Consider the following 113,844-nt stretch of genomic DNA (forward strand, 5'->3'; position numbering starts at 1 on the left):
TCATCGACGCTGCCGCTGCCCGCGAAGCCGCGCGCCGCGCTCGCGAACTGACCCGCCGCAAGGGCGCGATGGACATTGCCAGCCTGCCGGGCAAGCTGGCCGATTGCCAGGAGCGCGATCCCAGCAAGTGCGAACTGTTCCTGGTCGAGGGCGATTCCGCAGGCGGCTCGGCCAAGCAGGGCCGCGATCGCACCACCCAGGCGATCCTGCCCCTGCGCGGCAAGATCCTGAACGTGGAACGCGCCCGGTTTGACCGGATCATCTCGTCCAAGGAAGTCGGCACGCTGATCCAGGCAATGGGCACCGGCCTGCGCGACGAGTTCAACCTGGACAAGCTGCGCTATCACAAGATCGTGATCATGACCGACGCCGACGTCGACGGCGCGCATATCCGCACCCTGCTGCTCACCTTCTTCCACCGCCAGATGCCGGAAATCGTCAAGGCCGGGCACCTCTTCATTGCCCAGCCGCCGCTTTACAAGGTGAGCAAGGGCCGCAGCGAAGTCTACCTCAAGGACAATGCCGCGCTGGACCGTTACCTGGTCGAAGCCGGTCTGGCGGGCCGCGTGCTGGAAACCGCCAGCGGCGCGCGCAGCGGGCAGGATCTCGAAGCACTGGTCGAACACGCGATGCGGATGCGCTCGCTGATGGGCTTCGTTCCCCGCCGCTATGACCCCGCCGTGGTCGAGGCGATGGCCCTGGCCGGGGCGCTGGAAAGCGGGCTCAGCCACGACGATCTTCTCGCCGCACTGCAAGTTGCCGCCCAGCGCTTGGGTCTGAGCGATCCCGAAGCACGCTGGAGCGTGATGATCGAGGAAGACGCCACGATCCGGTTTGACCGCGTGTGGCGCGGCGTGACCGACGTGCGCCGGATCGAAGCCGGGTTCCTGACCAGCGCCGAAGCGCGCAAGTTGGCCCGCCTCGCCGCTGAACAGGCCGATGCCTATGCCGGCAGCGCGCGCCTGGTCCGCGCCTCCGCCGCCGTCGAAGAGCCGGTGGAAACCGAAGGTTCTGCAGACGATGCAGAGGTCGAAGCCGCGCCCGTCCGCCTTTCCGCCGACGGTGCGATTGGCGGCCCGACCGCGCTGCTTGAGGCCGTTCTGGCCGCAGGCCGCAAGGGCCTGTCGATCCAGCGCTACAAGGGACTGGGCGAAATGAACGCGGAGCAGCTGTGGGAAACCACGCTGGACCCGGAAGTCCGCTCGCTGCTTCAGGTCAAGGTGGAAGACGCCGACGTGACGGACGAAATCTTCACCCGCCTGATGGGCGACGTGGTCGAACCGCGCCGCGACTTCATCCAGGAAAATGCGCTGAACGTGGCTAACCTGGACGTTTGATCCCGATTGGCAGAAGTGGAGTGCCCCTCAGGCCGTTCGTGGTGAGGAGGGCCTGAGATCGCAGATCGAAGGCCCGTCTCGAACCACTGCATTTGCATGCTCTCCTTCGAGACAGCCCCTCAGCTTGCAGCTTCGGCGCTTCCTCAGGACGAACGGGGGAGTGGAGCGGTTAGGCCTGAACCGTTTCCGGAAAGAATCGGGCCACCACCTCGCGCGCCAGTCGTGCGGGGCGCAGGGTTTCGGCGTCGATGCAGCACCAGCTGGACTTGACCTCGGCCAGGACTTCCTCGCCGCGCAGGATCACCGTTTCATAAAAGGCCCGCGCGCCCTGGACCTTTTCCAGCAGGACCTTGGCAATCACCTCGTCGCCCAGGAAGGTCGGGCGGCGATAGGTAATCTCGTGCTTCAGGGCGACCCACAGGTGCGCGGCGACGGCTTCCGCCGGAGCCAGGCTGCGCCAATGGTCGATCACCGCTTCCTGCACCCATTTCAGGTACGAGGCGTTGTTGACGTGGCCCATGAAATCAATGTCGGCAGGATCGACAGGAATCGGGAAGTGGTGCGGGACAGGCTTGTTCACACTTGTGTTAGTAATGATTCGCAGTCACTTACGCCAGTGCCGCGAGCCAGTCCGCCTTATTTCTAAGCTGCTCTGAGGCCGCTGACCGCCTTGGCGCCCCGGTCTGTCGCGGAAAGTCCATCGAACACGGCATCGATGATGCGCGCCAGCTTGTCCGTGGTGAGGCGGTGCATGACCTGTTCCATCGCGCTGATGTTCGCATAGACGCTGACCATCTGGTTGATCAGGCTGAGCGCTTCGTCGACCGACAGGCCTGCGAAATATCCATCTGCCATGGCCTCGCCAATGATCTCGGCCAGGTAATGATCGCCCAGGTCCACGTAGGACCGGATCAGATCGAAATTCTCACGCCCGATCTCGATATAGGTAGAGAAGGCAACCGGATCGGCCTCCCACTCGGCCTTCATCAGGGCGAAGCGGCGGGCGAAGAATTCGAACATCTTGCGGCGTGGCGGCAAGTCGCTGCTTACCACCTCTTCCATGATGTCCACCTTGGGCTGGAACCAGCGCTCCGCCACGGCCTCGATCAAGGCCTCCTTGCTGTCGAAATAGCGATAGAGACTGGCCGGAGACATGTTCGCGCGGGCAGCGATTTCGGCAATGGTCATGGCGCTGCTGCCACGCTCTTCGATCAGGGCAATCGCCAGGTCCACCAGACGCTCGCGTCCAGCATCGAGATCGGTCTGCGGCCGGGCCATATGACACTCCCAATCGTTATTGCCGCCCATATAAATGCAATGCCGATTTTTTCAAGAAACCGTATTGTCATAATAATACGCCCCACTTGCAGCGCCCTGCCCATCGGCTAGGTGTCGGCCATGATTCACGAGCCGCTTCGCCCTGCACGATTCGCCCGACTTGCCACTCTCGCGCTGCTGCCGCTGCTCGCCGCCTGTGCACAGACGGGCGGGGTCCAGTCTGCTGCCCATGCGGAAGGGCTGGTGACGGTCGGCATTCTGGCAATCAATGACTTCCACGGCGCGCTGGAACCGCCGCGCCTTTCGCTGACGGTGGCGGACGGAAAGGGCGGCACGGTACAGGTTCCGGCTGGCGGCGGCGCCTTCCTCGCCTCTGCAATCGACGCCACCCGCGCCCGATATGCCCACAGCCTGACCGTATCGGCGGGCGACCTGATCAGTGCCTCGCAGCTCGCCTCGTCGATCTATCTCGACGAGCCGGCGATTGGCGTGGCGAACCGGATAGGGCTGGATTTCAACGCGGTCGGCAATCACGAATTCGATCGCGGCCGGGAAGAGCTGCTGCGGATGCAGAATGGCGGCTGCGCCCAGCATACGCCGCGCCAGCCCTGCGCAGTTGAGCCGTTCAAGGGCGCGCAGTTCCGCTTCCTTTCGGCCAGCACGGTCACCGAAAGCGGCAAGACCCTGTTCCCCCCCTACATGATCCGCACCTTTGGATCGGGCGCGCGCAAGGTGGAAGTCGGTGTAATCGGCCTGACACTGAAGGAGACCCCCAGCCTCGTCTCGCCCGGCGGGATCAAGGGCCTGCGCTTTGAGGACGAAGCGGACTCGATCAACGCGCTGGTGTCGGAACTGAAACGGGAAGGCGTCGATGCCATCGTCGTCCTGATCCACCAGGGCGGACAGCAGGGCGAGGGCGGCCTGCCGGACACTTGCGCCGGCTTTACCGGAGAGATCCGCCCGATCCTGGACCGGCTCGACCCGTTGGTCGACGTGGTCGTTTCAGGCCACACCCATCGCTCTTACATTTGCGAATACGGCCAGCTCAATCCGGGCAAGCCGTTCCTGCTGACCAGCGCGGAAAAGAGCGGGATGATGTTGACCGACATCACGTTGGAAATCGATCCCAAGGCAGGCCGCGTCGTCGCCAAGCGCGCGCGCCAGGTTGCGGTGCAGTCACTGCCCTATACCGGCGGGCGCGGCGCGGTGAGCAATTCGGCCGTGATCCCGGTCTTTGCCCCGCGCGCCGATGTTGCCGCCTATGTGAAGACCTATACCGATGCGGCCAAGGCGTTCTCTTCGCGCAGCGCTGGCCTGCTGGCCGCACCGGCTTCGGCCCGCAACTTGGCCATGCTGATTGCCGATGCGCAATTGGCAGCGACCCGCAGCGCCGGGGCGCAGATCGCCTTCATGAACCCGTTCGGCGTGCGTGCGCCGCTAACGCCGGGTACAGGCGGGGCGCTGACCTTTGGCGACATCTATGCCGTCCAGCCGTTCAACAACACGCTGGTCACGCAGAGCATGACGGGCGCGGAACTGAAGGCCGTGCTGGAGCAGGGCTTTGACGCGAACGGTCCGGAACAGGCGCTGATCCCCTCGGCTGGGTTCAGCTATGTGGTCGACAAGTCGCGGCCCGTGGGGCAGCGGATCGTGTCGATGATGCTGAACGGCCAGCCGGTCGATCCGAACGGCATGGTCCGCGTCACGACCAATTCGTTCCTCGCCCAAGGCGGCGATGCCTTCACAATCTTTACCGCGCAGCGTACCGCGCAGATCGGGGTAAGCGACCTTGAAGCGCTGGAGGCCTGGCTGAAAGGCACCACGCCGCGCGCCGTACCAAGCGAGGAACGGGTCCGAGAAGCGCCCTAGGCGGCGCGCTTGGGCGGCCAGGGAATGAAGGGGGAGGTGCGCGCGATATAGTCGGCGTACTTGTCTCCGCGCTTCTTCTTCATCCCTGCTTCCAGCAGCGCCGCGCCCGACCACTTGGTCAGGGTAAAGGTCAGGAACAGCGGCCCCGGCAGGGTATAGAGCGCATAGTTCCAGCCGACCCCCGCACAGCACAGCCAGATGCCCCACCAGGCGGCGCAATCGCCGAAGTAGTTGGGATGGCGGGTATAGCGCCAGAGGCCGGTATCAAGGATCTTGCCCTCATTCGCCGGATCGGCCTTAAACCGGGCAAGCTGCCAGTCCCCCGTCCATTCAAAAAACACGCCCAGCAGGTAAAGGGCCAGTCCGGCCAGAGCCACAGGCGGTAGCGGACCCGATCCCGCGTTGCTGGCGAGGATGCCCACTTGCGCCGGGCTGGAAACCAGGAACAGCAGGACCGCCTGGCCCAGCCAGATCTTGGTCAGCGCGGCAAAGGCAAAGCGCCCTGCCTCCCGGTCCTTTTTGAGGATGCGGGCATAGCGCTGGTCCTCGCCCTCGCGCCGCCAGCGCCGCAGCAGATAGATGCCCAGGCGAAAGCCCAAGGCGGCGGTCATCGCCATGATCAGCGTCGTCAGCGGTCCCGCGCCCGGCCCCAGCTGAAGCCAGCTGACCACGGCGAGCATCGCCATGCCCGCGCCCCAGAAGGAATCGATGAACGACACGTCGTTGATCCGTACCGAAATGGCCCACAGCGCCAGGACGGCGGCAAGCAGGATGGCGGCATTCAGCAGCAAGGCATCAAGCAGCATGTTTACGGTCCTTCAGCAATGCGGCGGCCTGGGCCTCCAGCGCCTTGAAGCGGCTCTCGTCCGGCAGGACCGAGCGCAAGTAGGCCGCGATCTTGGCCAGGTCGGCGGCGTAGTCCCCACTGGGCCACAGCGCCGGGCCAAAGCCCAGCCGCATGGTCGCGTTGCACACCCAGGTCGGGACAATCGGCACGCCCGCCGCCTGGGCAATGTGGTAGAAGCCGGACTTCCAGGTTCCATCCGTGGTGCGCGAACCTTCGGCGGCGACAACCAGGGCCAGTTCGTCGCGCCGCGCGAATTCGGCGGCGACCTGCTCGACATAGTTGGCACGGCTGCGCCGGTCGACCGGGATGCCCCCCATGTCTTCCATGAAGCGCTTCATCGGCCAGCGGAACAGCGTGTGCTTGCCCATGAAGCTGGGCTTGATCCCCATTTCATGGGTCGCGCCGGTAAAGAACACGAAGTCCCAGTTGGACGTGTGCGGCGCGCCAGCGATCACGAACTTGCGCGCATCGGGCAAAGCACCTTCCAGCTTCCAGCCCTTGGCCCGGTAAATCAGCAGGATGATCCAGCGCACCAGACGCGACATCAGGGAAGGCGACCGACCTGTTCCCAGCATTCCCCGTTCTCCCCTTGTCGGCGTGCCTTTTGGCATCAGCCGAACCCCTTCATAGCCTGAATTTTCAATAGCTGAAAAGCTGGCCAATCGGGAATGGGCGCCGGGACTTGTTCAGGGCGCGCGTTTGCGGATCAGGTAGCGATAGACGCCGAGCAGATTGATCCCGAGCATGATGACGTTCTGCACGCCGATCCCTTCGGCATCGCGCTGGCCAAATCCCCAGAGGATCAAGGCGATGGAGGCCGTGACGAACAGGACGAAGGCCCATCCGGTCACGCGTCGGCCCAGATCAAGCGCGACCAGCGCCGCCGCGATCACGCTGGCTGCTGCGCCGTACCATTGCAGGATCTGGAGTAGCGTGTCGCTCACTGTCGGAGGGTGACCGATCGCGCCGGGCGGTGCAACCGGCGAAAGGCTCAACCCGTCGCGCCTAGAAACCAACCCCGCGCGGCCAGCCGGGCGCGGCCAGACCCATCACCTTGAACAGGCTGCCCATCTCGTCCTCGGCAACCAGTCGATTCCGGGCACTTTCGATGGCCTCGGCCTGGTCAGGCGCAGCCTCGGCCAGGGCCCTGGCGCGGGCATCTATGCCCAGCGCCTGCAACCACGCGCCCTGTTCAACGGTCCCCAGCCAGCGGCAGCCCCGCGATTCGGCGACGGGCGCGAGGGTGGCGAAATCGACCAGGGCGGTCAGGTCCGCCTCGCCGGGGTTGATGAAGGGATCGACCTTCTGGTGAGCGCGAACCGCCTGCAAGGTGGACCCGTTCTGCACGCTGTCGTGGCCGTAATCGATGAACAGCGCCGCGCCGCCCTGCTGGACCAGTCGGCCCGCCACTTCATAGACCACAGCCGCCGCGCCGGGGCAGGTTTCGATGATCGTGCCGGGTTCAGCGGCGCGCCGCGCCTCGGGCACGGCGGCATCCATCGGCTGGCTGCCGGCGATGCAGATGAACCGCTCCCCTTCGGGTACGACCATGCGTTCGCGCCAGCCCTCTGCCGTCTTGACCAATTGCCGCACCGGCAGCGCATCAAGGAATTCGTTGGCGACCAGCAGGATCGGGCAGCGACCGGGCACGGTGGACAGGTCATGGTGCCAGCGCGCCTGCGGCAGGTTGGCCAGTTGCAGATGCTTCAGTTCGGGCGAAGTTTCGACCAGGTGGACTTCCGGCTCCAGCCCAAAGCGTTTTGCCACGCGCAGCGCGTCACTGGCCAGCGTGCCGCGACCGGGGCCGAGTTCGACATAGTGAACCGGCTGCGGCCGCCCCGCGTTGATCCACATATCGGCCAGCCACAGGCCGATCAGTTCGCCGAACATCTGGCTGATTTCCGGCGCGGTGATGAAGTCGCCCCCGCTGCCCAGGGGATCGCGCGAGGCGTAGTAGCGCGCGTTCGCCTCGCCCATGTAGTGCATCAGGCTGATTGGCCCCGTATTGGCAATCAGCCGCCGGAATACCGCCGCCAGGGATTCCGGCGCTGTCTGGTCGCTCATTGCGGAGCGCGGGCCGTGCTGTTCAGTTCAGGGCGGATCAGGGCGCGGACCACGAAGAACAGGCCGATCACGATCAGCGGAATGGTCAGCCACTGGCCCATCGACAGCCCGGTCTGGCGCGCGAACTCCTGAAGCTGCTCGTCCGGCTCGCGGAAGAATTCGACCACGAAGCGGCCCAGGCCGATCCCCATGGTGAACAGGCCCGCCAGCAGGCCGGGACGCCACCGGGCCCGGGTTTTCCAGAACAGCGGGATCAGGATGATCGCCAGCAGTAACCCTTCCAGCAGCGCTTCGTAAAGCTGGCTGGGGTGGCGCGGCAGTTCGCCCGCGCCGGGGAAGATGATGGCCCAGGGCACGTCCGGCCCGGCCACGCGGCCCCACAGCTCGCCATTCACGAAATTGGCCATGCGGCCGAACAGCATCCCGAAGGGCACGGCCACGGCGATGTAATCGGTCACTCGCAGGAACGACAGTTTGTTCCGCCAGCATACCCACGCAATGGCTATCGTCACGCCGATCAGGCCGCCATGGAAGCTCATCCCGCCGTTCCACAGCTTGATCAGCTCTCCGGGATGCGCCCACAGGCTTGGAATGCCGGTGTCTCCGCCGGTGTAGAACGTGGCATAGCCCAGACGTCCGCCCAGGATCACGCCCAGGGTGCAGTAGAAGAACAGGTCATCGACATGGCGCTGCGCCAGCGGCGCGCCGGGTGCCTTCACCGCCTTGGACGTGTGCCAATAGGCCAGCAGGATCCCGGCCAGATAGGCCAGGCTGTACCAGCGCAGGGCAAAGCTGCCGATGGTGAAGAGATTGGGGCTAAGTCCCAGATCGTTGAAGTGGATCGGCGCGTTTCCTGCGGCTGCGGCCAGCGTTGCAAGCGATAGTGACAGCAAGTGCTCAACCCCTTAGACATTCTCTGGCCCGGCGGGCGCTTCGGCGCTGCTTGTGGCACAGAGCCAGCCGGGAAACAAACCCCGGCAGACCCATGGAGAGTTTTCGGGACAGGCGCGAGAAGGGGCGCGGCTGTCCTGGGGCATAAAGACAAGAAGGATGCCGCATGCGCACCGAACTCGACAATGCGCTTGATGATGTTGTTGCCCGCCTGACCGCCCCCGGCGCCATGCTGGAGACGGTTCCCTTCGAACGCTATGGCCGCCAGTTGCCGATGCTGAAGAACGCGCCGTCCAGCCTGCCGGTGCTGTTCGAAATGTTCTGCGCCCAGCACGGCGACAAGGAATTTCTGGTCGACGGCGAAATCCGCATGACCTTTGCCCAGACCTATGCCGCGGCGCGCGCCGTGGCGGGCGCGCTGGTCGCCGGACATGGCGTGCAAAAGGGCGACCGGATCGGGATTGCCGCGCGCAATTCGACCAACTGGATCGTCGCCTACATGGCAACCTTGATGGCGGGCGGCTGCGTCTGCCTGCTCAACGGCTGGTGGAGCGGCGAGGAAATGGCCGCCGGGATCGAACTGACCGGCTGCACCATTGTCCTGGCGGACCAGCAGCGTGCCGACCGGATTGCCCAGCTTGACGTCGATACGAAGGTGATCCTGTTCCAGCATGACTGCGCCTGGGAACAGGGCCTGGCTAATGTCCTGGGCAATGGCGGCGGAGCGGGCACGCCGCTGCCCGCGCTGACTGGCGACGACCTGGCGACGATCCTTTACACTTCCGGCTCGACCGGCCTGTCCAAGGGGGCCTGGTCCGATCATCGCGCGGTGACCCAGGCGGTGTTCTCCTATGTCGCGCAGACGCTGACGATCCTGACCATGCTGACCGAAAAGGGTGAGGCGCCCTCGATCCAGCCCTGCACCCTGGTCAACGTGCCGCTGTTCCACGTGACCGGCGAAGTGCCAGTGTTCCTGCAATCCTTCGTCATCGGGCGGAAGCTGGTGCTGATGCCGCGCTGGGACGCGGAAGAGGCGATGCGGCTGATCGAGCGGGAGAAGGTGACCTATTTCGTCGGCGTTCCGCTGATGAGCTTTGAAATCGCCACGCATCCGAACCGCGACAAGTACGACCTGTCCAGCTGCACCTCGTTCGCGGCGGGCGGTGCGCCGCGCCCGGTGGACCATGTCCGCCGGATCAAGGATGCCCTGCCCCACGCCTTCCCGCTGCTCGGCTATGGCCTGACCGAAACCAACGGCGCGGGCTGCGGCAACCTGAACGAGAACTACCTCAACAAGCCCGGCTCCACCGGTACGGCGACCAAGCCGCTGATCGAGATCGGCATCCTGGATGACGCCGGAAAAGTCCTGCCCGCCAACACGACCGGCGAAGTGGCCTTCCGCTCCATCGTCAATTTCGGCGGCTATTGGGAAAACCCCGAAGCGACCGCTGCGGCCATCACGGCCGACGGCTGGTTCCGCACCGGCGACCTCGGCTATCTGGACGAGGACCAGTACCTGTTTATCGTTGACCGCAAGAAAGAGATCATCATTCGCGGCGGCGAGAACATTGCCTGCATCGAAGTGGAAGAGGCGATCTATGCCCATCCCGACGTGGCCGAAGCCAGCGTGTTCGGCCTGCCGGATGAGCGCTTTGGCGAGCAGCCCGCAGCGGTCTTCGTGGTCAAGGAAGGCCGCAGCCTGAGCGAGGAACAGCTCAAGGAATTCCTGCTTCAGCACATCGCCCCGTTCAAGGTGCCGGTGCGGCTGTGGCAGGAAACGGAAAACCTGCCGCGCCTGGGCACTGAAAAGGTTGACAAGCGGACCCTGAAAGCCCGTTACCTACCAGTGTGGGAAGCAGAGCAGAAACTGGCCGGGTAACCGGTTCGCGCATCGTCCATCAGCGCGCGGTGATCGATCGCCGCGCGCTGGCTGGCGCCATCACCGAACTGGTCGAAGCCGAAGGGGCGGCCAAGGCGCGGCCCAAGGTGGTCGAGCTGCTGCGCGGCGCTCTTGCCGCAGGCCGCGCCGAGATTGCGCGGCGCCTGGCCGAAAAGCCCTCTGCCGGACATATGAGCGCGGAGGCCCAGGCCTTCCTGGTCGACCAGCTGGTGCGGCTTATCCACGACCATGTCGTGGGCGATGTCTATCCGGCAGCCAACCGCTCGTCCGGCGAGCGGCTGACGATCATGGCAGTGGGCGGCTATGGCCGGGGCGAAATGGCGCCCCATTCCGACGTCGACATCGCCTTCGTCACTCCGATCAAGCAGACGCCGTGGTGCGAGCAGGTGATCGAGGCGATGCTTTATTTCCTCTGGGACCTGGGGCTGAAAGTCGGCCACTCCAGCCGCTCGCTCGATGAAACCGTGCGCATGGCCAAGGGCGACCTGACGATCCGCACCGCCATGCTGGAAGGGCGCTATGTCTGGGGCGACCAGGCCCTGTTCGATGAGGCCCAGCGCCGGTTCTGGGCCGAAGTGGTGGCCGGGACGGAGCGGCAGTACGTCACCGAAAAGCTGGCAGAACGGAACGAGCGGCACAAGCGGCTGGGCGACAGCCGCTATGTCGTTGAGCCCAATGTGAAGGAGGGCAAGGGCGGGCTGCGCGACCTGCACACGCTCTACTGGATCGGCAAGTATATCCACCACGTTCGCGATGCGTCGGAACTGGTCGGCGTCGGCCTGCTCAGCCCGGCGGAATACCGCGCGTTCCGCAAGGCCGAGGATTTCTTCTGGGCCGTGCGGTGCCATCTCCACACGATCACCCGCCGCGCCGAGGACCGCCTGACCTTTGACTTGCAGCGCGAAGTCGCGGCGCGGATGCAGTTCGCCGACCGCCCGGGCAAGAGCGCGGTCGAGCGGTTCATGCAGTACTTCTTCCTCCAGGCGAAACGCGTGGGCCACTTGACCGGCCTGTTCCTGGCCCAGCTGGACGATCAGTTCGCCAAGAAGCAGCCCAAGGGCCTGCTCGCCGGGTTCCGGGCGCGGCGGCGTATGGTCAAAGGCTATCCGGTCTTCGGCGGGCGGATCAACGTGCCGAGCGAAACCTGGTTTGCCGAAGACCCCGCGCGCCTGATCGAGATTTTCGTGCTGGCCGATGCCCATGGGCTGGAGCTGCACCCCGATGCCATGCGCCTCGCGGTCCAGGATGCGCGGCTGGTCGATAGCGTACGCACCGATCCGCGCGCCAATGCCCTGTTCCTGGAACTGCTCACCAGCCGCAACGATCCCGAAAACGCGCTGCGCTGGTTCAACGAAGCGGGCGTGTTCGGCCGCTTCATTCCCGACTTTGGCCGGGTCAATGCGCAGATGCAGTTCGACATGTACCACCACTACACGGTGGACGAGCACACCATTCGCGCGATCGGCCTGATGGCCCGGATCGAAAAGGGCGAGATGAAGGCGGACCATCCGCTGGCGACAACGATCGTCCACAAGGTGGTCAACCGCCGCGCGCTCTATGTCTCGGTCCTGCTGCACGACATTGCCAAGGGGCGGCGCGGCGACCATTCGGTGCTGGGAGCCGAAGTGGCGCAAAAGCTGTGTCCGCGTCTGGGCATGAGCGCGGAGGAAACGCGGCTGACGGCATGGCTGGTTCGCGCCCACCTGCTGATGAGCGCGGTCGCGTTCAAGCGCGACCTTTCCGACTGGAAGACGATTACCGACTTTGTGACGCAGGTTCAGTCGGTCGAGCGGCTGCGGTTGCTGACCATGCTGACCATCGTCGATATCCGCGCGGTCGGTCCCGGCGTGTGGAACGGCTGGAAGCGCCAGCTGATCCACGAACTCTACGAAGCCGCTGAAGAGCGCCTTCGGCTGGGCCACGTCCAGCGCGGGCGCAGCGAGCGCATCGCCGCCAAGCAGAAGGCCGTGGCCGAACGCCTGGGCAACCAGGCGGGCCTGGTCGAAACCTATGCCAAGCAGTTCAACGATGCCTACTGGATTGCCGAGCCGGACGATGTGATCGCCAGCAACCTCAGCCAGCTGGACGCGGCGCAGGGCAAGGCGCTGGACGTGCGGACCGAATATTACGCGGCGCGCGGGGCGACCCTCGTCACCGTCATCGCTGCCGACCATCCAGGCCTGTTCTACCGCATCGCCGGGGGCATCCACCTGGCGGGCGGGAACATCATCGACGCGCGCATCCATACGGCGCGCAACGGCATGGCGGTCGACAATTTCCTCGTCCAGGACCCGCTGGGTCGTCCCTTCTCCGAAGAAGACCAGCTTGCCCGAATCGAAACGATGATCGGGGACGCCCTTGGCGGACGTATCAAGCTGGTGCCGCAGCTCGCCGCGCGGCCCCTCGCCCGGCCGCGCGCCGATGCCTTCGAAGTGCGTCCGCAGGTCGAATTCGACAATGCCGCGTCAAACCGCTTCACCGTGGTCGAAGTCAACGCGCGGGACCGTCCGGCCCTGCTCAACCGCCTCGCCCGCGCCCTGTTCGAAGCCAAGCTGATGGTCCATTCCGCCCACATCGCCACCTATGGCGAGCGCGCGGTCGATACCTTCTACGTCACGGACGTGCTGGGCGAAAAGGTGGAGTCCGGTTCGCGGCTCAAGGGCGTCGAGAAGAAACTGCTCGAAGCGGCAGAGGATCAGACGGTGGACGTGGCGGCGGCCTGATCAGGCTTTGGCCTGTCCGGCAAACTGGTCATAGGCTTCGACCGCCTGGGCCGCGTACATCAGGCTGGGCCCGGCGCCCATGTAGATGGCGAGGCCCATCGTCTCCATGATTTCCTCGCGCGTGGCGCCGTGTTGCATGGCGGCCTTGGCATGAAAGGCAATGCACCCGTCGCAGCGGATCGCAACGGCGATGCCGATTGCCAGCAGTTCCTTGGTCTTGGTGTCCAGCGCGCCGCCTGCCGTGGCCGCAGTGGCCATGGCGGAAAAGTGCTTCATCACCTCCGGGCTGCCCAGGCGGACTTCCTTGATCGCGGAAGAAAGTTCCGCCGCCATGGCTGGCCAATCCTTGTGCATGGTTTCGCGCTCCTTACCGCGTTGCCGCTTCGATCTTGTTTGCAATGATCCAGGTGACCGGGATCGAAACGATGAAGCCGCAGACAGCGGCAAGGGCCAAGGGCTTCCAGCCTGGCAGGCCCATGGTTAGAACAGCCGTAACGGCCATGCCCATCAGGGTGGTCATCACGACGGCGTGAATGATGAAGAACAGTTTGGACACAGGAACCCCCTGACAGTCAAATATCAGGATGGACTAATGTAGCTGTGTCCGGTGTCCTTGATTCCCATCAAAAGCAGAGGCGCTTGCGGGCTTCAAATGTTCATCTGATCCGGCGGTTCGCGCAGGCGCTGCTTGCGCAAGTGGCGGTGCCAGCCGTGGGCCAGGCCGATCAGCGCAACCAGCGCGGTCAGCATCAGGACCACGCCGGTCGCCAGATATGCGGCCATGACCCGCCAGGCGAAGACCCCCAGGAAGAGGACTCCGACCGCCGAGGCCAGATAGACGGGGCCGCTGACTGCTGTTTTCCTGATCACGTCCGGAAAACAGGCGGCCCCGCGATCTGTTCCGCGACCGGGCTTAGCTGATCAACGCTTCGGCGATCTGCACTGCGTTGAGCGCCGCGCCCTTGCGCAGATTGTCCCCCACCACGAACAGAGCCAAGCCATGGGCCACGGTGGGATCGTTGCGGACGCGGCCGACGAAGACCGGGTCCTGGCCCGTCGCGTCGAGCGGATTGGGAACTTCGGTGACGACCACGCCAGGCGCGGAGCCGAGCAGTTCCAGCGCACGCTCCACGCTGATCGGGCGTTCGAACTCGGCATTGATCGACAGGGCATGGCCGGTGAAGACTGGTACGCGCACGCAGGTGCCGGACACGGGCAGGCCGGGGATTTCCAGGATCTTGCGGCTTTCGTCGCGCAGCTTGATCTCTTCCTCGGTATAGCCGTCCTCGGCATAGACATAGTTCAGCGGCACCACGTTGTGCGCCATCGGCACGGCCCACTTTTCAGCCTGGGGCAGCAGGTCCTGATGGCCGCCGGTTGCCAGTTCACGCGCCTTGTCGCCAACATGAGCGATCTGGCGCGCCAGCACGTCGATCCCTTCCAGGCCGCCGCCGGACACGGCCTGATAAGTCGATACGACCAGCCGCTTCAGTCCGGCTTCGTCATGAAGCGGGCGCAGGACCGGCATGGCGGCCATGGTGGTGCAGTTGGGATTGGCAACGATGCCCTTGGGCAAATTGGCCAGTGCGTGCGGGTTCACTTCCGAAACGACCAGCGGCACGTCCGGGTCCGAGCGCCAGGCCGACGAATTGTCGATCACCACGGCTCCGGCTGCCGCCGCCTTCGGGGCAATCGCCTTGGAGGTCGATCCGCCTGCCGAGAACAGCACGATGTCCAGACCGGAATAGTCGGCAGTCGCCGCGTCTTCGACGGTTACGCCGTCCACCACCTTGCCGGCAGAGCGGGCGGAAGCGAACAGGCGCAGGTTGCCGACCGGGAAATTGCGCTCGGCCAGGATCTCGCGGATCATGGAGCCAACCAGGCCGGTGGCGCCGACGATGCCGACGTTGAGTTGCTGTCCGGGGGCGAAACGATGAACCATGATGATGCTACTCCTTCAAATTGGGAGAGCAGCGGGGTTCAGTTGTTCCTGTAAAGGGTGCCCCGCCTGCTCGTGCGGGGCGGGTTGTCCGGGTGCCTTAACCGCGCACCGCCACAACCGTTCCCGCCGAGGCGGTCGGTTTGGTGGTAATGGTAATGGTCGTCAGGCTGGACATGGTCCGCGCCCCTAGCGGCGGCTGCGCGCAATGGCAATGCTTTTCTTGCTGCGCCTGCGAAAGATTACTGCGCGGCGTCCTTCAGGCGGGCAACAGCGACACACCATTTCGGAGGGCGGCATGCCGCGCAGCAACGAAACTGGCTCCCGGCGTCGCGCAAGCAAGAAAGGCCACGATCAGCGAATCGAGCAGCAAGACCGGCCAGTCGAGCCAAGTCGGGGTCAATCCAATGGCCAGATACCCTAGCGCATAGTGCATGGCCATCAAGGGCAGCACGCAAACGAGAAGATAGGCGACCGTTCGCCAGAACGAACCGGACATGAGCTTGATCGAGTGCAGCGGACCGATTTCACGATTACCGAGAGGCCAGGCAACGGCCCAGGCGATTAAGTACAGTCCGAAAATCGACCAGACGCTGTTCAGCGCCGGGCCGATGATCGCAGCAAACTTGCCATTCAAACCAAGCAGCGTGCCAAGCGGCGGCCCGAACATGGCGAGTGCCGTTTGCAGGGCCATGAGAGCCATGAGGACCAGCCACAGACCAAACGCGGGGGCCTCTATGCGTGCGGCCTTTGCCCGGTCCTGAAAGGCCATAAGACGAACGAACCAATAGGTCGGAAGGGAAAGCGACAGAACCTTGGCAAAGCCGAAGATCATCCGCATCGGATCGTCCGCCGCCGCCTTTGCCGCTGCGCGGCTTTCATACATGCCCGCATTCATCTCAACGATGTGTTGAGCAAATTCGACAAACGCCGGGATCACAAACAACAGCGGCAGCAGGAAAAATGCTTTCCAGGCGTTAGCGTATACTTCCTTGATATCCTGCCACATGGCTCGATCCGACATTATTCCTTGATATTAAAAGGAATAATACCGAATTGAATAACTTCAACCAGTGATTGTGATTGCTTGAAATTATCCTGCGGCAGCAGCAAGTCGCGCCTTGGCTGCGTCCTTGCCAATCAACCGCAGCAGCGCGGACATGTCCGGGCCGTGGTCGCGGCCGGTCAGGGCCTGGCGCAGGGGGAGGAACAGCGCCTTGCCCTTGCGTCCGGTGGATTCCTTCAAGGCGGCGGTCAGGGCGGCCCAGTCCGCGCCTGTGGTTTCCAGCGCGGCGGCGGCCTCTGCCAGGAACTCCCGTTCGGCCTGTTCCTGCGGCGGGGCGGTGATCGGTCCGGTGACGACCTGCCACCAGTCCGCCGCTTCGCCGATGTGTTCCAGGTTCGGGCGGATCGCTTCCCAGGCCTGCTCGCCCATGCCCTGCGGCAGGAGGTGTGCGACGCGGGCGTAAGGTAGGCGGTGGACGATCGCGGCGTTGACGCGGTGCAGCTCCGCCTCGTCAAACCGGGCCGGAGCGCGGCCAAAGCGGGAGAGGTCAAAGGTGGCGGCGATCTGGTCCACGTCCAGTGCGGGATCGACCGGATCGGAGGTGCCAAGGCGCGCCAGCAGGGTGATCAGCGCTTCGGGCTCAATCCCCTCATCCCGCAGCGTCGATAGGCCAAGCGAACCAAGCCGCTTGGACAGCTTGCCCTCGGTCCCGACCAGCAGCGCCTCGTGCGCGAAGCGCGGCGGCTGGGCGCCCAGCGCGGTGAACATCTGGATCTGCGTTGCCGTATTGGAAACGTGGTCCTCGCCGCGCAGCACGTCGGTCACGCCCATGTCGATGTCGTCGATCACGCTGGGCAGCATGTAGAGCCAGGAGCCATCGGCGCGGCGGATCACCGGGTCGGACATCTGTGCCGGATCGAAGTGCTGGGCCCCGCGAATGCCGTCGTGCCAGTCGATGGCTTCATCGCGGTTCAGCAGAAAGCGCCAGTGCGGCTTTTCGCCGGATTCGGCCTTGGCCGCATGGTCCGCCTCGGTCAGGTTCAGGGCGGCGCGGTCATAGATCGGCGGCAGGCCGCGTCCCAGCAGCACCTTGCGCTTCAGGTCCAGTTCCTGCGCGGTTTCATAGCAGCGATAGACCCGGCCCGCTGCGACCAGCCGCTGGAATTCGCGCTCATAGAGGTCAAAACGCAGCGACTGGCGCTCCTCGCCATCCGGCACGATGCCCAGCCAGGCCAGGTCCGCGCGAATCGCCTCGACATAGTCCTCGCGGCTGCGTTCAGCGTCGGTATCGTCGATCCGCAGCATGAAGCGGCCCCCCGCATGGCGGGCCAGCAGCCAATTGTGCAGGGCGGTGCGGACATTGCCGACATGAAGCTGCCCGGTCGGGCTGGGTGCAAAGCGCGTGATAACCGTCATGCCCGGCCCCTTAGCACCGCAAGCGGCTTCGCACAGCCGCTTAAGCGCTGCGGAACGCGTTGGTGATCGGATAGCGGCGGTCGCGCCCGAAATTGCGCGTGCCCAGCTTGACTCCCGGAGGAGCCTGGCGGCGCTTGTATTCGGAGAGGTAGAGCAGGCGCTCGATCCGGATCACGGTGTCCCGCTCAAACCCTTCGCTGACCAGTTGGTCGACGCTTTTTTCGTGTTCGACCAGGCCGTGAAGGATGCCGTCCAGCACCGGGTAGGGCGGCAGCGAATCCTCGTCCTTCTGGTCCGGGCGCAGTTCGGCGGAGGGCGGGCGGGTGATGATCCCTTCGGGCATGACCGGCCCGTCCGGGCCCAGGCCGATGCGCGGCTTGAGCCGGTTGCGCCATTCGCTGATCGCAAAGACGGTCATCTTGTAGGCGTCCTTCAGCGGGTTGTAGCCGCCCGCCATGTCGCCATAGATCGTCGCATAGCCGACGCTCATTTCGCTCTTGTTGCCGGTGGTCAGCAGCATCGGGCCAAACTTGTTGGACAGGGCCATCAAGGTCACGCCGCGAATGCGCGACTGGATGTTCTCCTCGGTCAGGTCGACCGCGCGGCCCGCGAAGCTGCCGGCCAGCATGGTGTCGAACGCCTCGACCGCCGGAGAGATCGGGATCGTGTCATAGCGACAGCCGATCATCTGCGCGCATTCGGTGGCCAGATCCAGGCTGAGCTGGCTGGTATAGCGGCTGGGCAGCATCACGCACCACACCCGGTCCGGGCCCAGGGCATCGGCGGCAATCGCGGCGCAGATCGCGCTATCGATCCCGCCCGACAGGCCCAGGACCACACCCGGAAAGCGGTTGCGGTCCACATAGTCGCGCAGGGCCAGGACCATCGCGCAGTAAATGTCTTCCGGATGGTCGGCCAGCGGCGCAATCTCGCCCGCGTCGCAGCGCCAGCCGGTGGCGGTGCGGGTCCAGCGGGTGGTCACTTCCTGCTCTTCCCAGTCCTTCATCTGGACTGCCAGGGTGCCGTCGCCATTGATCACGAAGCTGGCCCCGTCGAACACCAGTTCGTCCTGCCCGCCGACGCGGTTGACATAGGCCAGCGGCAGATTGTTATCGACTGCGCGGCGCTTGGCCACGCCGTCGATCCGCAAGGTATCCTTGTCGATCTCGTACGGGCTGCCATTGACGCAGAGCAGCAGTTCGGCGCCGAATTCGGCCAGATGACGGCACACGTCCGGGTGCCAGATATCCTCGCAGATCGGCAAGCCGATCATCACCCCGCGAAACACCACGGGTTCCGGAAGCGGGCCCGACTGGAACAGCCGCATCTCATCGAAGGTGCCATAGTTCGGCAATTCGTGCTTGAGCCGGATCGCCGCGATCTTGCCCTGGTCCAGCAGGGCGACGCCGTTGTGCAGGTTGCCATCAACGACGAAGACCGAGCCGACCAGCATGGCCGGACCGCCGTCGGCCGTGGCCTGGGCCAGCGTTTCAAGCTGTCCCGCCGCTCGCTCGATCAACGCCGGTTTCAGCACCAGGTCTTCGGGCGGATAGCCGATCAGCTGCATTTCCGGGAAAACGATCAGGTCCGCGCCGGCGGCCCGCGACCGTTCGCGCGCCGCCAGCATGGCGGCGGCATTGCCAGCAATATCGCCGACGGACTGGTTCAGCTGGGCAAGCGTGATGGATAGCGTATCGACCATTTGTCTTTCCTAAGCGCTGCAGCCGCGTTAGCCAATGCGCAACAGGAGAGGAAAAATGTTCGAACAGGCTTTTGCAAATGCCAATCTGCCCGGCGTCGTCGGGATGATCGTGGATCGCGACGGAGTGCGTTTTTCCAGCGCGCTGGGCGTGACCGATACCGAAAGCAACCGCCCGGTTGCGGAAGACACCCCGTTCCAGATCGCTTCGATGACCAAGGCGCTCGCTACTCTTGCCGCGATGCAGCTGGTAGAGGCGGGACGGCTGGACCTGGATGCACCGATTGGCGATCTGGTGCCGGACCTGGCCAATGCCCAGGTGCTGACCGGGTTTGACGCGGACGGAAAGCCGCAGCTGCGCCCCGCCGCGCGGCCGGTGACCCTGCGGCACCTGCTGACTCACACGGCAGGCCTGGGCTATTTCTTCATCCACCCCGAAGTGCTGCAATATTTTTCCGCCGTAGGAATGCCCGCGCCCGGTTCGCTCGATTCGATCCGGATGCCGCTGATGTTCGATCCCGGCGAGCGCTGGGAATATTCAGTCGGGATCGACTGGGCCGGCTTGGCGGTTGAGGCGGCGACCGGCGAAAAGCTGGGCGATTACATGGCCGAGCATGTCTTTGCCCCCCTGGGGATGACCGGCACCGGATTTTACGATGCCCTGCCGGAAGGCGCAGCGCAGGTTCACGTGCGGGATGAAAGCGGCGCTCTGAAGGTGCAGCCGATGTTCCTGGGCGGCGGCGAGTATCACAACGCCGGGGGCGGCCTGATCGGCACGGCACCGGACTATGCCCGCTTCGTCCGCGCCATGCTGCGCGGCGGCGAGCTGGATGGCAAGCGCGTGCTGCGCGAGGAGACCGTGGCCGAAATGGCGCGCAACCAGATCGGACCGCTGCGCGCCGGCGCCATGGGCACCTCGATGCCGCACCTCGCCCAGCCCTATGACACCTTCCCCGATCAGCACACCGGCTGGGGCCTGGGCTTCCTGATCAATCCGGAGCAAGGGCCGCATGGGCGCGCACCGGGGAGCCTGGCCTGGGCGGGGATTTTCAATTCCTATTACTGGATCGATCCGCAAAGCGGTGTGGGCGGCGTCATGATGAGCCAGCTTTCCCCGTTTGGCGATCCGGGCGCCTTGGCGACCTTCGGCGCGCTGGAACAAATGGCCTACGCCGCGCGTTGAACCATTTGCTGGGGAGATTTGCACGCCTTGTCGCGCAGCCGGTTGGCTTGCGCGCAAGGTCGGCATATCCTCCGAACCCAAGATGACCCGACTGAAACGCGACGACCCCGCGACTCTGAACAGCAGCCTTGCCCCGCGCCGCTCGCCTCTGCTCCGGCGGCTGGGAATGATCGTGGCCGGCACCGCCGCCCTTGCCGGGATGGGCATGGCCTATGGCAAATTGTCAGGGACGTCCGCCGCGCTCAGCGATGCAGCGATAAAGCCGGCCCAGGCCAGGACGCCGCGCAAGGCAGCCAATTGCGCCCCCCGACCGGAAGCCCTGCAACAGGAAATAAACCGCATTGCCGCCTCGTTCCAGGGCAAGGTCGGCATCGGCGTCACCCAGGCCGGGTGCGACTGGGTGGTCGGCGCGCGGCAGGACGAATTTTTCCCGCAGCAGAGCGTATCCAAGCTGTGGGTCGCGCTGAGCGTGATGGACGCGGTCGATCAGGGCAAGGTCCGGCTGGACCAGCCGCTGACCCTGCGCCCGGAGGACCTGGTGGTTTTCAACCAGCCGATGCGCTGGCGCTTGCTGGAAGAAGGTTCGCTGACCCTGCCGGTCCAGACCCTGCTCCAGAATTCGCTCTCGCTGTCGGACAACCTGGCCAATGACAAGCTGCTGTGGACCGTGGGCGGACCCGATCATGTGCGGGGCCTGCTCAAGGAGCGCGGGCTTGAGGGCATCCGCTTTGGCCCCGGCGAACGCCTGTTGCAAAGCGCGATTGCCGGACTGCAATGGACTCCGGAGCTGGCCCAGGCCCGCAATTTTGACGACGCGCGCGAACGCTTGCCGCTGGAGCATCGCCAGGAACTGCTCGCCCGCTATGTCGCCGATCCGATGGACGGTGCGACCCCGGCCGGGATTTCCAAGGCGCTGGGCCAGCTGGCCATGGGCGATCTGCTCTCCCCCTCGGCGACGCAGGTCATGCTGGACATCATGGCCCATTCGCGCAGCGGCCCGCGGCGCCTCAAGGGCGGCGTACCGGCGGGCTGGAAGGTCTATCACAAGACCGGCACCGGACAGGAACTGCGCGGCCTGGCCACGGGCTATAACGACGTGGCGGTGTTCGTTGCGCCGGACGGAACCTCTTACGGCGTGGCGGTGATGATCGGCGAAACCCGCCAGCCGATTCCGGTGCGGATGGAAATGATGCAGGCCGTATCGCGTGCTGTTGCGGCGGCGCATGATTCCGCGCGGTCCAGTTAGAAAAGCCCCAGCCCGTTTCGCAGCAGTGCTTCGAGACAGGGCCTCAATCTGCGATTTCGGCCCTTCCTCAGCACGAACGGTGTGGGGGAGGAGCTTGCCCCGCAGCGCTATCACCTCCTTGCCGTTCGCCCTGAGGAGCCTTGAAGCCGCAGGCTGAAAGGCGTCTCGAAGGGTTGGTGCAGTGCCCAATGAAAAAGCCCCGCCGGATCGCTCCGGCGGGGCCTTTCGCTTGCCCGGGTGGGGCGAAGAGGTTTACTCTTCGCCTTCCGCCGCTTCGGGGTTCAGGTATTCGCCCGCATCGGCGTCGGTGCCGTGGGTTTCACCTTCGACCACGGCCAGCGGATCATCACCGATGGCTGCTTCCGGTCCCTGGGCCAGTTCGGCGGCATGTTCTTCTGCCGCGCTGTCGGGAGCGATCAGGCTCTCCTGCAACTTGCGGTACGAAGCGCGCAGAGCGGCGTCGCGGCTGCTTGCGGCAACGCGCAGGCGGTTCATGCCGGCACCGGTGCCCGCCGGGATCAGGCGGCCAACGATGACGTTTTCCTTCAGGCCGATCAGGCTGTCGCGCTTTCCTTCGACCGCCGCCTGCGTCAGCACGCGGGTGGTTTCCTGGAACGATGCGGCAGAGATGAACGAGCGGGTCTGGAGCGAGGCCTTGGTGATGCCCAGCAGCACCGGCTTGCCTTCCGCGGGCTTCTGCCCCGGGGCCAGCTTGCTGTTGTACTCGTCCATTTCCTCACGGTCGACCTGTTCGCCGGCCAGGAGCACGGTGTCGCCACCGTCGGTGATTTCAACCTTCTGCAGCATCTGGCGAACGATCACCTCGATGTGCTTGTCGTTGATCTTCACGCCCTGCAAGCGGTAGACTTCCTGGATTTCGGCGACGAGGTATTCGGCCAGAGCCTCAACCCCCAGCACTTCCAGGATGTCGTGCGGATCGGGCGAACCGCTGATCAGGTTGTCACCCTTCTTGACCCAGTCGCCTTCCTGAACGTCGATCACGCGGCTCTTCGGGATCAGGTACTCGATCGGCTCACCCTCTTCCGGGATGATCGCGATCTTGCGCTTGGCCTTGTAGTCGCGAACGAATTCGATCCGGCCCGAAACCTTGGCGATGATCGAATTGTCCTTCGGCTTGCGGGCTTCGAACAGTTCGGCAACGCGCGGCAGACCGCCGGTGATGTCGCGGGTCTTGGCGGCTTCGCGGCTGGCACGGGCAAGGATGTCGCCAGCTTCGACCGCCTGGCCGTCTTCGACCGACAGGGTGGTGCCCGGCGCCATCATGTAGCGCGCGGCTTCGCCCGAGGCGTCATCCAGCAGGGTCAGGCGAGGACGCAGGTCCTCCTTCTTCGAACGGCTGGCAGAGCGGTTCTCGGTCACCACGCGGCTGGACATGCCCGTCGCGTCGTCGGTGACTTCGGTCAGCGTCTTGCCGTCGATCAGGTCCTGGTACTTCACGATACCCGGCTTTTCGGTGATCACCGGCAGAGTGAAGGGGTCCCACTCGGCCAGGCGGTCGCCTTCGTTGATGATCGCGCCATCTTCGTGCAGCAGGTGGGTACCATAGGGCACGCGGTGAATGGCGCGCTCGCGCCCTTCGCCGTCGACCACCACGATTTCGCCGTTGCGAGCAAGGCTGAGGCGGCGACCACGCTTGTCCGTGATGGTCGGGATGTCGCGATAGACCACGGTGCCGTCGCAGATCGCTTCGAGGTGCGACTGTTCGTTGACCTGCGCAGCGCCACCGATGTGGAACGTACGCATGGTCAGCTGAGTGCCCGGTTCACCGATCGACTGAGCGGCGATGACGCCGACAGCTTCACCGATGTTGACCGGCGTACCACGTGCCAGATCGCGGCCATAGCAGGTCGCGCAGACGCCCTGTTCGGCCTCGCAGATCAGCGGCGAGCGGATGCGCGCGGCCTGAACGCCGGTCGCTTCGATCGCAGCCACGGCGGCTTCGTCGAGCAGTGCGCCCTTGGCCGCAACGACATTGCCGTCCTTGTCGACGATGTCCTCGGCCAGGGTGCGGCCCAGGATGCGTTCGGCGAGGCTGGCGATGGTGGAACCGCCCTGCACGATCGAGCGCATTTCCAGCGCGCGTTCGGTGCCGCAATCCTCGACCACCACAACGCAGTCCTGCGACACGTCGACCAGACGGCGGGTCAGGTAACCCGAGTTCGCCGTCTTGAGCGCGGTGTCGGCCAGACCCTTGCGGGCGCCGTGGGTGGAGTTGAAGTATTCAAGAACGGTCAGACCTTCCTTGAAGTTCGAGATGATCGGCGTTTCGATGATTTCGCCCGAAGGCTTGGCCATCAGGCCGCGCATCCCGGCCAGCTGCTTCATCTGGGTTGGCGAACCACGCGCACCCGAGTGGCTCATCATGTAGATCGAGTTGATCGGCTTCTGACGGCCCGTTTCGGGGTCGACCGGGCTGGCCTTGATCTCGTCCATCATGGCGTTCGCGACCTGGTCGCCGCAACGGCTCCAGGCGTCGATCACCTTGTTGTACTTTTCCTGCTGGGTGATCAGGCCGTCCTGGTACTGCTGTTCGTAGTCAGCAACCAGGGCCTTGGTTTCCTCGACCAGCGCTTCCTTGCTGTCCGGAATGATCATGTCGTCCTTGCCGAACGAGATGCCGGCCTTGAACGCGTGACGGAAGCCCAGGGCCATGATCGCGTCGGCGAACAGGACCGTGTCCTTCTGGCCGGTGTGACGATAGACCTGGTCGATAACGTCACCGATTTCCTTCTTGGTCAGGACCTTGTTGACCACGTCGAAGGGAACGGTGTGCGACTTGGGCAGGCATTCGCCGATCAGCATGCGGCCCGGCGTGGTTTCGAACCGCTTCAGGTACTGCTGACCGTTTTCGTCGGTCTGCGGCACGCGTGCGATGATCTTGGAGTGGAGCGTGACCGCACCCACTTCCAGTGCCTGGTGCACTTCGGCCATGTCGGCGAACATCATGCCCTGGCCCGGCTCGTTCTCACGGTCGATCGACAGGTAGTACAGGCCCAGGACCATGTCCTGCGACGGCACGATGATCGGCTTGCCATTGGCAGGGCTGAGGATGTTGTTGGTCGACATCATCAGCACGCGGGCTTCCAGCTGGGCTTCCAGCGAAAGCGGCACGTGAACGGCCATCTGGTCACCGTCGAAGTCGGCGTTGAAGGCCGAGCAGACCAGCGGGTGCAGCTGGATCGCCTTGCCTTCGATCAGGACCGGTTCGAACGCCTGGATGCCCAGACGGTGCAGCGTCGGCGCGCGGTTCAGCAGAACCGGGTGTTCGCGGATCACTTCGTCCAGGATGTCCCAGACTTCCTTGCGTTCCTTTTCGACCCACTTCTTCGCCTGCTTCAGGGTCATCGACAGACCCTTGGCGTCAAGCCGCGCGTAGATGAACGGCTTGAACAGTTCGAGCGCCATCTTCTTGGGCAGGCCGCACTGGTGCAGCTTCAGTTCCGGACCGGTCACGATGACCGAACGGCCCGAATAGTCGACGCGCTTGCCGAGCAGGTTCTGGCGGAAGCGGCCCTGCTTGCCCTTCAGCATGTCGGACAGCGACTTCAGCGGGCGCTTGTTGGCGCCGGTGATGACGCGCCCGCGGCGGCCGTTGTCGAACAGGGCGTCGACGGCTTCCTGCAACATGCGCTTTTCGTTGCGGACGATGATGTCCGGCGCGCGCAGTTCGATCAGGCGCTTCAGGCGGTTGTTGCGGTTGATGACGCGGCGGTAGAGGTCGTTGAGGTCCGAGGTCGCAAAGCGGCCACCGTCCAGCGGCACCAGCGGGCGCAGTTCTGGCGGAATGACCGGCACGACGTCGAGGATCATCCATTCCGGGCGGTTGCCGGATTCGATGAACGATTCGACCACCTTCAGGCGCTTGATGATCTTCTTGGGCTTGAGCTCGCTCTTGGTCGTGGCGAGTTCTTCCAGCAGGTCGACCTTTTCCTGTTCCAGGTCGAGGCTCATCAGCATGTGCTTGACGGCTTCGGCCCCAATGCCGGCGGAGAAGGCGTCTTCGCCGTATTCGTCCTGGTATTCGTACAGTTCGTCTTCGGTCAGCAGCTGGTACTTTTCAAGCGGGGTCAGGCCCGGCTCGATCACCACGTAGCTTTCGAAGTAGAGAATGCGCTCAAGCTGCTTGAGCTGCATGTCGAGCAGCAGGCCGATGCGGCTCGGCAGCGACTTCAGGAACCAGATATGCGCAACCGGCGCGGCCAGTTCGATGTGGCCCATACGCTCGCGGCGGACCTTGGTCACGGTCACTTCGACGCCGCACTTTTCGCAGACGACGCCCTTGTACTTCATGCGCTTGTACTTGCCGCATAGGCATTCGTAGTCCTTCACGGGACCGAAGATGCGGGCGCAGAACAGGCCGTCGCGTTCCGGCTTGAAGGTGCGGTAATTGATCGTTTCCGGCTTCTTGATTTCGCCGAAGGACCACGAACGGATGCGTTCGGGCGAGGCGAGGCCGATCTGGATCTGGTCGAAGGTTTCGGGCTTCGCCATCTGGTTGGTGAACTTGGTCAGGTCGTTCATTTCTTCACTCCAGTTCCCCTCCCGCCTGCGGGAGGGGTTAGGGGAGGGCATGTTCAGTCTGGGGAGGTGCTTGCCCTAACAGGCCCTCCCCCGGCCCCTCCCGCAAGCGGGAGGGGGGAGTACGGTCGCCCCCTGTGGGGGGGCGGGATGCCTATTCGGCAGCCTCCGCGAAGTCGCCGTCGTCCTCGTCGGTCAGGCTGGACAGCTCGACGTTGAGGCCGAGGCTGCGCATTTCCTTCACGAGCACGTTGAAGCTTTCCGGAATGCCGGCTTCGAAGGTGTCGTCGCCCTTGACGATCGCTTCGTAGACCTTGGTGCGGCCGACCACGTCGTCCGACTTCACCGTCAGCATTTCCTGCAGCGTATAGGCGGCGCCATAGGCCTGGAGCGCCCAGACCTCCATTTCCCCGAAGCGCTGGCCACCGAACTGCGCCTTGCCGCCCAGCGGCTGCTGGGTAACGAGCGAGTAGGGGCCGATCGAGCGGGCGTGGATCTTGTCGTCGACAAGGTGGTGCAGCTTGAGCACGTACTTGTAACCGACAGTCACCTTGCGGTCGAAGGCTTCGCCGGTACGGCCGTCGAACAGGGTGACCTGCCCGCTTTCGTCCAGCCCGGCCTTGCGCAGCATGGCGGAAACGTCTGCCTCGACCGCGCCGTCGAACACCGGCGAACCCATCGGCACGCCTGCGCGGACGTTCTGGGCCAGTTCGATGATCTGGTCGTTGCTGCGCGCCTCGATCTCTGCGGCGTAGTTTTCGCCGTAGATGTCGAGCAGCACTTCCTTGACCGCCGACGGAGCCTCGACCGCGGTCGGGTTCGGATTGGCTTCGCGCCAGGCATCCAGCGCGTCGCCGATCTTCTTGCCCAGGCCGCGCGCGGCCCAGCCCAGGTGGGTTTCGAAGATCTGGCCGACGTTCATGCGGCTCGGCACGCCCAGCGGGTTGAGCACGAAGTCAACCGGAGTACCGTCTTCCAGGAAGGGCATGTCTTCAGACGGCAGGATGCGGCTGATGATACCCTTGTTGCCGTGACGGCCGGCCATCTTGTCGCCCGGCTGCAGCTTGCGCTTCACCGCGACGAAAACCTTGACCATCTTGAGCACGCCCGGGGCGAGTTCGTCGCCGCGTTCCAGCTTTTCCTTGCGGTCCTCGAACTTCTCCTGGATCGCCTTGACGGTCGCGTCGTACTGGACCTTGACCGCTTCGAGCTGAGCCTGGACCTTGTCGTCGGCCACGGCGAACTTCCACCATTCGTGGCGTTCGACTTCGGACAGGTTCTCTTCCGAGATCGTGTCGCCCTTCTTGAAGCCCTTCGGTGCGGCTGCGGCCACCTGGCCGATCAGCATGTCGCGCAGACGGTTGTAGGTGGCGCGATTCAGAATGCCACGCTCGTCCTCACGGTCCTTGGCGAGGCGTTCGATTTCCTCGTTCTGGATCGCGCGGGTACGGTCGTCGATCTCGATCCCGTGACGGTTGAAGACGCGAACGTCGACAATCGTACCGGCAACGCCCGGGGGCAGACGGAGCGAGGTGTCGCGCACGTCGCTGGCCTTTTCGCCGAAGATCGCGCGCAGCAGCTTTTCTTCCGGGGTCATCGGCGATTCACCCTTCGGGGTGATCTTGCCGACCAGGATGTCGCCCGGATGCACTTCGGCGCCGATGTAGACGATGCCCGCTTCGTCGAGGTTGCGCAGGGCTTCCTCGCCGACGTTCGGGATGTCGCGGGTGATGTCTTCCGGCCCAAGCTTGGTGTCGCGGGCCATGACTTCGAATTCCTCGATGTGGATCGAGGTGAACACGTCGTCCTTGACGATGCGTTCGCTGATCAGGATCGAGTCTTCGTAGTTGTAGCCGTTCCAGGGCATGAACGCGACGAGCACGTTGCGGCCCAGGGCCAGTTCGCCCAGCTCGGTCGAGGGACCGTCAGCCAGGATGTCGCCAGCCTGGACCACGTCGCCCACCTTCACCAGCGGGCGCTGGTTGATGCAGGTCGACTGGTTGGAGCGTTCGAACTTCTGCAGGCGGTAGATGTCGACGCCCGACTGGCCGGGTTCGATATCGCCGCTGGCGCGGATCACGATACGGGTCGCGTCGACCTGGTCGACGATACCGCCGCGCAGGGCGGCAATCGCCGCGCCGGAATCGCGCGCCACGGTTTCTTCCATGCCGGTGCCGACGAACGGCGCTTCGGCGCGGACCAGCGGCACCGCCTGGCGCTGCATGTTCGATCCCATCAGCGCGCGGTTGGCGTCGTCGTTTTCCAGGAACGGAATGAGCGAGGCGGCAACCGAAACCAGCTGCTTGGGCGAAACGTCCATCAGCGTCACGTGATCGCGCGGAGCCATCACGAATTCGCCGCTTTCACGGGCCGAGACCAGTTCTTCGACGAACGAACCGTCAGCGTTCAGCTCGGCCGATGCCTGGGCAACGGTGTGCTTCTGCTCTTCCATGGCCGACAGGTACACGACTTCGCCGGTCACCTTGCCGTCCACGACCTTGCGGTACGGGGTTTCGATGAAGCCGTACTTGTTGACGCGGGCGAAGGTCGACAGCGAGTTGATCAGACCGATGTTCGGGCCTTCCGGCGTTTCGATCGGGCAGATGCGGCCATAGTGGGTCGGGTGAACGTCGCGGACTTCGAAGCCGGCGCGTTCGCGGGTCAGACCGCCCGGCCCAAGGGCCGAAACGCGGCGCTTGTGGGTCACTTCCGACAGCGGGTTGGTCTGGTCCATGAACTGCGACAGCTGCGACGAGCCGAAAAATTCACGCACCGCAGCCACGGCCGGCTTGGCGTTGATCAGGTCGTTCGGCATGACGGTTGACACGTCGACGCTGCTCATGCGCTCCTTGACCGCGCGTTCCATGCGCAGCAGGCCGACGCGGTACTGGTTTTCCAGCAGTTCGCCAACCGAACGGACACGACGGTTGCCGAGGTTGTCGATGTCGTCGACTTCGCCCTTGCCGTCCTTCAGGTTCACCAGTTCCTTGACCACGGCGAGGATGTCCTCGGTGCGCAGAGTGGTGATGGTGTCTTCGGCGTCCAGGCCCAGGCGCATGTTCAGCTTGACGCGGCCCACGGCCGACAGGTCATAGCGGTCCGCATCGAAGAACAGGCCTTCGAACAGGGCTTCGGCGGTTTCGCGCGTCGGCGGTTCGCCGGGGCGCATGACGCGGTAGATATCGGCCAGGGCGTGGTCGCGGTCCGGGGCCTTGTCAGCCTTCAGGGTGTTGCGGATCCACGGACCGGTCGAAATGTGGTCGATGTCCAGCAGTTCCAGCTGGTCGATCCCGGCCTTGTCCAGCGCGTCCAGGTTTTCCGGGCTGACTTCGTCGCCCGCTTCGATCCAGATGCGGCCGGTGCTTTCGTCGATCAGGTCGCGTGCGGAATAGCGGCCGAAGATTTCCTCGGTCGGGATCAGCAGTTCGCTCAGGCCGTCCTTTTCCGCCTTGTTGGCGGCGCGCGGGCTGATCTTGGTGCCGGCGGCAAAGATCACTTCGCCGCTCTTGGCGTCGACCATGTCGAACGCCGGCTTCTGGCCGCGCCACTGTTCAGCGACGTAGGGCAGGCGCCAGCCGCCTTCGCCGCGCTTCCAGGTCACGGTCTGGTAGAAGTGGTTGAGGATGCCTTCGTCATCCAGGCCCAGAGCGTGGAGCAGGGCCGTGACCGGCAGCTTGCGCTTGCGGTCGATACGGACGTTGACGATGTCCTTGGCGTCGAATTCAAAGTCCAGCCACGAACCGCGGTAGGGGATCACGCGGGCGGCGAAGAGGTACTTGCCCGAAGAGTGGGTCTTGCCGCGGTCATGGTCGAACAGCACGCCCGGCGAACGGTGCATCTGCGATACGATCACGCGCTCGGTGCCGTTGACGATGAAGGTGCCGTTCTCGGTCATGAGCGGCATGTCGCCCATGTAGACGTCCTGCTCCTTGATATCGAGGACCGACCGGGTTTCGGTTTCGGCGTCGACTTCAAAGACGATCAGGCGCAGCGTGACCTTCATCGGCGCGGCATAGGTGATCCCGCGCTGGCGGCACTCGGTGGTGTCGTACTTCGGGTCTTCCAGTTCGTAGTGAACGAAGTCCAGCTCGCTGGTACCGGCAAAGTCGCGGATCGGGAAAACCGACCGCAGCGTCTTTTCCAGGCCCGAGACGTAACCGACCGAAGGATCGGAACGCAGGAACTGTTCATACGATTCGCGCTGAACCTCGATCAGGTTCGGCATCTTCACCACTTCGTGGATGTCGCCGAAGATCTTGCGGATGCGCTTCTTGGCAGTCGAGCGCAAAGCTGCGGCTGCGGGGGTGGAAGCCGTCTTGGCCATGGGAGGGTCTTGCCTCTTCGCTAAAGTGCCGGAAATCCGGCGATGAATCTTGCCACGCGCGGCGTGTGGCGATCCACCGGACGACAAAAAGGCCGCATGGCAATCGCCCCCGATTCGGGAAGCGGCCCGCAGCCTGTCGCGTCAGATGGAAAGTCCGCCGCTTCCTTCCTGGCCCGGCCCCCGCGCATGGGCCGTGCTTGCTCGAAGCTTCGGTCTTGGGAGGGGCTATAGGCGCAGGGGGTGCTTGAGTCAAACCCGGTTGGGGTGTCGGATCGGCGAATAGCCGGGCTGTCCAGTCAATCCGGCATGAATTCCGGCGCCCCGCCACGACCCTTCAGAAAACGCCCGGAATCATCCGCCAGCGGGTATTCTTCGAGAATTCCTGATAGGCCGGGTCCAGGCCCAGCAGCCGCTCTTCCGCCAGGAGGCGCAGGGTCTGGCTCCACCAGGAAACGACATAGATCGCCAGGTTCAGCAGCGACGGCATCAGCAGGAAGATGCCGATATGGGTGACCAGGTAGCCCGCGTACATCGGGTGCCGGACAAAGCGATAGGGGCCGCTGATCTTGATCCCGCGGTTCGCCGGGGCAATGCCGAAGCTGCGGCGCAGCGACAGCTTCGCCCAGACCTGGAACAGGTTCCCGAACAGGACCAGCGCGATGCCAAGCGGAGCCAGCGCTGGCCAGGGATTGGGGCCGGGCATGATCAGCAGCGGTCCGGCCGTTGCGGTGATGGCCAGCATCCAGTCGCCCGGGCGCACCGAAATCGCAGTGGTCGGACGCCGGATCAGTACGAAAAGCATCACCGAGGTTTCGGCAATCAACAGCAGCGGGGCGAGCGGGTTGGCAGAAGTCCAGACGCGTTCCACAAGAAACACCCAGAGGACGACGATGGCCACCTGCTCGATCCGGTCGAGACGGGCGGGAGTGAGCCAGCGGGTTTGCGCGGGTGCAGCTTGTTTGGTCATGTGACAGGCAATGGCAGGCCATGGTTAAGATCGGGTTGCGGCAAGCGCGTATATCGAATGACGGTCCATCAAATCTTGACTCTCGCGCCGATACCGCTAATGGCGCGGCCCTGACCGGGCGTTCGCGTCCGTTCATCCGTCCGAGACAGCTGCCGGGGGCTTCCCCCTTAATTTGCAGCCTAGACGGGGACAGAGAAATTCCGGCCCGCGCTTTTGCCTCCGTGCATTTGCCAGGGTTTGGCCTGGCGTTTCACGCGCCCTCCTTCCCCATCGCACGGACTCGCCCATGGTGCATCAGCATCATGGACAAACGTAGCCGGCCGCGAAGGGAGCCTCTCCCCAGCGGTCATTTGTGAAGGAGTAAGGCATGGATCGTTCGCAGAAAGCCGAATCGGTCGCATCGCTGAACGAAGTCTTCAGCCAGGCCGGCGTGGTGGTTGTCACCCGCAACCTGGGGCTCACCGTGGCTCAGTCCACCGAGCTGCGCACGAAGATTCGTGAAGCAGGCGCGACTTTCAAGGTTGCGAAGAACCGTCTTGCCAAGCTTGCCATCCAGGACACGGACTACGTCGGCATCGGTGATTTCCTCACCGGACCGACCGCACTGGCTTCTTCGGAAGATCCGGTCGCAGCGGCCAAGGCCGTTGTCGAGTTCGCCAAGGCCAACGACAAGATCGAAATCGTTGGCGGTTCGATGGGTACGCAGGTTCTGACCCCCGAAGGTGTCAAGGCGCTCGCCTCGATGCCGTCGCTGGATCAGCTGCGTTCCACCCTCATCGGGCTGGTCCAGGCTCCGGCCACGAAGATCGCCCAGCTGTCGACCGCTCCGGCGGCCAAGCTGGCCCGCGTCTTCGGCGCCTACGCCAAGGAAGCTGCATAAGACGTTTCGTACGATTTACCGGAGTCAGGGGTTTCCCGCTCCGGCCACCAATTAGGAGTGAAACATCATGGCTGATATCGCCAAGCTCGTTGAAGAACTTTCGAAGCTGACCGTTCTGGAAGCTGCTGACCTCGCCAAGGCTCTGGAAGAAGCCTGGGGCGTTTCGGCTGCTGCCGCTGTTGCCGTTGCTGCCCCCGCTGCTGGCGGCGGTGAAGCTGCTGCTGCAGAAGAAAAGACCGAATTCGACGTCATCCTGGCCTCGGACGGCGGCAACAAGATCGCCGTCATCAAGGAAGTCCGCGCGATCACCAACCTGGGCCTGACCGAAGCCAAGGCGCTGGTCGAAGCGGCTCCGAAGGCGATCAAGGAAGGCGTTTCGAAGGCCGAAGCCGAAGACATCAAGACCAAGATCGAAGCCGCTGGCGGCAAGGTCGAAGTCAAGTAAGCTTCGCTTCGCATTTCGCGAAACAAGGAAAGGGCGGTCCTGCGGGGCCGCCCTTTTCGTTTGTGGCTTTAACGCTGCCCTCGTCATCCCGGCGCATGCTGTCTCGTCACCCCGGCGAAGGCCGGGGCCCAGCACTTGAGCAGAACGCCGTCGCAAGGCGACGACGTTTTTGCAGGACTGGGTCCCGGCCTACGCCGGGATGACGACGGTGCGGCTGACGAGATAGTGCGCTCTGGACCCCGGCCTGTGCCGGGGTGACGGACAGGGACGTTAAACTTACTTCAGCGTCTTGAGATATTCGATGATCGCCTTGCGCTGGGCTGGATCGGACAGGCCGGCGTAGGTCATCTTCGTGCCCGGAACGACCTTCATCGGGTTGGTCAGATAGGTGTCCAGCGTGGCATCGTCCCAGGTCAGGCCTGCCTGCTTCATCGCATCGGAGAAGGCATAGCCCGGAATTTCGCCCGACTTGGTGCCATATACCCCTGCCAGGCTGGGGCCGATGCCGTGCTTGCCCGGTTCGACCGCGTGGCAGGCGGCGCATTGGGCGAAAGCGGCAGGCTGGCTACCGGCATCGGCAACCGTGGCAGCCGGGCTGGCTTCGGCCGTGGTCGAAGGGGCCGATCCTTCTGCCGCCTTGTCCTCGGGCGGGGAGCCGCAGGCGGACAGCGCGAGGGCTAGGGCAGTGGCTGCGGCAACAGGAATAAGGCGCATCGGGTGGGTTCCTTCCGAACGTGAAACTTGCCGCAATCTTGCCTCCAACCGCGCCCGACGGGAAGAGCAATTGTCGCAAGGGGCGTTGCCTTTGTCGCAGGAGCCGTTGCACGCGGCGCAAGGCGCTCTGCAAATCTCCGTAGCTGTGCAATTCCGCTTGGAGCGCGGGCCGCCTCCGCCTATCCCGGCGCGCTTATGGCTACTGCCTTGAACCAGGACCTGCGCCGCACCGAAATGCGCGAAACGCTGCTGCTCGCCGCGCCGCTGGCGGCTGCCAATCTGCTGCAGATGCTGATCTATGCGATCGACGTGATCTTCGTGGCGCGGTTGGGCGAGACCGCACTGGCGGCAGCCTCGCTTGCGACCACCCTGTTCGGCCTGATGATGTGGTGCTTTTCCGGTCTGACCGGGGCCTGCGCGCCGTTGATTGCCGCAGAGCTGGGCCGCCGCGCCCACGCCGTGCGGGAAGTGCGCCGCACCCTGCGCATGGCGCTGTGGCTAGCGGTCTGTTGCGGCGTGGTCGGCATGATCGTGGCCAGCCAGGGCGAGGCGATCCTGCGGCTGACCGGGCAGGACGCGGAGGTATCGCGCCAGGCGGGCCGGTTCCTCGATATCCTGCTCTGGGCCATGATCCCCAATGTCATGGCCAGCGTGCTGCGCAATTTCGTCTCGACCCTGGGCCGTCCGATCTTTGCCACGGCCATCACCGTGCTGGCCATCGTGGTCAATGGTGTGGGCAATTACGCCTTCGTCTTCGGCAACCTGGGAGCGCCCGCGCTGGGCCTGGATGGCTCGGCGATTTCCAGCGTGATTACCTCGCTGGCGATGCTCGCCGCCTATGCGCTGGTGATCGTAAGCGACAAGCGGATGCGGCGCTACCGCGTGTTCGGGCGGTGGTGGCGGCCCGAATGGGCGCGCTTTGCCGATGTGGTGCGGATCGGCCTGCCGATTGCCCTGATCATCCTGGCCGAGGGCGGGCTGTTCTCCAGCGCGGCCTTCCTGATGGGCTTGATCGGCAAGGCGGAACTGGCCGGACATACGGTCGCGCTGCAAGTGGCCGCGCTCGCCTTCCAGATCCCCTTCGGCATCGGGCAGGCCGCGACGATCCGGGTCGGCTATTTCTATGGCGCGGGCGATCGCGAGGCGATTGGCCGGGCGGGGCGCGCCGCGCTGATCCTCGCGCTCAGCTATATGGCGCTGCCCGCCGCGCTGATGATCCTGGCCCCGCTGTTCGTGCTGCAACTCTACGTCGATCCCGCCGCGCCACAGAATGCCGCGATGGTCGGCCATGCGGTGCAGTTCCTGATGGTCGCTGCCGCCTTCCAGCTGTTCGACGGAGTCCAGGCGGTCCTCGCCGGAGCCCTGCGCGGACTTCAGGATACGCGCGTGCCGATGATCTTCGCGCTGACCGGATACTGGCTGTTCGGCTTTGCCACTTCGGTCGTGCTGGGCTTCTTCACGCCGCTGAAGGGTCTGGGCGTGTGGTTCGGCCTGGCCGTGGGGCTGGTGGTGGTTGCCGCGCTGCTCTATCACCGCTGGCAGCGCCGGGAATCGCTGGGTTTGCTACCGGCTGCAACCTTCTGAAATTTTTCCTGCCGGACTCGCCTTGACGGGGGATGAACGCGCACCCATATGCGCCGCGCTGGCACTCTCAGGCAGAGAGTGCCAAGAGCTTTCAACTGTCATGTAGAGAGGACATCCACATGAGCTTCCGTCCGTTGCACGATCGCGTGCTTGTTCGCCGTGTCGAAGCCGAGGAAAAGACCGCAGGCGGCATCATCATCCCCGATAGCGCCAAGGAAAAGCCCGCCGAAGGCGAAGTCGTCGCCGTGGGCGCCGGCAACAAGGCCGAAGACGGCAAGGTGACCCCGCTGGACGTCAAGGCCGGTGACAAGGTCCTGTTCGGCAAGTGGTCGGGCACCGAAGTGAAGATCAACGGTGAAGACCTGCTGATCATGAAGGAATCGGACATCCTCGGCATCATCGGCTGAGCGACATCCTCCTCCCTTTCAATCTGAATACTGAAGGAACTGAACAATGGCTGCCAAGGACGTGAAATTCGGCCGCGACGCGCGTGAACGCATTCTCGCTGGCGTCGACATCCTCGCCAACGCTGTAAAGGTTACCCTGGGCCCCAAGGGCCGCAACGTGGTGATCGACAAGAGCTTCGGCGCTCCGCGCATCACCAAGGACGGCGTTTCGGTCGCCAAGGAAATCGAACTGAAGGACAAGTTCGAGAACATGGGCGCCCAGATGCTGCGCGAAGTCGCCAGCAAGGCCAACGACGCTGCCGGTGACGGCACCACCACTGCCACGGTTCTGGCCCAGGCCATCGTGCGCGAAGGCATGACCTCGGTCGCGGCCGGCATGAACCCGATGGACCTGAAGCGCGGCATCGACGTGGCCGTTGCCAAGGTCGTCGAAGACCTCAAGGCCCGTTCGACCCCGGTTGCCGGTTCGTCGGAAATCGCCCAGGTCGGCATCATCTCGGCCAATGGCGACCGTGAAGTCGGCGAAAAGATCGCCGAAGCCATGGAAAAGGTCGGCAAGGAAGGCGTGATCACCGTGGAAGAGGCCAAGGGCCTCGAATTCGAACTCGATGTCGTCGAAGGCATGCAGTTCGATCGCGGCTACCTGTCGCCCTACTTCATCACCAACCCGGAAAAGATGACGGTCGAACTCGACAACCCGTACATCCTGATCCACGAAAAGAAGCTGTCGAACCTGCAGTCGATGCTGCCGGTGCTCGAAGCCGTGGTCCAGTCGGGCCGTCCGCTGCTGATCATCGCGGAAGACATCGAAGGCGAAGCCCTGGCCACCCTGGTGGTCAACAAGCTGCGCGGCGGCCTGAAGGTTGCTGCGGTCAAGGCTCCGGGCTTCGGCGATCGCCGCAAGGCCATGCTGCAGGACATCGCGATCCTGACCAAGGGCGAAATGATCAGCGAAGACCTGGGCATCAAGCTTGAATCGGTCACGCTGGGCATGCTCGGCCAGGCCAAGAAGGTCTCGATCGACAAGGACAACACCACCATCGTCGATGGCGCCGGCGGTGCGGACGACATCAAGGCCCGGGTCGAGCAGATCCGCGCCCAGATCGAAACCACCACCAGCGACTATGACCGCGAAAAGCTGCAGGAACGCCTGGCCAAGCTGGCTGGCGGCGTTGCCGTGATCAAGGTTGGCGGTGCGACCGAAGTCGAAGTGAAGGAGCGCAAGGACCGCGTTGACGACGCGCTGCACGCCACCCGCGCTGCGGTGGAAGAAGGCATCGTCCCCGGCGGCGGTACGGCTCTGCTCTACGCCACCAAGGCTCTGGAAGGGCTGAAGGGCGCGAACGACGACCAGACCAAGGGCATCGACATCGTGCGCCGCGCGATCATGGCTCCGGTCCGTCAGATCGCCGAAAACGCCGGCCATGACGGTGCGGTCGTTTCGGGCAACCTGCTGCGCGAAGGTGACGAGAACCAGGGCTTCAACGCTGCGACCGACACCTACGAAAACCTCAAGGCCGCTGGCGTGATCGACCCGACCAAGGTCGTCCGTACCGCCCTGCAGGACGCTGCCTCGGTTGCTGGTCTGCTGATCACCACCGAAGCTGCCATCAGCGAAAAGCCCGACGACAAGCCGGCCATGCCGGCCATGCCGGGCGGCGGCATGGGCGGGATGGACTTCTAAGTCCCGCACGCTGTCTGCGAAACGAAACGGGCCGGGGGAGAAATCCTCCGGCCTTTTTCCATGTAAGCAATTAATGCTAGTTTTCCGCCATTCCTGAGAGGAAATAGGCAGCTTCTCGCGCGCAGAGTGCAGTTCGTCGCGCAATGCTTTGAAGGTGGGAACCCGTTAGCCAAACAGAAAGCATGTCTGGCCTATCGAGCAACACGTGAAGACGGGATTCATCTCGAAGCTGGGTTCGCTGGTTCTGGCCAGCGCACTTTTGGCACCGCTGGGAACGGCCCAGGCCAACACCACGCTGGAGTCGGAATTCGACCGCGCGTTCGTCTCGCCCAGTTCGGTCAAGAAGGCCCTGCCCAAGGTTTCGGTCAAGCCGCTGGCCAAGCCGGTTGCGGCAGCGGATTCCAAGGCCAAGGCCCTGGTCCAGACGACCAAGAAGCTGGACGTCCGCCCCAATCAGCCCACTGTCCGCCGCTTTGTTCCCTATGGCCAGCCGCGTTCCTTCGCCTCTGACTTCGAAGCCCGCCTGTACAATGCGGCTGATGGGTCGAATGGCCGGATCGGCGTTGCCGTGATCGACCTGGGCACCGGACGCACCGTTTCGGTTCTGGGCGACACGCCGTTCCCGATGGCTTCCACCAGCAAGATCGCCGTTGCCTCCACTTTCCTGGACGGGGTGGACAAGGGCAAGTGGACCCTGGACGACAAGTTCCCGCTGATGATCCCGGTCGGTTCCGCACGCTTCTCGGGCAGCAAGGCTCCGGTCCGTCCCGGCGAAATGCTGACCGCGCGCCGCCTGATCGAACTGGCGCTGATCAATTCCAGCAACCCGGCCACCGATGCCCTGCTGGCCGCGGTGGGCGGTCCGGCAGCGGTCAATCGCTGGATCAAGACCACCGGTGTCGAAGGCATGCGGATCGACCGCGACATTGCCACCCTGGTGCGCGACGATGGCGAGTTTGATCCGGCCCGCACCGTTGACCTGCGCGACAGCGCGACCCCGGTCGCCATGGCGCAGCTGCTTTCGGGCCTGTTCCAAGGCCAGTGGCTTTCGCAGCGCAGCCGCGCTTTCCTGCTCGGCACGATGGAGCGCTGCGTGACTGGCAAGCGCCGGATGCGCGCCCTGCTGCCTAGCGACGCGCGCATTGCCCACAAGACCGGCACGCTTAACAATACGGCCAGCGACGTCGGCATCATCCAGGCTCCCGATGGCCATGCCTATGCCGTGGCGATCTATGTGACGGGGCAGGGCGGCAAGCCCAACCGCGACGCCCGCATCGCCTCGATCGCGCGAACGATCTACCAGGCGAACGAAAGTCACCAGGGCGGCAGCGCCCAGCTTAGCGCCAGCCGCTAATCCGCCCGCATCCCGCGCGGCTTGACCGCAGTGGCCGGATTGCCGCGATAGACCGTATCGGCCTGTGCATTTTCAAACAGCGCGCCCCGCGCCGCCAGGACCGCGCGTTCGTGCATGGTCACGCCGGGTCCGACGAAAGCTTCGGCGGCGATCCAGCATCCCGCCGCGATCCGCACCGGGCGCAGCACCAGCTGGAAATGCGGATCGCGCAGATCGTGCGAACTGGCGCAGATGTGCGCGCCTTGGGACACCACCACGCCCGCGCCGATGCTGATGCGCCCCTGGTTGTAGAGCCGGACGCGCGGCCCGATCAGGCAATTCTCACCCAGCTCCAGATTGGCGGGAAGCCAGATCACGGCACTGGCATGGACCCGCGCGCCGCGCTCCACGCGTGCGCCAAAGGCCCACAGGACCAGCCGCCGCCAGCCATGCAGCGGGGGCGGGGTAAAACGGCACAGCACCAGCCAGGCCAGGCCCCAGACTGCCCGCAGCACGCGGTTGCCGAGCGAAAAGCTGGGGCCGCCCTGCATCGGGCGCGCGGTCCGTGCATCAAGCGGCTCGCTCATCTGGTGGCGCTCCGGTTGATCAGGGCGGCATAGGCGCGTTCCCACTGGCGCGCGATGGCAGAGCGGGAGAACGGCCCCAGGGCCAGCCGGTTCGCGGCGTGCGCCATGCCCAGCCATTCGCTTTCGCCCATGGCCAGCGCGCGGTGCAGGGCCGCGGCGATCCTCTCGCTGTCGGTCCCGCAATCGATGGCGGCGCCGTGATCGAAGCCCAGGGGCAGGTTGCACTCGCTGCTCATCAGCACCGGCGTACCTGCGGCCCAGGCGTCGAGAATCGCGACAGGCAGGCCTTCGCTCAGCGACGGCAGGACCATGAAGCGCGCTTCGGCCAGGAGGCGTGCCTTGTCTGCCCCGAATTGCGGGCCGACAAAGCTGATGCTGGACGGCGCGCCGTGGAGTGCATGGTACAGCGCCGCCAGATCCTCCGGCGCGCCCCATCCGGCGATGACCAGCCGCGCTTCCGGCGGGCACAGGCCGCGCTGCTCCAGCATGGTCCAGGCGCGGACCAGGGCGGCCAGGTTCTTCTTGGGATGAATGCGGCCCAGATAGAGGATCATCGGCGCGCGTCCGGTCGTGGGGCGTGGCTCTGGTTCGGGGCCGGGGTTGGCGATGACCAGGCTGGCCTGCCGCCGCGTCTCGCTAGCGATGTCTGCGGCCTCTTGCCGGGTCAGGGCGTGGAACGCGCTGGCTCGGCGCCAAGAGCGCCGTTCGTAGCCAAGGCGGGCGAGGGCCTTTTTCCACCGCCCGCGCCTGGTGATCCAGGGATCGAGCATGCCGTGCGGGCTGATCACATAGGGCCTGCCGCTGCGCATGGCCCAGGCCGAAGCAGCGTGCGACGGGTACATCCACACCCCGTGCAAGTGCAGCAGGTCCAGGTCTGCTGCATCCAGCACCCTGCCCAGATGCGGCGCAAAGCCGATCATCTTCGGTCCCAGCACGCCGACATGATGCAATTCGCACCCGGCAAAGCGGTCTGCATCGTCCGCGCTGTGCGCATCGCGCAGGGCAATGACCACCGGCTCCGCGCGCAGCCCGCGCAGCAGTTCCGCATGGGCGGAAATCGCCTCAAACACGCCGCCGCCCAGCCGCGAGGCAGATGCCGTGAGCAACCCGATCCGGCGCCCGGCGAGGTCCCGTGCAGGAGGCGGGCTCATTGCAGTGCTGCCCTGTTCCGCCGCGCCGGACCGAAGGAGGCGAAAACCAATACGTAAAGGACTAAAGGATAGGCGTTGAAGTTGAGGAAGCGGTCGTTCAGCAGCCACGGCACGAACAGCGGCACCAGGGCGAGCAGGCGGCGAGGATCCTTCCGTACGGCAACAACCGTTGCAGCCACGAACAACCCGACCAGGCCCCAACCCGGCATCCCGTATTGCGAGATCGCATAGAGTGCCCAATTGTGCGGTTGCAGGCCCCCGACCCGCGCGGAATGGCCCGGGCCGGTGCCGAGCAATGGCTGCTCCGCAATGACGCGCAATGCCTCCAGCCAGTGCTGATCGCGCCCGCTGAGTCCCGATGCACCGCCGCGATACTGGTCTTCCACCAGGAACACCGATTGGGTGACGAAATCGATCAATGCGGCGATCGTCCCGGCTTCGCCTTCGATCAGCAGTGTCAGGCAGGCCAGCAGAGCCAGAGTGACGGCGACCCATGCGGTGGTTCGCCAGCCCAAGCGGGTGCCGGAGCGGACCAGGAAATAGCAGATCACCGACACGATGATCGCAAGCGTCGCGGTCCGCGATTGCATCAGGTAGGTGCAATAGAACGACGCCGCGGCAAGCGCGATGAAACTGCGGGGGCGCAGGGCAAAGGCCGCCACGACCAGGGTCGTGCTGATTAGCTCTCCGCCCAGGTTGGGATGGGTTCCGGCAAAGAACTTGTAGCGGTCACCTGTCGCTTCGATGATTCCGGCGGATGTGCTGGCGATATAGCCCGCGCACATCAGCGAGCCGGACAGGGCCATTCCTTTGGCATAACCGGCAATGTCGCTGCCGATGATCGCCAGCGTGACCGCGATCGACAGAACCACCGCGAGCGGCTGCACGGCGTCGATCAGCGCGGTATCATTGACCGAAGAGGACAGGACGACTGCAAACAGGGCCGTCGCGGCAAAAGCGGTAAATCTTCCTGCCGCCCGGATGGAGCCAACCGACGGGAGGAGCGCGAGTTTGAGTGCCAGGACCAGGGCATAAAAGGCCACTTCGCCTGCTCCGGAGACCAGATAGATGCAGGAAGAGGAATCCAGCGCTCCGGCAAGGACGGGCCGCGACAACCAGCCGGGCAGGGGCCTCTGCCGCGCTAAGGCGCGATCATGCCCGAATCCAGTGAAGCTGCGCGCTTCGGCCATGCTGTCCCCTGAAACCAGGGACCGTCCAGCCTTCACCATGAAGGACCGGAGCGGATGTGAACCCTGTCAAGCGTTTGGCATATAAGTAAAAATTGTGACTTGTCACTTGCCTAATACGGCAAGCCACTTAGTGCCAACTGCGGTGGAACAACAGGAGGTCGCACATGGCTGTCAGACGAATCGCGTTTGCGTGGGAAAGCTTTGGCCCGTCACATCTCGACCGGATCGAGGCGGCGGCCGCAGCGGGATGGAGCGTAACGGCGATCGAGTTCAGCCCCGCCAGCAGCGAATACTTGTGGGAACAGGGTGAACTGGCCGGTGCCCGCAAGGTCACCCTGACCCGGGCGGACGAGCGAGTCGGCACGATCCGGCTGGCCTGGCGACTGTTTCGCGCGGTGCGGCGTAGCGGATCGGACGTCGCCTTTCTGAGCCACTACAACGAATTGCGGGTGTTCCTGGCGGCCGTGCTGCTGCGCCTTGTCGGTTGCCGGGTCATCACTCTGATGGTCAGCAAGTTCGATGATTATCCCCGCTTGCTATGGCGCGAAGTGGGCAAGGCGCTGATGCTGGCACCTTATGACGGAGTTCTGGTGGCCAGCCGCCGGACTGCGGACTATATGCGCTTCCTGGGATTCCGTCGCCGTCCGATCGCAAATTCGCTGGATTCGCTGGACCTCGCTCGGCTTCGCCGTCTCGGCACTGCGGAAGAAGCCGTTGCCCATGCCGACCGCGATTTCCTGATCGTCGCGCGACTGGTCGAAAAGAAGAACCTCCACTTTGCTCTGCGTGCCTATGCCGAATGGACGCGCAACGCGGTTCATCCGCGCAGGTTGCGGATCATCGGCTATGGCCATCTGGAACCGGAGCTGCGCGCCCTGGCCGGAGAGCTGGGTATTGCGGACCGCGTGGTCTTCATGGGCGTCGCCGAATCCGCGCAGGTCTGCCAGGCGATGCGCGACGCGCTTTGCCTGATCCTGCCCAGCACCGAAGAGCAATTCGGCTTTGTGGTGATCGAAGCGCTGGCCCAGGGACTGCCGGTCCTGGTTTCCGCCAACGCCGGAGCGGTCGATGAGTTGATCGACAATGGCGTCAACGGCTGGATCGTCGATCCTTATCGCCCCCAGGCGCTGATTGCTGCCATGGCGCTGCTGGACCGCGACGAGACGGTCTGGACCAAGGCGAGCGAGGCGGCCAATACCACTGCCGAGCGGGGCGACGTCCGCCATTTCGTCTCCGGCGTCGCCGCCCTGCTGGGCCGATAGGACCGCTGCTGGCTAACCCTGCCGCGCGATCAGGCCGGGGATGGCCGCAGCAATCCCCCTGGCCAGGCGCTGGGCCAGATAGCGGTGGCCTTCGATGGTCGGGTGGGTCATATCCGAACCGATTGCCCAATCGCGGTTGCCATCGCCCACCACGGTGCCCTGGCGCCCTGTGCCGAAGAACCAAGGGTCGGTCAGGTTGTCGATATAGGCCACGTTGCGCGGATACTTCGCTGCCGCCGCTGCCTTGGCTGCCGCTATCTTCAGGTCGCCAGCCGTGGGGGTGGTGGGCGCAATCGGGCCGGTCATGAAGATCAACGTATCGGGCCGCGCTGCCAGGACCGTATCCAGCCAGCTCTCCACCGCCGCCTGGACCGCTGCCTCGGTCAGCGTGGCAAGGGAGCTGTCGTTGAGCCCGCCTGTTTCGACAATCACGTCCGCCGCCGCTGGCACGACGTCGATTCCCACGCGGTCGTTGAACCAGTTCTTCGTCTTGGGCGAGGCAGGAGTAAACCAGCCGCTACCGCCGACGTTGGACACCCAGGTATCGGCCTGTCCCAGCAGGTCGGCCAGGATATAGCCATTGCCTGCGGTTGCAGCTCCCTCGCGGCTGGCGCTGTCGACCACCGTCGTGACCATGTTGTCGCCGTGGATCAGAACCCGCAGCCCATCCGGTTGCGGCCAGGGCGATGGGCGATAGGCGTTGGTTGTCCTGACTCCGCCGAAACCGGCGTTCTGGATGAATTCCAGCTCATAGTGCCGGGTCTTGCGGTGCCGGTCGCTGCCATCGCCCCAGGTGATCGGGATATAGCGCATTGCGCCAACGGTGGCATCGATCCCCAGCGCGCCAAGCCGGACGTATTTCCCGTCCACCTTCAGGCGGAACCCGCCATTGGTGTTGAGTGGATCGCAGCGCACATAAAGTTCAAGGCTCGGCGCATCGAGAGCAAAGCGCACCCGTCCGCTGCCAAGTTCGTCGGCCATGGGATTAGTCCCGTCGCCAGCGCGGGTAGTGACCGGCTGATAGACGGTGTTGAGCGGAAACGTCGCGCCCGCCACCCGCCACTCCGCACCGACAAACGTGTACTTTTCGGCATGAATCGGCGCACCTGCCGCCGCCACTTGCCACAACGTGCCTGTAGCAATGGTGCTGCTAGCACTATTCGAGCCGATACTGGGAATTGCGACCTGACTATCCAAAACCTCACGAACCGCAACATGGTCAATAGAAGATGCTGCGGAGCCGTTACCAGCGAAGCCAATGAAGGATAGGGTGTCATTCGCCACAAAGTGGAATTGAAACGACCCGCTCCGCGTGCGGGGGGTCAGAGATATTGCGCCTTGCTGCGCGGGGCCATCCCACACACCACAGAAAACATTTCCGTTAGCAATTGCGGTCGCCACATAAGTGCGTCCCGGCACCGTCGCGATGGCCTGCTCGGCAAAACCGGAACTGACGGCCAGGTTCAGCAGGCCGCCGGAAATGGTCACTCCGGTGCCCTTGGTCCAGGCCGTGTCGGTGTCGAAAGTGCCGTTGGTTACCAGGTTGGGACCAAAGCCCCCATCGGGCAGGGCGGCGCGGGCCATGCTGGCGCGCAGGGCATGAAGCACCTGCAGCCGCTTGCGCCGGGCGGTCTCGGCGGCAGAGAGGCCGCGCGCGATGATATCCACCCCCATCTTACTGCTCGATCCGATAGGACAGGGTGCCGCCGGTCAGCGCGATGTTCAGGTAAAGCTCGGCTCCGCTGGCGCCTTCCTCCCACACCGCTTCGCAGCAATTGCTGGTGTAAGTCGCAAAGGGTTGCCCCGCCACGGTCAGCGGCAGGCGCGTCGCCCCGCCATCGACCGAACGCAGGACGCGGACCGTTCCGGTCCAGGTGCCGGACAGCGAGAGGATGACCGGGCTGGCGCTTGTCAGGGCAAAGGGGCCTGCTGTCGCGGGCCCGGTGGCCGTGCCCTCCAGGGGTGCTGAGGGGGAGCTGCCCTGTACGGTTACAGGCAGCGGCGCGGAGCTTGAAACGGGGGAAAGCGTGGCATCGGCCTGGGTAAAGCCGATGGCTGCCAATGGGGCAAATCCGGCCGGAGCCGAAACGGGCAAGGGGGTGGGCATGGACATGTCTCCTGAAACAGAGACGCAAGCAGATAACCAAAATGGTTCGTGTAGGAAAATTGAAATATCTGAAATGGTAAGCAATCTTCAGGGTGCCAATTGGCCACGCTATCGGTTAAGCTGCTGAAAATGCAGGTCGCAGTATTCCATCCCGGCACCCAGCACAGCTGGCAGACCGCCTATGCCTTGCAGCAGCTTGGCCTGCTGGAATGGTACGCAACTTCGATCTTCTACAAGCCGCACGAATGGCCCTATACGCTGGAACGTGTGCTGCCCCGGCACCTGGCGCAGCGGCTTCATGCCGAATTCCGCCGGTTCAGCCACCCGGGCCTTGATCCCGCGCTGGTCCGCACCGGCGGAATGGCGGAATGGGCCGAGCGACTGGCGGCGCGCGCCGGGTTGGGGCGCCTCTCGGGCTGGATCGACCGCCTGGGCAATCGCCGCTTCGTGGATCAGATCGCGGCGGAGATCCGTTCGAAGCGTCCGTTTGCGCTGTGGGGCTACAACGGCTCGTCGCTTACTTCCTTCGCCTTGGGCAAGGCAGAGGGGCGGCGCTGCATCCTGGACCGGACCAATGGCGACTTCGCGGTCTACAACGCGATGATGGCGGAAATAGCCGACACTTATGGCGACTGGTTCAGCGAGGCGCAGCGTGCAATTCCCGACCGGGTGATCGCGGATGACCGGCAGGAATATGCCTTGGCCGATGCGATCCTGGTCGGCAGTCCATTTGCGGCCAGCACGATCCGCCAGGCCGTGCCCGATCCGCAGGTTCAGGCAAAGCTGCAAGTGCTGAACTACTGCTATGACGAGGCCTTGTTCGAACGGCTTGGCCCGCCGGAACCCACCCCGCGCGACCGGCCGGTCCGGTTCCTCTTCATGGGCCTGGTAATCCCCCGCAAGGGCATCCAGCACCTGCTGGAAGCCATCGCCCGCATTCCCGCCTCCGCCGCAGAGCTTACCGTGGTGGGCAACATGCAGATTCCGCGCGACGTGTTCGCCCGTTATGCGGACCGTGTAACCTATCGTCCCACCGTCGCCCGCGCCGATGTTCCGGCGATCATGGCCAGCCACGATGTGCTGGTCCTGCCCACCTATTTCGAGGGAGCGGGCATCGTCCTCTATGAAGCCCTGGCAGCCGGTTGCGGCCTGATCCAGTCGGATCGCTGCGCCATGGCCGTCACGCCGCAGACGGGTATTCTGCTGGACCGGCTGGACAGCGACGCGGTCCATGCCGCGATGATGACCGCGATCGAGGACCGTGACCGGCTGAACGGCTGGCGGGCCGCAGCCCAGGCCGAGGCCCGGAACTATAGCTTTGCCCGATACCGCCAGAACATCGGCGCGTTTCTGACCCGGCTCGAGTCCTAGCCCCGGCGCAGGAAGCGTCCGGCTTCGCTCCGGGCTTCGCCGGCCAGCGCCATGACCGTGCGGTACAGGTCTGGCGGTCTGGCCCAGTGGTACAGGCCAAAGCGCAGGACGATGATCAGCATGACCAGGTCCACAGCCGCCATGGACAGCGCGGCGGCCATGGTCCCCAGCCAGTGCCCCAGCGCAAGTGTGACAAGTACCGCCAGTGCTGCCAGGGCAACCAGCGCGGGCGCAAAGCTGGCCTGCCGGTTGATGGCCAGCATCAGGTTGGACACCGGGTTCCATATCCCCCCGCACAGGGCGGACAGGGCAATGGCCCACATCGTCTCGCGCGGGACGGTGATGTGTCCGGCTGACCAGGTGTGCACGATCCAAGGTCCCGCTATCGCCAGCAGAAGGGCGAAGCCGACGGCAATCAGGGTCGCCACTGTCAGGACCAGTGCAAACATCCGCAGCACCCCGCGCTGGTTGCCGCGCGCACTGGCCGCACCAAATTCCGGAATCAAGGGGTGGGCCAGGGCCTGCGAGAGTTGCAGGCCAATGCGCGACAGGGTCCGCGCTGCCACGAAAGCCGGAACTGCCGCTGCACCTGCTGCGGCGCCCAGCGCTACGACCTGTCCCTGCAACAGCAGCGTCAGGCCCATCGGGATGGCCATGGCCGCCAGGGCGGGGCCGATCAGCTCGCTACGTACCGCGCGATTTCCGCGTCGCAGCCCAGGCAGCATCCCCGTTCGCAGGCGGGCCGCGACGATGAGCCCGATGGCCGTGCCCATCCCTCGCCCGACGAGCAAGGCCATGGCACCCGCTGCAATACCGTCACCCAGTACAACGACGATCACCAGCAGGCCGTTTTCCAGCAGCAGAGTGAAGGTGGACAGCAGGGAGCCGAGAGCGAAACGCTCGTTGCTGCGAAACACGGCCAGCACCAGGCCATTGCCGATGATCAGCACGGCATAGGCCGCCAGGCAAACGAGGGCCGTGCGCAAGTGCGACGGATCTGCTCCCGAGCGGAAGGATAGGGCCAAATCCGGCACCAGCAGGGCAGCGGCTCCTGCCAGAGCCATGATCGCAAGGCCTGCGACCAACACCACCTGGCTGGCACTGTGCAAGGTAACCCGCGCCGCCTCGCGCTCGTCCCGCGCGATCTGCATGGTCATGCGCACCGTGGCTGCTGTGGCAAAACCCAGGTCGCTGAGCAGCAGGATGGCGGGCAAGGTGGCCAGCATGGCCCAGACGCCATACAGTTCCAGCCCCCAATGCGCGGCGAGAATGGGAACGAGCGCCAGTTGCAGCCCCATGCCAACCACCCGGTCGAGCATGTTGGCGCCGATGCCCAGTGCGACGCGGCGGCGGCTCAGAGCAGCAGCCCCAGCTTGGCGGCGAGCTGTCTTACGCCGTCGCGCACCAGCTTTGCCCCGCCGCGCCGGGGAACGGCGCAGAGCTTCCCCGCCAAGGTGCGGAAATGATCCGGGTCCAACTCGGTCGGAAAGCCGCGCCGTGCCAGATGCCGGTATAGGTCGCCCAGGCCATAGCGCTTCTCGGCAGGCAAGTGCCACAGCGGCAATGCCTGGTCGCCGTCAAGCGCGGTATGGTGGACCGGGCTGGTCCAGATCCGCTTTATGACATCCTGCGCATCGGCGACCGGCGCTTGCAGCAAGGCAAAGGCAATCGAGTAGACGTGCTCCTCGGTCAGCACCCCGGCGGCTGGCCCTTGGCCAGTCATCGCCTGCTCCAGGATTTGCGAAAAGACTGCCCGGTGGCTTTTCCAGTGACCAGGGCGGGTTGCAAACAGCTCTCCGCCGAAATGCGGTGGCGGTTCGGGTGAATTGCCCGACAGGGCTCCGGCAATTTCACCCATTTCCCGCCGGCTCAGTCCGTTGATCGGTTCATCCGGTGTGCTGTCCACCACGTAGCCGGCAAACTGGTTCCGGTCGAGCAGCGTCCAGAGCGGATCGAGTGGTGCGGTGACCAGAACGTCGCTATCGACCAAGGCAAAGCGCAGGTCATCCGGCTCGTCCTCCAGCGCGTTCAGCACGTCGAAAAAGTAGAGGACATTGCCCCAGGCCGCCGTGCGCCCGGCCGGAAGGCGCGCTGTCAGGGGAACGTGGCGGAATTCGACCCCGTATCGGTCGAGCACGGCCGCAAGGGCGATGCCGTCGATGCTGGGCGGCGCAACGTTGCAGAACAGCGCCAGTCGCTGGGCTGGATTGGTGATCCGCGCACTGGCGAACAGCGCGACCAGGCAGCGCCAGTAAACAGCCTGGACTCGCGGGTCCGCCGAACTTCCTCCTGCCGAGGGAAAGATCGTCCCTTCATGCGCGGCATCGGCTATGAAGCCGGTCGCAAGCAGGGAGGGAAAAGGCTTAGTATTCACCAGCTTGCGCTAGACCGGAAACCGGTCATGGCGCAAGTGGTCAGGCTTGCGTCCTAGCGGGTCGGGACCGGCGCGTCGCCGGAATAGTCATAGAAGCCCCGCCCGGCCTTGCGGCCCAGCCAGCCGGCCTCGACATATTTCACCAGCAGCGGGGCAGGGCGATACTTGGAATCGCCGGTCGTGTTGTACAGCACGCGGACGATGTCGAGGCAGGTGTCGAGCCCGACGAAGTCCGCCAGTTCCAGCGGTCCCATCGGATGATTCAGGCCCAGGCGGCAGCCCTTGTCGATATCGGCGATGCTGGCCGTGCCCTGGCCCAGCACGAAGACCGCCTCGTTGATCATCGGCAGCAGGATGCGGTTGACGACGAAGCCGGGTTCGTCCTCAGCCTGGACCACTTGCTTGCCCAGGCTTTCGGCAAAGGCGCGGGTGCGGGCGACGGTTTCGGCGCTGGTGGCCAGACCGGGGATCACTTCGATCAGGCCCATGACCGGGACGGGGTTGAAGAAGTGCAGGCCGATGAAGCGCTGGGGATCGGGCGAGCTGGTCGCCATGCGGGTGATCGGGATCGAGCTGGTGTTCGAGGCCATGATGGCATCGCTGCGCAGCACCTTGCCCGCCGCTTCAAAGATCTTGCGCTTGATCTCTTCCTTTTCGGTCGCCGCCTCGATGATCAGGTCGGCATCGGCCATGGCCCCATAGTCGCCAATCGGCGTGATCCGGGCGAGGGCCGCTTCGGCATCGGCGGGGGTGATCTTGTCGCGCCCGACCAGTCGGGTCAGCGCCTTGTCGATTCCCGCCTTGGCCTTTTCCGCCAGAGCGACGTCCACGTCGGAGAGGAGAACCTTGATTCCGTTCTGGGCGATGGTCTGGGCAATGCCCGAACCCATTTGTCCGGCCCCGATGATCCCGACGATGCGCATAAGTCCCGCTCCTTCGCACTTGCAGCAAAGGCGGCTGGTTAGCGGGGATCGCAGGTTCTGGCCAGAGGTTCTTTTGCGCTAGCGGTTCGCGCCTGGAACCCACAGCACGTCGCCCGATCCGGCGGCGTTGATCGCGCGGGTCAGGACAAACAGATAGTCCGAAAGGCGGTTGATATAGGCCAGCGCGGCGGGGTTGGCAGGCTCGCCAGCGGCCAGGGCGGTCATGGCGCGTTCGGCGCGGCGCACCCCGGCGCGGGCGACATGGACCCGCGCGGCGGCTTCGGAGCCGCCGGGCAGGATGAAGCTGGTCAGCGGCGGCATCGCCTCGTTCAGCGCGTCGATCCGGCTTTCCAGCCAGTCGACCTGGCCCGGAACGATCCGCAGCACCATTTCCGACGGAGCGAAATCATCACCCGGCGTGGCAAGGTCGGCGCCCAGGTCAAACAGGTCGTTCTGGATGCGGACCAGATCGCGTTGATAGTCGGGCAGCGCGTCCAGCGCCACGACGGCCAGGCCGATCGCGCTGTTCGCCTCGTCCACCGTGCCGATCGCTTCCATGCGCGAATCGTGCTTGGGCCGCCGCGAGCCGTCCACCAGCCCGGTCGTGCCATCGTCACCCGTGCGGGTGTAGATCTTGTTGATCTTGACCAAGTGCGCTGCGCCTTATTTCTGATTGGCGAAGAGCAGCAGGGCAACGACCAGGATCGCTGCGGCCTGATAGAAGATACGGCGGAACATCAGCTTGTTCTGTTTCAGCTGCATGTCGCTGGGACCGCTGCCTTCGGGGCGCTCCAGTTCAGCCTTGGTCGTCGCCATGAAGGCAACGATGCCGCGGATCAGGGTGATCAGGGTGAGCAGCATCAGCGCGCCGATCACCACGAAAAGAAACGAGTTCATGCCTGTTGTCCTACTCCGTGCCCCAGCGAAAGACCAGCAGGTAAGCGCCCCTGCCGCAAGTCTTCTGCCAATGCCGTTCCATCCGCGCCTGCCAGACGCAGGTCGCGCAGCGCGGGCGATCCGCGCCGCTTGGCCAGTTTGCGCCCGTCCGGTTCGACCAGCAGGGCGTGGTGGTGCCAGACCGGCACCGGCAGGTCCAATAGGGCCTGAAGCAGGCGGTGCACACGTGTCGATTGGAACAGGTCCATGCCCCGCGTGACCAGGGTGATGCCCTGCGCCGCATCGTCCACCGTGGCGGCCAGGTGATAGCTGGCCGGGGCTTCCTTGCGCAGCAGCACGATGTCGCCAAAGACTTGCGGGTCGGCTTGCTGGACCCCGGCCAGTTCGTCGGTCCAGGTCAGCGGTCCGGCCAGAGCGACTGCCTTGGCCATGTCGAGCCGCCAGGCCGCGCCTTCGGGATCGACCGCGCGCTCCCGACAAGTGCCGGGATAGAGCGGGCCATCGGGGCCGGACTGCCGCGCGGCGGCCAGCACTTCGCTGCGGGTGCACTGGCAGGGATAGAGCAGGCCCATGGCCTTCAGCCGCTCTCCCGCTTCGGCATAGGCGGCAAGTCGGGTGGATTGGTGCAGGACCGGTCCATCCCGGTGCAGGCCCAGCCATTCCAGGTCGGCGAGGATTTCCGGGATCAGCTCTGCCCGGCTGCGGGTGCCGTCGATATCCTCGATCCGCACCAGAAACTCGCCGCCGCGCGCCCGCGCCAGATCATGTGCCACGACGGCGGCATAGGCGTGGCCCAGGTGGAGCAGGCCGTTGGGGCTGGGGGCAAAGCGGGTGCGGACAGTCACGCCGCGCTTGTCCTGTGGATTGCGCGGCAAGGCAAGGCTTGACGCGCCAAGTGCCGCCATGTTCTTCTCTGTCCCATGAGGTGTAGTCATACCGTCATGTCCGGTTGCTACCGGAGGCCATGCTCAAGTCGGAGCTGATCGAGCGCGCGGCCCGGTTCCGTAGCGCAGCGGAGGACTCCTCCCGGCACCTGTCCGATTGTCCTGCGCTGGTGCTCAATGCGGATTACACGCCGCTCTCCTATTACCCGCTCAGCCTGTGGCCGTGGCAGACCGCGATCAAGGCCGTGTTCCTGGAACGAGTGGATATCATCGCCAGCTATGAGCGCGAGGTGCATTCGCCCAGCTGGTCGATGCCGATCCCTTCGGTCATCGCGCTGCGCCAATATGTGAAGCCCAGTGAGCATCCGGCCTTCACCCGCTTCAACCTGTTCCTGCGCGACCGCTTTACCTGCCAGTATTGCGGCAGCCCGCACCAGTTGACCTTTGACCACGTCGTCCCGCGCCGCCTGGGCGGAAGGACCAGCTGGGAAAACGTCGCCACGGCCTGCGCGCCGTGCAATCTGCGCAAGGGCGGGCGCACGCCGCAGCAGGCCAACATGCCGCTGCTGCTCAAGCCGATCCGCCCCACCACCTGGCAATTGCAGGAACGGGGGCGCGGCTTTCCGCCAAATTACCTGCACGAAACCTGGCGCGACTGGCTTTACTGGGACATCGAACTGGAAAGCTGATCAGAGCGTCAGCGTGGCCAATTGCACCAATGCTGCAATGAGAGCCAGGACCAGCGCCACCCACACCCGCGGGCCCATGTAGGCCGAAACCCGCCGCTGGGTTGGAAAGCTGAACGTGGTGGGGATACCCAGCAGCTTGTAGGGATGGATCTCGTGAAAGAACGGATCGCTGGCCATGGCGACCAGGTCGCGGCGGCTGCGATAACGCATCAGGCCAAAGATCGACCAGCCGGGATCGCCCTCGACGTTCCAGGCGTCGATATAGGGACCGACCTTGGCCCCGACCATGCCGGGGTGCCCGCCGCGGCGCAGCAATGCCTTGACGAAAGGATCGCTGTAGCGCCGCATCATGGAATAGCCGGAAACCTGTTCGCCGGTTTCAGGATGGGGCACCATCCCTTCCTCGATCTTCACCAGGTTGAGCATGACGAATTCCTTGCCGTCATCCTCCTCCAGAAAGCGGCGCAGCACGGCGGGATCGTTGCCCCCGGAATACCTGCCCTGGACCTGCGCGAAAAACGCGTCGATCTCGGCCTTGGTCAAGGGACCGCGCCAGTTGTCATACCACAGCCGAAACAGCACATAGAGCGCCAGCGCGCTCCCCCAGATCATCCAACCGCTCATCGCAGCTCCTCCCGTTTGGGACAGTCTGCGCAAAAAGAGCCGGCATTGCCAGTGCCAATTTGTGCCTAGAAAACCAAGGCGACTCCAGGCGGGCGCAGGCCACCGTCGCGGCCATAGACGTCAGGGCGGAACGTGACGCGGCCCTGTTCCGGCATGGCCGTCAGGTAGGTAATGTAGAGCGGTACGATGGTCGGCAGTTCGACGCGGGTTTCCGGGTTCTTGGACTTGGGCAGCGACTTGCCCAGCAGCCAGCGCCCCAGCTTTTGCGCATCGTCCAGCCGGACGCAGCCATTGCTGAACTGGCGCGCGCTCTTGGTCAGCAGGTCGCGCTCTGGCGTGTCGTGCAGATAGATCCCCTGCGGATTGGGGAACATGAACTTCACCGCGCCCATGAAATTGCCGGGGCCGGGCAATTGCCGCACGCGGATCGCTTCCTTGCCCGCCGCGACGGCCTGCCAGTTGACCTTGCGCGGATTGAGTACGGCGGCGTCGTCTTCCCAGCCTTCCAGCACTTCATAGCGGTTGGCCGCGACATAGCCCGGGCCCTTGGTTATCACCTTGTGCGTGATCCGGCTGGGAACCAGGTCGTCCGGCATGTTCCAGTACGGATTGACGATGGCATAGCGCAGGAAGCCGGCCATTTCAGGCGTCTGGCTCTTCGCCGCGCCGACCACGACCTTCATCGTGTCGCTGACGTTCGGGCCGTCGAACATCCACAGCCGCGCGCTGGCCGCGTCGATCAGCACCCAGCGGCCGCTGGGGATCGGCGGCAGAGCACGCAGCCGCGCCAGGTTGACGGCGGCGGTGCGGGCCTGGTTCGGTGTCATTCCGCCTGCCGCCAGCGAGGCGCGAAGCGGGGCATAGAACGGCGTCATCCAGCCCATCGTGCGGACATAGTCCTCCACCGACGGTGCTGCCGCCAGCGCGCCCAGCGCCGCTGCCGCCGTGGGTACGACGGGCGCAAGCGCCTGCGTTTCGTACAGCATTCCGCTGCGCGGCGCCTGACGCAGGGCCTGGACATAGCGGACATAGCCCGAGGACAGGGCAATCTCTGCCTTGGCCAGGCGTTCGATCGAACCGTCCGCGGCATTATCGATCGCGTCGGCAATCTTGCCGGGCTTCAGCTTGCGTGGGTTGAGGCCGTCCAGCTCCGCACTTTCCATCGCCGCCACCAGAGCGGTCGCAGCGGGGGAAATTCGACCGTCCTCGTCGATCCACAAGGGACGGTTGCCGCGCGCCGCGTAGATGCCGCGCAGTTCCTTGGGCAGGCGCTCGCCGATCTCCTGCCGCAGGGCGCGCTCGCCCGACAGTGCGGTTGGCGCTGCCTGCACGCGTGCGGGCATGAGCCCCGGTACAATCAGCGCCAGGGCACCAAGCGCGAGCAGCCAGGGCCGCCCGCGCTTGCCGATCAATTTGAAGTACGCCCCGGACAAGGCTTAACCGCGCTCGCCCGAACGATAGGCCGTCGGCTGGACCACCGGCGCACCTTCGTAATAACGCCCGTCGCGGTAATAGCCGTCGACGCAGCCGTCGTTGTTGGCATCGGCCCAGATTGCACCGGCCAGACCGCCGACCACGGCCCCGATCACCGCGCCTTCCAGCAGCGAAGCGCCCGTTACCGCGCCTACGCCAAGGCCAGCCGCACCGCCGACCGCTGCACCCGTTGCGGCAGAGCCGGTGACCGACGGACAGCGACGCGTGGTGTTCGCAGCCATCTGCGCATTGGTCGGCTGACCTTCGTAATACTGGCCGTTGTAGGTATAGCCGTCCGCGCGGCCGTCGCCGTTCCGGTCGGCCCAGACTGCGCCGGCCAGACCGCCGACGGCCGCACCGATTGCTGCGCCGGTCAACAGGTCACCGCCAGCAATCGCGGCAACGCCGGCACCGCCAGCAGCACCAATCGCGGCGCCCGTTCCGACCGTGGCCAGAGTGCGATCATCGTTCATCGAGGAACAGGCGCTGAGCGGAAGAGCCGCAGCGCTGAGAAGGATCAGTATCTTTTTGGACATGGGTGACTCCTTTGAGACACGCCGTGCGACGCACGGGGGCCGGCGTGCCGGAATATTGGTCCCGCATGGAGTGAACGCCGACCTTCTGGCGGGGTTGCTATGGCCCGTGCTGATCGTCGCGTTTTTCGAGCGACTTATCGGACGGCCGCCAAAGCCTTCTGCCGCCGGCGCTGTACGGAAGAGCCCAGGCCGATGGCCTCACGGTATTTGGCCACCGTGCGACGGGCCAGGTCAAACCCGCGTTCCTTCAGCAGGTCGACCAGCGTGTCGTCAGACAGGATCGCCTTGGGGTCCTCGCCATCGATCAGGATCTTGATCGCGGCCTTCACGGCATTGGCGGACACGGCGCCTTCTCCGTCGGCAGAGGCGACGCCGGAAGTGAAGAAGTACTTCAGTTCAAAGGTTCCGCGCGGACAGGACAGGTACTTGTTGCTGGTCACGCGGCTGACGGTCGATTCGTGCATCTGGATCGCTTCGGCCACCGCGCGCAGGGTCAGCGGGCGCAAGTGCGAGACGCCGTGGAGGAAGAACCCTTCCTGCTGCTTCACCACTTCGGCGGCGACTTTCAGGATTGTCTTGGCGCGCTGGTCCAGCGCCTTGATCAGCCAGTTGGCATCGGCCAGCTTGTCCGACAGCCAGCCGCGCGCCGCCTTGTCGTCGCACGATCCGCGCAGTTCGAGGTAATAGGGGCGGTTGATGACCAGCCGGGGCAGTGTCGCCTCGTTCAGCCTGATGTCCCAGCCGCCATCGCTGCGCGGGCTGACCAGAATGTCGGGCGTGACCGGATCCCCGCCGCCGCTGGAAAAGCGCAGGCCCGGCTTGGGGTCATAGCCGCGCAGTTCAGCCAGCATGTCGGCAAAGTCTTCGTCGTCCACCCCGCACATCCGCTTCAGCCGCGCCAGTTCGCCGCGCGCCAGCAGGTCCAGGTTGTCGAGCAACTTGGCCATGCAGGGGTCATAGCGGTCCGCCTCGCGCGCTTGCAGGGCCAGACATTCGCCCAGATTGCGCGCCCCGACACCGGTAGGGTCCAGCGACTGTACCAGGGCCAGCGCCTGCTGCACCTCGTCCTCGCCCACGCCCAGTTCGTTCGCCAGTTCGCCGGTGGTAGCCACCAGGTAGCCGGCCTCGTCCAGTTCACCGGCGATGTGGTGGGCGATGAAGGCCAGTTCGGGATCGCGGGTGACCGCGCCGATCTGCGCATGCAAGTGATCGGCCAGCGTTTCCGGGCCTTCGCCGCGATCTTCGATTCCCGGTCCGCTTTCGCCCGGTGCAGAGCCGGCATCGGCGCTCCAGTCCCCGGTATCGCGGTCGCGGTCCAGCGCGGCCGGATCGATGTCCAGCGGGCGGTCGTCGTCGGCCCGGCCTTCGGCAATCAGCTGGTCCGCGGGGGAGCTTTCCAGGCTGGTGCGGCGCAGTTCGCCGGGTTTCAGTTCGACCGTTTCAGGCGCGGGGCTGCCGCTGCCCAGATCGAGCAGGGGATTGGCTTCCAGCGCCTCGCCAATGAAGCCTTCGATTTCCAGATTGGACAGCGCCAGCAGCTTGATCGCCTGCTGGAGATGGGGAGTCATCACCAGCGACTGGCTTTGCCGAAGATCAAGGCGCGGCCCAAGTCCCATGGTCGCGCGGCCTAGAGCGTAAAGCCTTCGCCAAGATAGAGACGGCGCACGTTCTCGTCCGCGACCAGTTCTTCCGGACTGCCGGCAAACAGCACCTGCCCGCCATAGATGATGCAGGCGCGGTCCACGATGTCGAGCGTTTCGCGCACGTTGTGATCGGTGATCAGCACCCCGATGCCGCGCTGCTTGAGGTCTTTCACCAGATCGCGGATGTCGCTGATCGACAGCGGGTCGATCCCGGCAAAGGGTTCGTCCAGCAGCATGATCGAGGGATTGGCCGCCAGAGCGCGGGCAATTTCGCAGCGGCGGCGTTCACCGCCTGAAAGCGCCATGGCCGGGCTGGAACGGAGCCGGTCAAGGCCGAATTCGTCCAGCAGGCGCTGCAATTCACGCTCGCGGGTTGCCGGGTCCGGCTCGGCCAGCTCCAGCACGGCGGAAATGTTCTGTTCCACGGTCAGGCCGCGAAAGATGCTGGTTTCCTGCGGCAGGTATCCCAGCCCCAGGATCGCGCGGCGGTACATCGGCAGGGCGGTGACATCGATCCCGTCCATCAGGATGCGGCCGCTGTCCGGCTTGACCAGGCCCATGATCGAATAAAAGCACGTGGTCTTGCCCGCACCGTTCGGACCCAGCAGGCCCAGGACTTCGCCCTTGCCCACCGACAGGGAAATGTCGGTCAGGACGGCGCGCTTGTCATAGGACTTGGCGATCGAGATCACTTCCAGGCCGCCCTGGGGGATCGGTTGCATCGCCTGGGTGTTGGGCGTGACGAGGTGCTGGACTTCGCTCATAATGGCACCGTTGGTAGGGCCGCTTTCCGGCCTCGGCAAGCGCCGTTGGTCGAATTTGGCAGGTTTCATGCATAGCCTGTCGCATCCCATGCTTAACAGGTCTTGATCGTTTCGGACTTCGGTGATTTACTCAGTTGCAAGAGGGGATTGAGAGGACAGGACCATGGCCAAAGCATGGGGCGGGATTGCACCGGCGTCCACACGGGCGAAGCCAGGTGACTGGCGCAAGCGAATGAGCGACAACATCGCCTATGCGCTGCTGGTCTACACGGTCCTGCAAATCTTCGTGACCATGAGCATGCTGGAACGCAAGGGCGGTTCCCTGCTGCCCTATTTCGCCCTGATCATCCTGGTCGCCGCGATCATTCCGGCCTGCCGCCGGTTTGAAAAGCGCTGGAACCGTTTGAGCGACGCCCAGGCAGCCGATCCGCAGTTCGCATCCTATTACCGCCGGGATCAGCTGTGGCTGTGGGTGATTGCCGTGGGCATGCCCTTTGCGGTGTCGGGCCTGTTCTTTGGCATGGCGCGCCTGCTGGGCTGATTGCTTTCTGACCACGAATGCCTAGATCGGCGGCTCTGCCAAAGGAGACGCCTGACTCATGCTCAGCCCCACTGCCGCCCAGGACCGCGCCGCCGCGCTGATCGACTTCGCGCGAGCCGCCGGAGCCGACGCTGCCGATGCGGTCTATTCCGGTTCCTCTTCCGAAAGCGTCGCGGTGCGGCTAGGCAATCTGGAAGACGTTGAGCGTTCCGAAGCGGAGCATCTGGACCTGCGGGTATTCTGCGGGCGCCGCTCAGCCTCGATCGGGTCAAGCGACCTTTCCGACGCCGCGCTGAAGGAACTGGCCGCCCGCGCGGTCGACATGGCCCGCGCCGCGCCGGACGACCAGTATGCCGGGTTGGCTGACCAGGAACTGCTGTTCAAGGGGCCGTTCCCCGAACTGGACGTGGCCGACCCGCGCGAGCTTTCCCCCACCGACCTGCGCGAACGGGCCCTGGCAATCGAGGACGCGGCGCGCGCTGTCCCCGGCGTGACCAATTCCGAAGGCGGCCATGCCAGCCTCTCGGCGCGCAATTTCGCGCTAGTCACCAGCCATGGCTTTGCCGGTTCGTTTGGCGGCACCATGCACGGGGTCAGCGCCACGGCGATTGCGGGCGAGGGCGGCAACATGCAGCGCGACTATGCCTGGCGCATCGCGCACCATCTGGAAGACCTGCCCGCCTTGGAAGAGCTGGGCCGCTTGGCCGGGCAGCGCGCGGTCCGCCGGATGAATCCGGGCCGGGTGAAGAGTGGGCCGATGCCGGTGGTGTTCGATCCGCGCGTCGGCGGTTCGCTGATCTCGCACCTGTGCGGCGCGATCAGCGGCAATGCGATTGCCCGCCGCGCCAGCTTCCTGCTGGGCAAGGAAGACGAACAGATCTTTGCGCCCACGATCTCCATCCATGACGATCCGCTGCGCCAGCGCGGGCTTTCATCCCGGCCCTTCGACGGGGAAGGGCTGGCCACCGCACCGCGCGCCCTGGTTCAGGATGGCCGCCTGACCGGCTGGCTGATGGACAGCGCCGCCGCACGCCAGTTGGGCGCGGCGCCGACGGGTCATGCCGTGCGCGGCGCAGGCGGCTCGCCCGGTGTCGGCACCAGCAACGTCCATCTCGCGGCTGGCGAGGTGAGCCTTGCTGAACTGATCGCGGATATCGAGGAAGGCGTCTTCGTGAACGAATTGATCGGGCACGGCGTCAACGGCGTGACCGGCGACTACAGCCGCGGCGCTTCCGGCTTCAGGATCGTGAAAGGTGAGATTGCGGGGCCAGTGGCCGAATTCACTGTGGCCGGGAACCTGCTCGACATGTTCCGGCAGCTGTCGGTCGCCAACGATCTGGAATGGCACCGCTCGCTCAACGTGCCGACCATCCGGGTCGACGGCATGACGGTGGCCGGAGACTGACCGAAGGGGGAAGTGCCCCCTCCCGCCGCAGGGAGGGGGTAACAGGGTTCAGGCTTCGAGCGACTTCTTGTAACGCTCGATGCAGTCCAGCACGATCTGGCGCGCTTCCTGGGCGTCGCCCCACTTGCCGATGCGGACCCACTTTTCAGCTTCCAGGTCCTTGTAGTGGGTGAAGAAGTGCTCGATCTGCTGCAGCACGATCGAGGGCAGGTCTTTGCGCTCGCCCACGTCGGAATAGTACGGGAAGGTCGAATCGACCGGCACGCAGATCAGCTTTTCATCGCCGCCGTGCTCGTCTTCCAGGTTCAGCACGCCAATCGGGCGAACGCGGACGACGCAGCCCGGGACGAAGGGCGAGCGGGCAATGACCAGCGCGTCCAGCGGATCGCCATCGTCCGACAGGGTGTGCGGGATAAAGCCATAGTTGGCCGGATAGCGCATCGGCGTGTGGAGGATGCGGTCCACGAACAGCGCGCCCGATTCCTTGTCGAACTCGTACTTAACGGGTTCGCCGCCGACCGGCACTTCGATGATGACGTTAAGGCTCTCGGGCGGATTGTCGCCCACGGGGATTTTTTCGATACGCATAGTGGGCGCGCCAATAGCCGCCACATTGTTGCACCGCAACAGCGACCAAGGTCGATTGGCGAATAAATCAGCCCAGTGCGTTGATGACGAAAGCGATGACGCCGATGTTGAAGGCAAATGCCCCCAGGCTGTGAACCAGTGCCAGGTGCCGGATGCGCGGCGAAGTGATCGGCACGTCGGAAGTCTGGAAGGTCATGCCCAGGGTAAAGGCGAAATAGGCGAAGTCGCGATAGTCCGGCGCGCCCGCTCCCGGAAATTCGATCCCGCCATGATGGCTGCGCCCCTCGTCGCAGCCGCAATAATAGAGGTGGGCATAGTGCAAGGCATAGACCGCATTGGCGAAGAGCCAGGCCAGGGCCAGCGTTGCCATCAGCAGGGCCATGGCGTGCGGATTACCCGCCCGCGCCGCCCACAGTTCTCCTGAAATCGCGGCCATGACGACTGCCGCCAAGATCGTTGCGACCAGCAGGATCAGCGTGCGGTTTGCGTCGTTCTCATCCGCATGGCGGCGCATGTCCGTCACGGCGAACCCCTTCATCAGGGGCGCGAGCGAGAGCAGGAACAGCGCGGCGGCCAGATCGAAAGCGATGATCAAGGCGTCCTGCCAACTCGCCGCGGGATAAGCCGCGCGCCACAGCACGAAGCCGCCGATCAGCAGAGTGCCGAACAGGACAAAGCGGGGCGGGGCGATCCGGTTTCCGATCGTTTCCCCCGCCCGCGCCATGGTCTTACTTGCTCCTCTTGGCACCCGGGCGCTTGGGCATCAGCAGCAGGTCAAGCCCGGTCGGGGCCTTGCCCGGTGCCGCGCGTTCCAGCCAGGGGTAGCGCAGGCCATCCTTGTAATCGATCGAGATCGTCTGGAACCGGGTGCCGCGCTGGACCAGCAGTTCCAGCGGGCCGCCGGTCTTGGCCGCAGTGACCGCTTCCTTCAGCGCATCGGCTTCATAGGTGTTGCCGTTGACCGCCAGCACTTTCGCTCCTGAAACCAGACCGGCGTTGAAGGCCGGGCTGTCCCACTGGGTCGACGTGACCTTGCCGTCCTTGTCCACCACGATCCCGATGGAATAGGTCAGGTTCAGGACCTTGGCGTCGGCAAAGCGGGCCTTGTCGTAAGGGTTGGGTTCTTCCTTCCAGGTCAGGCGATAGCCGCCCTTCTCAACCCCGCCCAGCGGCGCGGGCTGGCCCGGCGTGTTGATCCGGGTGTTGATGAACCCGGCCCAGTCATACGGCGCAAGCGCGTTCAGCTTGGTGATGATCTCGTCCACCTCGAAGGTCAGCTGGCCATAGTCGCCATCGTTCATGCCAAAGAACGCCTTGGCGAAATCGTCGATGCTGCGCTTGCCGCCGGTCTTTTCGCGCAGGATCTGGTCGATCTCCAGCCAGATCAACGCGCCTTCGGTGTAATAGTCCTCGTTCCGGGCGAGCGATGCAAAGGGCTTGGGCTTGCGATTGGCAAAGATCGGATCGTGGCCGGTGTCCTCAACCGAGCGCCAGCGGCGTCCCGGCTGGGTGGCAAAGTTGCCCGCCCAACTGGCCAGCATGCCCAGCACCTGGTCCTTGCCCTGAAGCCCGGAACGCGCCGCCAGGACCGTGCCCCAGAACTGGTCCTGCCCCTCATAGGTCCACAGCAAGTCATCCTGCATCGGCTGGCGGTAGTCCGGCGTCCACAGCCGCGCCGGACGGCGATACTTGCCGGACCACGAATGCGCATATTCGTGCGGCAGCAGGTTGCGGTCGAACTCGTACTTGTCCCACTCCAGGAAGGCCCCCGGTTCCAGCTGGTTTTCGCTGGAGCGGTGATGTTCCAGGCCGATGCCGCCCATCCGGTCGGTCAGGGCGAGGAGGAATTCATAACGGTCGAAATGGTTCGCGCCAAAGGCGAGCCGCGCTTCGGTGACGAGGTTGCGGTGCAGTTCGACCTGTTCCGGCTTGGCATTCAGCTGTTCCGGCTTGTCGGCCACGACGTTCAGCGTGACGTTCTGGCCCAGATCCCATTTGCGGAAGTACTTGCCCGCGAAGATCGGCGAATCGACCAGCACCTCATAGCTTGTCTCGCCCCAGGTCAGCTTGTTGCCCTGCTGCTGCACGCCGTTCAGCGCGGCAGCGGCGGTCCAGCCTTCGGGGATCATCACGCTGGGGACGACCTTGATCTGGCGGACATAGTGGCCCGCTGGATAGAGGCTCATCTTCTCCCACTGCAGGTTGAGCATTTCCTGGGTCATGGTGATGCGCCCTTCGGCGCTTTGCAGCGGGCTGGTGTGGATGAACTTGGCTACCACTTCCTTCGCACCCTGCGGCACGTCGACGTGGAAGGCAAAGACTTCGACCGGATCGCGCTTCCAGCTCAGCTTCTGGCCATCGGCAAAGAATTCAAGGTCGACCAGTTCGGCCAGCGGTCCGCGCGGGCTGTGGTTGCCGGGCAGCCACTGCGGCATCAGCACGGTCAGCTTGCCCTTGCCCGGCACGACCGGGATCGTCTGCGTGACGCGGTAAACCCCGCGCGTCACGTCGGTCGCATCGATATCCAGCCGCATGGTTCCGCCCGGATAGGGCGCATCCACGGCGTCCGGCACGTTCTGCGAAAGCGGCACGGCGGCGGGCGTCGAAAGGGTGGAGGAGAAAGCCGGCGCGCCAAGAGCGAGCGCCAGCACGGCGAGAGCAGTCCCTGTCATCTTTTTCATAGGATCAAGGTTGTGACGGCAAGCTGGCGGGGGTGCAAGTTTCGCCTGCCCCTTTTCGACGGAGAGCTAACGCGGTAGGGGCGAGCGCCATGAGCACGCCACAAGCCATCCGCGGAACCCAGGACATCTTCGGCCCCGAAGCCGAGGCCTTTGCGCATGTCGTCGAAACGTTCGAACGGGTGCGCAAGCTGTACCGGTTCCGCCGCGTGGAAATGCCGGTCTTTGAAAAGACCGAAGTGTTCAGCCGCTCGATTGGCGAGACGACCGACGTCGTGTCCAAGGAAATGTACTCCTTCGAGGACCGCGGCGGCGAATCGCTGACCCTGCGCCCGGAATTCACGGCGGGCATCTGCCGCGCCTTCCTGTCCAACGGCTGGCAGCAGCACGCGCCGCTCAAAGTCGGCACCCACGGCCCGCTGTTCCGGTACGAGCGCCCGCAAAAGGGCCGCTATCGCCAGTTCCACCAGCTGGACGCCGAAATCCTGGGCGCGGGCGAGCCGCAGGCCGATGTCGAACTGCTGGTCATGGCCGACCAGCTGCTGAAGGAACTGGGCATTGCCGATGGCGTGACCCTGATGCTCAACACCCTGGGCGATGCGCCCAGCCGCGAAGCCTGGCGCCTTGCCCTGATCGACTATTTCCGGGCCGTGAAGGATGAGCTTTCGGAAGATTCGCAGGACCGGCTGGAGCGCAATCCGCTGCGCATCCTCGACAGCAAGGACTCGCGCGACAAGGTCTTTACCGAGGCTGCGCCGAAGATCGACGATTTCCTCTCGGACGAGGCGCAGGACTTCTTCGCGCGCGTCACCGCTGGCCTCGACGCGGCAGGCGTCGCCTGGACTCGCGCCCCGGCGCTGGTGCGCGGGCTGGACTATTACCGCCACACCGCCTTTGAATTCGTCACCGACCGGCTGGGCGCGCAAGGCACTGTGCTGGGCGGCGGGCGCTATGACGGCCTCATGGAAAGCCTGGGCGGGCCGCACACTCCCGCTGTGGGCTGGGCGGCCGGGATCGAGCGGCTGGCGATGCTGGTTGCCGATGCGGGCGCGGTGAAGGTCGATGCGCTGGACGTGATGCTGGCGATTGAGGACGATGCTGCGATCGCCTTTGGGACCAAGGCGCTCAAGGCGCTGCGCAGCGCCGGAATGTCGGCGGACATGATTGCATCGGGCTCCCCGCGCAAGCGGTTTGACAAGGCTTCGAAGGCTGGCGCGAACATCCTGGTCGGCGTGACCTGCCGCGATGGCAAGGTGGTCTGCAATACCCGTTCGTCGGGCTATTCGCAGGATGCCGTGCGCGTATCGGCCTTGCTGGAATCGCTCGAAGCGTGAGCGTCTCTGACGCCCGTCTTGCCCAGATCGCAGCGCGCTTTTCCGAACTGGAGGCGCGGCTGGCTTCGGGTACGCTGGAGGGGAAGGACTTCGTCGCCGCCAGCCGTGACTTTGCCGAGCTGGAGCCGGTGGCGCGGGTCGCTGGCGAAGTGGCTGCCATGCGCGGCGAGCTGGCCAGCCTGGCCGAGCTAGACGATCCCGAAATGCGCGAACTGGCCGAGGAGGAAATCTCCCGGCTGAAAACGGAACTGCCCGAGGCTGAACACCGGCTGGCCATTGCCATGCTGCCGCGCGATGCGGCGGATTCGCGCTCTGCGATGCTGGAAATCCGCGCCGGGACGGGCGGGGACGAGGCCGCCCTGTTCGCGGCGGACCTGCTGCGGATGTACGAACGCTATGCGGCTGAGCAAGGCTGGCGGATCGAAGTGGTCAGCGCCAATGCCAGCGACATCGGCGGCTTCAAGGAAGTGGTCGCGCAGATCAACGGCAATGGCGTGTTCGCCAAGCTGAAGTTCGAAAGCGGCGTCCACCGGGTCCAGCGTGTGCCGGTTACCGAAAGCGGCGGGCGCATCCACACCAGCGCCGCGACAGTAGCGGTCCTGCCGGAACCTGACGAAGTGGACGTTTCGATCGAGGACAAGGACCTCAAGATCGACGTCTATCGCGCCAGCGGCGCGGGCGGCCAGCACGTCAACACCACCGATTCGGCGGTGCGGATCACTCACTTGCCCACCGGCACGGTTGTCACCTGCCAGGATGGCCGCAGCCAGCACAAGAACAAGGAAAAGGCGATGCAGGTGCTGCGCGCTCGCCTGTTCGAAGCCCAGCGCGAAGCAGCGCAAGGCGAGGAAGCGGCAGCGCGCAAGGCCATGGTCGGCTCGGGCGACCGGTCCGAACGCATCCGCACCTACAACTTCCCGCAAGGGCGCGTGACCGACCACCGCATCAACCTGACCCTGCACCGCCTGCCGGAAATCCTGGAAGGTCCGGGCCTGGGCGAACTGATCGACGCGCTGATCGCCGAGGACCAGGCCAAGCGCCTGGCCGCCCTGGGCGAGTGAGTGCGATTGCCCGGCTTCGACAGGCTCAGCCTGAGCGGGGTCGTTGCGGCGCGGGTTCATTCCCGCTCCGCCTGAGCTTGTCGAAGGCCCGTCCATGACTGCGGGGGAAGCTATCCGCGCAGCGGCGGAGCGGCTGGCGGCGACCAGCGATACCGCGCGGCTCGATGCAGAAGTGCTGATGGCCCATGCTTTTGGCGTGACCCGCTCTGACCTGCTGCTACGCCACATGCGCGATCCGGTGCCCGATAGCTTTGCCGCATTGGTAGAGCGGCGGGCGGCGCATGAACCGGTCGCCTATATTGTCGGCAGCCAGGACTTTTTCGGCCTGACCTTTGCCGTTTCCCCCGCCGTGCTGATTCCGCGAGGGGATAGCGAGGTGCTGGTCGAAGCGGCGCTGGCGGCGCGGCCTGATGCGCGGCGGGTGCTGGACTGCGGAACCGGTTCGGGCGCGCTGCTGCTGGCGGTGCTGTCACACTTGCCTGCTGCCGAGGGAATCGGGATCGACCGCAGCGCGGAGGCCTTGGCCGTGGCGCGGGGCAACGCGGAGAACTTGGGGCTGGGCCACCGGGCCGAGATGCGTCTGGCCGATTGGGACCAGGCGGACTGGGCACTGGCGCTGGGCCAGTTCGATCTTGTTCTCGCCAATCCGCCCTATGTGGAGGAGGCGGCGGAACTGGACCCGTCGGTCCGCGCGCATGAACCGGCAGGTGCCTTGTTTGCTGGGGAGGAAGGGCTGGACGCCTATCGGGTGCTGATCCCGCAATTGCCGCAGCTGCTTACCCCGGGCGGCGCGGCCCTGGTTGAAATTGGCCACACCCAGGCCCCGGCCGTGGCGGCGATTGCCGGGCAGGCCGGATTTGAATCGCGGCTTCACCATGACCTTGGCGGCAGGCCGCGCGTGCTGGAATTGCAGATTCCCCTTGGCAAGGGGAATGGGAGCGCCTAAGTCAGGGACAAGGCCAGCGCTGGACCGCCTTGTTGTCGTGTCCCGCCGGCTGTTTCCAACATTTGCGTTTCGGGCCACGGCCACGGCCTTCCCGCTTGCAGATGTCGGAACCCGGATTGCCATGAGGTGCCCGGGTATAGCGTCATGCGGCCGCACAGTCCGGCGAAGCCAGGCGGGCCGCGCATTAGGGAAACGTACCCCTTGAACAATACTCGTGGGAATAACCGTCGGCGCGGCCGCGGTAATCGCCAGAACGGTGGCGGCGGTCAGCAACTCAACCGGATCGACAGCCGGGCGCGCGGCAATGCCCCGCAACTGCTGGAGAAATACCGCAAGCTGGCGCAGGATGCCCACTTGAACGGCGACCGGGTCCAGGCAGAATACTACCTGCAGTTCGCCGATCACTATTTCCGCGTCATCGCCGATCAGCGCCAGCGCCAGGAAGAGCAGCGCAGCCGCCCGCAGGGTGAGCGCTGGCAGGACGATGGCAGCGAAGGCGACGATTCGGGCGATTTCGCTGGCGCGGGCGATTTCCCCACTTTCGAACAGCCCAGCTTCAGCCGCCCCCCGCGTGAAGAGCGCCCCCGCCGCGAAGAGCGTGAGGAGGCATCCGAGCGGAGCGACGAAGCGCAAGGCGAAGAGGGCAGCGAGAGCAACCCGTTCGAACCGGCCGAGAACCCCTTCGTCCGTGAAAACCGTCCGCGTGGCGGTCTGCGTCCGCGCCGCGAACGCGATGATCGCCGCCCGCGCCGCGAAGAACGCGGCGGCGAGAGCGATGAACCGGCAGGTCTTGATCCGGCTTCGCTCCCGCCTGCAATCTCGGTTGCAAGCGACAGCGATGCTGGTGCTGAGGCCGAAGCGCCCAAGCCGCGCAAGCGTGCCCCGCGCCGCAAGCCTTCTGCCGGCGATGCCGGTGAAGCGCTCGAATCGGTGAGCTGATCTTTCAGGTGATGCACGCGGTGCGGCGGCTTCTGGCCCATCCGCGCAAGCTGGCCATGGCGCTGGGCGCCGTGGCCGCCATGGGATTTGAACCGCTCGGGCTGTGGCCCCTGGCGCTGGCTGCACTGGCTCTCCAGCTGGAACTGATCGGCCGGACGGGCGAAGCGCGCGAGGCGTTCCTGCTTGGCTGGCTGTTCGGCGCGGCCCATTTCATCGTCGGACTGAACTGGATCGTCACCGCCTTTGGCTATCAGGCTGCCATGCCCGCCTGGATGGGCTGGACTGCGGTGACCGGTCTTTCGCTTTACCTTGCTGTCTGGCCGGGCCTTGCCATGCTGGCCGCCTGGTGGATCGCGCGCGGCAACCGCTATGCCCTGGCTCTGGCCATGGCCGGGTGCTGGACCCTGGGCGAGTGGCTGCGCGGCTGGGTCTTCACCGGCTTTCCATGGAACCCGCTCGGCGCGATGACCCTGGTTTCGGAGGCTGACCCGCGCCTTGCCTATCTGGCGAAGGGGCTGGGAACCTATGGCCTGTCCGGGCTGGTCATGCTTCTCGCCGCCGCCTGGATGGTTGCGCTGCATCGCCGCAGGGCGGACTGGCGCGGCGCGGTGCTGGTCCTCGCTCCGCTGGCCCTGTTCCTGATCCCGACCGCGCCCGAACGGCGCGAAGGGACGCTGCCTTACACGCTGGTCCAGCCCGACGCGCGGCAGGAAGACCTGCACGATCCGTCCCGTTTCGAAGCGACCTTCCAGCGCGCGATGCGGCTGAGCCAGGCACGGCAGCCCGGCCAGACGCGGATCGTGCTGTGGCCGGAATCGGCCCTGCCGGACTATCTCCAGCCCGGCTATCCCGCTGGCTGGTATGCCTCGACCACCTATGCCGGCGATCCCTTGCTAGCGCGCGAGCGGATCGGGCGGTTGATCGGACCGGGCAGCTTGCTGATTACCGGGAATGACCGCCTGGAACTCGAAAACGGCCGCGTGGCGGGTGCCCGCGCCGGGATCACCGCGATTGACGGACAGGGCCAGATCCGCGCCACCTATGACAAGGCGCATCTGGTGCCATACGGCGAATATGTCCCGCTGAAATGGCTGCTGGTGCCGCTCGGCATTGACCGGCTGGTGCCGGGTGACATCGAATTCTGGCCGGGTCCCGGACCGCGCACCATCGAGCTGGGCGCCTGGGGGCGGATCGGGATGCAGCTGTGCTATGAAATCATCTTTCCGGGCAAGGTAACCCAGCCCGGCCACCGCCCGGACTTCATCTTCAACCCGTCCAACGATGGCTGGTACGGGGACTGGGGACCGCCGCAGCACCTCGCCCAGGCGCGGCTGCGCGCGATCGAGGAAGGGCTTCCGGTCCTGCGCTCCACCACCACCGGGATCAGTGCCGTGGTCGATGCCGATGGGGTTATTCGCGAATCGATCCCGCTGCGCACGGCCCAGCGTCGCGACGGGCTGGTGCCCCCTGCCGCAGCCCCCACCTGGTTTGCCCGTGCAGGGAACGCGCTATCGCTTGGGTGGGCGATAATTCTTCTTGGGCTAAGTGTTATTGCGCGCCGCCGCCAGCGCGGCTAGAGAAGGTGACATAAAGCTTCCTTTATATGGGGTCTCCATGCGCACCGATTACCTGTTCACTTCCGAAAGCGTCTCCGAAGGGCACCCGGACAAGGTTTCCGACCAGATTTCAGACGCTATCGTCGATCTGTTCCTGGCCAAGGACCCCGAAGCCCGCGTCGCCTGCGAAACGCTGACCACGACGCAGCTGGTCGTGCTGGCCGGTGAAATCCGCTGCAAGGGCGTGTTCGAAAATGGTGAGTGGGCGCCGGGCGCGAAGGAAGAGATTGAGCAGGTCGTGCGCCGCACGGTCCGTGAAATCGGCTACGAACAGGACGGCTTCCACTGGGAGAAGCTGGAATTCATCAACCGTCTGCACGGCCAGTCGGCGGAAATTGCCCAGGGCGTCGATGCCGGGGACAACAAGGACGAAGGCGCGGGCGACCAGGGCATCATGTTCGGCTATGCGACCGATGAAACGCCCGATCTGATGCCCGCCACGCTCTATTACAGCCACAAGATCCTGGAACGCATGGCGGCAGACCGTCATTCCGGTGCGGCCCCCTTCCTGGAGCCCGACGCCAAGAGCCAGGTCACCTTGCGCTATGAAGGCAGCCTGCCAGTGGCCGCGACGGCTGTGGTCGTCTCCACCCAGCACAAGCAGGGCTATTGCCTGACCGGCGAGCATGCCGATCCGGCCAAATATGCCGAGCTGGAAAGCTATGTGAAGCGGGTGGTTTCGGAAGTGATCCCGCCGGTGCTGCTGCGCGACACCAAGTATTACATCAACCCGACGGGTGCCTTTGAAATTGGCGGTCCGGACGGGGATTCGGGCCTGACCGGGCGCAAGATCATCGTTGACACCTATGGCGGCGCGGCCCCCCATGGCGGCGGCGCCTTCAGCGGCAAGGACCCGACCAAGGTCGACCGCTCGGCCGCCTATATCACGCGCTATCTGGCCAAGAACGTGGTCGCCGCAGGTCTGGCGACGCGCTGCACCATCCAGATCGCCTATGCCATCGGCGTGTCCGAACCGCTCTCGCTCTATGTCGATACGCATGACACGGGCACAGTGGCGGAAGACAAGATCGAACAGGCGCTGCTTTCCCTGCCCAAGCTGGGCGGCCTGACCCCGCGCGCGATCCGCACGCACCTGGGCCTGAACAAGCCGATCTATCGCAAGACCGCGGCCTATGGCCACTTCGGGCGCAAGCCGGAAGGGGACCTGTTCCCGTGGGAGCGGCTGGACCTGGTCGACGACCTCAAGGCCGCGCTGGGCTGAACGAAGCTACTACCTTCGTCATTGTTTGGCATTGCTGGCAATGACGAGGGGTAGGGCGCTCAACCGCACTTGGAATAGCCGCAGGGCAGGCACTTGTTGCAGCCTTCCTCGCGGATCATGCCGGGCGTTCCACACTGCGGGCAGCACGGGCCTGATGGCGGGGCACTGTCCGGAGCTGCCGTTGGTTGTTCCAGTTCCAGCGGCAAGTCGATCTGGCCCGGCGCGAACTGGCGCAGGTGGGTTTCGATGATGTCGCCGATGGCTGCCAGGATTGACGGGACATAGCGCCCGTTGGTCCAGGCCCCGCCGCGCGGATCGAATACGGCCTGCAATTCCTCGACCACGAAGTTCAGGTCACCGCCGCGCCGGAAAACGGCGGAAATCATCCGTGTCAGGCCCAGGCTCCAGGCATAGTGGTCCATGTTCTTGGAGTTGATGAAGATCTCGAACGGGCGCAGTTCGCCATCGATCTCGGCATTGTTGATCGTGATGTAGAGCGCATGGGCGCTGCCCGGCCAGCGCAATTTATAGGTCGTGCCGTGCAGCACCGGATCGCGCGGCGGCGGGGCGATGGACTGCGGCGCGGCCTCCGGCACCTTGGGCGCTTCGGTGGAGAGGACCGACCCGGTCACCGCATTGGGGCGATAGGTGGTCATGCCCTTGCAACCCTGGCGATAGCCTTCGCGGTAGACGTCGGAGAAGGCTTCGAAAGTGATGTCCTCCGGGCAGTTGACTGTCTTGGAAATCGAACTGTCGATCAGGCGCTGGGCAGCGGCCTGCATGGCGACATGGTCTGCCGGAGCCAGGGTCTGGGCGCTGACGAACAGGTCTTCGGGCGGCGGGCTGTCACCATTGAGTTCGCGCCAGACGCGCAGCGCGTGGTCGTCCACCTCTTCGAACCGCGCGGTGCCGTCGGGCTGGAGGATGCGGCGGGTGTAGTGATAGGCAAAGACGGGCTCGATCCCGGATGAGACATTCCCTGCGAGCAAAGAGGTCGTGCCGGTTGGCGCGATGGAGGTCAGGCAACCATTGCGCAGGCCATGCCGGGCGATCAGCCCGCGCGTTTCATCGTCGAGCGCGAGCAGGCCAGGCCGGTCCAGAATGGCCGGATCGTAGCAGGGAAACGGCCCCTTCTCCTTCGCCAGCAGGGCCGAAGCGCGGTAGGCAGCACGGCGGATGGCCGCCAGCCATTGCTCCATCCGCTCTACCGCTGCCGGGCTGCCATAGGCCAGCCCGCAGAACAGCAGCGCGTCGGCAAGGCCGGTGATGCCTAGGCCGATCCGCCGCTTGGCCTTGGCCTCGGCCTCCTGCTCGGGCAGCGGGTAACCGGTGATGTCGATCACGTTGTCGAGCAGGCGGATGGCGAGCGTGGTCACCTCTTCCAGTCGCGCCGGATCGATGTCCACGCCGGGCTGGAACGGGCGCTCCACCAATGCCGCCAGGTTGATCGAACCAAGCAGGCAGGCGCCATAGGGCGGAAGCATCTGCTCGCCGCAGGGGTTGGAAGCACTGATCGTCTCGCAATAGGTCAGGTTGTTCGCCTGGTTGACACGGTCGACGAAGATCACCCCCGGTTCGGCATAGTCATAGGTGGCGCGCATCAGCCGGTCCCACAGCTCCTGCGCGGGCAAGGTGCGATAGACTTCGCCGCCAAATTGCAGCGGCCAGTCCGCCCCCGCATCCAGCGCGGCCATGAAGGCATCCGTGACCAGAACCGAAAGGTTGAAATTGCGCAGCCGCGCCGGATCGCGCTTTGCCTCGATGAAGTCCAGAACGTCGGGGTGGTCGATGCGCAGGCAGCCCATCATCGCCCCGCGCCGCGCGCCTGCCGATTGGACCGTGCGGCACATCGCGTCCCAGCAGTCCATGAAGGACAGCGGGCCGGATGCATCCGCGCCCACGCCTTTTACCGCGGCACCCTTGGGCCGGATGGTGGAGAAATCCATGCCGACCCCGCCGCCCTGCTGCATGGTCAGCGCGGCCTCTTTCAGGTGCAGGAAGATGCCGCCCAGATTGTCCGGGACCGTGCCCATCACGAAGCAGTTGAACAGGGTGACCGCGCGGCCGGTGCCCGCCCCGGCCAGAATGCGCCCGGCGGGAATGAAGGTCAGAGTCTCGATCGCTTCGGCAAAGCGCTGTTCCCACACCTTGCGCTGGGCGGGCTTTTCGTTGGCGGCCACGGCCTGGGCCACGCGCGCTGCCGTGGCGGAAAAGTCCGCATCGCCTGAGCTATCCGGTGCGCAAAAACGGTACTTGGCCTCCCAGATTTCCCGGGCAATCGGTACTTCAAGCGGCATGGACACCTCGCGATCTGCGTGATCGGTTTAGGCCCGCGACTCCTCATTGAATTGATAATTATCAACCGTAACCGTTCGTCCCCAACTATTTCCGGTAGTCTGCCGTAACCACTCCCGCTGCGGCCAGTTCCGCTTCGTGCGCTTCTTCGCGCCAATCCTCGGCCAGGGCCTCGGCCTCCCACTGACGCATGGCGGGATGAGCCAGGACATGATCGACCCAGGGCTGCCCCTCGCCAACGTTCAGCCCATAGGTGCGGATGCGGAAAGCAACCGGGGCATAGAACGCGTCGGCTGCGGTAAAGTCAGCACCCGCCAACCATGGACCGCCAAATCGTGCCAGGCCGGTTTCGAACAGTTCGCGCACCCGCTCTACATTGCGGCTCAGGCCCTCGCTCATCGGCTTGGGGGTGACGCGCACGCCGACGTTCATCGTGCAATCGTTGCGCAAATGGCCGAACCCGCCGTGCATTTCACAGACTGCCCCTTGCGCGAAGACGCGGGCCTCTTCCTCTGCGGGCCAGACACCCTCATGCCGCTCCCCCAGGTACAAGGCAATGGCAAGGGAGTCCGCAATCGTCCTGTCGCCATGGATCAGCACCGGCACCTGACCGGTGGGGGAAAATTTGCGGAAGTCCTCGTAATTGTCGGCCTTGGTAAATGGCTCGAACCGCTCCGCGAAGGGAATGCCCAGCGCCTTCATCAGCAGCCAGGGACGCAGCGACCAGCTGGAGTAGTTCCGGTTTGCGGTGATCAGGGTGTAAGTCATCTCTGCACCCTATGACAGCGGCTTAGCGCCGGCAATGGCCGGCTCGGCATGGTCCGGCCAGAGGCTGAGCCGGGGCCGCCTGCCATCGAGGAACAGCGCGGTCAGCATGATCACGCGGCACAATTGTTCGAACTGATCGGGATTGGCCACCACGGTCCCGGTATCCAGTTCCTCGATCGTGCAGCGAAAAATCCACTGGATGAAGCGGTCGATATGGCCCACCCCCCGGTCCACTTGCAGCGGCATCCGGCCCTGCCGCTCGAACCAGCGGCGGAACATGACATAGTGCTTGCGTTCGTCGGCGCGGTGCTTTCCCACCTCGGCAATGAAGGCGTGGTCGTCCGGGCAGTGCAGGCGCACGGCTTCGAGCACGCGGTCAAGCGAGGTGTAGCCGCGATATTCGTTGTAGAGGTAGATCGAGGCCAGCACGTCCAGGTAGCGGGTCCGGAAAGCTGGCCTCAACATCGGTTCTACTCCAGCGTTGCAGTCAGGCCCGAAACGGCTTCGGCAAATTCCTCGCGGAAGTCCTGGACGACCTGGCGGCACGACCGTTCGGCCTCTACCAGGCCAACGCCTTGCCCGACGAAATAGCTAACGAGGTCACGGGCCTGTTCGTTCCCGTTGACCACCGCCTTTTCGATATGGGCAAAGCTGGGTTCTGAAACCATGCCCATCAGCGGCATGGGCAGAGTGCCGGGACCCTGCGGATCGTCCCAGGCTTCATGCCACGCGGTCTTGAGCTGGCGCGCGGGCTTGCCGGTGCGGGCCTTTGAACGGACCGTGTCGCGGCTGCGGGCCTCGATCATCTTCTGGCGGAACGTGGGGCTGGTTTCGGCCTCGGGCGTGCAGAGCCAGACCGACCCGCACCACGCGCCTTGCGCTCCAGCGGCCATCATTGCCGCCATTTGCCCGCCGGTCATGATCCCGCCTGCGGCCAGGACTGGGATGTTGTGCCCGCCAGCCTTCAGCGCGCGGACCACTTCGGGCACCAGCACCAGGGTCGATACCTCGCCGCAGTGCCCGCCCGCTTCGCCGCCCTGGGCGACGATGATATCCACGCCCGCCGCCGCCTGGCGCAGCGCGTGTTCCTTGGCGCCGACCAGCGCCGCAACGGGAATGCCGCGCTTCTTGCCCTCGGCAATCATTTCCGGGGGAGCAATGCCCAGGGCATTGGCGATCAGCTTGATCGGATGGCGAAAGGCCACTTCCATCAGCTTCTGCCCGTTTTCCGGGGTGATCCCGGCCCCTTCGCGGATGCGGGTCTGCTGGTCCGCCGGGATCTGCACGCCGTATTGGCCCAGCAGGTCGGCGGTGAAGCGCTTGTGCTCCTCCGAAATAGCGGCGGCGCGTTCGGCATTGCTGGAAAAGCCCGTGACGCGGGCATCGACCGTTTCCGGCACCAGCACGTCCACGCCATAGGGCGCGCCATCGATATGGGCGTCGATCCAGGCGAGTTCTTCCTCGAACTGTTCAGGGGTATAGGCTGCGGCGCCGAACACGCCAAAGCCGCCCGCCTTGCTCACCGCGACCACGACGTCGCGGCAATGGCTGAAGGCAAACAGCGGAAAGTCGCAGCCGACCATGCGGCACAGGTCATTGTTCATGGTGTCAGCTCCGCGGCAGGGTAACGGGACCACCGATTTCGATGGCTTTCACATAGGCCGGGCGAGCCTTCAGCGCGGCAAGATAGCGGGTGAGGTTCGGACGGCTGGCCAGCAGGTCCAGCGTCTCGGCATGTTCCAGCAGGTATTCCAGATTGATGTCCGCGCCGGTGAAGACCTCGCCGCACAGGAAGCTCTTGCCCTCCAGCTGGCCCTCGATCCAGTCGAGCTGCTTCTTCAGTTCCGCGTCCATGAAACCCAGCGCGGGTTCGGCCAGTCCCAGGCGCGGGCCGAGCAGGCGCATCAGCATGGGCATGCCCAGCGTACCTTCGGCAAAGTGCAGCCATTCCAGGTATTCGGCGCGGCCATCGTCCGGCGGCAGCAGTTTGCCGCCGCCGTGGCGGTCCACGATATATTCGATGATGGCCGAGCTTTCGACCATGACCCGCCCATCGACTTCCACCGCCGGAGCCTTGCCCAGCGGATGGACGTCATAGAGCGAAGGGGGGGCGCGAAAGTCCGCGCCGCGGGTGTGCTGGACCAGCTCATAGGGCAGGCCCAGCTCTTCCATCAGCCAGATGATCCGTGTTGAGCGCGATATCTTCAAATGGTGCACACGGATCGTCATCTGGCCTGTCTCCCTATGTTATATAATGGGCTGTCGTCCTGGCCTTGACCTCGTCCGCAGAAACGCCCGGGGCCAGTTCGATCAGCTTGAAGGGCGAAGTGTGGTCCGGCCGTTGGAAAACCGCAAGGTCCGTTATGACCATGTCGACCACGTTGCGGCCCGTCAGCGGCAGGGTGCATTGGGGGATGAACTTGGGGCTGCCGTCCTTGGCGCAGTGTTCCATTACCACGATGATCTTCTTCACCCCGGCGACCAGGTCCATGGCGCCGCCCATGCCCTTGATCATCTTGCCCGGGACCATCCAGTTGGCGATGTCCCCCGTTTCGGACACTTCCATGCCCCCCAGCACGGTCAGGTCGATCTTGCCGCCGCGGATCATGGCGAAGGACTGCGCGCTGTCGAAATAGGCCGAATGCGGCAGCTGGCTGATCGTCTGCTTGCCGGCATTGATCAGGTCAGCGTCGATTTCGTCCTCGGTCGGGAAGGGGCCGATGCCCAGCATTCCGTTTTCGGATTGCAGGGTTACGGTCATCCCGGCAGGGACGTGATTGGCCACCAGGGTCGGAATCCCGATCCCCAGGTTGACGTAGTAACCGTCGCGCAGTTCCTGCGCGGCGCGGGCGGCCATCTGGTCGCGGCTCCAGCCCTGGGCAATGTTATCGTGCTTGGTCATCAGCCGACATCCGTGGTGCGAGTGGTGCGGAATTCGATCTTCTTGTCATAGGGGCTGCCATCGATGATGCGGTGGACATAGACCCCGGGCAGGTGGATCGCATCGGCGTCAAGCTCGCCCGGCTGGACAATCTCTTCCACCTCGACCACGCAGACCTTGCCGCAGGTCGCGGCGGGGACGTTGAAATTGCGCGCGGTCTTGCGGAACACGACGTTGCCGGTGGTGTCCGCCTTCCATGCCTTGACGAGGGCGAGGTCGGCGAAAATGCCTTCTTCCAGGATATATTCCTGGCCGCCAAAGACCTTCGATTCCTTGCCTTCGGCCACCAGGGTGCCGACCCCGGTCTTGGTGTAGAAGCCGGGAATGCCGGCCCCGCCAGCGCGCATCCGCTCGGCCAGGGTGCCCTGCGGGCAGAATTCGACTTCCAGTTCGCCCGAAAGGTACTGGCGTTCGAATTCCTTGTTCTCGCCCACATAGCTGGCGATCATCTTCTTCACTTGCCGCGTGCGCAGCAGCTTGCCGATGCCTTCGTTGTCGATCCCGGCATTGTTGGAGGCAAAGGTCAGGTCCTTCACGCCGGAATCGCGCACCGCGTCGAGCAGCCGTTCCGGAATGCCGCACAGGCCAAAGCCGCCACAGGCAATCAGCAAGCCGTCTTTCAGCAGCCCATCAAGAGCGCTGGCGGCATCGGGGTAAATCTTCTGCGCCATGGTTCCTCCCACTAGTCGAAACAGGACCTAGCCTTGTTCATCTATCCCGACTAATGATTGTTTCTTTCCTGAACCGATAAGCAACTCTTATGCGTAAGTTGGCCATCTATCACCTGGAAACCCTGCTGTGGATCGCGCGGCTGGGTACGTTCCGGGCGGCGGCGGAGCGGCTTAACACCACGCAGCCCGCGATTTCAGCCCGGGTGCGGGAGATCGAAAGCCAGCTCGGCGTTGAAATCTTCCGCCGCGAAGGGCGCGGCGTGGTGCTCACGGCGCGCGGACGGCAACTGGTCCAGGATTGCGAACCATTGCTGGCGGGTTTTGAGCGCGCCCTGATGCAGGCCGGCGACTATGCCGGGGCGACCGGCGTGGTCCGGCTGGGCGCGGGAGAGATTGCCGCCTCCAGTGTGCTGCCCGGATTCGTGGGCGAAGTGGCGGGCGACTTGCCCGGCGTGACGCTGGAAATCGAACTCGACCTGACGGCCCGGATGCTTCAGCAATTGCTGGCGGGGACTCGCGACATGGTGTTTCTGGCCGGGCCGGTGGCCAGCCCGGGCGTTCGGGCGCAGCCCATCGGGGCGGTTTCTTTGCGCTGGCTGGCTTCGCCGCAGGTGGTTGCTGGGGGCGGATTTGCAGAGCCCTTGCCGGTCTGGTCCGTCGGCGCCCATTCGCCGATCCACCGCGTTTTGCAGGACACATTGGCGGGCGGATTGCCATGCCGCTCCGTCAACATCTGCAACAACGTCCAGACGATGATCGGGATCGTCGCCGCAGGCGCAGGGGCAGGCCTGTTCCCAGCAACCATGGTCCGCGCGGCAATGGCGGACGGACGCTTGGTCGAGGTCCTGCCGTCCCCGGCTCAGACGATTCCGTTCGAAGCGGCTATCCGCGCAGGAGAGCAGGACCCCTTGATCCTGGAACTGTTCCGCCGTGCGGGCGGCCTGGAAATTAGCTGAGCAGGTCGATCCCCAGCACGCCGGACAGGTCGGCCAGTGCCTGTTCGCCGCTGGTGACCTTGATCGCGTGCATTCCCAGCTGTGCTGCCGGCTTGCAGTTGATGCCCAGGTCATCAAGGTAGATGCACTGCGCCGGTTGCAGCCCCAGGTGGTCGCACATCATCAAGTAGATGCGCGGATCGGGCTTGCGCACTCCGGCCTTGGAACTTTCGATCACATGCTCAAACCGGGCGAAGACCTGCTCATAGGCGTCGCGCTTGTCTCCGCTGCGGGCCATGCCCGCGCCGTGTCCGGCCGGTACGTTGTTGGTGATGCAGGCTAGGCGGTATCCGGCCCCGGTCAGGGTATCGAGCGCGCTGACCATGGCCGGACGGATCGAGCCGGACAGGACCGCCAGAACCGATGCGCCATCCAGGGCATGGCCCAGCGCTTCCGCTTCGGCGGCGAACAGCGCGTCGAATCGCGCGGCGTCGATCTCGGCCCGTTCGAACAGGGCCCAGGCATTGCTGTCGGGATTGGTGGCATTGACCTTGCGGACGAAATCCTGCGGCAGGCCGCGTTCCGCTTCGAGCCGGTTGAACGCCTCGAACGGAGAGGCGGTAATAACCCCGCCGAAATCGAAAATAACCGCCTTGTAATCCGCCTGAGCCACGCCTCTTCCCTTTCCAATTGTTGCCACGGCACTGGCCTATCGCCGCATTCTTGGCAAGGTAGACTGCAATTGATGCAGGTCATGTTTTAACGTGGTAGGATGAGATAGGGGTTTACACGAAAGGGAGAAGATTGATGCGCTCCATTCTTGTACAGGGCGGCCGCGATACGGCCATGACCGCACGGCTCGATACGGCGCTGGACCTGGCCCGGGCCCATGAAAGCCACATTACCGTTGCCATCGACACGCCGATCGACAGCTTCGTGACGGTCGACCCCTACGGCGGCACCTATGTCGCGCGCGAGGCGCTGGATGCTGCGCTTGCGGCGGACGATGCGCTGGCCGATGCCTTTGCCGGGCGGCTTGAGAATGACGACGTTCCGTTCGACATCGTCCAGTTTGAAACCCAGCCGCTGGAAGCGATGATCGCGGCGGCGCGGCTGGCGGATCTCGCCATCGTCTCGCGCACCTGCGGCTATGCCGGTGATCTGGCGATTGACGCGAAGTGCCCGGTCCTGGTCCTGCCCTCGGACAAGCGAATCGGCTTTCCGCTGAAAAGCGCCTGCATTGCCTGGGACGGCAGCGACGAGGCAGCCATGGCTCTGCGCAGTTCCACGCGCCTTCTGTGGGGCTGCCCGGAAGTCCACGTGCTGACCGTGCTGACCGAGAAGCCGCTGGGCTTCCCGCCGACCGACGCGCTGCGCTATCTCTCGCGGCATGACATCAAGGCTGAACTCCACGAACTGGAAAAGGCCGGTTCGATTGAGCAGACGCTGGCCGGGGCGGTCTCCAGCCTGGGCGGCGAATTGCTGGTGATGGGCGCATTTGGCCACAGCCGTCTGCGCGAATTCATGTTCGGCGGGGTGTCGCGTTATTTCCTTGAACTGGAAAATGGCCCCGCCCTGCTGATGGCGCACTGAACCCGCGCCAAAGCGAAAGAGCCGATTTTCCGGATGCCGCAGCGCCATTGTGCACTGCGGCATTCGTATGCGTGGGCCCTGTCCCAAAGTGCAGGTTCGGACCAAAGGTGATTAGGGAAACGCCCGTATTTCTTGAAATTTTGCGCCAAAGTGAATGACTGTTGCATATTTTGCAACGTGAAATGATCTTTTCGCACTTGCACAAAAGCGCCTGATCGACCACTTAGAGCCTGCCTTTCAGGCATCCTCTCCCAAAACTTCCCAAGGCCGGGTCGGAAACGACCCGGCTTTTTTTTATCCGGATTTTGGGCGCGGGACCCCCTTGTCGGATGGCAGGCGCGCACCGGTTTGAAATTGCCGCAACCAGTTCCTAGCTGTGACGTTCATAGCAGGATGGGACTTTCATGGCCGACATTTCCACCATTCCCTCGGTAAGGCTGCAGGTTGCCGCCGCCCGCCAGGAAGAAAGCGGCAACGGTTTTGCCCGGTTGCCGCGCAGCGCGCTGTCCGCCCTTGGCGTGACCGAAGGCGACGTGATCGAGATCGAGGGCAAGCGCTCCACCACCGCGCGCGTCATGGCTGCCTATGCCGAGGACGAAGGGCTGGAAGTGATCCGGCTCGACGGTCTGCAGCGCGGCAATGCCGAAGCCGGTTCGGGCGATCACGTTCAGGTGCGCAAGGCGGAAAGCCGGCCCGCGCAGCGCGTGGTCTTTGCCCCGGCGCAAAAGGAAATGCGCCTGCAAGGGCCGGGACAAGCGCTCAAGCGCAATTTCTTTGGCCGCGCCCTGGTCGCGGGCGACATCGTGGCCACGGCCGGCCAGCAGCAAGTCCGCGACATGCCGCCCGAAGTGGCGCGGATGTTCAACGTGCCCGCCTTTGCGCTTACCCAGATCCGCCTGACCGTGGTTTCGACCGCGCCGAAGGGGATCGTGCACATCGACGAGAGCACCGAAGTCGAACTGCGCGAGGAATTCGAGGAAGCCCGCGCCGGTCGCGGTGATGTCAATTACGACGACGTCGGCGGCATGGGCGACACGATCCGCCAATTGCGCGAGATGGTGGAACTGCCGCTGCGCTATCCCGAACTGTTCACCCGCTTGGGCGTCGATCCGCCCAAGGGCGTGCTGCTCCACGGGCCGCCGGGAACGGGCAAGACCCGCTTGGCGCGCGCCGTGGCGAATGAAAGCGACGCAAGCTTCTTTGCCATCAATGGCCCGGAAATCATGGGTTCGGCCTATGGCGAAAGCGAAAAGCGCTTGCGCGACGTGTTCGAGGAAGCGGCCAAGTCCGCCCCCTCCATCGTCTTCATCGACGAGATCGATTCGATCGCACCCAAGCGTTCCGGCACTCCGGGCGAGGCGGAAAAGCGGCTTGTGGCGCAGTTGCTGACCCTGATGGACGGGCTGCACAGCGGCTCCAACATCGTGGTCATTGCGGCCACCAACCGCCCCGACGCGCTGGACGAGGCGCTGCGCCGTCCGGGCCGGTTCGACCGTGAAATCGTGATCGGCGTGCCGGACGAAAGCGGCCGGCGCGAGATCCTGGGCATCCACACCCGGGGGATGCCGCTGGCCGATGGCGTGAACCTGGACGAACTGGCGCGCACCACGCACGGCTTCGTCGGCGCGGATATCAGCGCCCTGTCGCGCGAGGCGGCGATGGATGCGGTGCGTCGGATCATGCCGCAGCTCGATCTTGAAGCGCAGACGATCCCGCCCGAAGTGCTGGAAAATCTGAACGTCACGCGCGAGGATTTCCTCTCCGCGCTGAAGCGGGTCCAGCCTTCCGCCATGCGCGAAGTCATGGTCGAAGTGCCCAACATCGGCTGGGCCGACATTGGCGGGGCAGACGATGCGCAGGACTTGCTGAAGGAAGGGATCGAACTGCCGCTGAAGAACCCGGATGCCTTCCGGCGCCTCGGTATTCGTCCCGCCCAGGGCTTTCTGCTCTATGGCCCGCCGGGCACCGGCAAGACCCTGTTGGCCAAGGCCGTAGCAAAGGAGAGCGAGGCGAACTTCATTTCGATCAAGTCGTCCGATCTCCTTTCCAAATGGTACGGCGAAAGCGAACAGCAGATCAGCCGGCTGTTCGCCCGCGCCCGGCAGGTTGCACCTTGCGTGATCTTCATTGACGAGATCGACAGCCTCGTTCCTGCTCGCGGTTCGGGATCAAACGAGCCGCAGGTGACGGCCCGGGTGGTCAACACCATGCTGGCGGAAATGGACGGTATGGAAGAGCTGTCTTCGGTCGTCGTGATCGGGGCAACCAACCGGCCGGGGCTGGTCGATCCGGCACTGCTGCGTCCGGGGCGGCTGGATGAGCTGGTCTATGTCGGCACCCCCGATGCCGCCGGGCGCGAGCATATCTTGAAGATCCACACCCGCAACATGCCGCTGGCCGATGACGTCGACCTGCGCGGCATCGCTGACGAGGCGGAGCGCTTCACCGGGGCGGACCTGGAAGACCTGACCCGCCGCGCCGGGATGATCGCGATCCGCGCCCGCGGGGCCCAGGTGGACCAGGTGACCGGGCAGGACTTCCGCGAAGCCCTGGCCGATTCCCGCGCCACGGTGACGCCGGAAATGGAGGCCGAATACCTCAAGATGAAAGGCGAGCTGAAAAAGCGCGCCGCCGCGATCAATCCCAATCCGGTGGGCTTCCTCGCCCCTGGAATGGTCAATCCGACGCGGGAGAGGAAGCACGGTTAGGGGTGCTCTCCATTGAGTGAATCGCAATCCAGGGCAGTTTAGGCGGCCCTGGATTGCTTCGTCGCTACGCTCCTCGCAATGACGAGGTGCGGGAATGGAGTGCCCCAAACGCCGGTCCCCCTGAGCTTGTCGAAGGGTGTGTTGGCCGACCCGGCTTCGACAAGCTCAGCCTGAGCGGAGCGCGGGAAGCGGTTCTGCCTGCCTTTCGTTCCTTTGCCCCGCGGGCACATTGCCAAGTTTCGCGCAGAGAACGCAGAGAGCGCAGAGGCGCGAATTCTCTGCGTCCCCTGCGTCCCCTGCGCTCTCTGCGCGGATTCCTTTAATCCGTTCGTCTTGAGGAGGCGGTGAAGCCGCAGGCTGAAGCGCCGTCTCGCGTGCCTGCTGCGACAGAGAACCCTTTGCGTCCTTTGCGCCTTTGCGTGAACTATCCCTGGCTTCGACGAGCTCAGCCTGAGCGGAGTGAGTGAGTGCGCCTCCTAACCCCGCTCACCCTGAGCTTGTCGAAGGGTGTGTTGGCCGACCCGGCTTCGACAGACTCAGCCTGAGCGGTGGTTTATAAAGGGGCCGTGTTACTTTACGCCTGATCGCACAGCGCGTGGGGCATGTTTTCCCGCAGCCATTCCAGCATGGCTTCGCGCATGGCCGGGCGCAGACGGGCGAGGGCGGTCGGTCCCGCCGCGCTCATCACCAGTTTCAGCTCGACCGAGCCGACCTGGACTTCTGCTACTTGCAGCGATCCGGTGCGCTTGTCCCAGTCCGGATTGGCGGCCAGCAGCGCTTCGTAGGCTTCGCGCATGGGCTGGATCGGATGGCCGGGCTTGATCGGCAGGACGACCGAACCGTTGATGCCGCCGCCCGCGCGGGTCCAGTTCTGAAAGCTGCCGTCCAGGAATTTGGCCGTAGGGACAATTACGCGGCGCTCGTCCGCCGTGCGGATCACGACGTAGCTGAGGCGAATGTCCTCGACCCGGCCATTCTCCCCTTCGACCACGACATAGTCGCCAATGCGAATCGGCTCGGTAATCGCGATCTGGATTCCGGCGATCAGCGATTTGAGCGCGGGCTGAGCCGCGACGCCAAAGGCCAGCGAGATGACCCCGGCAGAAGCGAGCAGCGTGGTCCCGATGCTGCGTACCGCCGGAATTCCGAACAGCACCAGGGCAACGGTGATGAAGACGATCACGAACCCCGCAGTGCGCGAAAAGATCGCGATGCGGGTGCGGCGGCTGCGCGCGGCCATTTCGTCCTCGTAGGTCGCCGTGCGTGCCTCCAGCGCTGCGGCGAAGGCCTTGACCAGGGTGAACAGCACCCACCCGAACAGCGCCGGTTCAACAAAGCGTCCGGCGATGTGCCAGGCCTTCGCGATCAGCGCATTGCCCTCTGCGGCAACCGAAATCGCCACGGCGACCATCAGGAACAGCACCGGGCGGCGGAGCCTCGCAAAGACCAGATCGTCCACTTCGGAAGCGGAAAACCGCGTCGCGCGGTTCGCAACGGCGAAGATGACGAAATGCAGCGCAATCGCCACGCCGACAGCAATGCCGCCGTGGATAGCCGCGCGGGTCAGGGCGGCGGACCAGTCGATTACCGTTTCGGCGGCGGGCAGGGCGGCGCTGATGGTCATGGCCGGATCAGTGCGCTGCGCCCCATGACGCCCCGGTGCCGATTTCCACGCCCAGCGGCACGGTCAGCTCGATCGAGGGGCGCGCGGCCCCTTCCATCACGCTGCGGATTACCGCGCTGGCTGCCTCTGCATCACTGGCGGGCAGTTCGAACACCAGTTCGTCGTGGACCTGCAGCAGCATCCGCACATGGCCCAGGCCCGCAGCTTCCAGGGCGGGCATCATCCGCACCATCGCGCGCTTGATGATGTCGGCGCAGGTGCCCTGGATCGGCGCGTTGATCGCGGCGCGCTCGCTCCCCTGCCGCTCGGCCTGGTTGGGCGAGCCGATGCGCGGGAACCAGCATTTTCGGCCAAACAGCGTCTCGGAATAGCCGCATTCCCGCACCTGGCCGAGGGTATCGTGGATATAGCGCTGGATGCCGGGGAAGCGCTGGAAATAGAGGTCGATGATCGCCTGCGCTTCTTCGGGCGGAACGCCCAGCCGTGCGGCCAGGCCCCAGCGGCTGATGCCGTAAAGGATCGCGAAGTTCACCGTCTTGGCCCGCCCGCGGGTGTCGCGGTTGACCTCGCCAAACATCTCCTGCGCGGTGCGCGCGTGAATGTCCTCGCCCGCGGCGAAGGCTTCTTTCAGTTCCGGAACGTCAGCCATGTGCGCGGCGAGGCGCAATTCGATCTGGCTATAGTCAGCGGCGAGCAGGACATTGTCCGGCTCCGCCACAAAGGCATCGCGGATCTGGCGGCCCAGCTCGGTGCGGATCGGAATGTTCTGCAGGTTCGGCTCGGTCGAGGAGAGCCGCCCGGTCTGCGCGCCGACCAGCGAGTAACTGGTGTGAACCCGGCCCGTCTGCAAATTGATCGCTTCCTGCAAGGCTTCGGTGTAGGTCGAGCGGAGCTTGGACAGCTGGCGCCATTCCAGCACCTTGGTGGCGATTTCCGCACCTTCCCCGGCCAGACCTTCCAGGATCGCCTGGTCGGTCGAATATTGCCCGGTCTTGCCCTTGCGCCCGCCCTTGTATCCCAGCTTGTCGAACAGGATTTCGCCCAGCTGCTTGGGGCTGCCGATAGTGAAGGGCTGTCCGGCGAGGGCGTGGATCTGCCCTTCCAGCCGGCCAATTTCTTCCGCGAAGGTGGCCGACAGCGCGGCGAGCCGTTCGCGGTCCACCTTGATCCCGTGGCGTTCCATCTGCGCCACGACCGGGACCAGCGGGCGGTCCACCCGCTCGTAAATGCGGGTTGCGGCTTCGTCGGGCAGGCGGGGTTTGAGCAGCCGGTGCAGCCGCCAGGTCACTTCGGCGTCCTCGGCGGCATATTCGGTGGCGCGGTCCAGCGGCACTTCACCGAACGGGATCGCCTTCTTCCCGCTGCCGCAGATGTCCTTGAAGGTCAGCGTGGTGTGCCCAAGGTGGCGGGTGGAAAGCTCGTCCATCCCGTGCCCGCCCCCGATCCCGTCCATGGAGCGTCCGGCATCGAGATCAAAGCTCATCACCATGGTATCGTCGATCGGCGCGACATGGATGCCGTGACGGGCCAGGATATTGAGGTCGTACTTGCAGTTCTGCCCGACCTTCAGCACCGCATCGCTTTCCAGCAGCGGTTTCAGCATGGCCAGGGCGCGGGCCTTGTCCACTTGCATCGGACGTTCGGCGAACATGTCGGTCCCGCCGTGGCCCAGTGGGATATAGCAGGCATCGCCTGGCCCCAGCGCCAGGCTGATCCCCGCCAGGTCCGCGCGCATCGCGTCCAGCGCGCTGGTTTCCGTGTCAAAGGCGACCATGTGCGCCGCCATGGCGCGGTCGATCCAGGCCTGGAGCGCGGCTTCGTCCTGAACGCAGGCATAGAGCGAACGGTCGATGGCGGGCAGGGTGGGAAGCGGCTGGCGGTCGCTGCCGGCCTTTGTTCCAGCGGCTGCCGTAACCGGCTTGGCCGGATTGAGCTGAGTCGGCCGATCCGGGCTGCCCTTGCCGTCGCCCAGCCGCTTGAGCAGCGAGTGAAAGCCATGCTCCGTCAGGAAAGCCGCGAGCGGATCGGGCGGGATCGCGCCCAGCTTGAAATCGTCCAGCGGCATGGGCAGCGGGCAGTCTTCCTTGAGCTGCACCAGCACCCGGCTGAGCCGCGCCATTTCCGCATGTTCGATCAGGCTTTCGCGCAGCTTGGACGGCTTCATCGCGGGCGCGGCGGCAAGCGCGGCCTCCAGGCTGCCATGTTCCTGGATCAGCTTGGTCGCGGTCTTCGGACCGATCCCGCGAATGCCCGGCACGTTATCGACCGAGTCCCCCATCAGCGCCAGCACGTCCCCCACCTTTTCAGGTGGCACACCGAACTTCTCGATCACTTCGGGCACGTCGATCCGCTGGTTCTTCATCGTGTCCAGCATGTCGATGCAGGCTTCCCCGCCGCCTTCGGCCGGCTTGCACTTGCCGACCAGCTGCATCAGGTCCTTGTCCGACGAGACGATGGTGACGTCCCAGCCGCGCTGCGTGGCGGCGCGGGCATAGGAGGCGATCAGGTCGTCGGCTTCCAGCCCGGTTTCCTCGATGCACGGCAGGCTGAAGGCGCGCGTGGCATCGCGGATCAGGGGGAACTGCGGCTTCAGGTCTTCGGGCGGGGGCGGGCGGTTGGCCTTGTACTGATCGTAGATATCGTTGCGGAAGCTGGTGCCCGAGGCATCGAGAATCACGGCCATGTGAGTCGGCCCGTCCGCCTTGTTCAGGTCGTCGGCCAGTTTCCACAGCATCGTGGTATAGCCGTAGACCGCGCCGACCGGCGTGCCCTGCGGATTGGTCAGCGGCGGAAGGCGGTGATAGGCGCGGAAAATATAGGCCGAACCGTCGACCAGATAGAGATGCTGCTTGGGCTCCATGCGCCATTGCCTAGCAGGGTGAAGCGGAGAGGGTAAGGCCCCCGCCGCAGCGCGGTGTGGACTGCCTTTGGCCCGCTGGGGCGCGATGCGACTCGTCGTGTTGTACGCACAGTTCGCTTGCATCGCTGCCAGAACGACACTAAACGACCGGCGAAGTCTACCTCATAGGTAGGCTTTCCGTGCAGCTTTCCGAGCCAACATTGGCAGGGGCGCTGTGCGTGGTCCACACGCTTTTAAGGATTTTGATTCATGCGCAAGATCATTCTCGCTGCTGCCGTTGCCGGTGCTGCTCTCACTCTCTCGGCTTGCTCGAAGGATGCTGACGATGCGGCTGCAACCGCTTCGGATGCTGCCACCGAAGCTGCCACCGACGCCGCTTCGGCTGGCGCTGAAGCTGCCGACGCCGTGAAGGATGCTGCTGCTGAAGCCGCTGCCGCCGCTTCGGGCGCTGCTGACGAAGCTGGCGACGCCGCCGAAGGCGCTGCCAAGGAAGCTGCTGCCGCTGCTGACGAAGCCGCCAAGAAGATGTAATCTTCGCCTTTGGGCAAGGATTGATCGGGGCGCGAAGGGCATTTCCTTCGCGCCCTTTTCTTTTGCCCGCTTGACTCGTTTAATCGCGCGATTAACTCTTCGCTCCAGCCAGGGAAGACTGGCGGGAGAGAGAGCTTGAGCATTTCCTTGTCCGACGGCCTGGCCGCAGCCCTGCAGCGCATTGGCTTGCCTGCGCCCGAGGGGCTGGAGCGGCTTTCCGGCGGGGCCAACATGGAAAGCTGGCGGTTCGTTTCAGGTGGGGAGACCTGTGTTCTGCGCCGTGCCCCTTCGCTGGAAATGATGGCGGGAAGGCCGATGGATCACGCGGGAGAAGCGGCCCTGATCCGAGCGGCGCGTGCTTCCGGCGTGATGGCGCCAGAAGTGCTGGTCGAATTGAACCCCGAAGACGGGATCGGTTCCGGCTATGTCATGCGGGCCATTTCCGGTTCGCCTGATCCCAATGCCTTCTTGGCCGAAGCCGATCCGCCCGTCGCTATCCGCGACATCGCCCGCGAACTGGTTGCCACGCACCGCACCGATTGCACCGGATTGCCCGTGCCGGTGATGGATACGGCAGAAGCGCTGAACGAACTGCGCACGCGGTTCCTGGCTTATGGCGGCGACCGGCCGATCCTCGCCCTGGCGCTGCGCTGGCTGGAAGCCAACATTCCGCCGCCGGTTGCGCCCAGCCTGGTCCACGGCGATTTCCGCCTCGGCAACCTGATGTTCGAACACGGCCGGGTGACTGGCGTGCTCGACTGGGAACTGGCCCATCTGGGCGACTGGCACGAAGACCTCGCCTTCGGCTGCATGACCGTGTGGCGCTTTTCGCGGCCCGACCGGCCCGGTTACGGCCTGACCACGGTCGAGGAACTGGCCGCAGCCTATGAGGAGGCCGGAGGAGGCAAGTTCGATTCCGAACGCTTCCGGTTCTGGACGATCTACCGCACCTTCTGGTGGGCGCTAGGCTGCCTGCAAATGGGCGGGTTCTGGCGGGCCGGGCATGACCGCTCGGTCGAGCGCGTCGTGGTGGCTCGGCGCACTGCGGAGCAGGAACTGGACCTGCTGCTGCTGCTGGAGGACCTTGCGCCTCAGACGGAGCGCGAGCGCCCGCTCCCGCCCGCCCTTCAGCCGATTCAACCCGGTTCGGGCGAACCAAGCGGGGCGGAAATCCTGACAGCCATTTCCGAATGGCTGAATAGCGACATCAAGCCGCTCGTTTCCGGGCGGGGCAAGTTCGACCTGGCCGTGGCGCGCAATGCGCTGGGCATCGTCGCGCGCGAGATCGAGCAGCGCCCCGTCGCTACCGATGCTGCTCTCTCCGCCGACCTGCTGGCGGGCAAGGCCGACCTATCAACCCCCGGCCTGCTGGCGCGCCTGCGCCGCATGGCGCTGGACAAGCTTTCTGCCGACATGCCGAAATACCCCGCCCTCGCTGCGGCGCGGGCCCAATGGGAAGGAAACTGACATGGATTTTGCGCTGCCCCAGGACCTGATTGCCTATCTGGCCGAGCTTGACGATTTCATCGCGCGCGAGATCAAGCCGCTGGAGGAGCAGGACGACAATATCCGCTTCTTCGACCACCGCCGCGAATGGGCCCGCACCGATTTCGAGAACGGGGGGCTGCCGCGCCACGAATGGGAAGCCCTGCTGCGCGAAGCCTCGATCCGCGCGGACAAGGCCGGGCACTGGCGCTTTTCCGCGCCGAAGAAGTACGGCGGCAAAGATGGCTCCAACCTGTGGATGGCCGTGATCCGCGACCGTTTTGCCGCCAAGGGTCTGGGCCTGCACAACGATCTGCAGAACGAACACTCGATCGTCGGCAATTTTCCTTTCGTGGCCATGTTCGAGCATTTCGGCACGCAGGAGCAGCAGGACGAGTTCATCCTGGGCGGCTTTGCCCGCGAGCGGCGCACGGCCTTTGGCCTGACCGAGCCGCACCACGGTTCCGACGCGACCCACATGGAAACCCGCGCGGTACGTGAAACGCGCGATGGCGTTTCGGGCTGGCGGATCGACGGGGAGAAGATGTGGACCACCGGGATGCACGTGGCCACGCACTGTGCAACTTTCGCGCGGACCAGCGGCAAGGACGGCGATGCCAAGGGGATCACCTGCTTCCTGGTGCCCAATCCGACCGAAGGCCTGGTGATCGAGGAATACCTGTGGACCTTCAACATGCCGACCGACCACCCGCGGATCAGCTTCACCAATGTCTGGGTGCCGGATAGCGCAATCCTCGGTCCGGTCGATGGCGGCCTGGCGATTGCCCAGTCCTTCGTCCACCAGAACCGCATCCGCCAGGCGGCCAGCTCGCTGGGCGCGGCGACCTACTGCGTGGAAGAGTCGGTGCGCTATGCCCGTGAACGCAAGCCGTTTGGGCAGGAACTGGCCCGCAACCAGGCGATCCAGTTCCCCTTGGTTGAACTGGCCACGCAGTGCGAAATGCTGCGCACGCTGATCTACAAGACCGCCTGGGAAATGGATCAGATGGAGCACAAGGAGATCGAGCACAAACTGTCCGACAAGATCTCGATGTGCAATTACTACGCCAACCGGCTGGTCTGCGAAGCGGCGGACCGGGCAATGCAGGTCCACGGCGGGATCGGCTATTCGCGGCACAAGCCGTTCGAGCATATCTATCGCCACCACCGCCGCTATCGCATCACCGAGGGGGCGGAAGAAATTCAGATGCGCAAGGTTGGCGCCTACCTGTTCGGCTACCTGGGGCCGCGCAAGGCGCTCTATCAAGGCGGTTGAGGGCGTCAGGCGCGGGCGCCGACTACCCGGCACAGCCGGAGGAGGCGCCCCGACGCTCGCGTGAATGCGGGTGTCGCGCAACCGTTGCAGTATTGTCACAAAGACTGAAATTCGACGCGATCCCATGTCGATGAAGCGGCATGCGGCCGATCTGCACGCTATAGATGCGGCAGATCGGCTTTTGCCGACCAAAAACAACAGGGGTTCGAAAATGCGTTCCACTTACCGTTTCGCGCTGCTTTCCACGCTTTCCGCCTTTGCCGTGGCCATTCCGGCCCAGGCGCAGGAAACGACGGAAGACGACAGCGCCCAGACTATCATCGTCACTGGCACCCGCGCCGCTGCGCGCACGGTTGAGAACTCGCCGGTACCGGTCGACGTCCTCACCGGCGATGCGATCACCGAAGGCGGGCAGGTCGAAACCAACAAGATCCTGAACAAGCTGGTCCCCAGCTTCAACTTCCCGCAGCCGGCAATTGCCGATGGTTCCGATGCGCTGCGTCCTGCCACGCTGCGCGGCCTTGGCCCGGACCAGACCCTGGTCCTGGTCAACGGCAAGCGCCGCCACGTTTCGGCCCTGCTGAACATCAACGGCACGGTCGGACGCGGCTCGGCTGCCGTCGACATGAATGCGATTCCGGCCCTGGCGATCGAGCGAATCGAAGTGCTGCGCGACGGTGCGTCCTCGCAGTATGGTTCCGATGCTATCGCCGGCGTGATCAACGTCCGCCTCAAGACCGCCAGCGAAGGCGGCAAGGCCGTAATCTCCTATGGCAAGTACGACACGACCATTTCGGGCGTGGACAATGTCACCGGACTGGTAACTTCGGGCGGTCAGCCGCAGCGCATTGCCAACGACACCCGCTATTTCCAGGCCACCGTCGATGGTGAGCGCAAGGTCAGCGATGGTGAGAGCTACTCGGTTGCGACCAACGTCGGCCTGCCGTTCTTCGGCGTGCAGGATGGCTACATCAACCTGACGGCGGAATACCGCCATCGCGGTTACACGAACCGCCAGGGTTATGACCTGCGGCCCAACTATATCCGTCCATCTTCGACGACCTGGGACCCGCGCGAGTTGACCTTCAACCGGCTCCAGTTCCGCTTCGGCGATCCCCAGGCTGACGATTTCATCCTGTTCGGCAACATGGCTGCTCCGTTGAGTGAGTCGCTTGAACTGTATGCCTTTGCCAGCTTCAACCAGCGCGATTCCGTCAGCGCGGCAAACTATCGCCAGCAGAGCGCGGCGGCCAACCGCGACTGGTCCGTGCTCACGCCGTCGACCTCGCCCAACGACGCCAACTTCGTGGGCCTGACCCCGGACGGCTTCCTGCCGTTCATTGAATCCGACCTGTCCGACGTGGCAGTGACCACGGGGCTGCGGACCACTTCGGGCGAATGGAACGTCGATGGTTCGCTCTCGCTGGGCCGCAACGCGTTTGACTACCGCGTCGAAAACTCGCTCAACACCAGCTTTGGCCCCGCCAGCCAGCGCAGCTTTGATGCTGGCGGCCTGCGTTATCGCCAGATCATGGCCAACCTGGACGTCAGCCGTGAATTCGATGCCGGCTTCGCCAAGCCGCTGACCCTGGCCTTCGGTGCGGAATACCGCAACGAGCGGTTCCAGATCCGTCCGGGCGAACTGCAGTCCTGGGCGATCGGGCCTTACTTCCGCGCTTCGTTCGCCACCACGTCGGCGAACTGCACCACCGAAGGCGGTGTCTATAACGGGACGACCGGCATCTGCTCGTTCCCGGGCCGCGCCGCCGGTGCCGGTGCGCAGGGCTTCCCGGGCCTTCCGGAAAGCAGCCGTACCGATGCCAAGCGTGACAGCGTGGCCGGTTATGTCGAACTCGATACCGACATTGCCGCCGGGTTCAGCACCACGGTCGCAGCGCGCTATGAGCACTATTCGGACTTTGGTGACACGCTGACTGCGAAGTTCGCGACCCGTTATGAATTCGCTCCGGGCTTCGCAGTGCGCGGCTCGGTTTCGAACGGCTTCCGTGCGCCTTCGCTGCATCAGCAGTACTTCACCACTACCTCGACCAACTTCATCGGCGGCGTGCCGGTGGATATTTCGACCGTTGCGGTGAACAGCCCGGTTGCCCGTGCCCTGGGTTCGAAGGACCTGAAGCCTGAAAAGTCGCTCAACTTCTCGGGCGGGTTCACGGCCAATCCGTTCAGCGGCCTGACCCTGACTGTCGACTACTACAACATCCGCATCAACGACCGGATCGTGCTGACCGAGAACCTCGGCGCAGCGGGTAGCGGCACCACGGCGGTCAACAATGCAGTCAAGGCCGTGCTGGATGCCAACGGCTTCCAGTCGGTCGGCGCGGCTCGCTTCTTCATCAATGGCCTCAACACCCGTACCCAGGGCGTCGATGCCGTGATGAACTGGCGCCTGCCGTTTGAAGGGATCGGCAAGTGGTCGTTCACTGCGGCCTACAACTATAACGATCAGAAGATCCTGAAGTACAAGAACGAGCTGGGTTCGCTTGCCGCGATCCCCAACCTGATCCTGTTCGGCCGGGTGGAATCGATCCGCTTCACCGAAGGTCAGCCGCGTGACAAGGTTGTGCTCAGCCTTGATGGCGATCTGGGCAAGTTCGGCATCACCGCCCGCACCACCCGGTATGGCAAGGTCGTCTCGCCCGGCTCCGCTGCGCCGCTCGGCGCCGATGCCACCAGCCTGACTGCCTATGGTCCGGACGACATCTTCCTGAACGCCAAGTGGATCAGCGATCTGGAACTGCGCTACAAGCCGACCGATGCGATCAGCATCGCGGTGGGTGCGGACAACCTGTTCGACGTCTACCCGGACCGTTCGCCCTGGGGCCTGCGTCCGGCGTCGGTTGGTGGATCCTATCCTGCCAATCAGCAGTACATTCCGTTCTCGATCTTCTCGCCGTTCGGCTTCAACGGGCGCTATCTCTATGCCCGCGTGGGGGTCGATTTCTAATCGCCAAATCCACGATCAAATCCAGCGGGCGCCGGGGAACCGGCGCCCGTTTTGCTTCAGGACCAAGGTTCCAGCACCAAGGGCTCGATCGAAAGATCCCGATCGGTGGGGGCGAGCCACAAGGTAAGGTACTGGCCCGGACAGGCGCCATCGACGTGCAGGCTGGCTTCGAACCTCTCCCCTTCGGGTTGCTGTTCAGCGCGCAGCGGCGTTCCTTCACCAAGCTTGCAGGCCAGCGTGAAGAAAACGGCATTGGCTGCAGCGCCAGAGGGGGACTTCGCAGTCCAGCTCAAGCGGTAACGGCCCGGCGCAAGTGTCAGCATTTGCCATAAGACAGCGCGGCTCGAGGAAGCGGAAACCCGCGCGGTCATTCCGCTTCCAGGCGGCCTGTTCGTTTGAAGCGCGACGTCACCCGCCCCGATGGGGTTCCAGTCGAATGGAGCGGTCCGGAGGATTGTGGCGATCTGGGCAAAACCGGCGTCTGCAATCCCCGCAGAAGAACGCGGGCAATGCACGGCCCAGAGTTCTTTCGCCGCATGAACATCAGCCGCAGCCACCAGACTACCGACCAGGGGAGTGATGGTTTCGCAGCCCAGCCTTGGACCAGGCATGGTTACCAGCACCTCGGACCGGTTGAGCAGAACTGGCGAGGGCAAGTCACTTGCCGCGAATGTGGCCAGCCACGATGGTCGCAGCGCCAGGCGTTTGCCCAGCGCAGCACGGCCTTCTGCGCTCGCTTCGAACCGGGCAAGCAGCATATCGCGGAGCGGAAAGGCCGGATCCTGCCGGAGCAGCGCATCGAGGCGCGTGGCAGCCAGGTGCCAATCACCCATAAGGAGCGCCTGATCGATGAAATAGAGCTGCGTAAGTGGATCGCGCCAACCGAACCGCGCGGCGACGCGAAAGGCACGGTCGGCCAATGCGTGCTCGCCAGAAGATAGCAGGGCTGCCCCCAGCAAGGCGGCGGAGCGGGGGTCGACCGGATCGAACAGCACCGCCTGCCGGGCAGCAGCGATGGCAGGAGCATGGTTTTCCTCCCCTAGCGCCTCTGCGGCTTGGGCGCGGAGGGCGCCTGGGCCGAGGGTGAAGGAAGCGGTCTTTGCCATGGACGGGTGGCGCGCCGCCAGGCGATCAATGCCGCTGGACAGTGCCAGAGCTGAAAAACCCAGCACGCCGGCCCAGACATACAGGCGGCGCCAGACCTTCTGCCCCATCAGGCAGCAGTTCCTCGCCGATCATAACGGTAATAGTCGTATCCCGCGTATTCGGAATAGCGATGACCGGCTTTCGCTGGATCAAACATCGTCAAGACCGCGCCAAGCAGCACGGGGCGCATGGCGCGCAGGCGCCGCAACGAAGCCTTGAGTGAGCCACGGCGGGCCCGTTCGGATTCGATGATAAACACCACGCCATCGGCCAGGGCCGAGATCATGGGTGCGTCGGCCAGGCCCAGGATCGGCGGACTGTCAAAGATCACCACGTCGAATTGCGGGACAAGTTCGCCGATCAGTTCCTGCATTCGGGGCGATGCGATCAGTTCGGTCGGGCTGGGGGGAACCGGACCCGAGGTAATGACGGCCAGATTGTCTTGCCCGGACGGCTGCACCACGCGCTCCAGGCTGTCCTGCCGGGTCAGGAGGGTAGACAGGCCTCGGGCATTGTCCAGTTGCAAGTGCCGGTGAAGCGCGGGACGGCGCAGGTCGACATCGACCAGCAGCACCTTGCGCCCCATTCGCGCAAAGCCGCGGGCCAGTTCGCAACTCGTGGTCGTCTTTCCTTCCGACGGCTGCGAACTGCTGACCAGGATCGTTCTCGGCAGGCCGTCGCTGGTGGAATAGAGCAGCGCGCTGCGCAGGGAATTGTATCCCTCGCTGATCGGAGACTTGGGATCCGCCAGTTCGTCCTTCGGCGATTGCGAGGCGCGGGGGATGACGCCGAGCAGCGGGAGTTGCAGCTTGGTTTCGATATCCTCAGGCACCCGGACGACGTCGTCGAACTGGCTGCGCAGGTACGTTGCGACTGCGGCCAGACCCAGTCCGCCGATCAGGGCCAGGGCCAGGTTCTTGAGCAGATTGGGCGACGACGGCGCGGTGGGCGGGTCGGCTCGATCGATGATCGTGATGTTGCTCGCACTGATTCCGGCCGCCGCGTTCAGCTCCTTGTAGCGTTGCAACAGCCCGTCATAGAGCGCGCGGTTGGTATCCGCCTCGCGCGCCAGCAGATTGTATTGAACCGAGCGGTCCTGTTCGCCCAAGGTAGCCGCCTTCAGCGCGTTCACTTGTTCGCGCAGTTGATTTTCCGCCGCCAGGGCGGCTTCATAATCGGCGCGGGCGGCGCTGCGCAGGTTCAGCGCGGCCTGGTTCAACTGACCGTCGATCACTTTGATCTGCGCCCGCAATTGGCGCACTGCGGGATGCCCTTCGAGGTGGCGGGTGAGTTCATCATCCAGCTTGGCAGACAACTGGGCGCGCTGGGTGAACAGCGATTGTACTGCCGGGTTCTGCATGGCGTCGCGGTCGGCCAGCAGCGGCTTCGCGCTGACGGCCTGGAGCCGAGCCTGGGCCGCAATGCGCTCGGCATGGGCTTCGGATGTTGCGGCATTCAGCTGCATCAGACTGGCTGAGGTGACGCTCGATCCGCCCGAAGCGTTTTCCTCGGCAGAGCCGTTTCCGGTCCCGTCGCGCGGCCGGATCAGGCCAGCGGTGCGGGCATAGGCATTCAGCTTGCGCTCCGAATCCTCAAGCTTCAGCTTCGCATCGCGCAATTGGCCAGACACGAAATTGCGGGCATAGGACGAACTATCATAGCGCTGTTGCAGTGCGGCCTGGATGAATTCCTCGGCAAAGGCATTGGCCACCTGTGCCGAAAGGGCGGGGCTGGTGCTTTCGAAAGTGATCGTGGCAATGCGCGAATTGCGCGGCAGCTTGACCTGCAGGTTTCCGCGCAGCAGGCCCAGCGTCAGTTCGCGCCTGGCAGCTGGAGACATCTCCGCGCCGGGCGCGTCCACTTCCATCTGCTGGTAAAAGGTGGCGTTTCCTTCCAGGCGCAGCCGCCGCATGACCCGTTCGGCCAGGGTACGGCTTTTCAGAACGTCGATCTGGGTTTGCAGGAAACGGTCGGTATCCCAGCCGTTGTTGGCCACCTGGTCCGTCTCTACTTCATTGCCAAGCACGCGCTGCGATTGATCGTTGATCTGGACCGAACTGGTCGCGGCATAACGCTTGGTATCCAGCAAGGTCGCTATCAGGGCGAGTGCCAGAGTGGCGGCCAGGATCGTGCCGATGGGGATCAGGTTTGCCCGAATTGCGGCCAGCAGGTGGCGCAGATCCACGATGGGGCGATCATGCTCGGCAAAATGGTCGTCCTGCCCAGTCTCCGGGATTGCCGCTGCGGGTTCCGGGCGGGATGTATGGAATGGCATCGTCGAGCGCCCCTAGAACTGCGTGAACACGTTGAGCAGCGGGGCTGCCTGCAGAATGTCGCGGTAGCCCCCCTTCAGTGAGGAATAGCCCACGACGACCACGTCGCCGGCCAGGATCTGCGGATCGGGCGATCGTCCGGAGCGAATCGCGGCTAGGTCAAACCGCGCGCCCATCCGCCGGCCTTCAACCATGCGAAAGACGATAACCTCGTCCAGCCGGGCGACATTGGTGGGGCTTTGCGCGCGGGCGATGGCCGAGAGCAGAGTGTCGTCGGGTGTGATCTTGTACACGCCGGGCATCTTCACCTGCCCTTCCACCGCAACCGTCTGTTCGCGGGGCGTCACCAGCGCCACCACGACCTGGGGATTGCGCAGGAAGTCCCGACTCAGCCGCTCGGCAATGACGCGGGACAGCTCAGGAGCGGTCAGACCGGCCGCCAGCACATCGCCCGCCAAAGGCAGCTGGATACGGCCTGCGTCGTCCACCTGGACCTTGTCGTTCGACAATTCCGGTTCCTGGAAAACCTGCACGCTGATCAGGTCGCCGGGACCGATGCGGGTCATCTGCCGTACTGGCGCGGCTTCTTGGGGCGGCACGACAGCATAGGCGGCATCGCCCTGCGCAAGGCCTTCTGAGCGCAAGGTGGACTGGCACGCACAAAGCGCGGCGCAGGCCACGACCAGCACCAGCAGGCGCGGAACACTGTTCACTGTTTACGACTCCCCGAGCGACCAAGGCCTGGCTCTTGCGCCGGGAAAAGCATCCCGGCGGCAACTGCGGCCAAGGCGGCTAATGCCATGGAACGTAAGGGATAATCAACCAGCGAGTGCAGCCAGAGCAGGGACAGGGCTCCGCTGCCGAACAGCACTTGCACCTGCTGCGCGGCGCTTCCCTGGCGCAGTCCGTGCAGCGCTGATCGCACCAGCACTGCGCCGATTGCCAGCAACACGATCAAGGCGGGTAGCCCCCCTTCGATTGCCAGTTCCAGAAAGTCGTTATGCGCCCGGTTCGGGCTGGTGGGATCGAGCACCTCCAGGCGCTCGGCGGCGATCATCACGGGAACGAAAGTGCCCTGTCCGGATCCGGCGGGCCAGTATTGCAGGCCTGCATAGACCGCGTCTCGCCACAGCTCGGGCCGAAACTCCCGCTCCAGCGTGAAGCGGTCCAGCACGGTCGCCACCACGCGCTGTTCGCGCAGCAAGACGAGGGCCATGGCCAGACCCGCGAAGGTCGCGGCAAGGCGGCCAGCCGGCTTGCGCCAGTTCAAGGGCTCGCTGGCCCTCAGGATCAGGAATTGAAACGCGACCAGGGGCAGCACCAGTGCCAGCCCCGTGCGCGATCCTGTGAGGAACAGCCCCACGGCCAGGGTGGCGTTGCCCGCCAGGAGGGTGATCCAATGAACGGCCCTGAACCGGATCAAGGCTGTCGTGGCCAGCATGGCGGTCAGGATCAGGTCGGCGGTGCTGTTGCGGTTGGCCTGAAAGCCGGTGAGCCAATGTTGATCGGGATGAAAGAACCGCAGCGGATTTTCCGCAGTTCCTTGCATTTGAACTGCGCCGACAAGCACGGTCATCAGTCCGGCCAGGGCAGAGACGGCAATCATCCCCCACCGCGCCGAAACATCGAGAGTGCTGGTGATGATCAGCATGGCCAGCGCGGCCACGGCACAGAGCAAGCTCGCCACGGTGCGATGCGGCGAGAGGGAAAGCGGGCGCCAGGTGTCCGCGGCCTGGACCAGATCCAGCGCTACCACTTGCCCGGATCGCCCGCGCAAGTGCTGCCATAGGCTGGGGGGCAGCGGCACGAGCTGGACGAGGTGCAGGGCAATGACCAGGCCTGAAATCCACCACACCGGTCGCGGAACCCGGGCCAGGCCATCCGGGGTCATTGCCACCCATGATCCGAAGACCAATGCTGTCACCAGTTGCAGGATAAGTTCGGAAAGGGGCGCTGGAGATCCCCCGCCTCCGATCAGCAGGGCAAGGCCAAGCAAGACAGCGGCACAAACCGGACCCACTCCACCCCGGGTGGTCATTGTCACTGCCATTGCATTCCCGTTTCGCCCACGCGCCTGCATCGCGCAGATCGCGCACTAGCATCTGAAACTTAATGGAAAAAGGGGATCCTATTCCGACTTGAGTGCCAGGACAGCTGGCACCTGGAGCGATGCCGGCGCGCAGTTGGAGAGCGGCGAAATATCCATCACGATCCTGCGGCGCAGGCTGGTTTCGGGGTGAGTCCTGGTCCTCCGCGCATAGCGGTAGAGGCCGCTGGCCAGATCGGGGCGAAAACCGGCACGGCAGGCCAGAACCGCGCCAAGGGCATCGGCCTCCAATTCCTGGTCCGCGCTGTGTCCGTGGTGACCCAGATAGAAATGCGCGATCTCATGCCCGGCTAGCAGGGCAAATTCGTCCAGCCCAAGCCGCGTGATCGCCGCCGTGGTAAACTGGATCTCCCCACCCAGTTGCCAGGCATTGACCTGGCTTCCCGCCTTTATCGAAAAGCGTGGCATGCATTGGCGGACCTGGCCGTCTGGGTCGTGCGAAGTGCAATCGGGCTTGCCCGTTCCGGCTACTGCTGTCGCTACCTGCAAGTAGTTTTCCCAGCGCGGTGAGCCGGATTCCTGGTAGCGAACATATTCGCTCGCAAGGAAAAGGGCGGCGGTGTCCATCTGCGCATCTCATGTTCGATTCCAGCCCGTGCATGGCTGAAATTGAACAACGCGCGATGATCCTGCGCCTAGGCGGGTTCACCTAGACCGGGAGGCCGGCAGGGCAGGCTGAGCAGGCGGACTCAGCCCGGGCTGTCGCTGGAGCCACCAGCAGCAGCTGCGCCCGCAGCTCCAACCGGCACCGCCACGAGCGGCAGCAAGTTCGATGCGGGAGCGAATGCGGTGGGCGTTTCGGACGGTGGCGGCGCACCGTCGCATTTCTTGCTGCGAAGCACGCTTTTCACGATTGCTTCGGCGGCGCCATTGTCCTTGGCCGAGCCGGTCGTCACGGTGCAGAGGCAGCTGCCGTTAGCATTTTGCAGCCGCGTGATGTTGGCTGTTCCTGCGGCGCCATTGCGGACGAGCTGGACACGGCACGTGCCGCTTGAACCGTTTTTCGCAATTTGCCGGATTGCTGCTCCGTCGGGAGGCAGGACAGTTTTGGAGCGCGTGCCTTCGGCCGATGCAACACCGACACCGAGCAGGGCGAAGCATGCCGCGGCAGCGATGAGTTGCGAGGACACCGATATGAACTCCGTACGACCTTTTTTTTCGCCGTTAGCACAGATTCGGCAAGAGTCCATAAGGATAACAAAAGGATAAGTGGGGGTGTGGCCTAATAGGCTTTGTGATGGATCAGCACTTTCAGCGTGGCGAAGACGATTGCAAGGTCACGCCAGATCGACCACCCGCTGAGATATTCGAGGTCGGAGCTCAGCCGCCTTGCCAGGTCGCTTTCGTGATCGGTTGCGCCGCGCAGTCCGCGCACCTGGGCAAGGCCAGTCAGGCCCGGTTTGAGGGCGTGACGGGTCCAGTATTGATCGTCCACTTCCCAGAACAGCTTTTCCCCGGCCTGCGAGCCCAGTGCGTGCGGACGGGGACCGACAATCGACATTTCCCCCTTCAGCACATTCAGCAGCTGCGGCAGCTCATCAATGCTGGTGCGGCGGATCCAGCGGCCAACCCGCGTCACGCGGCTGTCGCCGTGCCGGGTCGAGGTTTCTCCGTCCGGGTCTTGCCGTGCCACGGCCATCGAACGGAACTTGAACATCATGAAGAACCGGTTGCCCCGGCCGACGCGGCGCTGCGCGAACAGGACAGGACCGCCATCTTCAAGCCGGATGGCCAGGGCAACAAGCAGCAGCAAAGGGGCCAGCGCGATCAGGCCCAGCCCTGCCCCGGCCAGATCGAATGCCCGCTTCATGGCGCGGGCGCGCAGTCCCAGGGGGCCGACGGAAACACGCAGGAAACCCTGCCCCATGGCGATCCGCGCGCCTTGCGCCCCGAGCAGCGAGACGGCCTCGTCAAGCACTTCGCCTTCGATGTTGGCACCGCGCAGGATCGTAGCCCAGGCCAGGCGTCGCTCCGGCGGGCAGCTGATCGTGACGCGGTCGACGTGGCGGAGCAACTGACCAATCCGGTTGAGCGAAACCGGATCGTTCAGTGCCGGCGCGATCCCCAGGTTTGCGGCGTCGACCTGGTATGCATGCGGTGGCTCTACCGGTGGGCCGTCGTCCCGGATGACCAGCTCGTTGATCACCCTCCCGCCGCAACGCGCCGCGACAAAGGAGCGCATCTGCAGCCGCAGGCACAGGATCGCCAGCATGGCCGCGATCAGCCCCGAACCGACCAGAACGCGCGAGAGGCTGGCGCTCGACTTGGTGTAAAAGGCCAGGAACAGGACAGTTGCTAACGCTATGGCCAAGGCGACCACTGCCCGCGTCGCGCCTGCCCAGGCATTCTCCAGCGTGTGCAGGGAATAGGCCCCGTTGTAGAGTGCAATGGTCAGGAAGACCGGCAGGAGCATTTCCGCAATCTCGCGCGACTGGCTTGCCCCGGCTTCGCCCAGGTAGAGCAGGCCGGTCAGCAGGAAACCGGCGAATATCGCGGCAATGTCTGCCAGCAGCAGGGCGAGATAGCATTGCAGGCGGCGCCGTTCGAGCGGCACGACTCCGGGCAGCGCCAGATCGGCGCCGGCCAAAGCGCTACCGGGCAGGAACCCGGTTGTGACATGCCTGTTCATTGCGACTGCGACGCCGTTCTTGCGATCCCGGTCTGTAGGATGACCAAGATTTCCCGTCCGGGCAAGCGGAGATTAAGTAATTACCTTTATTTTCAACCGCGTGGCGCAGCGGCGCGGGTTATTTCGGTCAGGCCCTGGACCAGCAGCAGTTCCGCATTCTGGCTGTTGGCAAGCAGGGCGCGGTGCAGTTCGACCAGCTTTTCCACCAGCCGGGCGAGCCGCTTGCCGCGCCATTTGCGGAGCTGCACGCCCAGTTCGCGCTCGTCCTTCCAGAACACCCGCCGCGCGGCCACTTCGCTTTTCAGCAGGGCCTGGACATCGCCGCGCGGGCCTAGTTTCCCGGCCAGCTGCGCCAGTTGCGCCGCGCGCCGTTCAAAGGCCAGCAGCACGCCGACCGGGTTCAGGCCCAGTTCGCGAAAGCGGTGCAGTTCTGGCCCAAGCTTGGCCGTCTCCCCGGACAGGACCACGCTGACCAGCGAGGCGAAGCCATCGTCTTCGGTCCGTGCGCCGATGGCTTCCAGGGCTTCGGCATCGGCATTCTTCGGACTTTCCGGACTGGCATCGAGGTAGAGCGCGAGCTTGGTCACTTCCGACTGCGCCAGCCGCGTATCCAGCGCCGCCGCCCGCGCGATCCGCTCGGCCAGGTCGCCGCCCAGGCGCAGCCCAGCGGGCCCCGCCATCTGCCGCACGCTATCGGTTACGCTGCGCAGGTCCGGCGGATAGAACATGGCAACCAGGCCATCGGGCCGATTGGCGAGCAGCTTGGCCGTGCGGGATTTGTCGGTGGCACTGGTCGCCACGATCAGGACCGGACAGCCTTCCACTTCGCCGCCAAGCAGGGTCTGGACCGCATCGTGGACTTCATCGCCAGAGGCGCGCACCCAGATGTGGCGGCTTTCCCCGAACAGCGAGGTGGAGCGGGCCTCGTCCCCTAGCTTCACCGGATCGCGCCGCAGTTCTGCGCCGCTCAGTTCGATCCGCTCGCCCGGATCGGGCAGCAGGGCGGCGATGGTGTGGGCGGCATCGTTGGCACCCGCTTCGTCGGGACCGCAGAAGAAGAACACGCGCGCTTCCTGCGCCGCGCGCGGGGCGAGGGCCTTGAAATCCTTCTGCGTGGCTTTCACTGGCCGCCGCTGCGCAGCTTGAGCGCAAGCCGCGTCACGATCCGGTCCGCCACTTGCCGCGTCAGGTTTTCCAGCGCCGTGTTTTCGGCGGCAATCGTGGCATATTCGGAACTGACGACGTCGATCCCCGCATCCGACCCAGCCGTGGCGTCGAGCACGATTTCTCCGCTGGAAAGGTCCACCAGTTGGTAGCGGGCGCGCAGGGTGCGGCGTTCGCGCGCGACCGTGTCATCCGACAGCAGGCCAAGCCCTTCCAGCTTGTCGTCCAGCCGCACGTCGAGCCGGTACTGCGCGCCGCCGCCCGTTGTGCCTGCGCCCAGCCGGTCAACCAGCGCATTGCGCATCAACCAGCCGGACTTGCCCTCGATCGGCGAGACTTCGATCCCCGATAGCCCCTGCGCCACGTTTCCGGCCGCGCCGCCGGAATACATCGGCTTCAGTCCGCAGGCGGACAGCAGCAGGGCAAAGGCAAGAGCGACGAGCCGCATCACGCCACCAGGTTCACCAGACGGTCGGGCACCACGATCACCTTCTTCACAGCCTTGCCATCCAGCGCACGCTGGACCTTCTCGCTGGCCAGTGCAAGCGCCTCAAGCTCTTCCTTCGGCGTGCCCTTGGCGACGGTCACCGTGTCGCGCAGCTTGCCGAGGACCTGGATCGCGATGGTCACTTCGTCTTCCACCAGTAGGGCGGGATCGACCGGCGGCCACGGCGCATCGGCGACCAGACCCTCGCCGCCAATGGCGGTCCAGGCTTCTTCCGCGAGGTGCGGCATCATTGGCGAGACGAGCAGCAGGAGCACGCGGATCGCGGCGGAGCGGCTGGCCGAGGGGGCGGCCTTGTCGATCGCGCTGGCCAGTTCATAGATCCGCGCCACGGCCTTGTTGAAGGACAGGGCGGCAATGTCGTCGCTAACGGCGGCGACGGTCTGGTCGCGCTTGCGGTCCAGCGCCTTGTCCTCGCCAGTGGCGGCGGCGTCGTATTGCCCGAACAGGCGCCACAGGCGCTGGACGAAGCGGGCGCAGCCTTCGATCCCCGCCTCGGACCAGGGCAGGTCGCGTTCCGGCGGGCTGTCCGAGAGCATGAACCAGCGCACCGCATCGGCGCCGTACTGGGCAATGATGTCATCCGGATCGACGACGTTCTTCTTGCTCTTGGACATCTTGATGACGCGGCCGATCTCGACCGGCTGGCCATCTGCCTTGAGTGTGGCCGCTTCGCCGCCGCGGTCCACTTCGGCCGGGCTGAAATAGACCGGCTGGCCATTGGCCGGATCGATCCGCGAATAGGTCTCGTGCGTCACCATCCCTTGCGTGAACAGGCTGGCGAAGGGTTCCTTCACGTCGATCAGACCGATGTGGTTCAGCGCGCGGGTCCAGAACCGGGCATAGAGCAAGTGCAGGATCGCGTGCTCGATCCCGCCGATATATTGCTCGACCGGCAGCCATTGCTTGATCACTTCGGGATCGAACGGGCGGTCGGACGGCTGGCTGGCAAAGCGCAGGAAGTACCACGACGAGTCAACGAACGTGTCGAGCGTATCGGTCTCGCGTTCGGCCGGTTGGCCGCACTTCGGGCAGTCGACATGGCGCCAGGTCGGGTGGCGCAGCAGCGGGTTGCCGGGGTTCTTGAAGTCCACGTCCTCGGGCAGGGTGACCGGCAGTTGATCCTTGGGCACCGGCACCACGCCGCAGCTTGCGCAGTGGATGAACGGGATCGGCGTGCCCCAGTAACGCTGGCGGCTGACGCCCCAGTCACGCAGGCGGTACTGCGTTTCGCCGTGGCCCCAGCCGTCGTGCGTGGCCTTGGCAATGACGTCGGCCTTGGCCTGTTCGACCGTCATGCCGTCAAGCCATTCCGAATTCACGATCCGGCCCGGCCCGGTATAGGCGACGTTGCCGCGGAACACCGGGTCGGTATCGTCCCCTTCCGCGACGACGCGGGTGACCGGCAGGTCGTACTTGCGCGCAAAGTCCAGGTCGCGCTGGTCATGCGCCGGACAGCCGAAGACCGCGCCGGTGCCATAGTCCATCAGCACGAAGTTCGCGACATAGACCGGCAGGTGCCACGACTTCTTTAGCGGATGCTCCACCGAATAGCCGGTGTTGAAGCCCTTCTTCTCCGCCGTTTCCAGTTCCGCCGCCGTGGTCCCGCCCTGCTTGCACTCTTCGATGAAGGCGGCGAGTTCCGGCACGGTTTCCGCGATCTTGCGGGCAAAGGGATGGTCGGCGGCAATGGCGACGAAGCTTGCGCCGAACATCGTGTCGGGCCGCGTGGTATAGACCTCGATCCCCTCGGTGCTGCCGGGGAAGCGGAAGGTGCACTTCAGGCCCTGGCTCTTGCCGATCCAGTTTTCCTGCATCAACCGGACCTTTTCCGGCCAGTTCTTGAGCTCGCCCAGGCCCGACAGCAGATCGTCGGCGAACTGGGTGATCTTGAGGAACCACTGGTTCAGCTTGCGCTTTTCCACCAGCGCGCCCGAGCGCCAGCCGCGCCCGTCGATCACCTGTTCGTTGGCCAGCACGGTCATGTCGACCGGGTCCCAGTTGACCGCCGATTCCTTGCGATAGACCAGGCCCGCGGCATAGAGGTCGAGGAACAGGGCCTGTTCCTGCCCGTAATAGTCCGGCTCGCAAGTGGCCAGTTCGCGGCTCCAGTCCAGCGCAAAGCCCAGGCGTTTCAGCTGCGCCTTCATGTTGGCGATGTTGTCGCGCGTCCAGCCGCCGGGGTGGACGCCCTTTTCCATCGCCGCGTTTTCCGCCGGCATCCCGAAGGCGTCCCAGCCCATCGGGTGGAGCACTTCAAAGCCCTGCATCCGCTTGGTCCGGGCCAGCACGTCACCCATGGTGTAGTTGCGGACGTGGCCGATGTGGATGCGGCCCGAAGGATAGGGGAACATCTCCAGGACATAGCTGCGCGGCTTGGGCGAGCTATCGTCAGCCTTGAAGGTCTGGGCCTGGTCCCACGCGGCTTGCCAGCGCGGATCGGCGCTGGCTGGATCGAAACGGTCGGTAGTCATGCCTGCCGCTCTAGCGCCTCAGCATTCCGGCGCAAGCCGGGATCGCTGAAGCGGAGCGGGTTTGAGGCGCGGGCGGCGCGCCCCGGGGGATCAGTTTCCGGCGGAAGCCTGGCGGCGCAGGTCGCGCGCGCGGGTCAGGATCACGTCTTCCAGCTTTTGCACCGTGGCGGCCGCGACCGGGGCTTCGACCCAGTTGCCGGCCTGGTTGACCTGACGGCTGGCGGCGACGCGCAGGGCATCGGCGCGCAGGTCCTGATCCAGGATCGCCACCGAAACCTTCATCCGCTCGTTCGGATTGTTCGGGTTGGCGTACCAGTCGGTCACGATCACGCCGCCGTTGCTGTCCGTCTGGAGCAGGGGCATGAACGACAGGGCTTCGAGGCTGGCGCGCCAGAGGTAGGAGTTGACGCCGATGGTCGTCACCTTGCTGGCGGCGAGATCGCCCTTCGGACGGTCCTTCCCTCCGCAGGCGGCGAGCGAAAGTGCGGCCAGGGCCAGGAACCCGGCGCGGGCAGCGGTGCCCAGGATGCTCGCTTTGGGGGAAGTGCTGGCAGTCATTCGGTCCATCCGGTTCTGGTTTGCGTTTCGCCAGCGCGGCTTGCTGGTGCGCTGCCTCTATAGCTTAGGCGGGCGGCGCGGCAAGTGCGCTGTGCGGCGCTATAACCGGCTGACGGCTTGAACCACGGCTGAACGGGCGGCGCGGACCGGCCCGTTAAGCTGGAATTCAGAGCTTCGGGGCCATTTCCCCTCTTGGACTGGCGCGCGTTTTGCGCGACAATCAGGCTATGGGAGCAGACCCGACCATGAAGGCCAGAGCGGCACAGACCAGGCGCAAGGGCGGCAATGCTGCCGGTGCCGGGCTGCTGCTCGTCGCCGTCGGGTTGCTGGCCCTGCCATCTGCGGTCCTGGCCTTTTCCAGCCGGTTCGATTCGCTCCAGATCGGCTCTCCGATCGTCGACGGCGGGTTCCAGCCAGCCGTGGTCGATCCGCGACTGGCCCGCTCCATCACGGTCCGCGCCTTGTCCAAGGACCGGACCTTCCGCTTTACCCCCGCCGCAACGCCCAGCCGCCCGGACGGCGCGGTGACCGTGGCGATCCGCGTCGATGGCCGCTCGCTCGCCATGCGTTCGCGCGGGGCGGCAGCCCAGGCGCAGAGCGGGGGGCTGGGCATTGCGCCGAGCGCCTACAGCCTGGGCGCGGCGCGCGGCTATCGCAGCTTTGCCCACAGCGCGGCGCCCAGTCCGGCGCCGCAGTTCCGCTCGGTCGAGATGCCGGACCTCGCCTCGTTCCAGCCGCGCGAACCTTCGGCTGGAAAGCCGTCGCGTTTCACGCCGCGCGTCGAATTTGACGAACGCGAAAAGACCGGACGCAGCCCGCGCACCTTTGAACAGAGCGATCAGACCGTCGGCGTTGGCGGGGCCTACCGCGTCACCCGCAACCTGGACGTGACCGCCGGGGTGCGCGTGACTTCGGATCGTGACCGCCTGCTGCCGCTGACCGACGGCAAGCAGGACAACCAGGCCGTCTACGTCGGGACGCAGTACCGCTTCTAGTTTCCCGCGCGAAATAGCTATGCAGCCCGCTTGCCGGGAAACTGCCCGCAGCATAAGCATGCCCTAGCGGAATCATTCGCATGGGAAGGGAAGCATATGGCGCGCGTGGCAATCGTAACTGGCGGAACCCGTGGCATTGGCGAGGCGATCTGCCAGCGCCTGCAAAAGCAGGGCCACATTGTCATCGCCAACTATGCCGGGAACGAGGAAAAGGCCCGCGCCTTCACCCAGCGCAATGGCATCCCCGCGATCCGCTGGGACGTGGGCGACCACGAAGCCTGCATCCACAACTGCAACGACATTGCCGCCGAATATGGCCCGATCGACATTGTCATCAACAATGCCGGGGTCACCCGCGACGGCGTGCTCCACAAGATGACCTTTGACGACTGGAACGAGGTCATGCGCATCAACCTGGGCGGCTGCTTCAACATGGCCAAGGCGACCTTCCCCGGAATGCGGGAACGCGGCTGGGGCCGGATCGTCAACATCGGCTCGATCAACGGCCAGGCCGGGCAATATGGCCAAGTCAACTATGCCGCGGCCAAGTCCGGCATCCACGGCTTTACCAAGGCCCTGGCGCAAGAGGGTGCGAAGTTCGGCGTGACCGTCAACGCGATTGCCCCTGGCTATATCGACACCGACATGGTCGCCGCCGTGCCTGCGCCGGTGCTGGAAAAGATCGTCGCCAAGATCCCGGTCGGCCGCCTGGGCCACGCCGAGGAAATCGCGCGCGGCGTTGCCTTCCTGACCAGCGACAATGCCGGCTTCGTCACCGGTTCGACCATGAGCATCAACGGCGGCCAGCACATGTACTGACCTGTTGGAAGAAGTTGACACAGTTGACACCCTGTCCACTTATTCCAACGCCAGTTTTGTGCCGGAATTCAGCCATTTCCGGCAGTCCGCGCGTGCTTGTTCGTGTCCGGGAAAGGAAAATTCCGGCGCGCTTCAACCAACGATTTCAAAGACGCGCCCTTATCGCAGGATTGGGCGAGGTAGGAAAATTGCTGGTGCCACTTCGCTTCGTCACCCCGGCGTAGGCCGGGGCCCAGACCAACCCATAAGGTCGAGCCGCTCTGCGGCGGATCTTGTCCGGACTGGGCCCCGGCCTGCGCCGGGGTGACGGGACGGGTTTCGCGCATGGGCCCTCTAAGGCGAAGATTTCGCGCAGAGAGCGCAGGGGACGCAGAGAAAGAGAAATTGCACCTCTGCGCTCTCTGCGCTCTCTGCGCTCTCTGCGCGAAACTTGCCAGTATGCGGTCGGCGCGAAGGTATGGAGTGTGGCACCCCGCTCAGGCTGAGCCTGTCGAAGCCGGGTTGGCCAAGACACCCTTCGACAAGCTCAGGGTGAGCGGGATTGGAGTTACCACCACCCATCCCCGTTCAGGCTGAGCCTGTCGAAGCCGGGAATAGTTCGCGCAAAGGCGCAAAGGGCGCAAAGGGTTCTCTGTCCTCGGAGGCACGCGTGGTTCACAGGTTGCGTTTGACCGATGCCGTGGAATGGAAGGCTGCATAACCGCAAACCCAACTCCTTCGCGCCTTTCCTTCTTCTTTGCGCCTTTGCGTGAATCCTTCCAGGATTGCCACCACACGCAGCGGCGAAGGAGAAAGCCTGTCCAGCCACCCTGGATTGCTTCGTCACTGCGCTCCGCGCAATGAGGAGGGGCGCACTGATCCGTTCGTGGTGTGGAGGCACCGAAATCGCAGATTGAGGAGCCGTCTCGAACCACAGCGCCAAACGCCGTCCTTCGAGACGGCGCTTCAGCCTGCGGCTTCACCGCCTCCTCAGGACGAACGGACTGAAGGGTTTCGCGCAGAGAGCGCAGGGGACGCAGAGAGTTGTACCTCTGCGCTCTTTGCGTTCTCTGCGCGAAACTTTCCATTGTGCCGTCGGCGCGAATGAATGGAGTGTCGCACCCCGGTCAGGCTGAGCCCGTCGAAGCCGGGTTTGGCCAACACACCCTTCGACAAGCTCAGGGTGAGCGGAGTTGAAGTTCGCACCGACCAGTCCCGCTCAGGCTGAGCCTGTCGAAGCCGGTCGGCAATGCGCAACTGCCGGGTGACGGCGCCCCGCAACTCGCGCTAAGCATCACTCCATGACCACGCCCTATCACCCCCCGCGCAAGCGTTCGGTCGAGATTGCCGGACACAAGACCTCGATCAGTCTCGAACCGCTGTTCTGGGAATTGCTCAAGCAGGCGGCGCAGGCGGAGGCGCTGCCGATCAGCGCGCTGGTGGCGCGGATCGATGCGGAGCGGATCAAGGCGCCGGTGCCGCCAGGCCTGGCGGGAGCCATCCGGCTGTGGCTCGTGGCCTGGCTGGCGGCACGGATCGCGGCTTAGCGCTTGCCCATCGGCGGCGGGTCGCTGGCGGGGAAGCTTTCGTCCACTTCCTCGTCAACCTTGTCCCACTCCGGCGGATCGCTCCGCATGGCGTCGGGGCCGGCGTTGCGGACCGGGGCGAAGCCGTCGGTGCTTTCGCCCGTGGCAAAGGCTACGGAATCGTCGCGCGACTGGTTGTTTTCGTAAAACTTCCAGGCGGCGTAGGCTGCGACGCCAAGCGCCGCCATCTTAAACAGGGCCATGTTCGTTTCTCCTGACCCCCTCCGCCCGGTTTAACGCGCCGGGCGGCTTGCGGTTCAGGCCGCGCAATCGCGCCGGGCTTAATCCCCGCCGATCCGTTCGATCTGCGCGCCGACCAGCGCCAGCTTTTCCTCAAGCCGCTCGTAACCACGGTCGAGGTGATAGAGCCGGTGGACCTGGGTTTCCCCTTCGGCGGCGAGGCCAGCGATGACCAGGCTCATCGAGGCGCGCAGGTCGGTCGCCATGACTTCGGCCCCGGTCAGCTTGCCTACGCCGTGGACTACGGCGGTACGGCCCTTGGTTTCAATATGCGCGCCCATGCGGTTGAGTTCGGGGACGTGCATGTAGCGGTTTTCAAAGATCGTCTCGGTCAGGACCGAGCTGCCTTCCGCCAGACACAGCATCGCCATCAGCTGCGCCTGCATGTCGGTGGCAAAGCCGGGGTAGGGGGCCGTGGCAAGCGTGACGGCCTTCATCTTGCCGTCGGAAGCGACCACGATCCCGCCGTCCTTCGGCTCGACATGGATGCCCGCATCGCGCAGCGCCTGGACGGTGGCGTCCATTTCGTCGATCACCGCATCCTTCAGGAAGACTTCGCCCCCGGTGATCGCGGCGGCGCAGGCATAGCTGCCCGCCTCGATCCGGTCGCTCATCACGCGGTAGGTGGCGCCGTGGAGGCGCGGTACGCCGTGGATCGTCAGGTCGCTGGTGCCGATCCCTTCGATCTGCGCGCCCATGGCGACCAGCAGGCGGCACAGGTCGACGATTTCCGGCTCGCGTGCGGCATTGTGCAGGACCGAGCGGCCATTGGCGAGGACGGCGGCCATCAGCGCGTTCTCCGTCGCACCGACCGAGACGACCGGGAAGGTATAGCGCCCGCCGGGCAGGCCGCCGTCCGGGGCAATCGCCTTGACGTAACCGGCGGCCAGTTCGATCTGCGCACCGAAGGCTTCCAGCGCCTTCAGGTGGAGGTCGATCGGGCGGTTGCCGATGGCGCAGCCGCCGGGCAGCGAGACGGTCGCCTCGCCCATGCGGGCCAGCATCGGGCCGAGCACCAGGATCGAGGCGCGCATCTTGCGCACCAGTTCATAGGGCGCGACCGTGCTGGTGATGCGCGGCGCTTCCAGCGTCATGACGCGGCCGAAATCCTCAGGCCGACTGCCGGCAATCGTGGTCGAAATGCCGAACTGGTTCAGCAGGTGCTGGAACCCGTCGATGTCTGCCAGGCGCGGCAGGTTGCGCAGCGTCAGCGGCTCGTCGGTCAGCAGCGCGCAGGGCAGCAATGTCAGCGCGGAGTTCTTCGCGCCGGAGATCGGAATGGTGCCGGAAAGAGCCTTGCCGCCCTGGATGATGATCTTGTCCATGGGCAATCGATTTAGCGGGATTCCGCCGCGCGGCAACCCGGGCGGGCGGCAAGCGTTGCACTCGGCAGTGGAAACCGCTTTAACACAGGTGCAACAAGAACATGATCAAGAGCAGGAATGTCTGAAATTTCTCCCCGCAAGCCGATCCGCAAGGCGGTGTTCCCGGTGGCCGGCCTGGGCACGCGATTCCTCCCCGCGACCAAGGCCATTCCCAAGGAAATGCTCCCGATCATCGACCGTCCGCTCATCCAATACGCGGTTGACGAAGCGCGCGAGGCGGGGATCGAGCAGCTGATCTTTGTCACGGGCCGGGGCAAGACCGCGATTGTCGAGCATTTCGACATGGCGTTCGAGCTGGAAACCACGATGAAGGACCGGGAAAAGGCGCTCGACGTGCTGGAGCCGACCCGGATCCAGCCGGGCAACCTGGTCGCCGTGCGCCAGCAGGTGCCGCTGGGCCTGGGCCACGCGATCTGGTGCGCGCGCGCCATCGTCGGCGATGAACCCTTCGCGATCTTCCTGCCGGACGAACTGATGATCGGCACGCCCGGCTGCATGAAACAGATGGTCGAGGCTTACGAAAAGGTCGGCGGCAATCTGATTTCGGTGCTGGAAGTGCCGCAGGAGGAAGTGTCCAGCTACGGCGTGATCGCGCCTGGCAAGCGGGACGGCGACCTGACCGAAGTGACCGGGCTGGTCGAAAAGCCCCGGCGCGAGGAAGCGCCCAGCAACCTGATCATCTCGGGCCGCTATATCCTCCAGCCCGAAGTCATGCGCGTGCTGGAAAAGCAGAGCGTCGGCGCGGGCGGGGAAATCCAGCTGACCGACGCCATGGCGCAGATGATCGGGCAGCAGCCGTTCCACGCGGTTACTTTCGGCGGCAAGCGCTATGACTGCGGGAGCAAGGCCGGCTTCGTCGAAGCGACCCTGGCCATCGCCTTGCAGCGCGAGGACATGGCAGACGAAGTCCGCGCGATTGCCCAGCGGCTGCTGGCCGAGGGCTGAGCCGTCCCCGGCATGACCCTGATCCTGTTCAACAAGCCGATGAACGTGCTGTCGCAGTTCACCGACAAGGGCACGGCGGGGTCGGCGCGGGCGACTCTGTCGGACTATATCGACCTGCCCGGAGTCTACCCCGCCGGACGGCTGGACCGGGACAGCGAAGGGCTGCTCCTGCTGACCGGCGATGGCCGCTTGCAGGCGCGCATTGCCGATCCACGCTTCAAATTGCCCAAGACCTATCTGGTGCAGGTGGAAGGCGATGTGACCGAAGCGGCGCTGGAGCAGCTGCGCCGGGGCGTCTCGCTGAACGACGGGATGACCCGTCCCGCCAAGGCGGAGCGGATCGATCCGCCCGCGCTCTGGCCCCGCGATCCGCCGGTGCGGTTCCGCAAGTCGGTGCCGGATTGCTGGCTGCGCCTGACCATCAGCGAAGGCCGCAACCGCCAGGTCCGCCGCATGACCGCCGCCGTGGGTCACCCCACCCTGCGCCTGGTGCGCTGGGGGGTGGGTGACTGGACGCTAGAGGGGCTGGCGCCTGGGGAGTGGCGCGAGGGGGGGTAAAGTAGTCGCTTCGCGGTGGTTTTGGCTAGGACTGGGCCCCGGCCTTCGCCGGGGTGACGAGAGGCCTCACGGCTGCGCCCCGGCCTGCCAAGGTGACGGTTGTTTTTTTCGTCATCCCGGCGAAGGCCGGGACCCAGCCCAGCACAAACTTCAAAACAGCTGATCGTACAAATCCACCCACCCTGGATTCATCTCTTCAATCAAGCGCAGCTTCCACAAGCGCTTCCATTCCTTGATCCGCTTTTCGCGCGTGATCGCGGCTTCGATCTCTTCGTGCCGTTCAAACCAGACCAGCAGCTTGCAACCATAGCGATCAGAAAATCCACCGAAGGTTCCCGCCTTGTGCTGGGCAATCCGGTAAGGCAGGTCGCTGGTTACGCCCGTGTACAAGGTGCCATTGCGCCGGCTGGCCATGATGTAGACAAAGCCGCCGCGCTCCATTTCGCCTCCCGAGGCTGCTTTTCGAGGATACCAGAATTTTAACAATAAGATAGAAGCTCCTCCATCACCCCGGCGCAGGCCGGGGCCCAGCCCGGACCACCAGTCACAAGCCTGCAATATGGCCATGACACCTTTCGAATCATGGACAAAGCAACCACGCAATTCGACTGGATCGGCTGGCTCTCCACGGTCCCCGGAATCCCCGCTGGTTGGGGCGAAGCCCCGGCCGGAACCTCGCCCGCGACCGCGGTGGTGCAGTTTGAACCCTGCGCCGAAGCTGCGGCGCGGGCCATGGATGCCATGCCGGAGCGGAAAGCCGCCTAAGCTGCCTTGAAGCGGATCGGTACGGTCTTCAGCCCGCCGACGAAGGTGCTTTTCGCGCGCTTGGGCTCTCCGGCCAGTTCGACGCTGTCGATCCGGTCGAGCAGGGCTTCGAACAGCAGGCGCATTTCCAGCCGCGCCAGGTGCAGGCCCAGGCACTGGTGCGCGCCGGCGCCAAAGGCGATGTGGCGGTTGTTCTCGCGGGTCGCGTCGAAGCGGCGCGGATCGGGGAACTGCGCGGGATCGTGGTTGGCCGCGACATAGTTGATCATCAGCCAGTCGCCCGCCTTCACCGTGACATCGCCGAACTGGGTATCCTCGGTCGCGGTGCGCATGAAGTGCTGGACCGGGCTGGTCCAGCGGATCGCTTCCTCGACGATTCCCGAAACCAGGCTGCGGTCGGCCTTGACGCGGGCGAATTGTTCCGGGTCCTGTGCCAGGGCGAGCATGGCCCCGGCAGTGCTGGCGCTGGTCGTGTCATGCCCGGCGGCGGCAACGATGATGTAGTAACCGGCGCGGTCGCGCGCGCTGATCGGCTCGCCGTCAATCGTCGCCGTGGCGAGGATCGTCGCCACGTCGCTGGTCGGATTGGCGCGGCGCTGGGCCGCCAGCCCTTCGAAATAGGTTTCGAACTCGGCCACGGCGCCAAACACGATCTGGCTGATCTGTTCGGGCGTGAGGCTGGCCATGCCGGTCTTGTTGAGGTCTTCGTCCTGCCCGCCGAACATCTGCTGGGTCAGGAACAGCATCTTCGGCTCGTCCTCTTCCGGCACGCCCAGGATCTGCATGACGACATGCAACGGATAGGGCGCGGCAACGAGCGGGACGAAGTCCGCCTCTGGCCCCGCCGCCACCAGCCGGTCAGCGGTCTTGGCTGCCAGTTCGCGAATCTGCGCTTCGATCGTGCGCAGGTTCTTCGGCATGAACCAGTCCTGCGTCAGGCGGCGCAGCTTGGGATGCTTGGGCGCGTCGAGCACGACCAGCGAGGAGACGAGGTTCGGGCTTTCCTCACCCTGCCGCGCGGTCACTTCGCGGGCCAGGGCCTCGCCCGCCTTGTTGGTGAACACGGTCGCGCGCGGCGCATTGAGGAAGCGGGCATTGTCCTTCGACACCCGCATCGCATCGTCATAGCGGGTGAGCAGCCAGAACGGATCGTGGTCCCCGGTCGGGCTTTCGATCCGCACCACCGGCGTTTCGGCGCGCAGCCGGTCGAATACATCCAGCGCGGTGTTCCAGTCGGCATAGGACTTGGGATCGATGACGGCAGCAGCATCCTGCGGCGAGGCAACGGGTCCGGTCATGGCAGGCTCTCCCTTGTTTTATGCGCCCTGCGGCCTTTGCGGCCTGTCAAAGCCTTGCGTTCGGTCGGTCAGGCAGCGCTTTGCTGGGCCTTTTCGTAAGCTTCCTTGTACTCATCGCGCAGCAGCCGCTTGTAGAGCTTGCCGGTCAGTTCGCGAGGCAGCTGTTCGCGGAAGTCGATCTGGCGCGGCATCTTCACGCGCGACAGCTGGCCGGACAGGTACTCGGTCAATTCCGCTGCCAGTTCCGGCGTTGCCTCGCCCATGTCCATGGGCTGGACCACGGCCACCACGCGCTCGCCCATGTCGGGATCGGGCGCGCCGATCACGGCGGCATCGGCCACCTTGGGGTGGGTGACGAGCAGGTTCTCGATCTCTTGCGGGTAGATGTTCACCCCGCCCGAAATGATCATGAAGCTCTTGCGGTCGGTCAGGAACAGATAGCCGTCCTCGTCCATGTAGCCCACGTCGCCCAGGCTGGACCAGCCGTGCTTGTTGCGGCTTTCGGCGGTCTTTACCGGGTCGTTGTGGTATTCGAAGCTGGGCAGGTTCGGGTCCGACGGTTCGAAGAACACCTGTCCTTCGGTGCCGCGCGGCACTTCGTCGCCGTTCTCGTCGCAGATGTGCAGGATGCCGGACAGGGCCTTGCCGACCGAGCCCTTCTTCTTCAGCCATTCCTGGCTGGTGAT

The 113,844-nt window shown here is 64.8% G+C and carries 99 protein-coding genes (2 of these 99 running past the window's edge); 36 read left to right on the forward strand and 63 right to left on the reverse strand.

All coding sequences use genetic code 11. From position 1 onward, the window contains the following. Nucleotides 1-1,337, forward strand: partial view of a DNA topoisomerase (ATP-hydrolyzing) subunit B gene (gene gyrB, locus ACQKOE_RS06180; protein WP_427512005.1) — the 3' portion only. Its footprint begins 1,174 nt before the window's first position; only the last 1,337 of its 2,511 coding nucleotides appear in the window; the start codon falls outside the window, past its left edge; the stop codon is at nucleotides 1,335-1,337. Between the two features lie 169 nt (nucleotides 1,338-1,506). On the opposite strand, the gene ACQKOE_RS06185 is transcribed toward gyrB, so the two are convergent. Both ACQKOE_RS06185 and ACQKOE_RS06190 read right to left on the reverse strand, forming a co-directional pair. Beyond that, nucleotides 1,507-1,917, reverse strand: coding sequence for an acyl-CoA thioesterase (locus ACQKOE_RS06185; RefSeq protein ID WP_427512006.1), 411 nt, complete (start codon nucleotides 1,915-1,917; stop codon nucleotides 1,507-1,509). A gap of 62 nt (nucleotides 1,918-1,979) precedes the next feature. Further along, the gene (locus ACQKOE_RS06190; RefSeq protein ID WP_427512007.1) at nucleotides 1,980-2,615 is read right to left on the reverse strand and encodes a TetR/AcrR family transcriptional regulator; all 636 of its coding nucleotides are present in this window, start codon (nucleotides 2,613-2,615) and stop codon (nucleotides 1,980-1,982) included. A gap of 120 nt (nucleotides 2,616-2,735) precedes the next feature. On the opposite strand from ACQKOE_RS06190, the gene ACQKOE_RS06195 reads away from it, so the two are divergent. Beyond that, nucleotides 2,736-4,484, forward strand: a complete 1,749-nt coding sequence (locus ACQKOE_RS06195; protein WP_427512008.1) for a bifunctional metallophosphatase/5'-nucleotidase — start codon at nucleotides 2,736-2,738, stop codon at nucleotides 4,482-4,484. Here the strand turns inward: ACQKOE_RS06195 and ACQKOE_RS06200 are convergent. The 5 genes from ACQKOE_RS06200 to lgt all read right to left on the reverse strand — a co-directional run bounded on the left by ACQKOE_RS06200 (nucleotide 4,481) and on the right by lgt (nucleotide 8,288). Next, entirely contained in the window at nucleotides 4,481-5,290 is an 810-nt protein-coding gene (locus ACQKOE_RS06200) for a DUF1295 domain-containing protein (RefSeq protein WP_427512009.1), read from the reverse strand. The two genes, ACQKOE_RS06195 and ACQKOE_RS06200, sit on opposite strands and share 4 nt — an antisense overlap. Continuing rightward, entirely contained in the window at nucleotides 5,280-5,876 is a 597-nt protein-coding gene (locus tag ACQKOE_RS06205; protein WP_427512010.1) for a lysophospholipid acyltransferase family protein, read from the reverse strand. The genes ACQKOE_RS06200 and ACQKOE_RS06205 overlap by 11 nt, the downstream gene beginning before the upstream one ends. A 141-nt stretch (nucleotides 5,877-6,017) precedes the next feature. Beyond that, entirely contained in the window at nucleotides 6,018-6,275 is a 258-nt protein-coding gene (locus tag ACQKOE_RS06210) for a hypothetical protein (RefSeq protein ID WP_427512011.1), read from the reverse strand. Nucleotides 6,276-6,336: 61 nt separating this feature from the next. Beyond that, complete coding sequence (locus ACQKOE_RS06215; RefSeq protein ID WP_427512012.1) at nucleotides 6,337-7,395, reverse strand: class I SAM-dependent methyltransferase; 1,059 nt, start codon at nucleotides 7,393-7,395, stop codon at nucleotides 6,337-6,339. Further along, nucleotides 7,392-8,288 carry a prolipoprotein diacylglyceryl transferase gene (gene lgt, locus ACQKOE_RS06220; RefSeq protein WP_427512013.1) on the reverse strand — a complete coding sequence of 299 codons (897 nt, stop codon included), beginning with the start codon at nucleotides 8,286-8,288 and terminating at the stop codon, nucleotides 7,392-7,394. The genes ACQKOE_RS06215 and lgt overlap by 4 nt, the downstream gene beginning before the upstream one ends. Before the next feature lie 164 nt (nucleotides 8,289-8,452). On the opposite strand from lgt, the gene ACQKOE_RS06225 reads away from it, so the two are divergent. Both ACQKOE_RS06225 and ACQKOE_RS06230 read left to right on the forward strand, forming a co-directional pair. Beyond that, nucleotides 8,453-10,165 (forward strand): class I adenylate-forming enzyme family protein, encoded by a 1,713-nt coding sequence (locus ACQKOE_RS06225; protein ID WP_427512014.1) that lies wholly within the window; start codon nucleotides 8,453-8,455, stop codon nucleotides 10,163-10,165. Then, a complete protein-coding gene (locus ACQKOE_RS06230) occupies nucleotides 10,135-12,909 on the forward strand; it encodes a [protein-PII] uridylyltransferase (RefSeq protein ID WP_427512015.1) in 2,775 nt (924 codons plus the stop codon). Before ACQKOE_RS06225 ends, ACQKOE_RS06230 begins: the two co-directional genes overlap by 31 nt. Here ACQKOE_RS06230 and ACQKOE_RS06235 read toward each other — a convergent pair whose 3' ends face one another. The 7 genes from ACQKOE_RS06235 to ACQKOE_RS06265 form a co-directional block, all read right to left on the reverse strand. After that, nucleotides 12,910-13,263, reverse strand: a complete 354-nt coding sequence (locus ACQKOE_RS06235; protein WP_374588962.1) for a carboxymuconolactone decarboxylase family protein — start codon at nucleotides 13,261-13,263, stop codon at nucleotides 12,910-12,912. Nucleotides 13,264-13,276: 13 nt separating this feature from the next. After that, complete coding sequence (locus ACQKOE_RS06240; RefSeq protein WP_374588960.1) at nucleotides 13,277-13,465, reverse strand: hypothetical protein; 189 nt, start codon at nucleotides 13,463-13,465, stop codon at nucleotides 13,277-13,279. A 92-nt stretch (nucleotides 13,466-13,557) separates the two neighbouring features. Next, entirely contained in the window at nucleotides 13,558-13,779 is a 222-nt protein-coding gene (locus ACQKOE_RS06245) for a hypothetical protein (protein ID WP_374588958.1), read from the reverse strand. A gap of 43 nt (nucleotides 13,780-13,822) precedes the next feature. Beyond that, nucleotides 13,823-14,851, reverse strand: a complete 1,029-nt coding sequence (locus ACQKOE_RS06250) for an aspartate-semialdehyde dehydrogenase (RefSeq protein ID WP_427512016.1) — start codon at nucleotides 14,849-14,851, stop codon at nucleotides 13,823-13,825. Between the two features lie 256 nt (nucleotides 14,852-15,107). Further along, on the reverse strand, nucleotides 15,108-15,857 hold the full coding sequence (locus tag ACQKOE_RS06255; protein ID WP_427512017.1) for a hypothetical protein: 750 nt from the start codon (nucleotides 15,855-15,857) through the stop codon (nucleotides 15,108-15,110). An 84-nt stretch (nucleotides 15,858-15,941) separates the two neighbouring features. Next, on the reverse strand, nucleotides 15,942-17,270 hold the full coding sequence (gene gltX, locus ACQKOE_RS06260; protein WP_427512018.1) for a glutamate--tRNA ligase: 1,329 nt from the start codon (nucleotides 17,268-17,270) through the stop codon (nucleotides 15,942-15,944). Between the two features lie 40 nt (nucleotides 17,271-17,310). Continuing rightward, entirely contained in the window at nucleotides 17,311-18,972 is a 1,662-nt protein-coding gene (locus tag ACQKOE_RS06265; RefSeq protein ID WP_427512019.1) for an NAD+ synthase, read from the reverse strand. A gap of 55 nt (nucleotides 18,973-19,027) precedes the next feature. Here ACQKOE_RS06265 and ACQKOE_RS06270 point away from each other — a divergent pair, with 55 nt between their 5' ends. Further along, a complete protein-coding gene (locus ACQKOE_RS06270; protein ID WP_427512020.1) occupies nucleotides 19,028-20,152 on the forward strand; it encodes a serine hydrolase domain-containing protein in 1,125 nt (374 codons plus the stop codon). An 82-nt stretch (nucleotides 20,153-20,234) separates the two neighbouring features. Then, nucleotides 20,235-21,398: a serine hydrolase gene (locus tag ACQKOE_RS06275; protein WP_427512021.1), complete on the forward strand. Its 1,164-nt coding sequence runs from the start codon at nucleotides 20,235-20,237 to the stop codon at nucleotides 21,396-21,398. A 252-nt stretch (nucleotides 21,399-21,650) separates the two neighbouring features. On the opposite strand, the gene rpoC is transcribed toward ACQKOE_RS06275, so the two are convergent. The 3 genes from rpoC to ACQKOE_RS06290 all read right to left on the reverse strand — a co-directional run bounded on the left by rpoC (nucleotide 21,651) and on the right by ACQKOE_RS06290 (nucleotide 31,228). Beyond that, nucleotides 21,651-25,940: a DNA-directed RNA polymerase subunit beta' gene (gene rpoC / locus ACQKOE_RS06280; protein ID WP_427512022.1), complete on the reverse strand. Its 4,290-nt coding sequence runs from the start codon at nucleotides 25,938-25,940 to the stop codon at nucleotides 21,651-21,653. 151 nt (nucleotides 25,941-26,091) lie between these two features. Continuing rightward, complete coding sequence (gene rpoB, locus ACQKOE_RS06285) at nucleotides 26,092-30,261, reverse strand: DNA-directed RNA polymerase subunit beta (protein ID WP_427512023.1); 4,170 nt, start codon at nucleotides 30,259-30,261, stop codon at nucleotides 26,092-26,094. 334 nt (nucleotides 30,262-30,595) lie between these two features. Next, a complete protein-coding gene (locus ACQKOE_RS06290) occupies nucleotides 30,596-31,228 on the reverse strand; it encodes a methyltransferase family protein (RefSeq protein WP_427512024.1) in 633 nt (210 codons plus the stop codon). A 367-nt stretch (nucleotides 31,229-31,595) separates the two neighbouring features. Between ACQKOE_RS06290 and rplJ the strand changes: the two genes are divergently transcribed. After that, entirely contained in the window at nucleotides 31,596-32,108 is a 513-nt protein-coding gene (gene rplJ / locus ACQKOE_RS06295) for a 50S ribosomal protein L10 (RefSeq protein WP_374589716.1), read from the forward strand. A gap of 67 nt (nucleotides 32,109-32,175) precedes the next feature. Further along, nucleotides 32,176-32,553 carry a 50S ribosomal protein L7/L12 gene (gene rplL, locus ACQKOE_RS06300; RefSeq protein ID WP_427512025.1) on the forward strand — a complete coding sequence of 126 codons (378 nt, stop codon included), beginning with the start codon at nucleotides 32,176-32,178 and terminating at the stop codon, nucleotides 32,551-32,553. A gap of 276 nt (nucleotides 32,554-32,829) precedes the next feature. Here the strand turns inward: rplL and ACQKOE_RS06305 are convergent, their stop codons facing one another. Next, complete coding sequence (locus tag ACQKOE_RS06305) at nucleotides 32,830-33,267, reverse strand: c-type cytochrome (RefSeq protein ID WP_427512026.1); 438 nt, start codon at nucleotides 33,265-33,267, stop codon at nucleotides 32,830-32,832. A 195-nt stretch (nucleotides 33,268-33,462) separates the two neighbouring features. Between ACQKOE_RS06305 and ACQKOE_RS06310 the strand changes: the two genes are divergently transcribed. The 4 genes from ACQKOE_RS06310 (at nucleotide 33,463) to ACQKOE_RS06325 (ending at nucleotide 38,296) form a co-directional block, all read left to right on the forward strand. Beyond that, nucleotides 33,463-34,851 (forward strand): MATE family efflux transporter, encoded by a 1,389-nt coding sequence (locus ACQKOE_RS06310; RefSeq protein ID WP_427512027.1) that lies wholly within the window; start codon nucleotides 33,463-33,465, stop codon nucleotides 34,849-34,851. A 119-nt stretch (nucleotides 34,852-34,970) separates the two neighbouring features. Continuing rightward, nucleotides 34,971-35,258, forward strand: coding sequence for a co-chaperone GroES (gene groES, locus ACQKOE_RS06315; protein WP_374589720.1), 288 nt, complete (start codon nucleotides 34,971-34,973; stop codon nucleotides 35,256-35,258). 46 nt (nucleotides 35,259-35,304) lie between these two features. After that, a complete protein-coding gene (gene groL, locus ACQKOE_RS06320) occupies nucleotides 35,305-36,942 on the forward strand; it encodes a chaperonin GroEL (protein WP_374589721.1) in 1,638 nt (545 codons plus the stop codon). Nucleotides 36,943-37,147: 205 nt separating this feature from the next. Then, nucleotides 37,148-38,296, forward strand: coding sequence for a serine hydrolase (locus ACQKOE_RS06325; RefSeq protein ID WP_427512028.1), 1,149 nt, complete (start codon nucleotides 37,148-37,150; stop codon nucleotides 38,294-38,296). Here the strand turns inward: ACQKOE_RS06325 and ACQKOE_RS06330 are convergent. From ACQKOE_RS06330 to ACQKOE_RS06340, 3 genes are read right to left on the reverse strand one after another with little or no spacing between them, the layout of a single operon-like run. Continuing rightward, nucleotides 38,293-38,862, reverse strand: coding sequence for a putative colanic acid biosynthesis acetyltransferase (locus ACQKOE_RS06330; RefSeq protein ID WP_427512029.1), 570 nt, complete (start codon nucleotides 38,860-38,862; stop codon nucleotides 38,293-38,295). The genes ACQKOE_RS06325 and ACQKOE_RS06330 overlap by 4 nt on opposite strands. Next, nucleotides 38,859-40,013, reverse strand: a complete 1,155-nt coding sequence (locus ACQKOE_RS06335) for a glycosyltransferase (protein WP_427512030.1) — start codon at nucleotides 40,011-40,013, stop codon at nucleotides 38,859-38,861. Before ACQKOE_RS06335 ends, ACQKOE_RS06330 begins: the two co-directional genes overlap by 4 nt. Beyond that, a complete protein-coding gene (locus ACQKOE_RS06340) occupies nucleotides 40,010-41,203 on the reverse strand; it encodes an O-antigen ligase family protein (RefSeq protein ID WP_427512031.1) in 1,194 nt (397 codons plus the stop codon). Before ACQKOE_RS06340 ends, ACQKOE_RS06335 begins: the two co-directional genes overlap by 4 nt. Nucleotides 41,204-41,367: 164 nt before the next feature. On the opposite strand from ACQKOE_RS06340, the gene ACQKOE_RS06345 reads away from it, so the two are divergent. Next, entirely contained in the window at nucleotides 41,368-42,465 is a 1,098-nt protein-coding gene (locus ACQKOE_RS06345; RefSeq protein WP_427512032.1) for a glycosyltransferase, read from the forward strand. A 12-nt stretch (nucleotides 42,466-42,477) separates the two neighbouring features. Here ACQKOE_RS06345 and ACQKOE_RS06350 read toward each other — a convergent pair whose 3' ends face one another. Together ACQKOE_RS06350 and ACQKOE_RS06355 are read right to left on the reverse strand one after the other, a co-directional pair. Beyond that, complete coding sequence (locus ACQKOE_RS06350) at nucleotides 42,478-44,139, reverse strand: SGNH/GDSL hydrolase family protein (RefSeq protein WP_427512033.1); 1,662 nt, start codon at nucleotides 44,137-44,139, stop codon at nucleotides 42,478-42,480. A 1-nt stretch (nucleotide 44,140) separates the two neighbouring features. Continuing rightward, entirely contained in the window at nucleotides 44,141-44,578 is a 438-nt protein-coding gene (locus tag ACQKOE_RS06355) for a hypothetical protein (RefSeq protein ID WP_427512034.1), read from the reverse strand. A 93-nt stretch (nucleotides 44,579-44,671) separates the two neighbouring features. On the opposite strand from ACQKOE_RS06355, the gene ACQKOE_RS06360 reads away from it, so the two are divergent. Next, nucleotides 44,672-45,943 carry a glycosyltransferase family 4 protein gene (locus tag ACQKOE_RS06360; protein WP_427512035.1) on the forward strand — a complete coding sequence of 424 codons (1,272 nt, stop codon included), beginning with the start codon at nucleotides 44,672-44,674 and terminating at the stop codon, nucleotides 45,941-45,943. Here ACQKOE_RS06360 and ACQKOE_RS06365 read toward each other — a convergent pair. The 6 genes from ACQKOE_RS06365 to gluQRS form a co-directional block, all read right to left on the reverse strand. After that, nucleotides 45,940-47,262 carry a lipopolysaccharide biosynthesis protein gene (locus ACQKOE_RS06365; RefSeq protein ID WP_427512036.1) on the reverse strand — a complete coding sequence of 441 codons (1,323 nt, stop codon included), beginning with the start codon at nucleotides 47,260-47,262 and terminating at the stop codon, nucleotides 45,940-45,942. The two genes, ACQKOE_RS06360 and ACQKOE_RS06365, sit on opposite strands and share 4 nt — an antisense overlap. 35 nt (nucleotides 47,263-47,297) lie before the next feature. Beyond that, nucleotides 47,298-48,317 carry a hypothetical protein gene (locus ACQKOE_RS06370; RefSeq protein WP_427512037.1) on the reverse strand — a complete coding sequence of 340 codons (1,020 nt, stop codon included), beginning with the start codon at nucleotides 48,315-48,317 and terminating at the stop codon, nucleotides 47,298-47,300. A 53-nt stretch (nucleotides 48,318-48,370) separates the two neighbouring features. Continuing rightward, entirely contained in the window at nucleotides 48,371-49,240 is an 870-nt protein-coding gene (locus tag ACQKOE_RS06375; RefSeq protein WP_427512038.1) for a 3-hydroxybutyryl-CoA dehydrogenase, read from the reverse strand. Between the two features lie 78 nt (nucleotides 49,241-49,318). Continuing rightward, the gene (locus tag ACQKOE_RS06380) at nucleotides 49,319-49,891 is read right to left on the reverse strand and encodes a cob(I)yrinic acid a,c-diamide adenosyltransferase (RefSeq protein WP_427512039.1); all 573 of its coding nucleotides are present in this window, start codon (nucleotides 49,889-49,891) and stop codon (nucleotides 49,319-49,321) included. Between the two features lie 12 nt (nucleotides 49,892-49,903). Beyond that, complete coding sequence (locus tag ACQKOE_RS06385) at nucleotides 49,904-50,137, reverse strand: hypothetical protein (RefSeq protein WP_374589468.1); 234 nt, start codon at nucleotides 50,135-50,137, stop codon at nucleotides 49,904-49,906. After that, on the reverse strand, nucleotides 50,134-50,982 hold the full coding sequence (gene gluQRS, locus ACQKOE_RS06390) for a tRNA glutamyl-Q(34) synthetase GluQRS (RefSeq protein WP_427512477.1): 849 nt from the start codon (nucleotides 50,980-50,982) through the stop codon (nucleotides 50,134-50,136). The genes ACQKOE_RS06385 and gluQRS overlap by 4 nt, the downstream gene beginning before the upstream one ends. A 119-nt stretch (nucleotides 50,983-51,101) precedes the next feature. Here gluQRS and ACQKOE_RS06395 point away from each other — a divergent pair, with 119 nt between their 5' ends. After that, nucleotides 51,102-51,710 (forward strand): HNH endonuclease, encoded by a 609-nt coding sequence (locus tag ACQKOE_RS06395; RefSeq protein WP_374589467.1) that lies wholly within the window; start codon nucleotides 51,102-51,104, stop codon nucleotides 51,708-51,710. Here ACQKOE_RS06395 and ACQKOE_RS06400 read toward each other — a convergent pair whose 3' ends face one another. From ACQKOE_RS06400 to lptB, 5 genes are all read right to left on the reverse strand, one after another. Next, nucleotides 51,711-52,334, reverse strand: coding sequence for a hypothetical protein (locus ACQKOE_RS06400; RefSeq protein ID WP_427512040.1), 624 nt, complete (start codon nucleotides 52,332-52,334; stop codon nucleotides 51,711-51,713). Nucleotides 52,335-52,399: 65 nt separating this feature from the next. Then, nucleotides 52,400-53,746 (reverse strand): L,D-transpeptidase family protein, encoded by a 1,347-nt coding sequence (locus tag ACQKOE_RS06405; protein WP_427512041.1) that lies wholly within the window; start codon nucleotides 53,744-53,746, stop codon nucleotides 52,400-52,402. A gap of 24 nt (nucleotides 53,747-53,770) precedes the next feature. Continuing rightward, entirely contained in the window at nucleotides 53,771-54,343 is a 573-nt protein-coding gene (locus ACQKOE_RS06410; protein ID WP_374589464.1) for a hypothetical protein, read from the reverse strand. A gap of 134 nt (nucleotides 54,344-54,477) precedes the next feature. Next, nucleotides 54,478-55,959, reverse strand: coding sequence for an RNA polymerase factor sigma-54 (gene rpoN, locus ACQKOE_RS06415; protein WP_427512042.1), 1,482 nt, complete (start codon nucleotides 55,957-55,959; stop codon nucleotides 54,478-54,480). An 11-nt stretch (nucleotides 55,960-55,970) separates the two neighbouring features. Further along, nucleotides 55,971-56,750: an LPS export ABC transporter ATP-binding protein gene (gene lptB, locus ACQKOE_RS06420; protein ID WP_427512043.1), complete on the reverse strand. Its 780-nt coding sequence runs from the start codon at nucleotides 56,748-56,750 to the stop codon at nucleotides 55,971-55,973. Between the two features lie 232 nt (nucleotides 56,751-56,982). Between lptB and ACQKOE_RS06425 the strand changes: the two genes are divergently transcribed. Together ACQKOE_RS06425 and ACQKOE_RS06430 are read left to right on the forward strand one after the other, a co-directional pair. After that, the gene (locus tag ACQKOE_RS06425) at nucleotides 56,983-57,291 is read left to right on the forward strand and encodes a hypothetical protein (RefSeq protein ID WP_427512044.1); all 309 of its coding nucleotides are present in this window, start codon (nucleotides 56,983-56,985) and stop codon (nucleotides 57,289-57,291) included. Between the two features lie 58 nt (nucleotides 57,292-57,349). After that, entirely contained in the window at nucleotides 57,350-58,696 is a 1,347-nt protein-coding gene (locus ACQKOE_RS06430) for a TldD/PmbA family protein (protein ID WP_427512045.1), read from the forward strand. 48 nt (nucleotides 58,697-58,744) lie between these two features. Here ACQKOE_RS06430 and ppa read toward each other — a convergent pair whose 3' ends face one another. The 3 genes from ppa to ACQKOE_RS06445 all read right to left on the reverse strand — a co-directional run bounded on the left by ppa (nucleotide 58,745) and on the right by ACQKOE_RS06445 (nucleotide 61,965). Further along, entirely contained in the window at nucleotides 58,745-59,284 is a 540-nt protein-coding gene (gene ppa / locus ACQKOE_RS06435; protein WP_374589459.1) for an inorganic diphosphatase, read from the reverse strand. Between the two features lie 67 nt (nucleotides 59,285-59,351). Further along, on the reverse strand, nucleotides 59,352-60,008 hold the full coding sequence (locus ACQKOE_RS06440; protein ID WP_427512046.1) for a DUF1345 domain-containing protein: 657 nt from the start codon (nucleotides 60,006-60,008) through the stop codon (nucleotides 59,352-59,354). A gap of 4 nt (nucleotides 60,009-60,012) precedes the next feature. Then, nucleotides 60,013-61,965 (reverse strand): M61 family metallopeptidase, encoded by a 1,953-nt coding sequence (locus ACQKOE_RS06445; RefSeq protein ID WP_427512047.1) that lies wholly within the window; start codon nucleotides 61,963-61,965, stop codon nucleotides 60,013-60,015. Nucleotides 61,966-62,054: 89 nt separating this feature from the next. Here ACQKOE_RS06445 and hisS point away from each other — a divergent pair, with 89 nt between their 5' ends. The 6 genes from hisS to metK all read left to right on the forward strand — a co-directional run bounded on the left by hisS (nucleotide 62,055) and on the right by metK (nucleotide 69,080). Then, complete coding sequence (gene hisS, locus ACQKOE_RS06450; protein ID WP_427512048.1) at nucleotides 62,055-63,296, forward strand: histidine--tRNA ligase; 1,242 nt, start codon at nucleotides 62,055-62,057, stop codon at nucleotides 63,294-63,296. Beyond that, a complete protein-coding gene (prfA, locus tag ACQKOE_RS06455; RefSeq protein ID WP_427512049.1) occupies nucleotides 63,293-64,357 on the forward strand; it encodes a peptide chain release factor 1 in 1,065 nt (354 codons plus the stop codon). Before hisS ends, prfA begins: the two co-directional genes overlap by 4 nt. A 94-nt stretch (nucleotides 64,358-64,451) precedes the next feature. Then, nucleotides 64,452-65,303 (forward strand): peptide chain release factor N(5)-glutamine methyltransferase, encoded by an 852-nt coding sequence (gene prmC / locus ACQKOE_RS06460; RefSeq protein ID WP_427512050.1) that lies wholly within the window; start codon nucleotides 64,452-64,454, stop codon nucleotides 65,301-65,303. A 201-nt stretch (nucleotides 65,304-65,504) separates the two neighbouring features. Beyond that, nucleotides 65,505-66,242: a DUF4167 domain-containing protein gene (locus ACQKOE_RS06465; RefSeq protein WP_427512051.1), complete on the forward strand. Its 738-nt coding sequence runs from the start codon at nucleotides 65,505-65,507 to the stop codon at nucleotides 66,240-66,242. 11 nt (nucleotides 66,243-66,253) lie between these two features. Then, a complete protein-coding gene (gene lnt, locus ACQKOE_RS06470; RefSeq protein WP_427512479.1) occupies nucleotides 66,254-67,819 on the forward strand; it encodes an apolipoprotein N-acyltransferase in 1,566 nt (521 codons plus the stop codon). A 37-nt stretch (nucleotides 67,820-67,856) separates the two neighbouring features. Then, a complete protein-coding gene (metK, locus tag ACQKOE_RS06475) occupies nucleotides 67,857-69,080 on the forward strand; it encodes a methionine adenosyltransferase (protein ID WP_427512052.1) in 1,224 nt (407 codons plus the stop codon). Between the two features lie 59 nt (nucleotides 69,081-69,139). On the opposite strand, the gene ACQKOE_RS06480 is transcribed toward metK, so the two are convergent. From ACQKOE_RS06480 to ACQKOE_RS06510, 7 genes are all read right to left on the reverse strand, one after another. Further along, the gene (locus ACQKOE_RS06480; protein ID WP_427512053.1) at nucleotides 69,140-71,377 is read right to left on the reverse strand and encodes an adenosylcobalamin-dependent ribonucleoside-diphosphate reductase; all 2,238 of its coding nucleotides are present in this window, start codon (nucleotides 71,375-71,377) and stop codon (nucleotides 69,140-69,142) included. A gap of 85 nt (nucleotides 71,378-71,462) precedes the next feature. Beyond that, nucleotides 71,463-72,143, reverse strand: coding sequence for a glutathione S-transferase family protein (locus tag ACQKOE_RS06485; RefSeq protein ID WP_427512054.1), 681 nt, complete (start codon nucleotides 72,141-72,143; stop codon nucleotides 71,463-71,465). A 9-nt stretch (nucleotides 72,144-72,152) separates the two neighbouring features. Beyond that, nucleotides 72,153-72,608 (reverse strand): hypothetical protein, encoded by a 456-nt coding sequence (locus tag ACQKOE_RS06490; protein WP_427512055.1) that lies wholly within the window; start codon nucleotides 72,606-72,608, stop codon nucleotides 72,153-72,155. A 5-nt stretch (nucleotides 72,609-72,613) separates the two neighbouring features. After that, on the reverse strand, nucleotides 72,614-73,747 hold the full coding sequence (locus tag ACQKOE_RS06495; protein WP_374589448.1) for an NAD(P)H-dependent flavin oxidoreductase: 1,134 nt from the start codon (nucleotides 73,745-73,747) through the stop codon (nucleotides 72,614-72,616). 4 nt (nucleotides 73,748-73,751) lie between these two features. Further along, complete coding sequence (locus ACQKOE_RS06500; RefSeq protein ID WP_427512056.1) at nucleotides 73,752-74,372, reverse strand: glutathione S-transferase family protein; 621 nt, start codon at nucleotides 74,370-74,372, stop codon at nucleotides 73,752-73,754. Nucleotides 74,373-74,385: 13 nt separating this feature from the next. Next, nucleotides 74,386-75,045, reverse strand: a complete 660-nt coding sequence (locus tag ACQKOE_RS06505) for a CoA transferase subunit B (RefSeq protein WP_374589446.1) — start codon at nucleotides 75,043-75,045, stop codon at nucleotides 74,386-74,388. Further along, complete coding sequence (locus tag ACQKOE_RS06510; protein WP_374589445.1) at nucleotides 75,045-75,755, reverse strand: CoA transferase subunit A; 711 nt, start codon at nucleotides 75,753-75,755, stop codon at nucleotides 75,045-75,047. The genes ACQKOE_RS06505 and ACQKOE_RS06510 overlap by 1 nt, the downstream gene beginning before the upstream one ends. 89 nt (nucleotides 75,756-75,844) lie before the next feature. Here ACQKOE_RS06510 and ACQKOE_RS06515 point away from each other — a divergent pair, with 89 nt between their 5' ends. Further along, on the forward strand, nucleotides 75,845-76,711 hold the full coding sequence (locus ACQKOE_RS06515) for a LysR family transcriptional regulator (RefSeq protein ID WP_427512057.1): 867 nt from the start codon (nucleotides 75,845-75,847) through the stop codon (nucleotides 76,709-76,711). On the opposite strand, the gene ACQKOE_RS06520 is transcribed toward ACQKOE_RS06515, so the two are convergent. Continuing rightward, nucleotides 76,704-77,363, reverse strand: a complete 660-nt coding sequence (locus ACQKOE_RS06520) for an HAD-IA family hydrolase (protein WP_427512058.1) — start codon at nucleotides 77,361-77,363, stop codon at nucleotides 76,704-76,706. The genes ACQKOE_RS06515 and ACQKOE_RS06520 overlap by 8 nt on opposite strands. 134 nt (nucleotides 77,364-77,497) lie before the next feature. On the opposite strand from ACQKOE_RS06520, the gene ACQKOE_RS06525 reads away from it, so the two are divergent. Further along, entirely contained in the window at nucleotides 77,498-78,283 is a 786-nt protein-coding gene (locus ACQKOE_RS06525; protein ID WP_427512059.1) for a universal stress protein, read from the forward strand. 404 nt (nucleotides 78,284-78,687) lie between these two features. Continuing rightward, nucleotides 78,688-80,991: a CDC48 family AAA ATPase gene (locus tag ACQKOE_RS06530; protein ID WP_427512060.1), complete on the forward strand. Its 2,304-nt coding sequence runs from the start codon at nucleotides 78,688-78,690 to the stop codon at nucleotides 80,989-80,991. A 574-nt stretch (nucleotides 80,992-81,565) separates the two neighbouring features. Here the strand turns inward: ACQKOE_RS06530 and ACQKOE_RS06535 are convergent. Then, complete coding sequence (locus ACQKOE_RS06535; RefSeq protein WP_427512061.1) at nucleotides 81,566-82,615, reverse strand: mechanosensitive ion channel family protein; 1,050 nt, start codon at nucleotides 82,613-82,615, stop codon at nucleotides 81,566-81,568. Nucleotides 82,616-82,622: 7 nt separating this feature from the next. Next, nucleotides 82,623-85,475 (reverse strand): DNA polymerase I, encoded by a 2,853-nt coding sequence (gene polA, locus ACQKOE_RS06540; RefSeq protein ID WP_427512062.1) that lies wholly within the window; start codon nucleotides 85,473-85,475, stop codon nucleotides 82,623-82,625. A 249-nt stretch (nucleotides 85,476-85,724) separates the two neighbouring features. Here polA and ACQKOE_RS06545 point away from each other — a divergent pair, with 249 nt between their 5' ends. From ACQKOE_RS06545 to ACQKOE_RS06560, 4 genes are all read left to right on the forward strand, one after another. Beyond that, entirely contained in the window at nucleotides 85,725-86,006 is a 282-nt protein-coding gene (locus ACQKOE_RS06545; protein ID WP_427512063.1) for a hypothetical protein, read from the forward strand. Between the two features lie 135 nt (nucleotides 86,007-86,141). Next, entirely contained in the window at nucleotides 86,142-87,473 is a 1,332-nt protein-coding gene (locus ACQKOE_RS06550) for a phosphotransferase family protein (protein WP_427512064.1), read from the forward strand. A 1-nt stretch (nucleotide 87,474) separates the two neighbouring features. Next, nucleotides 87,475-88,767 (forward strand): acyl-CoA dehydrogenase family protein, encoded by a 1,293-nt coding sequence (locus ACQKOE_RS06555; RefSeq protein WP_427512065.1) that lies wholly within the window; start codon nucleotides 87,475-87,477, stop codon nucleotides 88,765-88,767. A 211-nt stretch (nucleotides 88,768-88,978) separates the two neighbouring features. Then, complete coding sequence (locus tag ACQKOE_RS06560; protein ID WP_427512066.1) at nucleotides 88,979-91,732, forward strand: TonB-dependent receptor plug domain-containing protein; 2,754 nt, start codon at nucleotides 88,979-88,981, stop codon at nucleotides 91,730-91,732. Between the two features lie 56 nt (nucleotides 91,733-91,788). Here ACQKOE_RS06560 and ACQKOE_RS06565 read toward each other — a convergent pair whose 3' ends face one another. From ACQKOE_RS06565 to ACQKOE_RS06615, 11 genes are all read right to left on the reverse strand, one after another. Next, nucleotides 91,789-92,946: a hypothetical protein gene (locus tag ACQKOE_RS06565; RefSeq protein ID WP_427512067.1), complete on the reverse strand. Its 1,158-nt coding sequence runs from the start codon at nucleotides 92,944-92,946 to the stop codon at nucleotides 91,789-91,791. Continuing rightward, entirely contained in the window at nucleotides 92,946-95,153 is a 2,208-nt protein-coding gene (locus ACQKOE_RS06570; RefSeq protein WP_427512068.1) for a GumC family protein, read from the reverse strand. Before ACQKOE_RS06570 ends, ACQKOE_RS06565 begins: the two co-directional genes overlap by 1 nt. A 12-nt stretch (nucleotides 95,154-95,165) precedes the next feature. Next, a complete protein-coding gene (locus ACQKOE_RS06575) occupies nucleotides 95,166-95,864 on the reverse strand; it encodes a polysaccharide biosynthesis/export family protein (protein ID WP_427512069.1) in 699 nt (232 codons plus the stop codon). Next, the gene (locus ACQKOE_RS06580) at nucleotides 95,861-96,802 is read right to left on the reverse strand and encodes an O-antigen ligase family protein (RefSeq protein ID WP_427512070.1); all 942 of its coding nucleotides are present in this window, start codon (nucleotides 96,800-96,802) and stop codon (nucleotides 95,861-95,863) included. Before ACQKOE_RS06580 ends, ACQKOE_RS06575 begins: the two co-directional genes overlap by 4 nt. Before the next feature lie 477 nt (nucleotides 96,803-97,279). Further along, entirely contained in the window at nucleotides 97,280-97,825 is a 546-nt protein-coding gene (locus ACQKOE_RS06585) for a hypothetical protein (protein WP_427512071.1), read from the reverse strand. Between the two features lie 122 nt (nucleotides 97,826-97,947). Next, nucleotides 97,948-98,388, reverse strand: coding sequence for a hypothetical protein (locus ACQKOE_RS06590; protein ID WP_427512072.1), 441 nt, complete (start codon nucleotides 98,386-98,388; stop codon nucleotides 97,948-97,950). Nucleotides 98,389-98,480: 92 nt separating this feature from the next. Then, the gene (locus tag ACQKOE_RS06595) at nucleotides 98,481-99,887 is read right to left on the reverse strand and encodes a sugar transferase (protein ID WP_427512073.1); all 1,407 of its coding nucleotides are present in this window, start codon (nucleotides 99,885-99,887) and stop codon (nucleotides 98,481-98,483) included. A gap of 92 nt (nucleotides 99,888-99,979) precedes the next feature. Then, nucleotides 99,980-101,011, reverse strand: coding sequence for a DNA polymerase III subunit delta (holA, locus tag ACQKOE_RS06600; protein WP_427512074.1), 1,032 nt, complete (start codon nucleotides 101,009-101,011; stop codon nucleotides 99,980-99,982). Beyond that, nucleotides 101,008-101,499 (reverse strand): LPS assembly lipoprotein LptE, encoded by a 492-nt coding sequence (gene lptE, locus ACQKOE_RS06605; RefSeq protein WP_427512075.1) that lies wholly within the window; start codon nucleotides 101,497-101,499, stop codon nucleotides 101,008-101,010. The genes holA and lptE overlap by 4 nt, the downstream gene beginning before the upstream one ends. Beyond that, on the reverse strand, nucleotides 101,499-104,030 hold the full coding sequence (gene leuS / locus ACQKOE_RS06610) for a leucine--tRNA ligase (protein WP_374589425.1): 2,532 nt from the start codon (nucleotides 104,028-104,030) through the stop codon (nucleotides 101,499-101,501). Before leuS ends, lptE begins: the two co-directional genes overlap by 1 nt. Nucleotides 104,031-104,120: 90 nt before the next feature. Next, a complete protein-coding gene (locus ACQKOE_RS06615) occupies nucleotides 104,121-104,588 on the reverse strand; it encodes a DUF3576 domain-containing protein (protein ID WP_374589424.1) in 468 nt (155 codons plus the stop codon). Between the two features lie 227 nt (nucleotides 104,589-104,815). On the opposite strand from ACQKOE_RS06615, the gene ACQKOE_RS06620 reads away from it, so the two are divergent. The 3 genes from ACQKOE_RS06620 to ACQKOE_RS06630 all read left to right on the forward strand — a co-directional run bounded on the left by ACQKOE_RS06620 (nucleotide 104,816) and on the right by ACQKOE_RS06630 (nucleotide 107,928). Further along, on the forward strand, nucleotides 104,816-105,583 hold the full coding sequence (locus ACQKOE_RS06620) for a hypothetical protein (protein WP_427512076.1): 768 nt from the start codon (nucleotides 104,816-104,818) through the stop codon (nucleotides 105,581-105,583). A gap of 96 nt (nucleotides 105,584-105,679) precedes the next feature. Next, entirely contained in the window at nucleotides 105,680-106,402 is a 723-nt protein-coding gene (gene phbB / locus ACQKOE_RS06625; protein WP_374589422.1) for an acetoacetyl-CoA reductase, read from the forward strand. Nucleotides 106,403-107,682: 1,280 nt separating this feature from the next. Beyond that, nucleotides 107,683-107,928, forward strand: a complete 246-nt coding sequence (locus ACQKOE_RS06630; protein ID WP_374589421.1) for a ribbon-helix-helix domain-containing protein — start codon at nucleotides 107,683-107,685, stop codon at nucleotides 107,926-107,928. On the opposite strand, the gene ACQKOE_RS06635 is transcribed toward ACQKOE_RS06630, so the two are convergent. Both ACQKOE_RS06635 and murA read right to left on the reverse strand, forming a co-directional pair. Further along, nucleotides 107,925-108,170 (reverse strand): hypothetical protein, encoded by a 246-nt coding sequence (locus ACQKOE_RS06635; protein ID WP_374589420.1) that lies wholly within the window; start codon nucleotides 108,168-108,170, stop codon nucleotides 107,925-107,927. The genes ACQKOE_RS06630 and ACQKOE_RS06635 overlap by 4 nt on opposite strands. Before the next feature lie 78 nt (nucleotides 108,171-108,248). Beyond that, nucleotides 108,249-109,532, reverse strand: a complete 1,284-nt coding sequence (gene murA, locus ACQKOE_RS06640; RefSeq protein WP_427512077.1) for a UDP-N-acetylglucosamine 1-carboxyvinyltransferase — start codon at nucleotides 109,530-109,532, stop codon at nucleotides 108,249-108,251. A 117-nt stretch (nucleotides 109,533-109,649) separates the two neighbouring features. Here murA and galU point away from each other — a divergent pair, with 117 nt between their 5' ends. Both galU and ACQKOE_RS06650 read left to right on the forward strand, forming a co-directional pair. Beyond that, complete coding sequence (gene galU, locus ACQKOE_RS06645) at nucleotides 109,650-110,537, forward strand: UTP--glucose-1-phosphate uridylyltransferase GalU (protein ID WP_427512078.1); 888 nt, start codon at nucleotides 109,650-109,652, stop codon at nucleotides 110,535-110,537. 12 nt (nucleotides 110,538-110,549) lie between these two features. Continuing rightward, the gene (locus ACQKOE_RS06650; RefSeq protein ID WP_427512079.1) at nucleotides 110,550-111,095 is read left to right on the forward strand and encodes a pseudouridine synthase; all 546 of its coding nucleotides are present in this window, start codon (nucleotides 110,550-110,552) and stop codon (nucleotides 111,093-111,095) included. Nucleotides 111,096-111,245: 150 nt separating this feature from the next. On the opposite strand, the gene ACQKOE_RS06655 is transcribed toward ACQKOE_RS06650, so the two are convergent. Then, complete coding sequence (locus ACQKOE_RS06655) at nucleotides 111,246-111,662, reverse strand: GIY-YIG nuclease family protein (protein WP_427512080.1); 417 nt, start codon at nucleotides 111,660-111,662, stop codon at nucleotides 111,246-111,248. A 15-nt stretch (nucleotides 111,663-111,677) separates the two neighbouring features. Here ACQKOE_RS06655 and ACQKOE_RS06660 point away from each other — a divergent pair, with 15 nt between their 5' ends. Next, on the forward strand, nucleotides 111,678-111,860 hold the full coding sequence (locus tag ACQKOE_RS06660) for a hypothetical protein (protein WP_427512081.1): 183 nt from the start codon (nucleotides 111,678-111,680) through the stop codon (nucleotides 111,858-111,860). On the opposite strand, the gene ACQKOE_RS06665 is transcribed toward ACQKOE_RS06660, so the two are convergent. Next, nucleotides 111,857-113,158, reverse strand: a complete 1,302-nt coding sequence (locus ACQKOE_RS06665; protein ID WP_427512082.1) for a cytochrome P450 — start codon at nucleotides 113,156-113,158, stop codon at nucleotides 111,857-111,859. The two genes, ACQKOE_RS06660 and ACQKOE_RS06665, sit on opposite strands and share 4 nt — an antisense overlap. A 68-nt stretch (nucleotides 113,159-113,226) precedes the next feature. Then, nucleotides 113,227-113,844: the end of an acyl-CoA synthetase gene (locus ACQKOE_RS06670; RefSeq protein WP_427512083.1), read on the reverse strand. The gene runs 939 nt beyond the window's last position; the window shows 618 of its 1,557 coding nt (coding positions 940-1,557); its start codon lies off the right edge, out of view; the stop codon is at nucleotides 113,227-113,229.

The organism is Novosphingobium sp. NPDC080210, assembly GCF_050281025.1.
Lineage (GTDB): Bacteria > Pseudomonadota > Alphaproteobacteria > Sphingomonadales > Sphingomonadaceae > Novosphingobium.

Bases quoted from the DNA above. Each gene is read 5' to 3' on its own strand.
- ACQKOE_RS06190 (WP_427512007.1), bottom strand. From the start codon at position 2,615: ATGGCCCGGCCGCAGACCGATCTCGATGCTGGACGCGAGCGTCTGGTG.
- ACQKOE_RS06195 (WP_427512008.1), top strand. From the start codon at position 2,736: ATGATTCACGAGCCGCTTCGCCCTGCACGATTCGCCCGACTTGCCACT.
- ACQKOE_RS06200 (WP_427512009.1), bottom strand. From the start codon at position 5,290: ATGCTGCTTGATGCCTTGCTGCTGAATGCCGCCATCCTGCTTGCCGCC.
- ACQKOE_RS06205 (WP_427512010.1), bottom strand. From the start codon at position 5,876: ATGTCGCGTCTGGTGCGCTGGATCATCCTGCTGATTTACCGGGCCAAG.
- ACQKOE_RS06215 (WP_427512012.1), bottom strand. From the start codon at position 7,395: ATGAGCGACCAGACAGCGCCGGAATCCCTGGCGGCGGTATTCCGGCGG.
- ACQKOE_RS06225 (WP_427512014.1), top strand. From the start codon at position 8,453: ATGCGCACCGAACTCGACAATGCGCTTGATGATGTTGTTGCCCGCCTG.
- ACQKOE_RS06235 (WP_374588962.1), bottom strand. From the start codon at position 13,263: ATGCACAAGGATTGGCCAGCCATGGCGGCGGAACTTTCTTCCGCGATC.
- ACQKOE_RS06250 (WP_427512016.1), bottom strand. From the start codon at position 14,851: ATGGTTCATCGTTTCGCCCCCGGACAGCAACTCAACGTCGGCATCGTC.
- ACQKOE_RS06255 (WP_427512017.1), bottom strand. From the start codon at position 15,857: ATGTGGCAGGATATCAAGGAAGTATACGCTAACGCCTGGAAAGCATTT.
- gltX (WP_427512018.1), bottom strand. From the start codon at position 17,270: ATGACGGTTATCACGCGCTTTGCACCCAGCCCGACCGGGCAGCTTCAT.
- ACQKOE_RS06265 (WP_427512019.1), bottom strand. From the start codon at position 18,972: ATGGTCGATACGCTATCCATCACGCTTGCCCAGCTGAACCAGTCCGTC.
- ACQKOE_RS06270 (WP_427512020.1), top strand. From the start codon at position 19,028: ATGTTCGAACAGGCTTTTGCAAATGCCAATCTGCCCGGCGTCGTCGGG.
- ACQKOE_RS06275 (WP_427512021.1), top strand. From the start codon at position 20,235: ATGACCCGACTGAAACGCGACGACCCCGCGACTCTGAACAGCAGCCTT.
- rpoC (WP_427512022.1), bottom strand. From the start codon at position 25,940: ATGAACGACCTGACCAAGTTCACCAACCAGATGGCGAAGCCCGAAACC.
- rpoB (WP_427512023.1), bottom strand. From the start codon at position 30,261: ATGGCCAAGACGGCTTCCACCCCCGCAGCCGCAGCTTTGCGCTCGACT.
- ACQKOE_RS06290 (WP_427512024.1), bottom strand. From the start codon at position 31,228: ATGACCAAACAAGCTGCACCCGCGCAAACCCGCTGGCTCACTCCCGCC.
- rplJ (WP_374589716.1), top strand. From the start codon at position 31,596: ATGGATCGTTCGCAGAAAGCCGAATCGGTCGCATCGCTGAACGAAGTC.
- rplL (WP_427512025.1), top strand. From the start codon at position 32,176: ATGGCTGATATCGCCAAGCTCGTTGAAGAACTTTCGAAGCTGACCGTT.
- ACQKOE_RS06305 (WP_427512026.1), bottom strand. From the start codon at position 33,267: ATGCGCCTTATTCCTGTTGCCGCAGCCACTGCCCTAGCCCTCGCGCTG.
- ACQKOE_RS06310 (WP_427512027.1), top strand. From the start codon at position 33,463: ATGGCTACTGCCTTGAACCAGGACCTGCGCCGCACCGAAATGCGCGAA.
- groES (WP_374589720.1), top strand. From the start codon at position 34,971: ATGAGCTTCCGTCCGTTGCACGATCGCGTGCTTGTTCGCCGTGTCGAA.
- groL (WP_374589721.1), top strand. From the start codon at position 35,305: ATGGCTGCCAAGGACGTGAAATTCGGCCGCGACGCGCGTGAACGCATT.
- ACQKOE_RS06330 (WP_427512029.1), bottom strand. From the start codon at position 38,862: ATGAGCGAGCCGCTTGATGCACGGACCGCGCGCCCGATGCAGGGCGGC.
- ACQKOE_RS06335 (WP_427512030.1), bottom strand. From the start codon at position 40,013: ATGAGCCCGCCTCCTGCACGGGACCTCGCCGGGCGCCGGATCGGGTTG.
- ACQKOE_RS06340 (WP_427512031.1), bottom strand. From the start codon at position 41,203: ATGGCCGAAGCGCGCAGCTTCACTGGATTCGGGCATGATCGCGCCTTA.
- ACQKOE_RS06345 (WP_427512032.1), top strand. From the start codon at position 41,368: ATGGCTGTCAGACGAATCGCGTTTGCGTGGGAAAGCTTTGGCCCGTCA.
- ACQKOE_RS06350 (WP_427512033.1), bottom strand. From the start codon at position 44,139: ATGGGGGTGGATATCATCGCGCGCGGCCTCTCTGCCGCCGAGACCGCC.
- ACQKOE_RS06355 (WP_427512034.1), bottom strand. From the start codon at position 44,578: ATGTCCATGCCCACCCCCTTGCCCGTTTCGGCTCCGGCCGGATTTGCC.
- ACQKOE_RS06365 (WP_427512036.1), bottom strand. From the start codon at position 47,262: ATGCTCGACCGGGTGGTTGGCATGGGGCTGCAACTGGCGCTCGTTCCC.
- ACQKOE_RS06375 (WP_427512038.1), bottom strand. From the start codon at position 49,240: ATGCGCATCGTCGGGATCATCGGGGCCGGACAAATGGGTTCGGGCATT.
- ACQKOE_RS06385 (WP_374589468.1), bottom strand. From the start codon at position 50,137: ATGAACTCGTTTCTTTTCGTGGTGATCGGCGCGCTGATGCTGCTCACC.
- ACQKOE_RS06395 (WP_374589467.1), top strand. From the start codon at position 51,102: ATGCTCAAGTCGGAGCTGATCGAGCGCGCGGCCCGGTTCCGTAGCGCA.
- ACQKOE_RS06400 (WP_427512040.1), bottom strand. From the start codon at position 52,334: ATGAGCGGTTGGATGATCTGGGGGAGCGCGCTGGCGCTCTATGTGCTG.
- ACQKOE_RS06410 (WP_374589464.1), bottom strand. From the start codon at position 54,343: ATGTCCAAAAAGATACTGATCCTTCTCAGCGCTGCGGCTCTTCCGCTC.
- rpoN (WP_427512042.1), bottom strand. From the start codon at position 55,959: ATGGGACTTGGGCCGCGCCTTGATCTTCGGCAAAGCCAGTCGCTGGTG.
- lptB (WP_427512043.1), bottom strand. From the start codon at position 56,750: ATGAGCGAAGTCCAGCACCTCGTCACGCCCAACACCCAGGCGATGCAA.
- ACQKOE_RS06425 (WP_427512044.1), top strand. From the start codon at position 56,983: ATGAGCGACAACATCGCCTATGCGCTGCTGGTCTACACGGTCCTGCAA.
- ACQKOE_RS06430 (WP_427512045.1), top strand. From the start codon at position 57,350: ATGCTCAGCCCCACTGCCGCCCAGGACCGCGCCGCCGCGCTGATCGAC.
- ppa (WP_374589459.1), bottom strand. From the start codon at position 59,284: ATGCGTATCGAAAAAATCCCCGTGGGCGACAATCCGCCCGAGAGCCTT.
- ACQKOE_RS06440 (WP_427512046.1), bottom strand. From the start codon at position 60,008: ATGGCGCGGGCGGGGGAAACGATCGGAAACCGGATCGCCCCGCCCCGC.
- ACQKOE_RS06445 (WP_427512047.1), bottom strand. From the start codon at position 61,965: ATGAAAAAGATGACAGGGACTGCTCTCGCCGTGCTGGCGCTCGCTCTT.
- hisS (WP_427512048.1), top strand. From the start codon at position 62,055: ATGAGCACGCCACAAGCCATCCGCGGAACCCAGGACATCTTCGGCCCC.
- prmC (WP_427512050.1), top strand. From the start codon at position 64,452: ATGACTGCGGGGGAAGCTATCCGCGCAGCGGCGGAGCGGCTGGCGGCG.
- lnt (WP_427512479.1), top strand. From the start codon at position 66,254: ATGCACGCGGTGCGGCGGCTTCTGGCCCATCCGCGCAAGCTGGCCATG.
- metK (WP_427512052.1), top strand. From the start codon at position 67,857: ATGCGCACCGATTACCTGTTCACTTCCGAAAGCGTCTCCGAAGGGCAC.
- ACQKOE_RS06480 (WP_427512053.1), bottom strand. From the start codon at position 71,377: ATGCCGCTTGAAGTACCGATTGCCCGGGAAATCTGGGAGGCCAAGTAC.
- ACQKOE_RS06485 (WP_427512054.1), bottom strand. From the start codon at position 72,143: ATGACTTACACCCTGATCACCGCAAACCGGAACTACTCCAGCTGGTCG.
- ACQKOE_RS06490 (WP_427512055.1), bottom strand. From the start codon at position 72,608: ATGTTGAGGCCAGCTTTCCGGACCCGCTACCTGGACGTGCTGGCCTCG.
- ACQKOE_RS06495 (WP_374589448.1), bottom strand. From the start codon at position 73,747: ATGAACAATGACCTGTGCCGCATGGTCGGCTGCGACTTTCCGCTGTTT.
- ACQKOE_RS06500 (WP_427512056.1), bottom strand. From the start codon at position 74,372: ATGACGATCCGTGTGCACCATTTGAAGATATCGCGCTCAACACGGATC.
- ACQKOE_RS06505 (WP_374589446.1), bottom strand. From the start codon at position 75,045: ATGACCAAGCACGATAACATTGCCCAGGGCTGGAGCCGCGACCAGATG.
- ACQKOE_RS06510 (WP_374589445.1), bottom strand. From the start codon at position 75,755: ATGGCGCAGAAGATTTACCCCGATGCCGCCAGCGCTCTTGATGGGCTG.
- ACQKOE_RS06515 (WP_427512057.1), top strand. From the start codon at position 75,845: ATGCGTAAGTTGGCCATCTATCACCTGGAAACCCTGCTGTGGATCGCG.
- ACQKOE_RS06525 (WP_427512059.1), top strand. From the start codon at position 77,498: ATGCGCTCCATTCTTGTACAGGGCGGCCGCGATACGGCCATGACCGCA.
- ACQKOE_RS06530 (WP_427512060.1), top strand. From the start codon at position 78,688: ATGGCCGACATTTCCACCATTCCCTCGGTAAGGCTGCAGGTTGCCGCC.
- ACQKOE_RS06535 (WP_427512061.1), bottom strand. From the start codon at position 82,615: ATGACCATCAGCGCCGCCCTGCCCGCCGCCGAAACGGTAATCGACTGG.
- polA (WP_427512062.1), bottom strand. From the start codon at position 85,475: ATGGAGCCCAAGCAGCATCTCTATCTGGTCGACGGTTCGGCCTATATT.
- ACQKOE_RS06545 (WP_427512063.1), top strand. From the start codon at position 85,725: ATGCGCAAGATCATTCTCGCTGCTGCCGTTGCCGGTGCTGCTCTCACT.
- ACQKOE_RS06555 (WP_427512065.1), top strand. From the start codon at position 87,475: ATGGATTTTGCGCTGCCCCAGGACCTGATTGCCTATCTGGCCGAGCTT.
- ACQKOE_RS06560 (WP_427512066.1), top strand. From the start codon at position 88,979: ATGCGTTCCACTTACCGTTTCGCGCTGCTTTCCACGCTTTCCGCCTTT.
- ACQKOE_RS06565 (WP_427512067.1), bottom strand. From the start codon at position 92,946: ATGGGGCAGAAGGTCTGGCGCCGCCTGTATGTCTGGGCCGGCGTGCTG.
- ACQKOE_RS06570 (WP_427512068.1), bottom strand. From the start codon at position 95,153: ATGCCATTCCATACATCCCGCCCGGAACCCGCAGCGGCAATCCCGGAG.
- ACQKOE_RS06580 (WP_427512070.1), bottom strand. From the start codon at position 96,802: ATGCTGATCATCACCAGCACTCTCGATGTTTCGGCGCGGTGGGGGATG.
- ACQKOE_RS06585 (WP_427512071.1), bottom strand. From the start codon at position 97,825: ATGGACACCGCCGCCCTTTTCCTTGCGAGCGAATATGTTCGCTACCAG.
- ACQKOE_RS06595 (WP_427512073.1), bottom strand. From the start codon at position 99,887: ATGAACAGGCATGTCACAACCGGGTTCCTGCCCGGTAGCGCTTTGGCC.
- lptE (WP_427512075.1), bottom strand. From the start codon at position 101,499: ATGCGGCTCGTCGCTCTTGCCTTTGCCCTGCTGCTGTCCGCCTGCGGA.
- leuS (WP_374589425.1), bottom strand. From the start codon at position 104,030: ATGACTACCGACCGTTTCGATCCAGCCAGCGCCGATCCGCGCTGGCAA.
- ACQKOE_RS06615 (WP_374589424.1), bottom strand. From the start codon at position 104,588: ATGACTGCCAGCACTTCCCCCAAAGCGAGCATCCTGGGCACCGCTGCC.
- ACQKOE_RS06620 (WP_427512076.1), top strand. From the start codon at position 104,816: ATGGGAGCAGACCCGACCATGAAGGCCAGAGCGGCACAGACCAGGCGC.
- phbB (WP_374589422.1), top strand. From the start codon at position 105,680: ATGGCGCGCGTGGCAATCGTAACTGGCGGAACCCGTGGCATTGGCGAG.
- ACQKOE_RS06630 (WP_374589421.1), top strand. From the start codon at position 107,683: ATGACCACGCCCTATCACCCCCCGCGCAAGCGTTCGGTCGAGATTGCC.
- ACQKOE_RS06635 (WP_374589420.1), bottom strand. From the start codon at position 108,170: ATGGCCCTGTTTAAGATGGCGGCGCTTGGCGTCGCAGCCTACGCCGCC.
- murA (WP_427512077.1), bottom strand. From the start codon at position 109,532: ATGGACAAGATCATCATCCAGGGCGGCAAGGCTCTTTCCGGCACCATT.
- galU (WP_427512078.1), top strand. From the start codon at position 109,650: ATGTCTGAAATTTCTCCCCGCAAGCCGATCCGCAAGGCGGTGTTCCCG.
- ACQKOE_RS06650 (WP_427512079.1), top strand. From the start codon at position 110,550: ATGACCCTGATCCTGTTCAACAAGCCGATGAACGTGCTGTCGCAGTTC.
- ACQKOE_RS06655 (WP_427512080.1), bottom strand. From the start codon at position 111,662: ATGGCCATATTGCAGGCTTGTGACTGGTGGTCCGGGCTGGGCCCCGGC.
- ACQKOE_RS06660 (WP_427512081.1), top strand. From the start codon at position 111,678: ATGGACAAAGCAACCACGCAATTCGACTGGATCGGCTGGCTCTCCACG.
- ACQKOE_RS06665 (WP_427512082.1), bottom strand. From the start codon at position 113,158: ATGACCGGACCCGTTGCCTCGCCGCAGGATGCTGCTGCCGTCATCGAT.